This window comes from Occallatibacter riparius, assembly GCF_025264625.1.
GTDB classification, from domain to species: Bacteria; Acidobacteriota; Terriglobia; order Terriglobales; family Acidobacteriaceae; genus Telmatobacter; species Telmatobacter riparius.
Genome location: NZ_CP093313.1, coordinates 3,105,371 through 3,220,713 on the forward strand (window position 1 = coordinate 3,105,371; position 115,343 = coordinate 3,220,713).

Genomic DNA, 115,343 nt, shown 5'->3' on the forward strand with positions numbered 1-115,343 from the left:
GGAAGCGTGGATGTGGCGGGCGCGGATGGCGTGGGTGCGACGGTGCAGGCCGGGCAGTCGTTTGAGATGGCAGGCACGAACCCGGTGTATCCGCAGTGGCTGCAGCCGGCAGGCATGGATGACCTGGACCAGTGGAGCCGATCGCGCGATCAGCAGGTGGCGCGGGCGCAGTCGTATCAGTACATGAGTCCGGGCATGCCGGGCGGATATGAGCTGGATCGGGCGGGTCAGTGGCAGTCGGGGACGGAGTATGGGAATGTTTGGTTCCCGAACGTGGATCAGGACTGGGCGCCTTATCGCAACGGGCACTGGATCAACCGCGAGCCGTGGGGCTGGACGTGGGTGGAAGATGAGCAGTGGGGCTATGCGCCGTTCCACTACGGGCGCTGGGTGAACTACCACAATCGCTGGGGATGGATTCCTGGGCCGCGTGAAGAGCATCCGGTGTGGTCTCCGGCGCTGGTGGTGTTTGCGGGCGGAATGCAGGGCGGAGGCGGCGATCTCGCGGCATGGTTCCCGCTGGGACCGGGCGAGGCGTATCGGCCGTGGTACCGGTGCAGCCCGCGGTATGTGGATCGGGTGAACATCACGAATATTCAGCCTGCGCCGCGGGTAGTGGTGCAGAAGACCTATGTGAATATCACCAACGTGAACGTAACGAATGTGACGTATGTCAACCGCACGATGGGTGCTACGGCAGTTCCGCGCGAAGCGTTTGCCGGGGGGCGGCCGGTGCGGCAGGCGGCGGTTCGCGTGACGCCACAACAGATGCAGCAGGCACGCGTGGAAGCGAAGCCGGTGGTGCAGCCGACGCGGGCAGCCATGATTACGCGCCCGGCGGCGAAGCCGGTTCCAGTGAAGGCGGCTCCAGTGCTGATTAATGCGAAGGGGCAGGCGGTTGCGGCCAAGCCGCATGCGCAACCTCAGGCTCCGCCGGTGCGGCAGGCGGCAGCAGCGCCTCGGCCGATTCCGGGACGGCAGGTGATTGCTCCTCCGCCGAACGCGAAGATGACACCGGCGGCACAGCAGGCGGCGAAGGCTCATCCTCCGGCGCAGGCGGGGCAGGGCCAGCCGCAGAATCCGCAGGGTCGGCCGGAGCCTGGGAATCATCCGCAGCAAGGAAATCAGCCCGTGGCGAGACCGGGGAATCAGCCTGTTCCGCAGCAGGGAGCGAGGCCCGGGAACCAGCCTGTGCCGCAGCAGGGAGCCAGGCCGGGGAATCAGCCTCCGAATCAGCAGCCGCATCCGATGACGCCGCCTCCAGGAGCGCAGCCTGGGCAAAGGCCAGCCATTCCGCCGCAGACGAACCGGCCGGGAACGCAGGAGCCGTCGCGTCCGGATCGGCCGGGAACTGTTCCGCAGCAGCGGCCTGTGCCGGGTGAGCCTCCGGCTGCTCGGCCGGGCGAACCTCCAGCAGCCCGACCTGGACAGCCTCCGGCGCGGCCGGCGACACCGCCGCAGGATCAATCGCGGCCTGAGCGCCCGGACATGACTCCGCAGCGGCCGGGTGAGGCGCGGCCGCAGAATCCGCAGCCGGGACGGCCAATGCCGCCGCCGCAGGCACGGCCGGAGCCGCAGAACCGGGCGCCGGAGCCTCCGGCGCAGCATCCGGTGCCGCCTCCTGCGGAAAGGACGGCGCCTCCGGCTCAGCGGACCTTGCCGCCGACTGAGCATACGACGCCGCCCCCGGCGCAGCGGCCGGGTCCGGAACAGCGGCCGACGCCGCAGCAGCAACGGCCGGCGATGCCAGGGGAGCGGCCCGGTCCGCCTCCGCAGGCGCGGCCGGAAAGCCGACCGCAGACTCCGCCTCCGCAGGCGCGGCCTCAGGGTCCGCCGCCGAGACAGCAGCAGCCGGAGCCCCGGCCGGGTACGCAGCCGGATCGGAACCATCCTGCTCCGCCGGAAAGGGATAAGCCGAAGCCGAAGCCGGACCAGAATCCTCCGCAATAAGGGAGATAGGGTCGCCGCGAAGGATGCGGCGGCCCTTTTTCGTTGACGTCCCCTTTCTGCATCAACTTACATACATGTGCTCAATAAAAGTTGACACTAATACACTCAATGCCGCATCTTATCTTTGTCAGTATTTTTAGGATGCGGGAGCCAAGCTATGGCAAAAATTATCGGAATCGATCTCGGAACCACCAACTCGTGCGTGGCGGTTCTGGAGGGCGGAGAGCCCAAAGTTATCCCCAATGAGGAGGGTTCGCGCACGACGCCCTCGGTGGTCGGTTTCACGAAGTCTGGCGAGCGCCTGGTTGGCCAGGTGGCAAAGCGCCAGGCGATTACCAACCCCGAGAACACAGTTTTCTCGATCAAGCGCTTCATGGGCCGTCGTTTCAACGAAGTGAACGACGAGATGAAGATGGTCCCTTACAAGGTGACGCAGCAGGGCGATCACGTGGCCGTGGTGGCGCAGGGCAAGGAGTACACCCCGCCGGAAGTGTCGGCCATGATTCTGCAGAAGTTGAAGAAGGCGGCGGAAGCCTACCTGGGCGAGAGCGTGAGCGAGGCTGTGATCACGGTTCCGGCCTACTTTAACGACGCGCAGCGCCAGGCTACGAAGGACGCCGGCAAGATCGCCGGACTGGATGTGAAGCGCATTGTGAACGAGCCGACGGCGGCCGCGCTGGCCTACGGGCTCGACAAGAAGAAGGACGAGACGATCGCTGTGTACGACTTCGGCGGCGGCACCTTCGATATTTCCATTCTGGAAGTGGGCGAAGGCGTCATCGAGGTGAAGTCGACGAATGGCGACACGCACCTGGGCGGCGACAACCTGGACCAGCGGATTGTGGACTGGCTTATTGCCGAGTTCAAGCAGGAAGAGGGACTCGACCTGAGCTCGAAGGGCAACGAGATGGCGCTGCAGCGTCTGAAGGACGCCGCGGAAAAGGCCAAGATCGAGCTGTCGACGACCGTCGAGACCGAGATCAATCTGCCGTTTATCACGGCGGACGCGACTGGGCCGAAGCACCTGGTGCGGAAGCTGACGCGCGCGAAGCTGGAGCAGATGGTGCAGGACCTGCTGGAGCGGTCGCTGGAGCCATGCAAGAAGGCGATGGCGGATGCGGGCGTAAAGACGAGCGACATCGACGAGGTTGTGCTCGTCGGCGGTCAGACGCGTATGCCCAAGATCCAGGAGATGGTGAAGACGCTGTTCGGCAAGGAGCCTCATCGTGGCGTGAACCCGGACGAAGTGGTTGCCGTGGGCGCGGCTGTGCAGGCCGGCGTGCTGGCCGGCGAAGTGAAGGATCTGCTTCTGCTGGACGTGACGCCGCTGACGCTGGCGATTGAAACGCTGGGCGGCGTGGCGACTCCGATGATTCCGCGCAACACGACGATTCCGACGAAGAAGACGGAGACGTTCTCGACGGCGGCCGATTCGCAGACCGAGGTTGAGGTTCACGTGCTGCAGGGCGAGCGCCCGATGGCGGGACAGAACCGCACGCTGGGCAAGTTCAAGCTGGCAGGGATTCCTCCGGCGCCGCGCGGCGTGCCGCAGATCGAAGTCACTTTCGACATCGATGCAAACGGCATTCTGAACGTGACGGCGAAGGATAACGCGACGGGCAAGGACACGCGCATCACGATTACTTCCAGCTCGGGTTTGAGCAAGGAAGAGGTGGAGCGCATGGCGAAGGAAGCCGAGTCGCACGCCGCCGAGGACAAGGAGAAGCGCGAAGAGATTGAAGCGCGCAACTCGCTGGACTCGATGGTCTACAACATCGAGAAGATGCTGAAGGAGTCGGGCGACAAGGTGCAGGCTTCCGACAAGGGCGACGTGGAAACGGCGCTCGCTGACGCGAAGAAGGTGCTGGCGGAGAATGCTCCGGCTGCGGAGCTGAAGTCGGCGCTGGAGAAGTTGACGCAGAGCAGCCACAAGCTGGCCGAGGCGATGTACAAGGCTGGTTCTGCACAGGCTGCGGCCGGTGCGGCGCCAGGCGGCGAAGGTCAGAGCGAGCCGCATGCCGAACAGAAGAAGGACGAAGGCATCATCGACGCCGAGTACGTGGACGCGGAAGAGAAGAAGTAGCACCTGCGGTGCGGCCAACCCCGCCCTTGGGGCGGCTGGAGCAGTAAAGGCGGGGTGAGCGGCGTTGGTCGTTCACCCCGTTTTGATTAGATCGGGCGCTCGTCTCATCCGTTTAGCGTTTACCGTGTTACGATAAGCGCTAAACATGATCCAGACGTTCGCGGATACCGAAACCGAGGCCCTCTTCCGAACGGGAAAAAGCCGGCAATGGAAGAACATCGCACGAACGGCGGTGCGTCGGCTGCAAGCGCTTGACTTTGCGAGTGCGATGGAGGACTTGAAGAACCCTCCGGGAAATCGGCTCGAACGGCTGAAAGGCGACCGGAAAGGTCAATGGAGCATTCGAATCAACGAGCAGTTCCGAATTTGCTTCCGGTGGGATGGCAAGGACGCCTGGGATGTTGAGATCGTGGATTATCACTGAGGAGACTGGCAGATGAGTATTCCCCGAAAGCCTGACGAGCGCAGCATCCCGGTTCATCCAGGGGAGTTTCTGCGTGAGGATTTTCTTACGCCGCTGGGTTTGTCGGCCAATGCTTTGGCTCTTGCCTTGCGAGTGCCGGTTACGCGCATCTCTGAGATTGTGAGAGAACGCAGAGGCATTACGGCAGATACGGCGCTACGGCTGGCGCGCTATTTCGGAACGACGCCGGATTTTTGGATGAAGATGCAGATGGCATACGATCTCGCGGTTGCGAGCAGGGAGTCGAAGAAGCGGATCGAGGTCGAGATCTTTCCTGCGCCGCGTACGGAATCCGGTGAATTGAAAGCCAGACAGATCGCCTGAAGAACAGGCTGAAGTAAAGAGTTCAAGAGACAATGGCCACGACCCAGAACAAGGATTACTACGCGACGCTCGGTGTGAAGAAGACGGCCACGCAGGAGGAGATCCGCAAGGCCTTCCGCAAGGCTGCGCGCAAATATCATCCCGACGTGAACCCGGGCGATAAGAAGGCCGAGGAGAAGTTCAAGGAGATCTCCGAGGCCAACGATATTCTCTCGGACGAGAAGAAGCGCAAGGTCTATGACCAGCTCGGGTTCTATTCCGATCAGATCAACCCCGAGCAGGCCGAGGCCTATGCGCGCCAGCAGGGCGGGTTTCACGGCGGCCACGGCGGCGGTGTGCCTGTGGACTTTGGCGGGTTTGATTTTTCGGGCTTCCAGGGGGGCGCGGGCCAGCAACAGCAGGGCGGAGGCTGGTCGAGCTTCAAGGACATCTTCTCCGGCATCTTCAGCGGGCAGCAGCAGCCACAGCGTGCGCGCGGTCCGCAGCAGGGCACCGATCTCGAGTACCAGGCGACGGTCGACTTCTGGACGGCGATTCGCGGGGGGCAGGCGCGGCTGCAGGTGCATCGGCAGGAGACGTGTCCCACGTGCCATGGGCAGTCGACCACCGGCGGGCCGACGACTTGTCCTGAGTGCAACGGGTCGGGCCAGGTGACGCAGATGGGCGGCCGCATGAAGTTCAATATTCAGTGCCCGCGCTGCGGCGGATCGGGGCGCGTGACGAGCGACTGCGCCACTTGCCACGGTGAGGGCGTGATCGATCGCACGGAGAATGTGGACTTCCGCATCAAGGCGGGCACGCGCGATGGGCAGCGCATCCGGCTGCAGGGAAAGGGCAATGCGGGTACGCACGGGGGTGCGCCGGGCGACCTGTTCCTGATTGTGCGGGTGGGGACGCATCCGGTGTTCAGCCGAACGGGCGACGACATCAACATCACGGTGCCGGTGACGGTTCCGGAGGCGAGCCTGGGTGCGAAGGTTGAAGTGCCGACCATTGATGGGCGCGCGCACCTGAAGATTCCGCCGGGAACGCAGAGCGGGCAGAAGCTGCGTATGCGCGAGCGCGGCGTGGAGAACTCGCAGCGTCCGGGCGTACGCGGCGACCAGATTGTGACGGTGCAGGTGGTGGTGCCGCAACTCGGCGACGAGCGTAGCCGCGAGATTATGCGGGAGTTGGCGAAGCTGAATCCGGCGGATCCGCGGGAACAGTTGTTCGAGAAGATGTAGAGGCAGGGATTAGGAGTTACGGAATAAGGGTTAGAAAGCGAAGTCGACTCTGGTGGTGAACTGATGCCTGCGAAACGCAAATCGAAGGGTGCATACATGATCTCGGCGGTGGCCGAGATGTACGAGATTCATCCCCAGACGCTGCGACTGTATGAGCGCGAGGGGCTGCTGAAGCCGTCGCGCACCGAGGGCAACACGCGGCTCTACACCGATGAGGATTTGGAGCGGCTGGAGTTCATCCTCAACCTGGCGCGCGACCTGGGCGTGAATATCGCCGGCATCGCGATCATTTTGCAGATGCGGGAGCGCATGGAGGAGATGAATCGGCAGATGCAGAGCTTCGTGGAATACGTGCGCTCGGAGATGCTGTCGCGCTTCCAGCAGAATGCACCGGGGGCTACGGGTGCGATTGTGCCGCTGCGGAAACCGGTGGGCGTGCCGCGGGGTAACGGCGGCCGGCGGGAGTAGCTTTAGCCACTGCGCCCGCGCTCTGGAGTTGAACCTATTCACACTTCCCTGGTCTTTGTTTTACTCATCGTTTTCATTGCCACTCTGATCCGGTCGGCGTTTGGGTTCGGGGAGGCGCTTGTTGCCGTGCCTCTGCTGTCGTTCTGCATGCCGTTGCGGGTGGCGGCGCCGCTGGCAGTGCTGCTCTCGATTACCATCGCGGGCATCGTGGTTGTGCAGGACTGGCGCCGCATCCATCTGCGCAGCGCGGGCTGGCTGATCGCGTCGAGCGCCGCGGGGATTCCACTTGGTGTGTGGCTGTTGAGCAGCAGTCACCAGCGCATCGTGAAGTGCGGACTGGGCGTGTTGATCCTGTTGTTCTCGCTGTACTCCCTGGTTGGACGCAAGCCGCCGGAGTTGCACAGCGACCGGCGCGTCTGGCTGCTGGGCTGTGGGCTGGTGGCGGGTGTGCTTGGCGGCGCCTACGGCATGAATGGGCCGCCGCTGGTGATCTACGGATCGATGCGGCGCTGGTCTGCGCAGCACTTTCGCGCAACGCTGCAGGCGTACTTTCTTCCGGTCAGCATTCTTGGAATGGCGGGCTACTGGCTGAGTGGCTTGTGGGTTCCGGTGGTGACGCACGACTATCTTCTGTCGCTGCCTGTCGCTCTTCCCGCCGTCTTTCTGGGCAGGGCCATCAATCATCGCCTTTCTGGCGATAAGTTCCTCAAATACATCTACGCGGGACTGGCGGCTACGGGCGCGTTGCTTGTCATCATGGTCATTACCGGCCACGTGTAATGCGCCGAGTTGTATCCCGGCGGGGGCTAAAGCCCGAGATCTTTATTGGGTGCTTTGCGGCACGACTAAAGTCATGCCCTGTTACAAAGCCTCTCGCCCCGGCTAAATCTATCAGACGTAGTCGGCGCTTAGAGACAATTCGCGGCACCATCCATTTATCCTTAGCTCTGCATGCTGTATGCGCTTCTTGCACTCGCGGTATTTGGCCTGATTACTTCGTCTGTCTTCACGGGCATGGTTCTGGCCGCGCTGCCGCGCTTTTTTCGCGAACGCCGCGAGGCATTCATGGCGATGGATCGCGAGCCCAAGTACACGCCTCCGCTGAGCCTGCTGAAGCCATTGCATGGAGCGGAGCCGGGGCTTGAGTCGTACCTGACTACTTTTTTCGAGCAGGTTTATCCAGCGTACGAGATTTTGTTCTGCACCAAGTCGGCGGATGATGCTGGTCTGGCGCTGGCACGCGAAGTTGCTGCGCGTTATCCGGAGATTCCGGTGCAGTTTCTCTCGACCGGCGGACAGCCCGACTACATAAACGCGAAGGTCGCGCAGATGGAGTTGATGGCCCAGCAAGCGACCCATGACATCTTCGTGATCAGCGATAGCGATGTGCGGGTGACGCAGGATTATCTGCAGGCTGTCGCGCTGCCGTTCGAGGATCCGAAGGTGGGCGGCCTCACGTGCCTCTATCGCGGCGTCGCTGCGGAAGGCGGACTCTGGGCGCAGCTTGAGGCTGTCGGCATGAGCGTGGAGATGTCGGCAGGCGTGCTGGTGGCGCGCAGCATGGAGGGGATGCAGTTTACGCTGGGGCCCACGATGGCGTTTCGCCGCCAGGTCATTCGCAAGATGGGCGGGTTCGCGGTCACGGCGGATTATTGCGCGGATGATTTCGTGCTGGGCAACGAGGCGCACAAGCACGGCGACACGATCGTGCTGAGTCATCACTCGATTGACCACATGGTGATCAATGCGAGCTTCTGGCAGTCGATGCTGCACCAGGTGCGGTGGATGAAATCGACGCGTTTCTCGCGGCCGAAGGGGCACTTTGGCACGTCGCTCACGTTCAGCATGCCGTTCGGGCTGCTGGGGCTTGGTGCAGGGCTTGCGTCGCATCACACGGCGATCGGCGTGAGCCTCATGGCCTGGGCGTTGATTTCGCGCTGGCTGCTTTCTCTGGGCGTAGGCAACTGGGTGGTTCGCGATTCGAACTGGTTCGGGCTGCTGGTGCTTTATCCCGTTCGCGATCTGATGGGCTTCTTGTTCTGGGCTGCAAGTTACACATCGAGCAAAATTCACTGGCGCGGGCGCAAGTTCCAACTGCTGCCTGGCGGCAAGATGCGCGCGGCTTAACGGCCAGAGAGGCTGAGGGCGCCGCTGACCGCAGGTCGTCGTCTACCATGAACGCATGAAAATTCTCTCGGCCGCCGAGATGCAGGCCTGCGATCGCGCTACGACGGAGAGCTTCGGGATTCCATCGTTTGACTTGATGCGCCACGCGGCCGCCGCGGTGGCGACTTTCGCGCGCGAACGTTTCGCCAAAGCGCGCCGCATTACGGTGCTGTGCGGGCGCGGCAATAACGGCGGAGACGGCATGATGGCGGCGCGTCTGCTGGGCGGCCATGGGCTGCACGTTACGGTGATGCTGCTGGGCTCGCCGGATGGGCTGGCCGGAGACGCTGCCGAGGCGTGGCGCAGGCTGGGAGACGCAGGGAATTGCAGGCTGGTGGTTGTGGAGACGGAGGAGCAACTGCAAGATCACCAGGCGGCGTTCCGAGCTGACCTGATCATCGATGCGGTTCTCGGCACCGGATTCAAGCCGCCGATGAGGGGTCTGGCACTGGCTGCGCTGCAATGGGTTCGAGACAGCGACGCGCCGGTGCTCGCGGTGGATCTGCCTTCCGGCTGGGCGGCGGACGAGATGAAGGGCGATGGCGACGAGCAAGTGTATCCGGCGGACGGGGTTGTTACGTTCACGGCGCCCAAACCTGCGCATGTATTCGGCGAACTCACGAGGCGGTGGAATCAGCCGGTAGTGGTTGCGCCGATCGGTTCGCCTGACGAGGCGATGGCGTCTTCGCTTGATTTGTACTGGGCGGGAACTGCGCAGGAGATTGTGCAGACGCCGCGGCCGTTCGACTCGAACAAGGGCAAGTATGGGCACGTGCTGGTGATCGGCGGTACCTTTGGCTCGGCGGGGGGCAAGGCGGGAGCGCCTGCGATGACGGCGATGGCGGCCATGCGCGCGGGCGCGGGGCTGGTAACGGCAGCAGTGCCGGAGCCGGCTCTGCCGACCGTGGCGCGGTTTGCGCCTGAGTTGATGACGGTGCCGCTGGAGACGAATGGCCTGGGCGAAGCGCAACTGAGCGCTGATGAGGAGAAGCGTCAGGCGCTGTTGAAGGGGATGACGGTGGCAGCCGTTGGGCCGGGACTTGGGCAGGGTTCGGGAGCCGAGGCGATTCTGGAATGGCTGTTGAATGAGACGATTCCACTGGTGATCGATGCGGACGGGTTGAATGTTCTGGCCAAGTCGATGGAACTGCTCGGAGGGGTGGGGGGCGCGGGGCGCACGATTGTGCTTACGCCGCATCCCGGTGAGATGGCGAGGCTTGCGGGGATATCGACTGCCGAGGTTCAGTCGGATCGGCTCAACGTTGCGCGCGACTTTGCGGCGCGTTACGGCGTGATTCTCGTATTGAAAGGAGCGCACACGCTGATTGCGCATCCAAGCGGGCGAGTGGCGGTGAACACTACGGGCAATCCCGGGATGGCGAAGGGCGGCAGCGGCGACCTGCTAACGGGCGTAATTGCGGGACTTCTCGCGCAATTTCCGAGTGATCCGGAGAGGGCGGTGGAGGCGGCGGTTTATATCCATGGGCTGGCCGCGGACTTCGCGGTGCGCGCAGGGGACGAGCACACGTTACTTGCGACTGACACTTTGTCCTACTTTTCCAACGCGTTTCGCTTTCGCTCGACGCGCAGGAACGGTTATGTTTGGTTGCAGGGGCTGCCGGCTGACCTGACCGCGGCAAAGAGCTCCAGCGAGGCAGCAGAATGAGCAATCACGCCCCGGTGGCCGAAGGCCGCATCCACGAGTTCACCACGCAGAGCGGTGCGGACACCATCGAGGTCGGCCGGAAGCTGGCCGATTTGCTCAAGCCGCCGCAGTTGCTGCTGCTCCGCGGGGAACTGGGGACGGGCAAGACTACGCTGGTGAAGGGCATTGCGCAGGCTCTCGATGCGGCTGATCCCGACGAAGTGACGAGCCCGACGTTCACGCTCATCCATGAGTACGAGGGTACGCAGCACGGGAAGCCTGTGCGGCTGTTCCATCTTGATGTTTATCGGATCGAGGGCGAGCGCCAGTTGGAGACACTGGGGCTGGATGAGCTGCTTACGGACAATTCGCTGGTGCTGGTGGAGTGGGGCGAGAAGTTCAAGAGCCTGGTGAAGCGGGCGACCGGCGAGATTGCGATTACTTCCGCGGGTGGGGATGCGCGGAAGATTCGGGTGACGTCGAAGGATACGCCGTAAGCTGTGATCTGCTAATGGGAAGCGCGGTCGTCGCGCAGAGGTTCGCTTCCGTCTTCGACGCAGAGCTTGCAGTCTTTGTTGGTCTTGCGATAGTAGATGGCGGAACCCGCGAAGATGGCCGCCGATATGAGGGACCAGAGGGCAGCCTCCCGCGCGGCGTCGACTGCGTGACGGCCTCTGAGGATGTAGACGAGCGTCAGAGTGACGAATGCGATGGCAAAGACCTGAACGAATCGCTTGACGAGAAAACCTGGTCTCATGGGGAAGTGCCGTCTCCTGGATGCTCTTCCATCTTAGCGGTACGAGATTCACTGGCTGCAAGTGTTCGGGTGGTTCTGAACCGGGGTGGATCGGGGTACACACCAGCACCCTACAATTTGACTCATGCAGCGGATCCCCTTTGACGAAGTTCATCGGCAGCTTACCGCGGTTCTCATCAAACTCGGCTTCACCGCCGATCGTGCTGCGCTGTCTGCGCGCCTCTTCGCTGAGACTACGCGCGACGGCGTCTACTCGCATGGCGTGAATCGCTTCCTGCGCTTTGTCGCGATGATTCGCAATGGGAGTGTCGATGCTGCTGCGGGGCCGCGTGTGGTTTCGCGGTTTGGCGCGATGGAGCGATGGGATGGACAGCGGGGTCCGGGCAATCTCAACGCGTATGCGGCGATGGAGCGAGCGATTGTGCTTAGCCGCGAGCACGGCATGGGGTGCGTTGCGCTGGGCAATACCAATCACTGGATGCGCGGCGGGACGTATGGCTGGCAGGCCGCGGACGCGGGTGCTATCGGCATCTGCTGGACGAACACCATGCCCAACGTGCCGCCGTGGGGCGCAAGCGAGCCTGCGATCGGCAACAATCCACTGGTGATTGCGGTTCCGCGCGCCGCGGGGCACGTGGTGCTGGACATTGCTATATCGCAGTTCTCCCTGGGCGCCATTGAGGGCTATCGGAAGCGCGGCGAAACGCTCCCGGTCGACGGGGGCTTCGATACTGCGGGGCACCTTACGCGCGATCCTGCGGCGATTGAAGCCACGCAACGGATGTTGCCCATCGGCTACTGGAAGGGCTCAGGACTTGCGATCATGCTCGACATGATGGCCGCGATGCTTACGGCGGGCAGCGCGACGCACCAGATCGACACCGATCCGCTGCGCGAGACCGGGCTGTCGCAGGTGTTTATTGCAATGCAGCCTGCCGCGCTTGGGGACCAGGCCGAACTGGAGCGGATCGCCGACGATGTCGTTGCGTCGCTGCACCGCGCCCGGCCTGTTGAGGGCGGAAGGGGCGTCCGCTTTCCCGGGGAAAACACGCTGCGTCTTCGCGAGGAGAATTTGCGGCTTGGGCTGCCGGTTGATCCTGCACTTTGGCAGGAGATTGTTGCGCTGGGAGCTTGAGGTGTACTGCTCTGGTTTGACCAGCAGACCTAGTCAGATCAGGCGGATGGTCTCGGGCATGTGATTCAGCATCGTGTTGATGCGAGGGTCGCTCTCGGACATGCCATACACCTGCGTGTAGCAGGACGTGAGCCACGCGCGTAGACGCGGCTTCGTAATCGAGCCGGGCAGCTTATCGCCATATACGAACAGATCCATCAGCGGGGGCCGCGCGCTCGACACCGGCGGCATGCGATAGGTCAGTCCTTCGATCTGCCTACATCCAAGCCGACAGTAGAAGGCTTTTCGCCGCGTGAGTAATTCGGGATCGGCACCGTGAGTGACTTCTGCGTCCACCTCGATCAGCAGGGGGCGGCCATGGAGTTGCGGCTGTGAAGCGGTCGCGCGGAAGAGGTCGGCGCCGAGGCCACTGCCGCGCCGAGCTGCATCAATGGCTATGTACTCCAGGAGTGCCGCATCGGAGTCGAGGAGGGTAGTGCAGATGGAAAAGCCGACGACGGTGCTGTCGTCGACCGCTGCCAGAAAGATGTATTCGGGTTGCGCGATCATGCGCCGCAGAGCATCCTCGCTTTTGCATTCACTCGGCGGAAGAGCTTGGCTGTAGATGCGGAGGAGTGCGTTAAACTGCGGATCGTCAGCCGAGCTTATTCGCACGATTTCTATCATCGGTGTGTCGACACAAAGCAAAAACGCCTCAGCGTCGTGGAAGGCGCCGAGGCGATTGAGAGTTCCGTTGCACTGCTAGAAGCCCATTACGTTGTAGCCGCAATCGACGTAGAGGGTTTCGCCGGTGACAGCGCTCGCGAGGTCGCTGGCGAGGAATAGGGCGGCGCCGCCCACTTCAAGCTGATCGACGTTACGCTTCAGCGGTGCGCGATCGGCCGCGGCCTTGAGCATGTCGCCGAGAGCGCCAATGCCGCGGGCTGCGAGGGTCTTGATGGGTCCGGCTGAGATGGCGTTGACGCGGATGTTCTTTGGGCCGAGGTCGTTGGCGAGGTAGCGCACGCAGCACTCGAGCGAAGCCTTGGCCATGGCCATCACGTTGTAGTTGGGCACGACCTTTTCGGCGGCGAAGTAGCTGAGGGTCATGATGCTGCCGCCGTCGGTCATCAGCGGAGCAGCGGCGCGGCTCACGGCAATCAGCGAGTAGACGCTGACGTCGTGCGCGATCTTGAAGCCTTCGCGGCTGGTGTTGATGAAGGCGCCCTTGAGGTCTTCGGCCGGCGCGTACGCCACGGCGTGCACCAGGATGTCGATCTTCGCGTACTTCTCTTTGAGCTGGCCGAAGAGGGTTTCGATCTCCTGGTCGCTGGAGACGTCGCACTGGAACCCGGAAGCGCCGGGCAGGTCGTTGATCAGGTCCTCGGCCTCGGCCTTCATGCGCTCGTTCTGATAGCAGATGGCGAGGCTTGCGCCCGCCGCGTGCAGCTTCTGCGCAATGCCCCAGGCGATGGAGCGCTTGTTGGCCAGTCCGAACACAACGGCAGTTTTGCCTGCCAGATCGATCATTTGTTCTCTTTCCTCCGAGGGCCGGTCGAGCGGGTCGGTCGACGGCCAAGCAATTCTTAGGATATCAAGGCGGGACAGGTGGTCAGGAGATCAGGTGATCAAGTGAGCAGGTGGTCCGGCTATCCGCCGAGGTCTACCAACTCGACCTTGCCCGTAGGGCGGCCGAGGAAGCGGGAGCCGAGGCGCTCGAATTTTTCAACGGAGTCAGTCGCGAAGCAGCGGACCTGCGCTGTGTCGGATTTGTCGGCGTCGCTCTGGCCGAAGAGCTTCATCGCGGCCTCGGCTGTGGCCTCGGCTGAGTCGATCACGCGTACGCCTGGGGTCACCGCTTGCTCGAGCAGCTTGCGAATCAGCGGATAGTGGGTGCATCCCAGCACCAGCGTGTCGTAGTTGAGGCCGGCGGCTTTCGCTTCGGCGCGCAGCTCGGAAAGGTAGACGTCGATGACCTGCCGCGTCACCGGATGATCAGTCCAGCCCTCTTCCACGAGGGGCACCAGCAGCGGGCAGGCTTTTTCGAGGGCGCGCAATCCCTGCGCATGGCAGGCGGAGGCGTAGGCGTGGCTCTGCACCGTGGCGGCCGTGGCGATTACCAGGACGTCGCCGGTCTTCGAGGCTGCATGGGCTGCGATCGCGCCGGGTTCCACTACGCCGAGGACCGGCACGGGCACGGCGTCCTGAATGGCGTCGAGAGCCAAAGCGCTTGCCGTGTTGCAGGCGATCACGAGGTACTCGGCGCCTTGCTTCACGAGATACTGCGCGGCTTCGGACGCATAGTGCGCGATGGTTCTCCGCGACTTCGATCCGTACGGCAGTCGGGCGGTGTCGCCCAGAAACGTGTAGCACGCGTGGGGGATGTGCTTGAGCAGCGCGCTCAGGACAGTCAGCCCGCCGAAGCCGGAGTCGAATACGCCGATGTGGGGAGATTTCATCGTGGACCTGCAACTGCTGGAACCGAATCCGAGGTGGGTGCTGCGTCGGAATCGGATACAAGGTAGGTGCGCGTCAAATCTGCGTGGCCAGCGAGGGAGGGCCGCACCTGCCCGTCGACGAGGAATCGCACCTCTCTCACCTGGGGTAAGTTCGCGTGCAGGGTGCCGCAGATGGAAAGCACTGTGAGGCTCTCGGTTTCCAGACCGGATGGATGGCTGGCCGCGAAGCTACCCTTCAGGTTCACCACCGCCATTTGCGGACCGGAGTCCTTCACCGATGCTGCGCTTCCGGTTTTTGCGGCAGGCAGAAGGAAAACCTGGGCCACGGAGGTTGCGCCGCCCGGGACGGGATGCGTCGAATCGGAGGCGGCATACAGATCGAGCAGTTTGCCCAGCACGGCGCGGGCCTTTGCGCCGGGGTCAGCGGGCAGCGGAAGCGAGTGCACCTGCGAGCGGAGCGAGTTGTCGTCATCGCTGGCGACCATGAGCGTAGCCTGCTCCGGTGCGGCCACCTGGGGCGCCTGGGTGGGAGCGGAGTCCTGCCCGGCCAGCATTTGGTCGTGGGCTTTCTCGCGCATGCGGAACAGCACGCCGCCCATGATCAGCGAGGCCAGCAGAAGGACGATCAGGATGACTGCCTGGTGGCGGGGAATCATGGCTGGCGGCCTCCAGGGTTTCCGGCTTCGGCGCGCCACTCGAGCAGCGCGGTTGCCAGAGTGGCAGCGATGCGCGCCTGGTAATCGGGATTGTCTGGCTCGGCCGTCACCTTTTTGTCGGCGCTGCGCTCGGGGGCCAGCTCGATGGCGACTGCCGGGCAGGTCATGTTGTCGATGCCGGGCAGGGGAACTCTTGCCAAGGTGACGGTTGCGCCGCCGTGCTGCAGCGCGGAGTTAAGCGCGCCGGTGAGCGCAAGGCTACGCGTCACGTAAACGGACTGCGCGGTCTTCCATGGCATGAAGCGGGTCGCTGTCACGGGCGGGAGATTCGAGGCAAACAGGTGCACGCCCGAGCCGGTCTCCGCTACGTGCAGGCTGATGCAGCCTTGTGCATTGGCATGATTGGCGATGGCCGCCCGCTGATCTGTGGTGACGGATTGATCGCCATCGCGGGTCATGATGACCTGAATGCCGCGCGCGCCGAGCAGCGATTTGAGGCGCACGCTGAGGGCGAGGGTGGCGGCCTTCTCATAGGTGCCGTCGGAGAGGTGGCCTCCAAGGTCGTCGCCGCCGTGGGCTGCGTCGATGACTACAACAAAGCGCGGAGGAGGGAGAGGCGCTTGCACCGTTGGCTGGGGTGCTGCGGATTGCGGAGCCGCAGGTTGCGGCGCAGTCACGGGTCCCGTTGCCGGGGCAGCCTGCGCGGCGCCCGCGACAGAGGTAACGGAAACCATGAGCGCGGCGAGGACGCACCTTGCAATCGGGGTCATATCCTCATCCGCCGATCCAGTTCGTCTTCTTTGCGATCCAGAAGGCCTATTTTTACGCGCGAGAGGAGCTTTGGGTCCGCGGGGACATCCAGACCCAGATTCTTCAGCCGCAGCAAGATGCGATACGCCTCGGGTGGTTCGATGCTTCCATGGAAGATCGTTTTCTTCCTGCCGTTCACGTAGAACCGAATCCCGTAAACACTCCTCCCGGTGCTGGATCCGAAATATTTGAGGCGAAACCCCGAGACGTCGATCGCTTCGTAGGTGCGAGTCACCCACCGGCCTGTGAAGGAATACCAGGGAATCCGGGTGGTGGTCACCTGACTGCGAGTGCAGCTCAGGATCGCTCCGGCGGGGCAAAGCAATCGGATCCCAAGCAGCACAAACAGGATGGAAAAGGCCGTCCCGAAGATGGCCTCATCGAAATGGTCTGCGGAGTAGCCGTGAGTCAGATACCACCAACTGCTGTGCCTGTAAGAGCTTGAAGAAAACCACATCCAGTAGTTCAGCCAAGCGGCCCCGCTGACGATTACAGCGCAGAACCAGAGGCAATTCCGTTTTGGGCCGAATGGGAGATTGCACCGTGCTTTGAGAGTGTCGCCGGTCGTCTCTATCTCGAATTTCTGCCGCCCGTAATAGTGTTTCGACATGGTATCGCGCACGTGAACGAGTTCGCGGCTACTCGAGGCCATAGATCGTGAGCCCGCTCAGCAGCTTGGGGTAGAAATCGGTGGACTTCTGCGGCATAACCTCACCGGCGAAGGCCACTTCTTTCATCTGGTCCATGGTGACCGGCTTGGTCAGGAACGCTACGTCGGCATCGCCGCGCCGCACCTGGTCCACTGCTTCGGCGGCGTCACGGAGGTAGCGGAGGTTCGTCTGCTCGCGAACTTTTTCGGCGTCCAGGCCGAGAAGCTTGTCGAGAATGACCGCATGCAATTGCGTCAGGTCGAGTTGCTTTTGCCGCTCGGGGATCCCGTCGAGCGCGGCCTGTACGGCATCTGCCTTCGGGCGCAGCAGCCACGCGCCTGAGCGGGTCACAGCGACGAACGCTGTGCCAGCCTGTTCCTTCAGTGCGCTCAAATATCCGGCCGCATCTCCGGCCGGAAGCGAATCTGCCGTGAAGTATTGGGACGCCGACTTGATAAACGCAGCCGGATCGAAGCTCGCGAGCCCGTGCACCACACGGTGGGTCGGCAGGATCACCAGGCCGTCCGAATCCATGTTGATGAACGTCATCATCACGGCGGCTTCGGGGAATGGCGGTGCCGGCAACTGGTTCACGCTGGTTTCACCTTTGGCCGGATGAGCCGCAGCGTGCTCTTTCGAGTACGCCAGCGCTGTCTCGTAGCGGTGGTGGCCATCGGCGATGATCAGCTTCTTGTCGTTCATCGCGGTGGTGAGCAAGCGGATCGTGGCTGGGTCGCTTATGCGCCACAGGCGGTGCTGCACGCCGTACTCGTCTTTCACGTCGGCGTCAGGGGTTCCGTTGCCGTCGTAAAGGATCTTTTCCACGCTGCCGGCAGGGTCGGAATACAGCATAAAAATCTGTCCGAAGTGGGCGCGGGTAGCTTTCAGCAGGTTGAGTCGATCACTTTTTGGCTTGGACAACGTCTGTTCATGACGGAATACCACCTGATCCGCATAATCGTGGAGTTTCCCCAGAGCGATGAAACCGCGCCGCTCTTTGATTACGTCGGACCCGGGGACCTTGAAGACTTGCGCGTAGGCAAAGACGCAGGGGGCCTTCTCCTGGATCAGCACTCCCTGCTCGCGCCATGCCTTGAAGTCGCGGGCCGCGCGGCTATAGACGCTATCCCCCCTCTCGGCATCGAAGAGTTCAGGCAGGCCGAGGATGATGCGGACCAGGTTGTAAGGGCTGCTTTGGTAGTAGGCCTGCTGCATGGCCGGGGAGATTTTGTCATAGGGCTGCGTAACTACATCGTCCAGTCGGACAGCGGCCGGATTGTATCGCCAGGCACGGAACGGGTAGATATTGGCCATGCGAATTAGACTTGCTCCGTGTTAATGCGGCGGCGTTAAGCTGCCGATAACAAAGAACCTTGAGGGGTTCTGCAGTCGATTGTATCGCGAGCACCGGCGGCGGCCACGGTGATGCGTTGAGAAGTTGATCAAACAGGGACAGGAAGATGACAACAGCGATCTGCCGGCCGTGCTACTATCACGTACTACTCATTGGTGCAGCGGTATGAGGACCTATTCTATTCTGCGTTCACTGCCCATCGGGGGTCTCTCTCTCCATCGGGTTCTGCTGGCCGCCTCTGCGGCCGCGCTGTTCGCTGCATTTCCGATTGCGCGTGCGCAAGACGATCCGCTGAACAAGGTCCACGTTCCGCCGCCTTCGACGACCGGCACGCCCACGGCCGAGCCCAAAGGCGCCGAAGCCCCCGCGGTATCGGGGCCTGACGCCACAAAGCTGCGGCCCGGCGGAGGCGTGATTCGCATGCATGTCGACATGGTGCTGGTTCCGGTTACAGTGACCGACCCCATGAATCGCCTGGTGACGGGCCTTGAGCAGGAAGACTTCAAAGTATTCGAGAACAGCGGCGAGCAGCATATCAAGTCGTTTGCCGCGGAAGACGCGCCGGTCTCGATCGGCATCATCTTCGACCTTTCGGGCTCCATGACGTCGAAGCTCATCCGCGCACGCGAGTCGATCCTCCAGTTCGTGAAGACCGCCAATCCGCAGGATGAATTTTTCGTTATTGGATTCAATGACCGGCCTGAGCTGATTGAGGACTTCACCAGTTCCGTTGAGGACATCGGGGCCCGCCTTGCCACCGTGCGCAGCGGCCACCGCACGGCGCTGCTGGACGCGATTTACTACGGCGTGACCAAGATGAAGGAGGCCCGGCACGAGCGCAAGGCGCTGCTGGTGGTCTCTGACGGCGGCGATAACCGCTCCCGCTATACGGAGGGGGAGGTCAAGTCGCAGGTTCGCGAGTCCGACGTGGAGATTTATTCGATTGGCATCTTCGATCCTTATGCGGCCACTCCCGAAGAGCGCACGGGGCCGCTGCTCCTCAACGAGCTGTGCGAGGAGACCGGCGGGCGCATGTTCCGTGTCGACGACCTCAGCGAAATGAGCGATATCGCGGAGAAGATCTCCACCGAGCTGCGGAACCAGTATGTGATTGGTTACACCCCGCGCGACATCCGCCGTGACGGCAAGTGGCGTAAAGTGAAGGTGAAGCTGAATCCACCGCAGGGGCTGCCTCCGCTTACCGTCCATGCACGCACGGGCTACTATGCGCCAATGCAATAACGCGCTCCTCGCGGGCGCAATCTCTACTGTAGTTTTGTCGTTTTTCGCGGGTCTTCCGCTTTCCGCGCAGATCAAGTCAGGACCGCCGGTGACCCAGGCTCCCGGCCAGGCCCCGCCTCTCACTGTCGACCGCGACCCTATCCGCTCGCCGGAAGGCGAGACGCCTTCGGCAGCGGCGAAGCGTCCCGGCGTGGAGAAGGAAGGCGGGCAATACGTTCTTCACTACGACGTGGAAGAAGTGGTGCTGAACGCCACCGTGCTGGATTCGGGCGGTCGCCTTGTTCAGGACCTTAAGAAGGACAACTTCACTGTTTTTGAAGACGGCGTGAAGCAGAACGTAATCAGCTTCCAGCACACGGATCTGCCGGTCTCGATTGGGCTCGTGGTGGACAATTCCGGTTCGATGGCCAAAAAGCGGCCCTCAGTGAACAAGAGCGCGCTGGACCTGATTGAGGCGTCGAATCCGAACGACGAAGCCTTCGTTGTGAACTTCTCTGACGAAGCTTTCGAAGACCAAACGTTCACCTCGGATATCAATAAGCTCCGCGACGGCCTTTCCCACATTGAGTCTCGCGGCGGGACTGCTCTTTACGACGCGGTGGTGGCCTCGGCCGATAAGCTTGCCGCCGACGCCAAGCGGCCGAAGCAGGTGCTGATCATCATCACCGATGGTGAAGATAACGCCTCCACGCTAAACCTGGAGCAGACAATTCGGCGGGTGCAGCAGCTCTCCGGCCCGGTGATTTACTCGATCGGGCTGCTGTTCGGTGACGAGATGAGCCACAGCGAAGTGCGCGCCGCGCGGCGGGCGCTCACGCTGCTCTCCGGGGAGACGGGGGGCATGGCCTTCTTCCCCAAATCCATTGAGCAGGTGGATGAGATTGCCGCCGAGGTGGCGAGGGACATCCGGAGTCAGTACACGATCGGCTATCACTCTTCGAAGCCGTCGAGCCAGCCTGGGTTCCGCCGGGTGCAGCTTGACGCCGAGGAGCAGGGACATGGGAAGCTGACGGTCCGTACGCGTACGGGCTACTTCCCGACGACGCGGCAACCGAAGAAGTCGCAGAGCAAGCAATAGGCTGACTGAGAACCGGAAAAGCAAGGGGCTGGCCGAGGCCAGCCCCGGTGTTTTGCCTTGAAGATCTAGCTTGCGATGCTGCGGAAGATCCAGAACAGAAGCCCGGAGAGAATTGCGGCGGCCGGCAGGGTGAAGATCCACGCTGCCGCAATGTTGCGGACAGTAGAGAGCTGAAGGCCGCTCTGATTCGCGGCCATGGTGCCGGCTATGCCGGAACTCAGCACGTGCGTCGTGCTTACCGGCAATCCGAAGTTGTCTGCCGCGAAGATGGTGCCCATCGCGACCAACTCGGCCGCCGCTCCCTGACCATAGGTAAGGTGGCTCTTGCCGATCTTCTCGCCTACTGTGACCACGATGCGCTTCCAACCGACCATGGTGCCGAGTCCCAGGGCCAGCGCCACCGCCACCTTGACCCACGACGGGATGAACTTGGTGGCTTTGTCGATTTTGCCTTTATAGTTGTTCAGCGCTGCGGTCTCGTCGGCGTTGAAGCTCCCCTGATGATTCTTCGCCAGCAGGCGTAGCGTCTCGCTGGTTACGTACATGTCGTTGCGCACGTTGCTCTGCTGCGAGGCCGGCACGTTTTTGTAGGAGGAGTACACGCTGACGTCTCCTTCGAGGTCGCGCATCAGTTCGCGCAGCGCGGTCATGGTGGCAGGCTGCACCTTCTTGGTGCGGAGGTAAGTCGTCAGTTCCTCCCGGGCATCGGGTCCCAGGATCGCGTTCCGGTCCACATGGGCATCCACGATTGAAACGGCACGCTGCGAGGCTGCGAGGAAATCCTGCATGTCGTGGGCGGTGACCGCGTGGTTGAGAGCATAGGCGGTGGGCACGGTGCCGATGAGGATGAGCATGATGAGGCCCATGCCCTTCTGGCCATCGTTGGAGCCGTGGAAGTAGCTGACGCCGGTGCAGGTAAGAATGAGCAGGGCGCGAATGGGAAACGGCGGTGGCTGGTCGCCCTTGGGAGCCTCGAACAGCGCCTCAGGGGTGGGGATGGCCATGAAGGCGAGCCACAGCAACACGGCCACGCCGAGGGACCAGCCGATGGTCCACAGCCAGCTGGTCTGAAACAGGAAGATGCAGGCAAGCGCAGTGGCTGGAGCGGAGAGCAGCAGACCCCAGCGCCGTGTACTCGGCTTGAGAATCATGAAGAGCACGGCCGCGTAGCCGAACCCAACCAGCGGCGAGATGAGCAATACGCGAAAGACCTTGAAGGCCTGCTCCCAATCGACGCCAGAGGTGCCGCCTGCACCGCTGCTCATCATCTGGTTTGCCAGTCCGACGCCGATGATGGAGCCGGTCATGGTGTGGGTGCTGGATGCCGGCAGACCTAGCCACCACGTACCGAGGTTCCACAAGATAGCGGCGATCAGAAGGGCGAAGACCATGGCAAAGCCCGCTCCGGAACTGACCTTGAGAATCAGTTCCACGGGAAGCAGGGTAATGATTGTGAAGGCCACGGTGCCCGCTGATGTCAGGACGCCCACAAGGTTGCACAAGCCTGACCAGACAACGGCGATATTGGGTTCCAGCGAGTGCGTGTAGATGACGGTGGCGACGGCATTTGCTGTGTCATGGAATCCATTGACGAACTCGAATCCCAGGGCAATCAGCAGCGCGGTCCCCAGCAACAGGTAGGGCCACGCGCTGCCCAGAGGCTGGCTCCCCAGGTCGTCGGCGATGTGGAATCCGACGTAGCCCAGCCCTCCGAGCAGAGCGATCGCGGCGATTAAACCGCCGATCCATCCGGACGACTTCTTCATTTTGCGGTCTAAAAGCCCTGGGACTTCTGCGGTAGTTGCCAGATCGGCCATGGATCTCTCCTGACGGGATGTGTGGACGGGATCCGGAGTGGCGGGGATTTCACTCTCGGTTCAACAGGGATAGCACCCCGCTGTTAACCGCTCGTGAAGTTCATGTTGCAGGTTGGGGAATGGCCGATTGACGGGTGCCTTATCGCACACTGAGGAAGAAAGAGGCGCAACGGAGCTCTAGCGCCGCAGTTATTTTTTGGAGAGTTGAAGCGCGTACACCTCGTTGGAGCCTTTATCGAGCAGCACAAGCGGAGCTCCTTGCGGATCCACTCCGAACCATCCTCCCAGGCTGCCGGTCGGGGCAGTTTCCTTGAGGGGAGCGATGAGTTGCGGTCTGCCGCCCGCGATAGGTGTGCGCACGATCCCCTGGCTCCAAAGCGGGATGTAAACATACTTGCTGTCCCGCGACCATACCGGAAAATTGGCGAACCCTTCGTAGATCGTCCTCCATCGGTTCGATGTCAGGTCGAACACCTTCAGCTTGTGCTCGCTGACCGTCAAGGCGGCTATGTAGCGCGCGTCAGGCGACCAGCGCGGAGAAAAATCCTCGCCGGAGCCAGGAAGGGCCGTCACCGCATGGGTGCTGAGGTCGTAAATCCGTATCTCCACCGGATGAAGAGTGTTCCATACATTTCCGAGATTGGAATACACCACCTTCTTACCGTCCGGCGACCAGTGCGGATCCACTTCAGGTTCCTTGCCGTCGGGCATCAGCCTTTTCGGCGGGCCGCCCAGGGCGGGGACCAAGTACATTTGGATCGCCCCAGTGCCTTTCTGTGCGCAGATCAAAATCTGGGAACCGTCCGGCGACCATTCGGCACATTTCACTGCCAGCGTCGAATCCGTCATTTGAATCGCGCCGCTTCCGTCGACATTCGCCCGGTATAAGACCTCTTCTGGGAACGACACGTAAGCCACGAATCTTCGATCCGGCGAATAGGAAACAAATTGCGCCGACCTGCCGCCGAGGAAGGGGCTCCATCTCTGCGTTTGCTCGTCAAATCGCAACAGTTCGCCATTGAGAACGATGCCGCGCGCAAATACGCTGTTGCCGTCGCGCGATGGTATCGGGTGGCCCCAGCGCGTCGGACCGAAAGTCAACTGGATGGGCTCTCGATGCCTTTGCCCCCGCCACGAGTGGCGCTCGTCGAGCGCCCACAGCTGGTTCCCGGCCATGAAAGGAGTCATGTTCGGCTCTCCCGAGAGGAAAATGTAGTATTCGCCGTCCGGGGTCCAGCGGCCACTCGATTTCCAGGAAGATGGCTTCCAGCCTGGAAGCACAGCGTGAAGACCAGTGCCATCAGGCGACACCTCCCACAACTCATGCAAACGGGTGAAGCGGATACGCGTCCCATCGGGCGACCAACTCATGCTGCCTTCCACCACCCAGTTCATGTCAGAGTCAGACGCAGCATCCTTGAAGGACTTCGTCGCAGCGATCTGGTGGACCTCCGTCCCATCGCTTCGTACCACGAAGATCTCGCCACGCCATGTGTACACGAGTCTCTTGCCATCCGGCGACCACGCGGCACCCACGGCCTGACCGAGTTGCCGGAGTGGGTTCCCCGTGATTGCTACTGACCACAGTGAATAAGAGGGACCGGCGCACAAGAAGGTGAGGCCATCCCGCGAGAGGTCATAGATCAACGGATGATCTCCGGGTTCCAGTCCGGGAATCGGCCGGTCTTCTCCGGGCAGACGAATCGGGATTCCGGTCAACTCGCCGCCGGTAAGCGGTACCTGGACCACTGAGTCGACGGGGAAGAACAGGTTCACATAAACGCGGCTCCCGTCGGCGGCCGCTACTTCCTTGAACCAGCCATCGTGCGTAAGCTGCACGTATTCCGTGACCCTCATCATGTGCCGCGGCCAGAACCAGAGCCAGAGTGCCGCGACCAAGGCGAGTGTTCCCGCACCGACGGAAACCGCCAGCCAAGGCCGCGGCTTCCCTCGAACGCGCGATGGCTTTGCAGCCGCCGTCCCTTTGTCGATGCCCGGGGAAGGGGCGAGCGGCGCTATAAACCGGTACCCATGTTTCGGGATCGTTTCAATGTAGAGAGGCTTGTCGGCGGTATCGCCCAATGCCTCGCGGAGATGCATCACAGCAGCGTTCAGGCTGTGATCGAAATCCACGAATGTGTCGGCCGGCCAGAGGGCATTGCGGAGTTCCTCGCGCGTTACAAGGTCGCCGGCACGCTCCAGCAGCAGTACGAGAACCTTGAAGGACTGCTCACGCAGCTTCAGGTGTACTCCCGCCCGCCGCAACTCACCCGCATGCGCATCGACCTCAAACACCCCGAAGCGCCAGGTCTGCGTGGTGTGCGCTAACGTCGTCACCAATCCACTTCTTCCTGAATCGGCTACGGCAAAGGAGTGTAGCACAGGCTGGGGACCGTCGGATGCCCAAAATCTTCTGGTAAATAGAGCCTCGTAGACTCCTGATTCGTGGCTACTTACGAGGTAACCAGCGATTTGCCTTCGAAATGATTAGCAAAGCATTGAGGTTTACCGAGTTGGAGCGCAAAGTCACGAGCATCGCAAGCCGAAACGGGAGTCCGGCGAGCGAAATTCAGAATCTGAGGTGCTCAGATGAAACGCTCTCTGACGATCCAGCTTGGCCTCGTGGCCGCACTGCTCGCGCCCCTGCTCTCGGGCCCACCGGCATCGGCCCAGACTTCCGAGCGAGCGAACATCCCGTTCGCCTTCTTCGTCGACAAGCAGGAGTTCCCCGCGGGCTGCTATAAGCTCACGGTCGAGTCTGATACGCAACTCTCCATGGTCAACTGCGAGACCGGCAAGCCGGTCATGTTGATGGCCCGCACCACCAAAGCCTATCAAGTGGTTCAGCACGGGAAACTGGTCTTCTACGTCAGCGGTAAGAAGGCTCGCCTGCACCAGGCACTGTTTGCGGGCAGCAACAAGGACACGGTATTTGCACTGCCGCCTAAACTGCAGCGGGAAATAGCGACCAACATGGGTGTAGCGACCGTTGAGATTGCGATGAAGTAAAGCAGGCGCTAATCAAACTTTGATTGACCGGCTGCCCTCCCCCAGCCGGCTTCTTTTGCCTGCCAATAACTTATCTACGCTTGGAAAATGACAGTATTGTCATCTTTGAGTTGTTCTGCAAGAATTGCCCAATTATGAAAGGCAATCCCAAAGTTATCGAGCAACTGAACGAAGCTCTGCGGGACGAGCTTACCGCCATCAACCAGTACTTCCTGCACGCCGAGATGGCGGAGAACTGGGGCTACAAGAAGTATTCGAAGTACATCAAGCGCCAGTCCATCGATGAGATGAAGCACGCCGAGCTGCTGATGGAGCGCATTCTGTTCCTCGATGGCACGCCCTCCATGCAGCCCATGAGCCTCACCATCGGCCGCAGCGTACGGGAGATGATCGAGTCCGACCTCTCGCTCGAGCACGGCGCCGTTGCCTCCTACAACGAGTCCATCCGCATCTGCGTCGAGAACGGCGACAACGGTTCTCGTGACCTGTTCATGAAGCTGCTCAAGGACGAGGAAGGCCACGTGGACTGGCTCGAAGCCCAGGTACACCAGATCACTGAAATCGGCTACGAGCGGTACCTGATCACGCAGACAGAAGAGGGTTGAGGGAAGCCGGCATCTTGGGGATTGCTCCTCTGAACCCTCTAATGACACCATCGGATCACGTCATTTTTGGGGGGCTGCGTGCGCCGACAACTCCTGTGCTTTCTTGCGGCGGTCACGATGGTCTTGCCCGCCGCCGCGCAGTCCGTTACCGCGGTCCGCTATCAGTACGGCGACAATGCCGCCTGGGCGGATCCCGCCTTTGACGACTCATCGTGGCCCGTAGCCTCCAAGGGCGAATTCCCCGGGCCCCGGTTTGACTCCGACGGTTTCGTATGGGTTCGAGCCAAGCTCCAGGTTCCCGCCGTCGATGGCCAGCCCCTCGCCCTTCAGTGCGCTTCGGCTGAATCTGTCATCGACAGCTACGAGCTTTTCGTGAACGGGACGCGCGTTGGTCAATACGGCGCTTTCCCGCCGCATGCGGCTCCGCTCATCGCGCCGCAGATTCTGGTCTTCGATATCCCAAAGGGCATCGCGACGCCCGGCAGCGTCGCTACGGTTGCGCTCCGCGGCTGGACATTCCCAGCCAATCGCGACCGCGGCCCCATCGGCAGGACGCAGTATCCCATCTCCGCTGGGCTCAAAATTGACAACGCCCTTCTCCTTCACGCGGTCGCCGCTGAAACCCAGGCACGTGCCACCCTTCGCAGCACGCCGCAACTCGCCGTCGGCCTGGTCTTTATCGTGCTCGGGGTGATCGTCCTGGTGCTGGGCTTCTGGTCGCGCAGCAGAGGACTGTTCCTTTGCGCCATCTGGCTGATCGTCGCGCCCATCTTTCTCAGCTTTCTTGCCCTGGTTTCCGTTGCTGCCGGCGCCGACCTGCGCATCCTCGGCGCCCTCTTTCAGGTGGCCAACGGGATCGGCATGGGGGCGGCTCTTGAGCTGCTCTGGACGGTTCAGGGATACCGCAACCGCTTATTCCTCCAATTCGGCCGCGCCTGCTGGATCGCCGTAACCCTCGGTGGCGTCCTTATGTGCAGCCTCTCCAGCGCCGGCCCCCTCGTCCGAACAGCCATCTTCGTCAATGACTGGGGACTGTTTGCCTTTGACGCGCTTCTGGTCGTCGCCAATCTGTGGGCCCTGGCCGGACGCGGCCGCAGCCGTCCCTTTGCCGCGGCCATGTTGATCATCAACATCGGCTACTTTCTCGAGGTCGCCGGCGCCTCCGTCAGGTTCGATTTCTTCCCTCTCGACCTCTTCCAGACCGGCTTCTACCTCAGCATCTTCGCCGTCGCGGCCATTCTCGTCCGCGGTGTATGGAAGGAATGGAAGCAGGCAGATGATCTCCGCATCGAGTTCGCCGCCGGCCGTGAACTGCAGATGAAGCTCGTTCCCCAGAATCTGCCTAATGTCTGCAACCTCCGGCTCAACGCAGCTTATATTCCGGCCAAAGATGTGGGTGGTGATTTCTACCAGGTGATTGAACTGCCGGATTGCTCGACCCTCTTCCTCCTCGGCGATGTCAGCGGCAAGGGCCTCAAAGCTGCGATGACCGGCCTGGTCACGATTGGCGCGGCGAATGCGCTTGCGGCCGAAACTTCCGATCCTGCCGTCCTGTTACAGCGCCTCAACCGCGAAATCTGCCGCCTGCGCAACGAAGGTTTCATCACATGCCTGTGCGCGCGGGTTTCCGTGGATGGTTTCGTCACCTTCTCCAACGCTGGCCACCTCTCCCCGTATGTGAATAGCGAAGAGATTCAGCTCGAATCCGGCCTGCCCCTCGGCCTTGTCCAGGGCGTCGAGTACCCAGCAACGAACATCCAGCTTGCCCCGGGCGATACCCTCACCCTGCTCTCGGATGGGGTCGTCGAAGCACAGTCGTCATCGGGCGAGCTGTTCGGGTTTGACCGCACGCGCGAGCTTATTCACCTGCCCGCCGACGCTATTGCGCAGGCCGCGCTCACCTTCGGCCAGGCAGATGACATCACGGTCCTTACCCTCACCTTCGTTCCAGCGGAAGTCCCGGCCTGACACGCGCCCCGCCGTGTCACGTTAATCTAGAAGTGACACCCTAGGAGCAAAGCCCCAGAACATGTCCCAGTACAAGTACTCGACTCTCGCCGTGCATGCCGGCTCCGAGCCGGATCCCCTTACCGGCGCCGTCAATGTTCCGCTCTACCTTTCCTCGACGTTCGAGCTCACAGGCGTGGGCACTGACCGCGGCTGGGACTACTCCCGTGCCGGCAACCCCACACGCGACCGTCTGGAGACCGCGCTGGCGGCGCTTGAGGGCGGCTTCAGCGGCCACGCCTTCACCTCCGGCATGGCGGCCATTACTGCCCTGGTCGCACATCTTCATGCCGGCGATCACCTTATCTGTTCGAAGGATGTGTACGGCGGCACTGCCCGCCTGTTCAACCAGTTCATCGCGAACTATGGCATCGAGATCGAGTACGTGACCACCGATGTACCGGAAGCGGTCGAGAAGGCTATCAAGCCGAACACGAAGCTGATCCACCTGGAGACGCCCTCGAATCCGCTGATGGTGCTGAGCGATATCCGCACCATTTCGGAGATAGCCCACGCGAAGGGTATCGAAGTTTCGGTTGACAACACGTTCATGTCGCCCTGCCTGCAGAACCCGATTGCTCTGGGGGCCGACATCGTCATGCACTCGACGACCAAGTATTTGAATGGCCACTCCGATGGCATTGGCGGCGCGCTGATCGGCTCCACGCCTGAGCACAAGGAGCGGCTTATCCTGGTGCAGAAGGCGGCCGGCGGCATCATGTCGCCATTTGAGTGCTTCCTGGTGCTGCGGGGCATCAAGACCATGCCTCTGCGGATCAAGCAGCACGAGGAGAACGGCCAGGCGGTAGCGGAATATCTCCAACAGCATCCGAAGGTGACGAAGCTGGCCTATCCCGGCCTGAAGAGCCACCCGCAGTATGACTTGGCGATGAAGCAGCAGAAGGGCTTTGGGTCGATGATGAGCTTCGACATCGGCACGCGCGAGAATGCCGCAAAGTTCCTGGGCGCGCTGAAGATCTTCCTCAACGCCGAATCTCTGGGCGGTGTCGAATCGCTCGCTTCGCACTCGGCAACGACCACGCACGGCTCCGTCTCTGCCGAGGAGCGCGCGGAGATGGGCATCACCGAAGGGCGCATCCGCCTGTCGATCGGTATCGAGGACAAGGAAGACCTCATCGACGACCTCGATCAGGCACTGGCCGCGGTATAGTTCGACAGCGCTGTGTTGAGAATTGGGCCGCTCCGGATCGGAGCGGCCTAACTCGTTTGTGCCCTACTGCTCTCTGCGGTTTTCAGGCTAGATGACCCCCGCCCTAATTCCGGTTGCGCAGCGCCTGCAAATTCGAGATAGACTGCTTGCATTCCTTTCTAGTGCAGGGCGGCACCCGTGTTGTGTCAAAGGCGCGCCGTTTTACGGTGCGTTCTCGGGTACTCACAGGTTGAAGGAGACGGAATTGAGCACGGAGATCAGTTCGCTCAGGCAGGACCTTCGGGACGCAGTCGCGTGGCGGCGGATGGACATTGTGATCGAGGTTGGCCTGGTGCTCGGGGCTGTTCTCGGCATGGTGGGAACTGTCGTGGCTTCGACGAACATGCGCGCGCTGTTATGGACGATCGATGGCACGGGGCTGATCGTGGCCACCTGCCTGCTAGCTATTCGTGCACTTCGCCACGGAGATGACTGCGTCGCAGCCGGCTTTCTGGTCTACGCTCTTGGCGAAGCGGTCATGAGTATCGGGAATACCGCAGGAATGCACGGCAGCATCGCGCCATTCCAGGCGGGCGCCGCATTGTGGGCAACCGGGTTGGTGCTCACTGCTGTGCCCAAGGTGTTCGCCCGCGCGACACGCCTCACCAGTCTGGTCGCAGCGGTTCTGTTCGCGATTGTGTCAGTACGCGGTGCATTGGGTCAGGAGATTCTGCCCACATCAAGGCCTCTGCCGTTCTTCGCGTATCCATTTCTGGTTCTGACGTTCGCGGGCTGGTTCTGGCATGTGGCGAGGCGGCATCGGTAGTTGAGCGGAAGCGGTCTCAGCTCTTCAGGCCGCTTTAGTGGCCCATCGACATGGCGGCGACCTTCTTCGGCCGCGCCATCAGGAATGGGATGGGCACAAGCACCAGCGTCACCAGTACAAAGATCCAGATCACGTCGACATACGCCAACAGCCGCGCCTGGCGCTGCGCCATCATGTAGATCTGCGCGCCAGCGCGCTGCATGGCGTCGACCGCGGAGAGCCCCTGCTGCTGCCACGCGGCCGCGAGCCCTGACCGCATCGCCTCGAAGGGCCCGCTGCCCGGAGTGGTGTGCGCGCCAAGGAATGCCTGATGCTTCTGCGTCAATCGCGCGAGCAGGGTAGTCATCACGCTGATGCCCACACTGCCGCCCAGGTTCCTGGACAGGGCCGACATGCCGCTGATCTCGTTGTTCTTGTGCTGCGGAATTCCCGCGTAGCAGAGCGTGTTGATGGGAATGAACAGGAACGGCAAGCCCAATGCGATGAAAGCACGCCAACTCGCTGCCTGCCAAAAGCTGATCTCTAGTGTGAGGTTCGCCATACGCATCATGCCCAGCGTAGTGATCACAAACCCGATCGCCACCAACTTCCGCGGATCAAACTTCGGCGCCATCTTGCCCGCCACCGGAAACAGGAACATCAGAACAAGCGCGCCCGTCGATACGCACATGCCGGCCTGTCGGGCGCTGTATCCCATCAGTTCCTGTAAGAACTGCGGGATCATGACGGTGGAGGTGTAGAGCGACATTCCCACCATGAACAGAACAAGTTGCGTCATGCCCACGTTTCGTCGCATGTAGAGGCGCAGATCCAGAATCGGGTGCACCACCACCAGCTGCCGCCAGATGAACAGCCCCAAGGTGACTGCAGCCACCACCGCGCAGGCGATGATGAAGTTGGAGCTGAACCAGTCGTCTTCCTGGCCTTTGTCGAGCATCACCTGCAAGGCGCCGATGGCCACGATGAGGAGGCCGAGGCCCCAGCCGTCCACGCCCTCTTTGCGCTTCCGGATATCGGCGAGGTACGGCGGGTCTTCGACCAGCCGGTTGCTCAAATACAGCGAGACGATGCCGACGGGGATGTTCAGGAAGAAGATCCAGCGCCAGGAGTAGTTGTCGATGATCCAGCCACCGATGGTGGGGCCGATGGCGGGCGCCGTCACCACCGCCACGCCGTACATGGCGAAGGCCATGGATCGCTTTTCCGGCCGGAAGGTGTCGGCCAGGATGGCCTGCTCGCTGGGCTGCAGTCCGCCGCCGGCGGCGCCTTGCAGCACGCGGAAGAAGACGAGGATGCCCAGAGTGGGGGCCAGCCCGCACAGCAGCGAGCACAGCGTGAACAGGAACACGCAGCTCATGTAAAAGCGCTTGCGTCCGATGCGATTGGCGATCCAGCCCGAGATGGGCAGCACCATGGCGTTGGCTACCAGGTAGCTGGTGAGCACCCACGTGGCCTCATCCTGGCTGGCCGAGAGCGTTCCGGCAATGTGCTGCATAGCCACGTTGGCGATGGAGCTATCGAGCGCCTCCATGAACGTGGCCAAGGTGACCGTGATGGCAATGGCCCACGGATTGGCGCGCGGACGCCAGATGTCGTGAAAGCTGAGGGTCTCCGGTGCTGTGGCCGTTGCCGCTGCCAAAGAACTGCTCCTGAATGTTGATGTGTCGGGATCGGTCTGGATTTTGCTCTCTCCAGACTACCGGAAACGGAGCTTCCATGGGCAAGAAGGCCCGACCCGATGTGCCATCCTGAAGAGTGGCCATGAGTGAGACACAGAAGCCGATGCTCGTGCTGGGCATCGACACGTGCGGTCCTGCGGGGTCGGTGGCGTTGGCGCGGCTGTCCGGCGGGGGCCTTGAGCTTCTGGGCGAATCTGCGATCGAGGGCCGGACGTACTCGGCGACGCTGATTGCTTCGATCGATCAGTTGCTGAAGGCGAACGGGGTGGCACTGAGCTCAATTGGCTGCATTGTGGTGGTGAGCGGACCTGGGAGTTTTACGGGGGTGCGGATCGGACTGAGCGCAGCCAAGGGGCTTGCTGAAGGCGCTGATCTGAAGGTGGTCGCTGTCTCGCGCCTCGAAGTGCTGGCGCGCAAGGCCGACGTGCCGGATGCGGCACTGGATGCTCATCGGCATGAGGTTTTTCTTCTGGCTAATGGCGGGGAACTGCTGGCCGGAGCAGCCGATTTCGCCGGGGTTGATCCTGCTCCTGTGCGGATCGCCGTCTGTGACGATGCTGCTGCTGCGCTGATTGCGGCCGCTTGGCCGGGCACTGAACTCCTGCGGGTTGGCCCGCCCACGGCGGGCGATGCCATTTCCGTCGCGCTGCCGCGTATTCAGGCCGGAGATTTCGCCGACGTTCTTCTACTCGATGGGCACTACTTGCGGCGTTCCGATGCCGAGATTTTCGGCGATCCGGCCAATGCGGGCGCCCGCAGGTGAGGCGGCTGTGAACCAGGAGATCCGCACACGGCCGATGGTGGAGGCTGACATTGAGGCCGTGCAGTCGCTTGCTGCCGGGCTGCCAGACGCTCCGGACTGGGACCTAAAGGCGTATACGGGCGCCATTGCACGGGCGCGGGTGCAGCAGGGAATCGCGCTTGTGGCAGGAGACTCGGATTCTGACCTATGCGGCTTTGTCGTTGGCGGCCTCGTGATCCCTGAGGCTGAGATCGAGTTGATTGCGGTGCGGGGTGAGAGCCAGCGGCAGGGGATCGCCCGGAGGCTGCTCGACGCATTCGCCGGGGAATCGCGGCGGCTGGGCTGCGATACGATTCTGCTGGAGGTTCGGCCGTCCAATGCGGGAGCCCGGGCTTTCTATTCGGCGTCAGGATTTGCCGAAACCGGCCGCCGGCCCGCCTACTATGCCGATCCGGTCGAAGACGCCATCCTGATGAGCTGGACGATCAAATAAGCGCAAAATGCTCTTTTCCCGAACATCCAGAACGGTTTGCGGGTGACGGCGGTCACGCTTCTTTGTTCTTCCCACGAAAATCCACAGTTCTAGTTACTTTCGCCAGTCGTTCCCGCTTGCGGAGTCTCACTTCGCGGAGCTATATGTAATTGTTCGATGAATTCAAGGAGGGTCTATGGACGAAATTCACGATTCGCTGAGCGAAGAGATTGATCGCCTTCACAACGAACACCGTCGCTACGCTCAGCGGTTGGACGAATTGATCCAGAAGCCGTACCTCTCCGATGACGAACAACTCGAAGAAGTGCGCCTGAAGAAGCTGAAGCTGCATGCGAAAGACCTGATCTACGCTCTCGAGCGGCGACACGCGGTCGTAGCGTAGCAATCCGCCCACTCGGGCGGCACAGGTTGGTCGTGAAGACGGAGCGACGCGCATGAGGACTCCTGCGGGTGGTCTTTGCCCGTCGGGTGTCTGGCAGAACCAGCCAGGGCGCGGTCAGTGTGCTCCCCGGGCAACCCTGCGAGCAAGATCAACCGTATAATCGTTAGGACGCATGGTTCGTGACGGTTACATTTACGGCTTGAGTTTGCTGGCGGTTGCGGTGGTCGTGGGATGGCTCACCGGTGCCTGGGCCTGGGCGATCCTGCCCCTTCTGCTTGCGGCGTTTTTCCTGTGGTTTTTCCGCGACCCCGAGCGGGCGATCCCGAGCACACCGGGCCTGATCGTGTCTCCCGCCGATGGCCTTGTGACCGAAGCGGTTACCATCCAGACTCCCGCCGGGGAGCGGAAGCGCGTGAGCATCTTCCTCAACGTATTTGACGTGCACGTGAACCGCGCGCCCATCGCCGGCACTATCGCCAGCGTGGACTACCAAAAGGGCAAGTACATGAACGCGATGAACCCCACCTGCGCCGAGGTGAATGAGCGTAACATCGTCATTCTGCGGGGTGAGGGTATCGAGATTGTTTTCAAGCAGATCGCCGGTCTTCTGGCGCGCCGTATTGTGTTCCCGTACAAGATAGGCGACCGGGTGGAACGCGGCCAGCGCGTGGGCATGATGAAGTTCGGTTCGCGGACGGATATCGTGATGCCCGGCGACGCCGAACTCCAGGTCAGGGTGGGCCAGCGCGTCAAGGGCGGCTCCAGCGTGATCGCCATCATGGGAGCAAAGCGGTGAACGGCAACGATCCGGCGGTTCAGGCGCAGAGGAAGGCGCGGCGTCGCCGTGGCATGTACCTGCTGCCGTCGCTGTTTACGGTGGGCAATATCGGCGCGGGCTGGATCGCCATCATGAAGACAATCGATGCGATCGGAAACACGGGCAACGCCGGCGCAGATCTCAATTTCGCAGCTCTGGCCATCCTGTTCGCCATTCCGTTCGACGCTCTCGACGGCCGCATCGCGCGTATGACAAACACCACCAGCGAGTTTGGTAAGGAACTGGATTCGCTGGCCGACGCGATCACCTTCGGCCTGGCGCCAAGCCTGCTGGCCTACATCTGGGGTTTTCATTACCTGCCCCCATCGGTCGATCCCGAACTGCGGCAGAACCTGATCTACCTGGGCGGATTTGTCTGTTTCCTCTTTCTTATCGGAGGGGTGTCGCGGCTGGCGCGGTTCAACATCAGCCACAACCCTGTTCCGCGTAATCCCGGCCGGCCTGACCGCAAATACTTCGTCGGCATGCCGATTCCCGCCGCGGCGGGGTTGGTGGCGTCCAGCGTGCATTTCTGCATGGGCTATCCCAACCAGGCGTGGTGGGTGTCGATCATCTGGCTGGTGCTGGTGGGAATCACCGGATTCCTGATGGTGAGCACCTGGCGCTTCTGGTCGGGCAAGGAGATTAACTTCTCCCGCAGACATCCGTTCCAGATCCTGCCCTTCATCGCCATTGCGGCGTTTGTCCTGATTCGCTATTCGCAGTTTGCGCTGTTTGCGGGCGCGCTGATTTATATGTTCTCGGGCATCTGGGCGCGGGCGGCCTATTCCTGGTCGCGGCGTCGCAGGCATCGCTCTCCAGCGGGTCTCGAATCGTCTGATCCGCTCAGTCACTCCTAAACGCTGTTGTGAAGGATTCACGTGTACAAGATTGCGATTGTCGGCGCGTCCAACTTGCTGGGGAAGGAACTGAAGGATGCCATCTCAGAGTCAACCCTTGCAGCGGCCACATTCACCCTGCTCGATGACGAGGCGGGGCAGGGGCAACTCGACCAGGTAGGCGACGAGATCACGTTTGTGCAGGCCATCAGCCTGGACGCGTTTGAGAAGGTCGACTTTACGTTCTTCTGCGGATCGGCTGACCTGACGCGCAGGTACTGGAAGAATGCTTTACAGGCCGGCTCCACGGTTCTGGACCTCTCGGGCGTGCTGGACCAGGAGCCGGGCGTGCTGATTCGCGCGCCGTGGCTGGCCGAGAACGAGGTCGCGGCGGATCTGTTCACGCCCGCGGTGGTTCCCGCGCACCCCGCTGCGCTGGCTCTTGCTCTGTTGCTAGAGCGGCTCAAGACCGCGGTGCCGCGCTTCATCGCCGCCACTCTCATGGCGCCTGCCAGCGAGTTCGGCCGCGAGGCGATGGATGAACTGCATCAGCAGACCGTTAATCTGCTCAGCTTCCAGAGCCTGCCCAAGGCATTCTATGACGCTCAGACCGCGTACAACCTGCTGGCCGGGATGGGGGAGAGCGCGCAAGTCAGCTTGTCGGCGCTGGAGGCACGCATCCGTCAGCACTACCAAGCGCTGGGAGAGGGTAGGTTGCCGTCCCTGGCTCTGCAGGCGATTGCCGCGCCGGTCTTCCACGGGCACACCTTCTCCATTGCGATCGAACTTGAGCGGGAGATGGAGATCGCTGCGCTGGAAGAGGCGCTGAGCGGCGATCACGTGGACCTGGTGCTTGAGGACACGGATTCGCCGTCGAACCTGGCCGCCACCGGCCAGAACGATGTTCTGGTTCGCTTAAGGCCTGTGCTGGAGGGACGCAATCCAACGCGGGTGACGCGGTTCTGGCTCTGGGCTGCATCGGACAACCTGCGGCTCTACGCTCAGAATGCAGTGGAGTGCGCGCTGGAACTGCGGCGGCTACGGCCACAGGGAACGGTGCAGTAGGGGCTACCGCGCGTTCAAATCCGCCCAGGTCTGCTCGATGAAGTTATCCGTCATGCCGGCAATGTAGTCCGTCACGGTGCGTGCAAGGCCCTCCGCTGGGATCAGCGAGCGGTGATCTTCGGGCAGCAGATCCGGATCAGCCATGAAGCGCGCGAACAGCCCCTCCACAACCTGCTCGGCGTGCGCGTGGACTTCTTCCATGCCGGGTGAGTTGTAGAGGCAGTCATACAGAAATCTCTTCGCAGCGGCTCGCTTCTCTTCCATCCCAGGGCTGAACACCGCCAGCCGGCCAGAGGCACGGCGAACGTCTTCGAGCGTCGAAATCCCCGTGTAGTCGATGCGCTTGTGGACCTCGCGCATCAGGTCGGTGACCAGCGCATTCAGCATGCGCCGGATGGCTTCGCTGGATGTGAGCCGCGGCCTGGCCGTGGGATGCTGCGCAACCGACACATCGTGGCAGCTTCGAAAGAGAGGCACGGATTCGCGCACCTGCTCAAGCTGAAGAATTCCCGAGTCGAGCCCATCGTCGAGATCGGCGGTGAGATAAGCGATCTCGTCGGCGAGATCAATGAGCTGCGCTTCAAGGGGAGGGAACTTGTTGAGGAAGTACTCGGCCAATTCCGGATGCGCGGCAGCTGTATAGTCGCGCGAATGCTTGATGATGCCTTCCCTCACACCGAGCGTGAGATTCAGGCCGCGGAATGCAGGGTAGCGCTCTTCAAACCACGTGACGATGCGCAGGGCGTGCAGGTTGTGATCGAAGCCCAGGCCGTGCGCCTTGAGGGAGCGGTCCAATGCCTTCTCACCGGCGTGGCCAAAGGGCGGGTGGCCGATGTCGTGCACGAGCGCGAGCGCCTCGGTGAGCGGCACATTCAGGCCGAGCGCCGTTGCCAGCGTTCGGGCGATCTGAGTGACTTCGAGCGTGTGCGTGAGGCGGCTGCGGAAGTGATCGGTGGCGCGATCGCCGGGCAGGCGGGTGAACACCTGGGTTTTTCCCGCGAGGCGGCGAAAGGCGCGCGCATGCAGCACGCGGGCGCCGTCGCGGGCGAAGGAGGTGCGATAAGGGTGAGGCGGCTCCGCGTGTGTGCGCTCCGTGAGGGGACCGCCGTCCTGGACCGCCACGCCCGGCGGCAGATGGTTCATACGCTTTGAGTCGCCGCTCATGTTCACGTCTGGTTATACCGCAACCGGGAGGGCGATGCAGTCCCGTTGGGCACTCCGACGGGGTTTCGGTGTCAAAAAAACGGCGTGCCGAGGGCCTTTCCACAATGCGAAAGCACGTGCGCGCCATCACCATGTGCTCGCCCGCCGAACTGCTATAAACTGCTCATGCAGTTTGCGATGGACAACGTTTACGGCATGGAGCAATAATCCTGCCGGAAATTTTCGGGGCCGTTTACGTCTCCTGCGTGCGGCCCCGATGCCGTTTTCCCGACTGGACCGGAGGGCAAGAATGAAGACGATGAACAAGGCTGTCGTGGGTTTGTTGACCCTGGGAGTCGCTGTACTGTGCGGTTGCGAACGCCACTCGAATAAAGAGGTGTTCTACCTTGTGACCGCGAACGCCGCACTGCCCTACTGGCAGACGGCAGCTGCAGGATTCAACCACGCCGCGGCGCAATACAAGGTAACCGCGAAGGTGGTTGGGCCCGACGGCTATGATGCACAGGCCGAACTGGACGCGCTGCAGAAGGCCGTGGCCGCAAAGCCGGCGGGCATTCTGATTTCGGTGGCCGATGCGTCGGTGTTGCAGTCGGGCATCAATGCCGCTATCGATGCGGGGATTCCGGTGATTACTGTCGATTCCGATGATCCCGGCAGCCGGAGGCTCTTCTTCATCGGCACCAACAACCTCGAGGCGGGACGTCTCGCGGCTAAGCCGATCAAGGAGAAGTTCAACAACGCAAACCTGATCGTTTTCACGATCAAGGGCCAGCCCAACACGGACGACCGGCTCACCGGTCTCAAGGACGGACTGGCTGATAAGCCCGGCATTAAGATCGCCGACGTGATCGACGTGAAGGGCGATCCGCGCGTCGCCTTCGACAAGGCGCAGGAGTTGCTCACCGAGACCGGCCCCAAGAAGATTGACGGCTTCGTTTGTCTCGAATCGGCATCGGGCAAGATGGTCTCGGACGCGCTCAAGCGCGCCAACGCATCCGACCGCATGCTGGTGGCCTGGGACGTGAATCAGGACACCCTCGACGCGATCAAGGGCGGTACCATCACCGCGAGCATTGCGCAGAAGCCGTACACCATGGGCTACACGGGACTGAAGTCTCTAGATGAGATCTTCCACGCTCCGCCGAAGCAGTTGAGCAAGGATTACTCGGTGGATTCCTTCTCGCCGTATCCGGTGTTCGTCGATACGGGTACGTCGCTGGTAAACAAGGAGAACGTTGACTTGTATATCTCCTCGGCGGCTGAAGGCAGCAAGTAAAGCGAGGATTCCCGCAATCACAATAAAGGCCCCGGCGGCGTTGCTCCGCTGGGGTCTTTTGTCCTGCGCGAGATGTGGGCGATCACAGGTGAATGTAGCCTGCGCGAATCAAGGCAAGCGATCCGGCTGCCACCACGATCCATAGCAGAATTCCCTGCAGCAGCGGCCGCGGGCCCACCTGGCGGATGGTCTTCATTGAAAGTCCCGAGCCGATCAGGTAGAGGGTGATGGTGAGTCCGATGATGCCGAACTGCTTGAGTACCGGGTACGCCGGTTCCAGCGCGGGCACATAGGTATTGGCTACGGCAGCGAGACAGAAGAACAGGATGAACCAAGGCCAATGGATGCGGGCGTTGCTCTTCTTCACGGCGGCGGTCGCGAGGGAGACAGGCACGATCCAGAGTGCGCGCGCCAGCTTCACGGTGGTTCCCACTGCCAGGGCGATGGTTCCGAACTTTGCCGCTGCTCCCACAACGGAGCTGGTGTCGTGAATGGCCAATGCCGACCATAGCCCGAACTGCGTCTGCGACAGGTGAAGTTTCCATCCGATGAAGGGGAACGCGACCAACGCGACTGAGTTGAGAATGAACACAGTGCCCAGTGATACGGCAATCTCCTCTTCGCTGGCTTCCGCAACAGGGGAGATGGCCGCGATCGCGCTGCCCCCACAGATCGCAGTGCCTGCGGAGATGAGGTAGGACGTTGTCTGTTTGACGCGCAGGACTTTTCCCAGAGCCCAGCCTAGAGCGAGCGCGACGGCGATGCTGCACGCGGTGTAGAGGAAGCCGGAGCGGCCAGCCTCGAGCACCTGGTGCAGATTCATCCCGAAACCGAGGCCGACGACCGACAGTTGCAGCAGCAGCTTGGAGCCGCGGTGGGCGTGGGTATGAAAAGCATGATCGAAGCTGAATCCGTAGGCAATTCCGACGGCGAGGGCAACGGGCGGCGAGATTTTTCCGCTTGCTGCAAGCACCAGTCCGGCGATGAACACGATCTTGGACACACATTCAGTGTTGGCTGCGGCGTATGGCTGCGTCCAAGCAGAAAGACTGATGCCGCATTAGCCCGGCTTATGCCTGCTTCGTTGTCTTGGATCGATCTCGGTTTTTGCCGCTGCCCGTAGCCGTGGTGGTCGCGAGCACGAAGTTCCGGAACTCGGCTGCTGGGCCTGAGAGCTCTGACGCTTTGCGCGAGACCAGTACGAAGTGACGGCGAAAGCGCAAGCCCTTGATCTCGACAATGCAGAACGCGGAGCCGAAGCGGGCATCCTTGGCAATGGCCCAGCGGGAGACGAAGCCAACTCCGAGGCCTGCCTCGACCGCGGACTTGATGGCTTCGGTTGAATCGAGTTCCATCACGACGTTCAGTGCGCTGCGGCGGATGTGCTGTTTTTCGAGAGCTAACTCGACGATGTGCCGTGTGCCCGATCCTCGTTCTCGCATCAGGAGAGGCGCGCGTGCCAGCTCTTCAGGCGCGATTTCGTTGCGTTCGGCCCATGCATGCGCAGCGGGGACGAGAAGAACAAGCTCGTCTTCGAGAAACGGCGTTAAGGTCAGATCGCGGCTGCGCGGCGGGCCTTCGATGAATCCGAGAGCGATCTTTTCTCTTTCTACAGCCTTAACGATCTCTTCGGTGTTGCCGCTGGTGAGCGTGGGGCTGACACGCGGGTGCGCAGCGCAGAACTGGCTGAGAAGACGGGGCAGGACGTATTGAGCGATGGTGGTTGACGCTCCCAGGGTGAGGGCGCCACTCTGCGTTCCGCTGAAGGCTGCGACGGCGTGGGTTGCTTCATTAAGCAATCGGCACGACTGCTCCGCGTATTCGAGCAGCGCATCGCCGGCGGGTGTGAGACTTACTTGCGATCCGCCGCGATCGAAGAGCGCCACGGCCAGGTCCTCCTCAAGCGCCTTGATTTGCAGGCTGACCGCAGGCTGGGTGAGATAGAGCTCTTCGGCAGCTTTGCGGAAGCTGAGATGTTCGGCCACCTTGCGGAAAACGGTGAGCCGGAAGTTCTCGAGCGAGGGCATGGAAGTGATTAGAGCACGGCTCTGCTGTAAGATCACGGCTATGCCGCTGAGTGGATCAATGATTTATGTGAAGGATTTGGAACGCATGAAGAGCTTCTATGCGGACCTGCTTGGTATCCAGCCCACGGATTCAACGGAGGGTTGGGTCAGCTTTGATGCGGATGGCATGCTGCTCGCACTTCATGCGATCCCGGCAGAGATTGCGGCGGGTATCGAGATTGCGTACCCTGCGGTGCTGCGCGAGGATGCGGCGGTGAAGTTGCTCTTCGAGATGCCGGATGTGGAAGCCGCGCGCGAACGGCTCGAGTCGCTTGGAACGCAGACATTGCGGCGTCCCTGGCAGCGCGCCGGGGAGGCGTGCGACGTGGTCGACCCCGAGGGAAATATTGTCCAATTGCGCTCTGCCCGGGTGAAATCTACCTGACGGGCGGCTGAGGGGCGCGTCGCAGACGCATCTTCGGGGGCTGGACTACAATCGAATCGCTATGGCAACTGTAACGCTTCCTACCGCAATTCAGCCGCGTTCGCCTCAGGGCGAGTTTCGCAACGAGCCGTTCACCAATTTCAAGTCGCATGAGAACCACCGCGCCATGCAGGCCGCGCTCGACCTGGTGGCCGGGCAGCTTGGCCACGAGTACGACCTGGTGATTGGCGGGGAACACTCGAAGACCGCGGAGAAGATCAGGTCCATCAATCCCGCTCGGCCGTCGCAGGTGGTGGGCATCCACCAGAAGGCGGGCGCGGAGCACGCTGAGAAGGCGATGCAGGCGGCACTGGCCGCTTTCGAAACGTGGTCGCGGACCACGGTGGAGGAGCGCACGTCGCTGCTGCTGAATGCGGCGGACATTATTCGCAAGCGGAAGTTCGAGTTCTGCGCGTGGCTGACTTACGAGGTGGGCAAGAACTGGGCCGAGGCCGATGCGGATGTCGGCGAGACCATCGACTTTCTGGAGTTTTATTCACGCGAGGCGCTGCGGCTGGCTGCGGCGACCACGCCGATTCAGTATCCGGGCGAGAAGAATCAGCTGCTGTATATTCCGCTGGGTGTGGGCGCTGTGATTCCGCCGTGGAATTTTCCGTTCGCCATCATGGCCGGCATGACTGCGGCGTCGATCGTCACGGGCAATACGGTGGTGCTGAAGCCATCTTCGGACTCGCCGACCATTGCGGCGAAGTTCGTTGAGGTTCTGGAAGAAGCAGGCATGCCGGGCGGTGTGGTGAACTTCTGCCCCGGGTCGGGCGCGACGTTCGGCAATGCCATCGTCGAGCATCCGAAGACGCGCTTCATCGCGTTCACGGGATCGAAGGCTGTGGGACTCGACATTCACGAGCGCGCGGCGAAGAATCAGCCGGGTCAGATCTGGATCAAGCGGACAATTCTGGAGATGGGCGGCAAGGACTCTATCATTGTGAGCGCTGACGCTGATCTCGACGCGGCGGTTGATGGCGTGGTCGCTGCCGCGTTTGGTTTCAGCGGGCAGAAGTGCTCGGCCTGCTCGCGCGCCATTGTGGACGCTTCGGTCTACGAGATCTTTGTTGAGCGGGTGCGGGAGAAGGTTGCGCAGTTGACCGTAGGCGATGCCGCGCAGAATCCGTCGATGGGGCCGGTGGTGAACAAGGGCTCCTACGAGTCGATTCTCAACTACATCGAAACGGGCAAGAAGGAAGGGCGCCTGGTCGCCGGCGGGAAGGCGGTCGAGAATCCCGATGGCGGATACCTGATCGAGCCGACCGTGTTTGCGGACATCGCGCCGGATGCAGTGTTGGCGCAGGAAGAGATCTTCGGGCCAGTGCTGGCCATCATCAAGGTTGAGAACTTCGACGAGGCGCTTGCCGTTGCCAACAACACCGAATACGGGCTCACCGGGGCGATCTACTCCGATGACCGTGCCAAGCTGGACATCGCTCGGCGCGAGTTCCATGTCGGCAACCTCTACCTGAACCGCAAGTGCACGGGGGCGATGGTGGGCGCGCATCCCTTCGGTGGGTTCAACATGAGCGGGACGGACTCGAAGGCCGGCGGCCCGGACTATCTCTTGCTGTTTACGCAGGCGAAGAGCGTGGCGGAGAAGGTGATCGCCAAGCCGTCGCCGACGGGCATCTGAAGAACCCGCATTGCGGGCACCTGCGGCTTCGCTGCCGGGCATGTACGGCATAATGGGCGCCTCGGACGTCGGATCGCTCCGGGGCGAACCTATCGGGATCATTACTCCATAGTTAACAAAGCGCGCAAACGCAGAGTCGCGTCTTTCGCTTTAGATTCGCCGTTTATTCGCGATAGGGGCGAAAACCGGTAGTCCGCTGTTATGGATTTAACTTATTGTAGGTAAAATGTTTATTCGCAAGTCATTTTATGCATGAATATACATTTTTCGAATTTAGCTGTTATTTTTCTGGTTACTATGGCTGAAAGTGGATTCGGGAGCAATGTCTATCGACACTACTCCCGACTTGCTCGATGGTAGGAGATCTGGCTTAGGCCGTAAGTGATGGCGGTCACCATCGTCGAGCGCACGCTTGGCAAAAGGCTGCGGTTTCGGTTCTCTATCTGGGCACCAGTTGGAACTCGCGGATTGCTACGCGTGGACCGACTCGCTGATCCCAGGCTTCGGTCAACATCATCAGCGTGATCTCGTCGAAGCTGCGCAGCTTTGCTGATGCGGGCACGGCGAACGTCAGCGTCTGCGAAGCCGGAGCGCCGTTTGCTGTTGCTACGGCAGTGATGGGCTGTTCACCCAGAGAGACCGCGGAATTGCCGGCGGCCGAGGAGTTCTTCAGCGACAACCCGAGCACGATGGCCTTCGGATCGGTCTCGCGCGTTTCGACTTCGACGCGAATCTGACGGCAGCGGGCGATGCGCAGCGGAGAGCGCAGATACTGGTGGGCCTGCATCATCAGCGGAAACGAGTTGCTCGAGGCGATGTGCACGTCGAGCGGGCTGCCGCTGGCGCGATGCGCATGGGGGCCAGGGCTCAGGTCAGGCGGCTGCAGATACCAGTACTCGCCTGTGAAGCGGATGACCAGTGGCTGGGTGGTTCCAGGGGCGAGCAGCTCGTGCGGCTCTACGGGAGCCACGATCTCCTTTTTCGGAGGATAGGGCCAGAGGATTACGCTCTCGTATCCGCTGCCGACGTGGGTCGAGCTTTTCGCTTGATTCTTAGGCTGAGTTCCGGCGCCGGAGGATTTTCCGCTCACCAGGCCAACCCCGGTTGCGGCGAGCATGTGGTTCCGATGTGCGACTCCACTAAGAAGCGCCCAGAAGGTGATGAGGATGGCGGGAATGGCCAGGCATGCCAGGCGCACGGCCGCGCGTTGGTACTCGTGGTTCAGCCGGAACCTGCGTTCCGGCAGCACGGTCGTTCTTAGCTTGAAGACGCAAGCGACCACGGTGAGGAGAGTCGTCGCCGTGAGGTTGGCGCGGCCGGCGATCGCCCAACCCGCGACGTAGAGGCACAGCGCCAGCAAGTAGCCATACGGCTCGGCCGGAGGGCGATACAGTGTCTCGGCAAAGAGCGCGCGTTCGGTCGCCGGGAACCCAAAGTCTGGGGTTGGCGGAAGGACCATTAGGGCGATGCGTCGAATTTCTCCCGCCACAAGGAAGGCGGCCAGCATGGCTACTACGGCGCTCAAAGCCGAAACCTGCTGGTAGAAGAGAAGGATTGCGGGAATCCAGATCCAGCCGGCGGCGCATACCAGCGCAAATAGTGGAAACGGCAAAGGCGGATGAGCGCGAAACGAGCTGGCGGGATTGTGCCAGTACAGGTACGCCCCCATGATGCCCGCCAACGCGCCTATGGCGGCGTAGAGGATGGCGCGCACCAGCACGGACTGGATGCTGGGAGAGTGCGCGTCGGGTAGGCGGCACAACAGAACGCCGGCAATCATGGCGTTGACCAGTCCGGTTCCGACCATGAACAGAAACATGCGCGTCACTGAGCGCGAATCGTAGGTGGCTTCCTCGGCAGGAAATTCATCGGTAGCGGCGGAGCGACCTGAGCCCCACTCGACGATGGCCACGGGAGCGGCGTCCATGATGGGCGCGACAGACCACATGGACCACAGAAGGGTGACGAAATAGGGGAGCCGCAAAATGTCAGCCCAAACGCGGAAATCGCCGAGTTCGGCAAGCGGCGATGAGCGGAGGTGCGCAGCGAGCCCGGGCCAGGCAAGCAGGTTCGAGAGTACGAAGGTCGCAACGTAGGTGGGCAGAAATATACCCGCTGCCAGCGCAAACGCCGTTTTTAGCTTCTTTGCTGCGAACGGGTGCGAGAACTGCCGGTGCAGGGCGGCGAACAGCAGCATCCCCGTCCACACAAATATCAGGTTGAGGGCTAGCCATCCGGCGACGGAAGCCGGCCATGGCAGATTGGGATCCAGTACGCGATTGACGAGGACGGCCCAGGCAGGGGCAAGCATCGACCAAAGCACCGCAAATACGATGAGAGAGCTTCGGCTGCCGAGGTACCTGACCCAGCCAACAAGAAGGGCTGCCAGTGCCTGACGCCAGTACCAGCCATTCGAGCGGCCATACCGAAATTCTTCGAGCAGATCACCGGCAAGCGCCCCATCCCGTTGGCCGGGGATGCAGTGCTCCAGGATCCATGTGGCAAGCGGCGGCGGCTCGATCCGGGTCATAGGCGTTCCAGTTTGGGTTCGGGGAGGGTTTGCCAGAGGCGCGTGAGCACCCGGCGGGTTTCGTGCACCTGGGTGAGGCCTTCCTTGGTGATGCGGAAGAAGCGCTTGGCCTTTCCGCCGCGCTCGGGCGTGGGATCGCCGAGGGTTGAGGTGACCAGCCCCTTGGCTTCGAGGCGCTCGAGGGAAGCATAAACGCTTCCGACGGAGACTTCTGTGCCGCGCTGGGCTTCAATGGCGCGGGCAATGGGGACTCCGTATGCGTCATCCCCCAACTGGATCACGGTGAGGAGGAGCATGAGTTCGAGCTCTCCGAGATAGGAGCGGCCGCCCATTTTTTCAACAATAGCGAAGAAATGCATGGGTGGCAACAAAAAGTCAAAAGAGAGGAAGAAAAAGGGCGGGCTTTTGTTTGATGACGAAGACTTGAGAATGAAAAAGCCCATCCCTCGGGGGCTAAAGCCCCAGGTCAACCAGAGAAGCGGCATGCGGGCTGCCTGAAGGCGGCCCCTGATACAAGACCCGTTCCGAAGGGCATTTTTTAGCGAGCTTTAAAGTCGTGCCGTTTCGGATGGTCGTGGGGTTTCATCGCAGCGCAGCGATTGAAACGCATCCCTCGGGGGCTAAAGCCCCAGGTCAACCAGGGAAGCGGCATGCGGGCTGCCTGAAGGCAGCCCCTGATACAAGACACGTTCTGAATGGCATTTTTCAGCGGGCTGTAAAAGTCGTGACCTTTCGCGAGTCGTTTTCATGGAAAAGCCGTGCCCCCTCTAAAGCAGCTTTGTGGGCAGTTAAAAGCCCGCCTGATTGGCGGGCTTTTTTGATGCACTTGGGTTGCGGTTATTCGGGCTTGACTACGCCGCTGGTGCTTTCCTGCTTGGCGAGGCGGACGTGCGCGCCTTCGAGCTTGTGCTGCACCTTGGCCATGTCGCCGGGCTCCTGGTCGGTCTGCGGAGTCTTCTGATACTGCGTGACGGAGAGCTCCCACTGCGCGGCGGCGAGGCGGATCCGGCCCGTCTTCTCGTAGAGATCGCCGAGATGATCGTGCACGGTGGGGTCGGTCTGGTCGCGTTCGACGGCCTGGCGAAGGTTCTCCTCTGCCATTTCGTACTCACCCAGCTTGAAGTACGCCCAGCCCAGGGAGTCGAGGTACGCGCCGTTCATGGGCTCCTGGTCTACGGCCTTGCGGATCAGCTTGAGAGCTTCCTGAAGCTTCACACCCTTGTCCGCGAACATGTAGCCCATGTAGTTGAGGGTCATGGCATTGTTGGGGTCGATCTCGAGCGCCTTGCGGAAGTAGCTCTCGGCCTCTTCCAGGTGCTTCTGGCGATCGGCGAGCGCGCCCTTGAGGAAAAGAAGATAAAGCTTGTCTTCCTTGCGGGTGGCCATGGGCGTGGCCTTCGCGAGCACTTCCTCGGCTTCTTTGAAGCGGCGCAGGCGGGTGTACATGTTGCCGAGGCCGAAGTAGATGGAGCGATCGTCGCTGTCGTTGCCGGTGAGCAGGCTCTTGGCCATGTTGAGGCCGTCGTCGCTCTTGCCCAAGTCAACCAGCTCGCCGGCGAGCATGAGCTTCAGATCGCGGTCCTTTGGATTGGCGGCGACTGCCTGCTTTGAAACTTCGACGGCCTTCTCGAACATCTTGGCGTCGTTGTAGGTGTCGACCTGGAGCTGATAGCCGCGGCTGACCGAGTCGCCGCCCATGTCGATCATCTTCTGGTAGGCCGCGATGGCCTGGTCCACCTTATTCTGCTCGTGGTTAACCGAGCCGAGGCGCTCGAGGAAGATGCTGCGGTTGTTCTTCTCTTCAGCCGTGTAAGCGCCGTTGGCGTGCGAGGTTTGATCGACCATCTGCTGATAGGTGGTGGCGGCCTCGTCGTAGCGGCCGAGCACGTCAAGCAGCAGTCCTTCGTTGTAGCCGGCTTCGAGGCTCTCGGGATCCTTCTTGCGCGCCTTGCGAATGGTGGCGAGGGCGTCTTCGTACTTGCCTTCGCGGCGCTGGATTTCAGAGATCTTGACCAGGGGGCCGGCGTCTTCGGAGTCGGCCTGGGCGAGGTCTTTGTAGGTCTTGAGGGCTTCGTCGAACTGGTTGTCAGTGAACTGCGCCTGGGCCAGGGCGTTGAGGGTGGGAACATCGCCGGGCTGCATATCGGCAGCGCGCTTGTAGGCGGCGATGGCGTCCTTGGTGCGCTTGAGCTGGTCGTAGGTGGCGCCGAGGGTGAACTCCATGCGCGCGGTGCGGTCGTTTTCAGGAACAGCCTCAAGGACTTTGGCGGCCTGATCGAAGTTGTTGTTCTCCTGGTAGACGCGGGCCAGGTTGAGGACCACCTCTTCAGATTCGGGCTCGATGTCCTGCGCGATCTTGAACTGCTCTTCCGCCTTGGCCGACTGGTGCTTGACGGTGTAGAGCTGGCCAAGAATCATGCGGTCTTCGACGCTACGGGGCTGAATGGCAACGATCTTCTCGAATTCGGCGATGGCCTGGTCGAGCGTGTTGCCGGAAGGCGAAGACGAGGAGACGGAGTTCTGCTGCTCGCCGAGCTGGCGCAGGTAAATGCGGCCGAGGAGCTTGTGAGCGTCAATATCGTTGGGGTGGTTCTTGATGACCTCGCGCGCGGTGGATTCAGCGTCGCGGGTCTTGCCGGTGCGGAAGTAGAGGTCGGCCAGGCCATCATAGAGCGCGGCAGCGCCGGGATCGGCGTTGATGGCGGCCTTGTATTCCTCGATCGCCGGCTGGACGTACTCGGCGCGGCCGGAACTGACTGCCTGCTCCTCGTACATGCCGGCAAGGGCCGCATGGTAGTAAGCCGAGGCGCGATTGGGCTGAGCAGAGTCGGAGGGCTTTGCGGCGGCGCTGGGCGCAGGGGTGGTCGCGGGAGTCGGGGATTGGGCGTGCGCGGCGCAAACAGCGAGGGAAAGGCAAATTAACGGCAAAAAGTCTTCGCGTCTCATGATCACGTATGGGGATCCTTGCCTGTGGTGGAGGCCGACAGGGCTGCCGGGGCAGCCGGTGTGTTAGGGCACCCTGTATTAGAGACGATTTTACGCGCCAATTGGTTCGTTCGTCGCCAGAAACAGCAGGAATTTCGCCACTTTGGTGTTAGTGGCAAGTGAAACTAGTAAAAGGGACAGGCACTGAAAAACGACCTAGCGAAACAGTAAACCAGAACCAGCGACCGCGCGCCTGGCGCATTGGGCCGCTGGTTTTGGGGTAGCGATCAGTGGCGGAAGTGGCGGATGCCGGTGAAGACCATGGCCATGCCCAGGCGGTCGGCCGCGGCGATCACGTCCTGATCCTTCACGGAGCCTCCGGGTTGGATGACGGCAGTTGCGCCGGCTGCGGCGACGGCTTCGAGTCCGTCAGGGAACGGGAAAAAGGCGTCGGAGGCGGCGACGGTGCCGGCGAGCGGAAGAACTGCCTTCTGGGCACCGAATTTGGCAGCGTCGACCCGGCTCATCTGGCCGGCTCCGATGCCGATGGTCTGGCCGTCGCGGGCGTAGACGATGGCGTTTGATTTCACGTGCTTGCAGACGCGCCAGGCGAAGATGAGGCTGCGCAGTTCTTCGGCTGTAGGGGGACGCCAGGTGACAACGTCGAGCTCGTTTTCCTCGATGCGGCCGGTGTCGGCGTCCTGGAGCAGAAGGCCGCCAGATACCTGCTTGACGACGGGCTTTGCGGGGGCGGCGTGAATCTCGACGAGGCGGAGGTTCTTCTTGCGGGAGAAGGCCTCAAGGGCTTCCGGCGTAAAGGACGGAGCTGCAATGGCTTCGACGAAGAGCTTGGCGATCTCCTCGGCGGCGGCGCCGTCGACGGGCTGGTTGATGCCGATGACGCCGCCGAAGGCCGAGACGGGGTCGGCGGCGAGGGCCTTCTGGTAGGCCTCGAGGACGGTTGCGCCGGTGGCGGCGCCGCAGGGGTTTGTGTGCTTGATGATGGCGACGGCGGGCAGGTCAGCGTCGGTGGGCTTGAGCTCCTGGGCCAGCTCCCAGCAGGCGTCGAGATCGACCAGGTTGTTGAAGCTCAACTCTTTGCCCTGAAGCTGCCTGGCGTTGGCAACACCGAGGCCGGAACCGTCGGAATAGAGGGCGGCACGCTGGTGGGGGTTTTCGCCGTAGCGGAGCGACTGGGCGAGGTTGAGATTGATCCGGAGGCTAGAGGGGAACTCGATCGATTTCTTCTCGACCGGCTGGGCGGGTAGGGGAGCTTCGCCCATCTGTTCGAGGGTGTTGGCGATGGCGGTGTCGTAAGCAGCGGTGGTGGCGAAGGCCTGTTTGGCGAGACGCCAGCGGGTCTCGCGACCCAGGGAGCCACCGGTGGCCGTGAGCTCTTCGGTCAGTGTGGGGTAGTCGGAGACGCGGGTGACGATGGCGACGTCTTCGAAATTTTTGGCGGCGGAGCGGACCATGGAGGGGCCGCCGATGTCGATGTTCTCGATGAGGTGGCCGAACGCGACGCCGGGCTGGGCGGCGGTCTTCTCGAAGGCGTAGAGGTTCACTACAACCATGTCGATGGGCTGGATCTGGTGCTCGGCGACCGCAGCCTCATGCTCGGCATTGCCGCGGATGTAGAGCAGACCACCGTGGACCTTGGGATGGAGCGTTTTTACGCGGCCGTCGAGCATCTCCGGGAAGCCGGTGAGGTCGCTGATGTCCTTCACGGTGAGGCCGGCATCGCGGAGGGCGCGGGCGGTGCCGCCGGTGGAGACCAGCTCGACGCCGAAGCCGGCAAGGGTTTGGGCGAACTCGACCAGGCCGGTCTTGTCGGTGACGCTCAGCAGGGCACGCCGGATCTTCTTCTCCGCGCTCACGTTTTGCTCCTTCTTTCTCGCCCACTATTCGCATCGGTTCAGACGCATGCGGGGCCAACAGAATAGGGTACTAGAGGCAGGCACCAGGGATCGGGGAACAGGGAACAGAAACGCGGGGAATAGGGAGTAGGGAATAGAAAGGCAGGGACAAAGGGACAAGGGACCAAAAGGCAGGGACCAGGCACCAGGGACCAGTAAGCAGGGTCCAGAGGGACACGGGACCGACGTTCGTCTTCGTACGCGGGCTTCGGTTGCGAAGTGGCTACTGGTGATTGTGCGGGGAGAGGGTGAAACGTAAATCGGTTAGAGTGAAGGAATGGGAAGCAATCCCCCACCGCCGTTTCATGGGCGGGACTATCGCGGATGGGAGCCGGGTCCCGGACCTACGCCGGAGATCCTGCCGCCTGAGGCGTACGCGCCTCGTCCGCAGAACGATTATGTGGAGTATGCTCCGCCACAGCCGCCGCCCACGCGCAGGCGGCCGACGTGGTCGTCGGCTCGCGCAACCTATACGCTGCTGGGCATCAATATTGCGGTTTACGTCTTTATGGTGCTGGGGGGCGTGAGCCCCATTACGCCCAACTCTCCCAGCCTGATGCTGTGGGGGGCGAACAATGCCGGGGCTGTTCTGGTGGACGGCCAGTGGTGGCGCATTGTGACGGCGATGTTTGTGCACGGCGGGATTTTGCATTTGGGCCTGAACATGTGGTGCCTGTGGAACCTGGCTATGCTGGCCGAGCCGCTCATGGGTACCTTCGGCGTTTTTGCGGTGTATATCCTGACCGGCGCTGCGGGGAATCTGCTGTCGACGTTCTTCAATTGGATTGGCAACGCGCCGTCCTCGCCTTTCCCGCCGGGCGTGCCGGCGTGGATGGCGTTTCCGGCTGGTGTAGGCGCGTCAGGCGCGATCTTTGGGATTGCCGGAGCGCTGATTGTGCTGCTGAAGTCCACGCGGCTCCCTGTGCCTCCGGAAGAGCTGAAGAAGATCCGCAAATCGGTGATCTACTTCGCCGCGATCAACCTAGTAATCGGGTTTTCGATCAACTTCGGGTCGAGCCGGACGGGTGTGGCGATTGATAACTGGGCCCACTTGGGTGGATGCGCCTCAGGCTTGCTGTTTGCGGTGCCGATGGTGCCGCGGATCGGATCGCCGCGGGATACGTTCGATATGAAGCTACGAGTGGCTGTGGGGATGATGGTGGGTGTCCTGGTGCTGTTCGGGTTCTTCCTCGCACAACTGGGAAGGTAGTGGGACATTCCTGATCTGGCCAGGCGGTTCGGTTTACGATAAGCGCTAGGATCTGCTTCCTGTTTACTATTAACTAACTTTCTGGGAAGCTTCGTCTTTTGATCGCCTAAGAAATCTACTATTTTAGATACCCCTATGTAAGTCGTTATTTATGTTTGTTTTATCGAATTAATACCCGACCAAAGGCGAAGGAATGGAGAAGTAAAAACAGGGGGAGGGGTAGCTAATTTTCTAGTAAACTCCCCCTGAAAACCCACAGGGCCGTGCTTCACCTGAGGAAACACAGCCCTTGATGAAGAGTAGCGTTTTGTGGGGTCAGCATCCGTGATGGCTATCACCGGTGCAATGAACCAAGGTGATCTCATCTGCTCCATTTGCTGGAGCCACTGGCGTGTTTCAAGCCTTGATGAACGTGAGGAGATCGGAAAGGAATCGCTCCTGATGCGTCAGGATGATTCCGTGCGGTGCGTCGGGGTAGACGATCAGCTTCGCATTTCGAATGAGGCGGGCAGTCCGGGCGCCAGTCACGGCAATAGGAGCACTGACATCTTTGTCTCCATGGACAATCAGCGTGGGGCAGGAGATCTTCGCCAGATCCGGGCGAACGTCCACAGCCAGCGTCGCGGATCGAGTCGCCAACGCGACCGGCAAGGAAAGGCTGGTCATCATGTTCTTGATCCAGGTGCGGGTTCCCTGAGACGTATCGGGTGTGAAGAAGGGGCCTTCATTCTGTTCAATCCATCGTGGAAAGTCTCTGGCAATGAGTTGTGTTTGCGCTTCGATCGCTTCTGCCGGCCATCCTTCTGGATTGTCTGCGGTCCTGGTTGAAAACGGAGTTGAAGGGGCGGCCATCACAAGTCGCGCGACGCGGCTTGATCCGTGACTCGCCAGGTAGCGAACGGCTTCGAATGATCCCATGGAGTGGGCGACGAGCACGGCGTCTCGCAGGTCGAGCTGATCCATGATCCGCGACACGTCGTCGACCAATGTATCGAGATCGTACCCAGTGGCGGATGCGTCGGAGCGGCCATGCCCGCGGCGATCAGGAGCCACGCAGCGGAATCCGTGCGCGGTAAGAGCGGCCATGTGGTGTCCCCAAACATTCGATTGAAAAGTCCAGGCGCTGAGGAAGATGATCGGGCGGCCCGACCCCCAATCCTGCACGAAGAGCCTCGTTCCATCCCGCGCGGTTATGAACGGCTGGCTACGGGCGGCCCGCTGTGTTTCATTGGATTCGGATTGGGGGAGAATGGAAGTTGCTTGCGTGAGTGCTGCAGCGCCCCAGGCAGCGCTTCGAATGACCTGGCGTCGATCGAGTTTCATGAGCAGTTCCTCCATCGTGAAATCGCTTCGTCCCCAATCGTGTGGTAAAAGAGGGAGCCGGGCAATTACGTGGGAGGTAATTGAATCTGGGCAGACGAACCGATAACGTGCAACCCATGCTTGATGGAGTCCACACTGTAGGCAAGATGGTTCGCTCATGGCGTGAACTCAGGCGGTTCAGCCAGCTCGATCTAGCGCTCGAAGCTGAGGTGTCGCAGCGACATCTCAGCTTTATCGAAAGCGGGCGAGCGACCCCCTCCAGAGAAATGGTGCTGCATCTGGCAGAGCGTCTGGAGGTTCCCTTCAGGGAGCGCAACGTGATGCTTCTGGCGGCAGGTTACTCGCCGGTTTATGGTGATCGCAGGCTGGAAGATCCGACGCTGGCTCATGCGAGGACGGCTCTTGAACTGCTTTTGAAAGCGCATGAGCCTTATCCTGCGCTGACTGTTGACCGGCATTGGAACATTGTTGGGGCAAACGCGGCCCTTGGCGCATTGCTGGAAGGAGTGGCTGCGGAGCTGCTCAAGCCTCCAGCGAACGCGCTGCGCATCAGCCTTCATCCACGAGGACTGGCTCCGAAGATTGTGAATCTGGTGGAGTGGCGCCATCACCTGCTCGAACGCTTGCGGCGTCAATTTCGAATTTCGCGCGATCCCGCATTGAATGATCTCCTGAACGAGCTGAGTAGTTATCCTGCCGGTTCGAGCGAACATGCGAGCAGCGTAAGCGATTCTGTGGCCAATGACGTTGCGCTGCCGCTTCGGCTCAGGACCTCGAGGGGCGTGCTCTCGTTTCTCAGCACTGTGACGGTGTTCGGTACGCCGGTGGAGATCACGCTTTCGGAGTTGTCGCTGGAGGCCTTCTACCCGGCAGATCAGGAAACCGCGCGAGTTCTGGGGATCGCGAGATAAAGACACCCCGCTGATGAGGGCGGGCTCTTCACAATTCTTAAAGATCCGGCGCGACGGGTCGGAATTGTCTGTGCAAGAATGAGGTCAAATGCAGGATTCGGTCCTGCGTTCGTTCCAACTCCGACGCAGATGGAGGGCGATATGGAACGGCGACTGTTCATCAAGCAGGCGGCTATGACTGCGGCCGCGGCTTCAGCGGCATCTTCGATGCACGCATCGAACAAAACTCCCTCACAACCAATTGCGAAACGGGCCCTGGGCAAAACCGGCGAGAAGCTGTCGATGATTGGATTCGGCGGCATTGTGGTGATGAACGAGACCGAGGGCGCGAGCTCGAATATCGTGGCTGAGGCCGTGGATCGCGGGATCAACTACTTCGACGTTGCGCCTAGCTATGGAAATGCGCAGGAGCGGCTGGGGCCGGCGCTGGCGCCGTATCGGAAGAATGTGTTTCTGGCGTGCAAGACAGAGGGCCGCACGAAAGACGAGTCGCGGAAGCAGTTGGAGGAGTCGCTGCGGCTGCTGAAGACCGATCACGTAGACCTGTATCAGTTCCACGCGTTAACGAAGATGAAGGAACTGGACCAGGTGCTGGGGCCGGGCGGCGCGATGGAGACGATGGAGGCGGCGAAGAGAGAAGGGAAGATTCGCTTCATCGGATTCAGCGTGCACTCGGCGGAGACAGCCGTAGCAGCGCTGGAGCGGTATCCGTTCGACACGATTCTCTTTCCGGTGAATTGGGTGCTGTTTTCGCAGGCGAGCTTCGGGCCGCAGATTTTGAAAAAGGCGCAAGAGAAGGGCGTGGGGATTCTGGCCCTGAAAGCGATGGCGAAGACGATGTGGCCTGAAGGGCAGAAGAAGGATCATCCCGAGCCGAAGTGCTGGTATCAGCCGGCGGCATTTCCTGATGAGGCGTCGCTGGGACTGCGGTGGACGCTGGGACATCCGATCACTGCGGCGATTCCGCCGGGGGATGAGAAGTACTTCCGGCTGGCGATGGATGTGGCGCAGCACTACAAGCCGCTCGAAGCGCACGAGGAGCAGGCGCTGCTGAGCGGAGGCAAGGGGCTGGAGCCGATCTTCAAGCTTGGGAACGATGTCTAGCGCACGGAACCGGCTTTGAACAGGTAAGGCCTGGATTCAGTGTCCGATAGGAGCGTCTCCTTGCGGCTTGAACTTGCGGATCGCAAACACCAGCGGAAGCGCCAGGAGATTAAGCCAGCCGAGCACGCGGAAGCAATCCATGAATGCCAAGAAGAGGCTTTCGTGAAGGAGGCGCTCGTAGACGAGGCCAAGCGCTGCCGGGCCTGCGTCTGCACTCGTGAATCCATGCTGCGCGAGTTGCGATGCGAGCGCATGCGCTCCCTGCTGGATGGACTGTGATGCGGCGCTGAGGTTTGAGCCGAGGGTGGATTGATGCAGATTCTGGCGGCGGTCGCTGGCGGTGGTGATGAAAGCGATACCGAAGCTGCCTCCCCAATTGCGGAAGAGATTGGTCAGGCTCGACGCTTTGTTGTTTTCGTCGGGGCGAAGCTGCGAGTAGGCGATGACATTGACGGGCACGAGGAAGAGTCCGTAACCGAGTCCCTGGAGCGCGCGGATCCACGCATAGTGGCTGCTGTCGACGTCGAGTGTCATGTCGCTGTATACAAACATGGCGATGGCGACGATGACGAAGCTCGCGACAACCAGAGCTTTCGGTGTGACCATGCGGCGCTGCAGCAACTGGGCCGAGATGGGTGCGAGTACGGTGATGACCAGGGCGCCAGGACCTAGCACGAGGCCGGCATCGATGGCGCGGTATCCATAGAGGGATTGCAGCATCTGCGGAATGAGCGTGGTGGTTCCGAAGAGGCCGACGCCGAAGATGAAGAAGAGAATGCTCGCAATGGCGAAGTTGCGGTTGGTGAGCAGCTGAAAATCGATGATGGGATTCGGATTTCGGCCCTCCCAAACGACGGTGGCGATCCAGCCGAAGACGGCGACGAAGATCGCTGTGGTGATGAAGGTGCTGCCGAACCAGTCGTCGATCTGACCGCGGTCGAGAGCGATTTCAAGAGCGGCGGAGGCCAGCGTGATGAGTGCGATGCCGGTGCCGTCGATTGTCATCTTCCCTTCAGCTTTAGCCTGTTTGCGTTCGCGCGTAAAATCCTCGGGATCATGAATGAGGCGGTTGGAGAGCCACATGGCCACGATGCCGATGGGCACGTTGATGAAGAAGATCCAGCGCCAGTCGTAGTTGTCAGTGATCCAACCGCCGAGGACGGGACCCACTGCCGGGGCGGTGACGATGACGATGGTGTAGAGCGCAAATGCCGCGGCGCGCTTGGCTGGCGGGAAGGTGTCGACGAGAATGGCCTGCGCCACGGGAGCGAGACCGCCTCCACCGATGCCCTGCAGAATGCGGAAGAGCAGCATGAAGCCGAGCGACGGAGCGAGGCCGCAGAACAGAGAGGATACGGAGAAGAGCAGCACGCAGAGCAGGTAGTAGTTCTTGCGACCCATGAGCCGGCTGAGCCATGCCGTCATGGGCAGCACGATGGCGTTCGCCACGAGATATGTGGTCAGGATCCAGGTCACTTCGTCGTAGCTGCGTCCCAGGCCGCCGCCGATGTAAGGAAGAGCTACGTTGGCGATGGATGTGTCGAGCAGTTCCATGAATGCCGCGATGGTGACGGTGGCGGCGATGAACCACGGATTCACTGACCTGGTCATGGTGCGAACGCCCGAATCGTGGATCAGGATTTCCTGCGTAGTACTCATTGAGATTCCCCTGTTCAGTCGTTGTTTAGCGAACGCGTACCTTGGCTTCAACGGACATGCCCGGACGAAGCTGATGCTCGGGGTCCTGGCCGGCGTCGATGTGTATGCGAACAGGGAATCGCTGGACGATCTTGACGTAGTTGCCGCTAGCGTTCTCAGGAGGGAAGAGGCTGAAGAGCGGACCGGATGCGCCGGCGAGATCTTCGACGGTGCCGCGATAGTCGCGGCCGAAGCTGTCAACGTGGACCGTGACTTGTTCACCGGCGTGCATGCGGCGAAGCTGCGTCTCCTTGAAGTTAGCGGTGACCCATATGTCATCGATGGGAACGATGGTGAGCAGTGTCTGGCCGGGTTGAATGCGATTGCCGACTTCCACCGTTTTGTGGCCGATGACGCCGCTGACAGGTGCGTAGACGGTTGTATAGCTGAGGTTCAACTCGGCTGTGCGCACATCGGCGCGAGCCTGTTCGAGAGCGCCGTTCGCCGATGCGGACTGGGCACGAGCGTCGGAAATTTGCTGCGGAGCGGTTTCGGCGGCATCGATCTCGGCGCGGCGCTGCGCGACCGTGCGCTCGGCTTCAGCGACTTTGCGTGCCGCCGCGGCTTCGGCTGCCTGATCTGCGGCAAGCGCATCGGCGGAGGTCTTCGACTCGGTCTCACGCGCGTCGTAATAGGACCGCGAGATTTCGCGCTTCTCGACAAGGGCCGCATAGCGAACGCGATCGCGTTCGGCGTGAGCGGCTACAGCGGCATCCTGCCGCACACGGGTGTGCGCTGCATCGAGCGCGGCTTCTGCTTCAGCGACGCTTTCCATCGCGACCTTCTCTTCCGCCTGGGCGACGTGGAGCCGGCTGAGGGCGGTGGCGTGGGTGATAGATACTTGCAGACCAGCCGAATTGGCTTCGGCTTGCTTCGTTATGAAAATGGCGCGCGCATGGTCGAGGTCGGCCTGATAATCACGGGGGTCGAGCCGCATGATGATGGTTCCGGCGGTGACGTAATGATCGTTCTCAACCTGCGGGTTTACCTCAACGACGGTTCCGCTGACGCGCGTGCTGAGCTGCGCGAAATGGCCGTCGACCTGCGCGTCGTCTGTAGTCTCGAACTGGCGCGCATAGAGCCACCACGCGGTTCCGGCAGCGGCGGCGATGAGGAGAGCCGCAGCGAGAGCTATTCGTTTGGGGCTCCAGAAGGATTTGGAGGCGAGGTGTGTTTCCGAGATAAGCTCGGGGCCCGCTGCGGGGGCCGGATTTACTGCTGTAGCCATAGAGATGCTCCTGTTCTGACGAAGTTCAACGCGTGGGCTCGGGTGTGCCAAAGAATTCGGGGATGCGCGACTCAGCGGATCCGAGGGCGCGGGCGAGCGAAACCTTGGCGACATTGAAAGAGAAGAGGCTCGCGATGTAGTTTTCGTCGGCGGCCACCACGGCCTCTTGTGCCTGGAGGACCTCGAGGTAGTTGGTCACACCGTTCGTGTAACGGTCCTGCGACTGAGCGAGAGCGCGTTCAGCTAGAGTGCGGTTTTCGGCCGCAACCTTGACGCCGGACTCCGACGCCCTGGCATCAAGCTCTGCGGTGCGCACGTCGTATGCGGCGCGGCCTTCCAGGTCGGACAGTTCCGCGCGGCGCTGCGCAAGATCGCTCTGCGCTGCATGGACGTCAGAGCGAATGCGGCCGCTGGTGAAAAGAGGAACGGAGACGTTGCCGGTAATTTCGTCGACGCGATTGTAGTTTGCAGGATTGACGCCGCCACCGCCGTAGCTTGCGTGAAACGAGACCTCCGGCAGGCGTTCTGCCTGAGCTGCGCGCAAACGCAGTTGCGAGGCGGCTACGGTAGCTTTCGCGCTTGCCACGTCAAAGCGAATGGGCTTGCTTTTCGCAGGCGCCGACGCTTCGGGAAGCAGAGGCGAGTAGCCGTAATCGCCTGCGGGAGCCCACGCTTGATCAAGCGGAATGCCAATGATGCGGTCGAGTGTGAGCTTATCTTTTTCGAGATCGTTCTGCGCGTCCGTCAGGCGCTGCTCCGCTGTGTGCATTTCCACGTTGGCGCGGAGGGTGTCTATTTCAGGGGAGATCTCTGATTTGAACTGGTCGGTGACCTGCCGGTTGAGTTCGACCGCGGATGCGAGAGCGGCCTGCGCGGTTTGAACGCGGGCCTGGCTCGCGATCACCTGGAAGTAGGCTGCTCCCACTGCGAATACAACGACGTCGCGAGCATCCTTTGTCGCCAGCACGGATGCGGATTCAAGAGCCTTCTGCTGGCGATAACGATCAAGCAGAGAGATGTTCAGCAGCGGCGACTCGGCGGCGATGCGGGCTTCGGAGTATCCGAACTGGCCGGTGGTGGGCGGCAGATGAAAGCCTGCCTGCGGGGGCAATCTCAAGCCGATGGCTTTAAGTGACAGCTGCTGGTAGGTTTGCTCGGCGCGGGCGGAAATCTGCGGCAACAGCGCCGACAAAGCGCGTTCGCGCTGCGCGCGTGCATCGGCGCCGGCCTGTTGGCTGTCGATGAGGCCGAGGTTGTATTGCAGCCCGCGGGCGATGGCGTCTTCAAGGCTAATGTGCAAGGTGTCATTGGTCGCCACGCCGTGAGGGGTGCTGCCGAGATACGGATTCAGGTTCTGCGTGGCGCGCGCGCTTGGGCTCGTGGTGCCTGCAGCGGGATTGATGGGGCGCGGGGTGTTGATGGAGCCGTAACCAGCAGGCGCACCGCCATCGGGGAAAGCCTGGGCGCCGGCGGCGATTGAAAGGGCCAGAACGGAAGCCAGGAAGATCGGGGCTGTCATCGGAAACCGTGCGCGCTGGCTTTCGGCGAATTTCATTGGTGTTGCTCCTCAACGGAAATCGGGTGTAAACTAAATGCGACCGATCGGTCTCATTTGCATATAGAGATTCGAGAGGGTTCTTCGCGGATTCAAGATTCGTTTTTGCCGTGATGAGAGGTGAGGATGACGAAGGGCGAGGAGACGCGGCAGAAGATCATCGAGCTGGCTGCGCCGCTGTTCAACCAGCTTGGTTATGCGGGTTGCTCGATGCAGGACATCATGGCAGCGACGGGGCTTGAGAAGGGCGGCCTTTATCGGCACTTCAGCAGCAAGGAGGAACTGGCCGAGGAGGCATTCCGATATTCGGTCTCACGGGTGATGAATCTGCGCTGGGACGGAGTGGATGAGGTCGAAGGAGCCGTCGAGCAGGTTCAGTTCATGGTGCGCCGATTCGTAGAGGTTCGCTCCACCATTCCCGGCGGCTGCCCGGTGATGAACACTGCTATCGAAGCAGATGATGGGAACCCGGTGCTTCGAAAGCTGGCTCGCGAAGCTCTGCAGCAGTGGAAGCAGAAGATCGCAACAATTGTTGAAGCGGGCATTGAGCGCAAGGAAATCAAGGCGGATGTCGAGCCGCGCCGCATCGCGAACAGCGTGATCGCGGCGCTGGAAGGTGCGCAGATGATCAGTCGCCTTGAGGGCAGCAGCGAGGCCATGCACGACGCGAAGGCGATGCTGGACACGTTCCTGACTGGTCTACGGCCTGCGACTAAGCGCAGGTGATTGCGCTTTTCGCCACGCAGTAACGGTTCCGACTTGGTGGTCCAGGCCAGCGTGGAAGAGTAGAGCTGCCCATTCAGGGAAACCTGTGAGTGGAGAGGTCTTATCTTTTAGTCTGTTTGAACAATTCAACAAGGAAGAGTCCGTGCAGTTACTAAAGTTGCTGCCGAGCTATATACATTCTGTAACTCTCTTTCTCAGCTTCCAAGAAAGATGTTAGACTCGCCTCACTCAAACAAACGAACAGTGGATTGAGATGCTTGCCAGACTGCCGCAGCTATAGCTGGCTAGCAACTGACCTGTATTCGTCTGTTCGAGGACAAAGTTTGTTCTTCGGGGCCGCGGGCCAGGGGTGAAGCTTATGGGGTTCTCTGTTCGTTTGATGTCTGCTACGTTCACTACATCCATGACGCGCTGTCTTGGGAGAGACTTCAGGCGCACTGTCAGGCGAGTCACTGCGGTGTTCATGCTCTTGGGTGTTGGTTTTTGGGCAGCAGCGCAGACTGCACACTTTGACGGGGCACAGACTGCCTCCATCTTCGGCACATCGTCTCTCGCTTCGAGCGGGAACATCTTCATCGGGCATGCAAGAAATCTGGATGGAACTGTGGCCGAATTGGCGCCCTCTGGGACGAACTTCGGTCAGGTCAACATTGGCGAGGGCGCTCCGCCGATTCCGATGATGTTCACGTTCGACGATGCTGGAACCCTGGGTGGCGTTTCGGTTCTGACGCAGGGAGCCTCAGGGCTGGATTACACCGATGCTCGCTCAGGAACGTGCACTGCAAACACGAGTTATGCGGCGGGCCAGACCTGCACCGTCAACGTGAGCTTCACGCCGCGGTATCCGGGTTCCCGCAATGGGGCAGTGGTGCTGACGGCGCCTGATGGCAGTGTCATTGCCACCGGTTACGTTCAAGGAACAGGAGTGGGGCCGCAGGTGAACTTCAACCCCGGAACGGAGATTAGCATTCCGGTCGCGGCTGGCTCGGGGCCTCTCGACGTTGCAATCGATGGCGCCGGAAACCTCTTCGTTCTAGAAAACGGTGCTCAGACTCTGGTGGAGGAAACCGCGTCTGACGGCGGCTACACGGAGACCACCATTGCCACCGGATTGAGCGACCCATACCAGGTTGTTGTCGATGGAGCCGGCAATCTCTACATCGCGGACATGGGAAACATGCGCGTGCTGAAGGAAACTCTCACGGCGAGCGGCTATGTTCAGAGTACGGTCGACAGCGGATTTGGCTATCCCTATGGGGTAGCCGTGGACGCTAGTGGAAATGTCTACATCGCAGACAACGTTGCGGACGGCGCCTCGAACAGTCTCGTCCTGAAGGAGACGCCCTCAACCACGGGCTATACACGAAGCACGGTCGTCAGCGGATTGAATAACCCGTCAAGCGTTGCTGTAGACGCGAGCGGTAATCTCTACATCGCTGATCTGAACGACGGCTCGGGAACTCTGTTCAAGGAGACGCTTTCAAACGGCGCTTACACTCAAACAACGATACCTGTGGCCGAATGGACGGAGGTGGAATCAATTGCTGTCGATGGACTCGGCAATGTGTTTTTTGTGGATCAATCGACAGGTACCATCATCAAGGAGACGCAGACTTCGGACGGATATGTCCAGCGCACAGCTGTCAGCGATCTAGCGCGTCCCTGGGGTCCATGGGGTGTTGCGGTTGATCAAAACGGGAACGTCTATACCGGGTATCCGCCTTTGGACGAAGTTGTGAAAGTGGACTTTGCTGATGCACCCACATTGCGTTTCACCAGCACACGGGTGGGTACAACCAGCGCGGACAGTCCGCAGATTGTGACCGTGGAGAACAACGGCAACGCTGCGCTCTCCTTTCCCGTTCCTGCGGCCGGTAGCAATCCCAGCATCGGAACTGATTTCACGCTGGGCAGTACGGGGCAGTCTGATTGCCCGCTGCTGGACAGCCAATCAGCAAGTGCGGCGACACTGGCGGCCGCGGCTAGCTGCGAGTTATCAGTGAGCTTTGCGCCGACCAGTTCCGGTTCTCTGGCGGAGACGTTGACTCTGACAGATAACAATCTGAATACGGCTGCGACGCAGACCATCGCTCTTACTGGCACGGGTGCGATTCAGACAACTCCATCAATCACCTGGAATGCGCCCACTGCCATCACCTACGGCACATCTCTTACCTCAGCGCAGCTCAATGCGAGTTCCACGGTAGCCGGGACTTTCAGTTACTCGCCAGCAGCAGGAACAGTCTTGGCGGCGGGGAGCCAAACGCTGACGGTGATATTTACGCCAACCGATACGACCGACTACACGACGGCTACCGCAACTGTGACGTTCACAGTAAACAGGGCAACTCCGTCGATCACCTGGAATGCGCCCGCAGCGATCAGCTACGGAACAGTTCTTAGTTCAGTGCAGTTGGATGCCACTGGTAGTGTCCCCGGAACCGTGAGCTATTCGCCGGGCGCTGGGACGGTGCTCTCAGCCGGGACGCAAACGCTCACTGCTGTATTAACGCCCACTGATTCGGCCGACTACCAGACGGCGCAAGCAAGTGTTTCTCTCACCGTCAACAAGGCGGCGCCATCGATCACGTGGCCTGCTCCTGCTGCAATCGTGTACGGCAATGCGTTGACTGCAACGCAACTGGATGCCTCGGCGAGCGTTGCAGGAACATTCACTTATTCGCCCGCGGCCGGGGCAGTTTTGGGTGCCGGCAATCAGACACTCACAGCTACCTTCAATCCGACCGATTCCGCAAATTACAGCCCGGTGACCAGCACGGTAGCACTGACAGTGAACAAGGCGGCGGCGCCGATCACCTGGAATTCGCCCGCAGCCATCACCTACGGAACAGCTCTTGGGTCCGCGCAACTCAATGCGAGTTCCACGATTGCAGGAACCTTCGTTTACTCGCCGGCGGCGGGAGTTATTCCGGCAGCGGGCACGCAGACGCTCACAGTGACGTTTACGCCAACCGATACTACTGACTATACGGCCACGACATCAACAGTGATGCTGGCGGTTAATAAGGCGACGCCCACGATCACGTGGCCCACCCCCGCGCCGATCACCGCGGGCACACCGCTCACGTCTACTCAACTGGACGCGACAGCTTCGGTTCCGGGGGCGTTTGCCTACTCGCCCGCCGCGGGCACGGCGCTCTCTGTCGGAGCGCAGACACTCAATGCGGTGTTCACTCCAACCGACTCCGTGGACTATAACTCCACGACAGCCTCGGTTGTCATTCAGGTAACAGCGGTGCCCACTTTTACCCTCAGCGTCTCTTCGGGCTCGCTGGCTCTGAGTGCGGGCAGCAACGCTACCGATACTGTCAGCGTGATCGGGCAGAACGGCTTTAACTCCGCGGTCACCCTTTCGGCTAACGGCATGCCAAGCGGCGTAACTGCCAGTTTTGGCACAAACCCCACATCAGGCAGCAGCGTATTGATGTTTACCGCGAGCACCTCCGCGATGCCCGGCACCTATGCGATCACGGTGACTGGTCTTTCAGGAGGGCTGTCTGCGAGCACGATCGTTTCTTTGACCATCCAGTCAGGATTTGCGTGCCACGTTGGTTACTCGATCATCAATTCATGGCCAGGTGGATTTCAGACCGCATTGACCATCGGCAATACAGGAACAGTGGCAATCTCTCACTGGATACTCACGTGGACATATGCCAACGGGCAGACGGTTACGCAACTGTGGAATGGGAACGTATCGCAGAGCGGAGCGAACGTGACCGTAACGAACCTGAGCTATAACGGCTCGATAGCGCCCGGCGCAACTTACACAGGCGCAGGGTTTAATGGGAGCTGGAACAACAAGACAAACGCAGTTCCAACTTCATTTGCCATCAACGGAACGGTTTGCCATTAGAGCGGTGGTGGAAGTGAGCAGCCTCGAGGCCAGACAAAACGCCGGCCCTTTCAGACGGATCTGGCCTCATCGCACCTCTCGATGGCAATCAAGATGCAGTGCGGACGTACACGGGCTCGGCGGCTTCACCTGACACAGGAAGATGATCCTCAGGCAGAAAGACCTCAAACGTGGTGCCATGAGCGGCAGCACGTTCCGAAGAGCGGAAGCGGATGGTGCCATTGTGGCGAGAGACAAGTCCTTGGGAGACCCAGAGACCGAGGCCGGATCCCTTGAGTTCCTTGGTGGTGAAGAACGGATCGAACAGGCGTTTGCGAATGTCGTGGGGAATGCCGGGTCCGCGATCGTGCACGGTAACGCGGACCCCACGAATCCCGTGGCGTTCTACAGTTCGCACGCGAACGATGACGTTTGAGTTGCGCGGAGCAGCCTCGGCGGCATTGCGCAGCAAGTTGCTGAAAACCTGCCTGAGTTGGCCGGGATATCCGCGAACCTGGGGTCCGGTCCGCGCATCGAGGACAAGATTCACCTGCTTCGCCAGCGATACGCTGTGATACATGGCGACGACTTCAGAAAGAAGGGCTGCGACATCAAGCGATACCGGCAACTGCGTGTCGCGATGGAAGGCGAGAGTCTGTTTTGTGATGCGGCCAACCCGCTCCACCTCCGCGTTGGCCTTGGTGAGGAGCTCTTGCACGAACTCGATGTCATCTGAAGTGCGTGCCAGAAAAATGAGGTTCGTAAGCGCCTCGAGAGGATTGTTGATCTCGTGGGCAATAGAGTGAGCGAGTTTGCCGGTGGCAGCGAGCTTTTCGGCCGTACGGAGTGCGTACTCTGCGAGCTTCCGATCGGTTACGTCAGATAGGATCAGGATCTTGTCGCTGTGCTGGGATTCTGGATTGATGAGCCCGAGCGAGAGCAGGATACTTCGACCGCCGATGGAGAACTCGGTCACAAATCGCTCTGTTCCTGCGAGAGACGGAACTTCGTCCTGACCCATAAGGGGCGCCAAGAAAGGCCAGGGCGCCCCGCGTTTCGATGGCACAAAAGCCGAGCTGCAGATGCTTTCGAAGGGACGGTTCCAGCGGACCAGCCGGTTATCGCTGTCGAGAATGGCCAGGCCCTCGGCGAGGGCATCGAACGCCGCTTGCCACTGGGTGGCGGACTTGCGCGCATTTGCTTCGGCGATGCGCATGCGAAGCAACGAGCGGACGGTAGCCACCAGCACGGTGCGGTCGATGGGGTGTGTCAGATAACCGTCTGCGCCGCCCTCCAGCGCGCGAACGCGATCTTCAGGGGAGACGAAGGAAGCGGAGATTTGCAGGACAGGGATGGACGCTGTGCGGGGGTTGGCTTTAAGACGCTGACAAACCTCGTAGCCTGACATATCAGGCAAGCGGACGTCCAGAATGATCAGGTCGGGCTGGGTTTCTGCGACAGCCAAGGCCTGGGCTCCAGTCATTCCCTCGAGGCACTGAAATCCGGTGGCGGAGAGCGCGCGCGCGAGAACGTAGCGGTTCTCCTCGCGGTCGTCGGCAATCAGCACGCGGGGGCGCTCCTGGTTAGCCATCAGTGTTCTCCGGACGGCTGCGGGTTGATACCCGAAGTCCTGATCCAATCGAGGAATGGCAGTGCGGACAGTCGAGAGGAGACGTCTTCCTTGCGCACGATAGCGGCTCCCCAATTCTCGAGCTGCGTGCGCTCCTGATCGCTCAGGGGCTTAGAGGTATAGATCAGAACCGGGAGGTTTTCTGTTTCAGGCCTGGAGCGGAGAGTGCGCAAGATATCGAAGCCGCTCATGTCGGGCATCAGCAGATCGAGGATGATCGCATCAGGAAGACCCTCGCGCAGAGCGTCAAGCGCCTCTGTGCCGTTGCCGACCTCGCTGATCTGGAGCCACGGCTGGGATAGCAGCTGGCGAAGGACGTAGCGGGATACTTCGTTGTCGTCGACGATCAGAAGGCGTCGTGTTCCACGTGCGGGAGTAAGTTGGCGCAACTCGGAGAGCAGCCTCTCGCGATCGATGGGTTTGGACAGGAAGGAGCTGGCGCCGTGGTCATAGGCTGTTCGTGCGTGATTGTGGGCGCTGGTGACGATCACAGGGACCCCCGGATTACGATCCCGAATTCGGTCGATGAAGCTCCAGGCCTGCTCCTCGCCGACGTAGACGTCGGCGAGGACCGCCGCCGGGGTGTGCCGCTCGGTCCACAACTCGGCTTGCGCGACAGTGGATGCGAGGATCGGCTGGAATTCGGTCTCGCGCAACGATGCTTCGACGTAATGCGCCTCACTCGGGTTGTCTTCGAGATAGAGGACAGGCATGCGATGGAATTCGGGTGCGGGCAGAGACTCGCCTTCTTCGGTGGAGACAGCCTCTCCGACATACACGGATGGGATGGTGAGGTAAAAGGTCGATCCGCGTCCCAGTTCACTTTGGAGGGCAATCTCTCCGCCGAGCAGCATGGCGAGATTTCGGCAAAGCGGAAGGCCCAGGCCTGTTCCGCGGTAGCGATCCTGGAGGGGATTCTCGACCTGGCTAAATTCCTTGAAGATCGTTTCGTAATGCTCGGGTGCGATGCCGATGCCGGTATCTGCGACAGCAAACTCGACGCGTCTGTTCTCGATGCTGCGGGCGCGCACTGAAACGGTACCGGAGGGGGTGAACTTGAGGGCATTGGAAATGAGGTTGCGCAGGATTTGCGAGACCTTGCCTTCATCGGTATGCAGGGGGGCCAGCGCGGATGCGTCCTCAAACAATAGATCGACGGAGGTATTGTCAGCCAGCAGCGGCTTGAGCATGCCCTTGAGGGCGCTGAAGAGTTCGTGGACGTCGAAGCGCTTGGGGCGCATGCGAATCTTGCCGGCCTCAACCTTGGCAAGATCGAGCAGGTCGTTGACCATTTCCTGCAGGTCGCGGGCGGATGACTCCATATAGCGGACCTGCCTCATCTGTTCGGGAGTCAGTTCACCATCGATGCGATCGAGGAGTAAGCGGGCGAGCGAAACGATGGAATTGAGCGGTGTCCGGAACTCGTGGGAGACGTTGGAAAGGAACTTGGTTTTCAGTTCAGAGGCGCGACGGAGGTAGTCTGCGCGCTCGTCCAGTTCCGCATACAAGGCGACGACACCGCGATTGGTGTCCTCAAGCTCGCGGTTCAACAGCTCCAGTTCTTCCTGGCGAGAGCGCAATTCCTGAAGGGTTTTGAGCAGCTCGCGATTCTGCCGCTCAATTTCAGTGAAAGGGTCGTCAGGGGCGCGACGCTGAATGGTGCGAACTGCTTCCTGGATGCTATTTGGATTCCAGCTCAGGCCCTGGTTTGGGGCGAACTTGGACATTCGCACCGAGGTGCCTTCAGCACTGCTGACGATTTCAAACTCGTCCATCAGGCGCCGGGTACCGATGATCCCCAGGCCCATACCCGTCTCCGACCGGTAGCGGCCGGCCAGAACCTCATCAAGGTTGCGAATACCCGGGCCTGAATCGGAGACCACGACTTCTATACGCTTGGGCGGTTCCAGCGACACCAGGAAGTTCACCTTGGCGTTGTGGGCATACCGAAAGCCATTGCGCGCCATCTCTGAGGTGGCGGTCGCGAGCCGGATCTGATCCTGGTTGTCCAAGCCCAGCGAGGCGGCGATTTCCCGCGCCTTCTGGCGAGCCTGGACGACGTCGCGATCATTGCGCAAGGCAATCTGGAAAAGCTGGGTAAGCATGGTCCCTACAAACCTTTGATGACGATTACACTCGCATCATCGCGGCTCCGGCGAAAATCTCTCAGCAGAGCGCCCGCAATGACGGCCGGATGCCGGGATGCGAGACCAGCATAAGAGGCCAGATCCCACCGGGTCTGGACGCCATCGGAGTGCAGAATCAGGATTCCGCCCTGCGGCCAGGGAAACTGGAGTTCCTGGATGCGGGGAACGACCATTCCCAGAGTGCCGTTATGCGACATAAGGCTGCGCGAAACGCCATTCTGCAGCAACACTGCTGAGATATTCCCCACGCCCGCATAAAGCAGCTTGCCGTCGGATCGAATCTCGGCAACGGCTGCTACGGCGCCGCGGGTCTTCCGCAGGGCGTCATGCAGATACCCCAGGATGGCCCCCGGGCTCTTGTCGGTATGACGGCGAAAGGTTGTGATCGCTTCCTGGGCGGCTTCCGAAGCACCCCATCCATGGCCAAGGCCGTCGGCAAGCAGCACCAGGGTCCGATCAGCGAAGCACTCGCACGCCCATCCATCTCCGCAGAACCGTTCCCCCGGATAGGGAACTGCCATTCCAGCAATCGAGAGAGGGCAGGCCGGCCCGGAACCGATTTCCAGGAAGACGATTGTCCCGGAAGAGCTGGTGAAGATCTCGAAATTTGTGGCAATCCGTTTGATGGCCCCAAGGCCGCCACCCATGGTGCCGCCGGTCGAGTACCCATCTCTCATGGCACGGGTCAGATCGCCTATGCCGGGCCCGCTGTCCATGGCCAGCACGCGGGCCAGGGATCGATCTCCATTTCGCGCGCCAGCCAAGATGATCTGGCCACCGCCGCCATGAACGAGCACGTTACGGGAGACCTCAGTGACTAGCAGAGCCAGTTCGCCGCCCCTGGTTTCATCGAATCCAAGGCGTTGGCCCATGGTCATGGCGGCGCGGCGCGCCTCGCCGACTGAACTCTGGTCGGTAACAGAAACGAATTCCGTCAGGATTACTTCCATCGGATAACAGTCACTTTGGTTCCTTTGCCTACTTCCGATTGGATGTCGAATTCGTTCACCAGGCGCTTGCTGCCTCCAAGCCCGAGTCCCATTCCCGACGCTGAGGTATACCCATCCTTCAGTGCCAGATCGATATTCGGGATACCCGGCCCCTGATCTTCAAAGACCAGGCGCAGTCCGCTCTTCGCTCCGGAGGTGATCACCTCGGCGGTCATGCTTCCACCTTTCCCGTGATCCAGAGCGTTACGTGCCAGTTCGCTGGCGGCGGTAACGAGTTTTGTCTGATCCACCAGGCTGAAGCGGAGCTCAATGGCCCACTGCCTTACTTTCTGGCGGGCCAGCACTACGTCGTTCGAGTTCTTTAGCGGCTGGGTCTCACGCTTGACGATGTTCATGGTCAGTTCCATTGGCATCTTCTGCGACAGCCCCCAGCAGGAGTTCCATGCCCGCCTCGACGGTCAAAGCCGTACGCACTCCAGGCAAGGACATCCCGAGTTCGACGAGCGTGATGGCCACGGCCGGCTGCATTCCGACGACCACAGTGTCGGCGCCCAACACGCGGGACATAGCCGCAATGTTGGCCAGCATGCGGCCGATGAACGAGTCGACAATCTCGAGCGATGAGATATCGATGAGTACGCCCGTCGATCCGTATTCGGAGATGCGGTGGGTTACGTCGTCCTGGAGTTGGAGTGCGAGCTTGTCGTGCATATCGATCTGGATGGTGATCAACAGCAGCGGTCCCATGCGAAGTACGGGAATTTTCTCCATCTACTCCTCCCGCTTCGCGATCAGATGAGCCAATGGACTTAGGGGTGCGGCGGTCTGGCGCACCACAGCTCTTCCGCTGCGCTGCAGAGCCAAGGCGAACGCGTCAGACAGCTTAGCCTTGGTAATGACATCTTCAAGGTTGATGCCCAGGTGAACGATGGTCTGCGCAATCTGCGGACGCACGCCGCTGATAATGCACTCGGCCCCCATCAAGCGGGCGGCCGTGATGGTCTTGAGCAGATGCTGCGCCACGAGGGTATCCACCGTGGGTACGCCGGTGATGTCGATAATGGCGTACTTGGAGTTGGTAGCAACCACCGTTTGCAGGAGGTTCTCCATCACCACCTGAGTGCGCGAGCTATCCAGCGTGCCGATGATGGGAAGGGCCAGGATGCCGTCCCAGAGTTTGACCACCGGGGTCGACAGCTCCAGAAGTTCCTGTTGCTGCCGGGAGATCAGTTCCTCCCTTGTGTCCATGAACGCTTCGGTAGTGATCAGGGCCAAGCGGTCGAGCAGTTCGGTCGCGGTCCAAAGGGCGGCGAACATGCGGTCCTGGTCGCCCTTGAACTTCTTACGGATTTCAGCAAAGAGCGGCTGTTTGAGGGAGAGGACGAAGGTGGTAACTTCGACCGGAGAAAAGCCCTGCCGCGCGCGGGAGGCGGAAATTTCCTTGAGAAGCGCCCGGGCGGTATCCCATCCGCCTGCGCTGATGTCGGTGGGCCCGCTTGTCCTGACCCCTTCCACGATGGCATTGAGAATATCGCGGGTCTGCTCTTCAAGCTCTGCCTTGCTGATTACGCCAGCGCGTTCAATGACCTTGGCCAACTCGGAAAGCCATTGCTTCCGAATGGGCTCCGCACTCTCAGAAATGATCTCCGCGAGATCGTTCATTGCCTGCTCCTTGGGATGAATATGCGGGTGGGGAATTGAACCTGGAGAACTAGCAGATGGCGAGCGGAAGGGTCCTCAACCAGATCCCTCTCCAGGGATTGGATTGCAATTAGCGTATCAGTTGTTGCAGCTTTTCGCGGAACACTTCCATGCCCTCCCACTTGGACACATAGGAGGATATGTTGAAGAGCTCGCAGAGCTCACGATGTTCGTCAAGGACTGACCAAATCAGGATGGGAATCGCGGACAGGCGAGGCGTACTGTGCCACTTGCGGAGCAACTCGAATCCGCTGTCTACGCCTAGATCCAGGTCAAGAACGATGGTGTCCGGAAGGGTGGTCTTGCCGGCAAGCCCCTCTTCAAGCAGCGCAGAGGCCGCGGGCACGGAATTGCGCGTGTGGATCTTGTCAAAGCCCAACGACTCCGCAACTGCCGCGGCTTTCTTCAAGTCTCCCGACGCATCGTCGATGAGAAGCAATTCCCGCATACTAGAACACCCTTGATGGCCCATTGTGCCGGAGTAGTGTAATTGCCGAGCCTGGAAAGCGCAAAACCGATGCTGCTCGGTCGATTCCACCGCGCCACTCGCCCGCCTATGTGGTCAAAGAGCCAAACGATGCCATCAAATTTCTCTCCGGTTCTGCGGATGTCAAGGCTTGGTGGAAGTGTAGCCGATCCGGGCCAGGTCAGCCTTCGAATTCGTGCAGGCTTTGCGGGGTTAGCGGACCATACCACTACTGCGCGAAGGTGCTGAGAAAGCTGGGTTCCGAGAATACGTGTAGCTGTTGCAGGCCTCAAGCAAATGCTCAGGTCGACGGGCGTCAAGGCAAACCGATGGATCGCAATCCAGTTCCAGTCTGGTCGGATATGCCAAATGCGCATGAGGCATACGGAGTAATCTTTCTCGTACCGGAGACTTATCGAATGTTCTTCGCCTTGCTGAAGGATTCTACGGGGCTGGCCAGAAGCGTGCGCGGGCGGCGCGTGGCGGCCCTCGCTGTCCCTTTCATTTTTCTGTCTGGGTTTCGGATTACGACGTCTGCGGCGCAGGTGCTTACCGCCATCCGCATCGATGCCAGTCAGCCGTATAGCGAACCCGGAGCGGCGCGTTATGAGGGCGGCACGTCGAAATCGGTCTCCGGCAGCACCCTGGCTGTGAATAGCCGCTACTTTGTGCGCGACGGCAAGCCCTGGCTGCCGGTGGTGGGGGAATTCCACTATGCGCGCTACCCGGAATCGCGCTGGGAAGAGGAGATCCTGAAGATGAAGGCGGGCGGCATTGATGTGGTTGCCAGCTACGTCTTCTGGATCCACCACGAAGAGATCGAGGGCCAGTTTGACTGGCAGGGGCAGCGCGACCTGCGCCGCTTCGTGCAGCTCTGCGCTAAGCACGGAATGTATGTCGAGCTGCGCATCGGGCCATGGGATCACGGCGAAGTGCGCAACGGGGGCTTTCCCGATTGGCTACTCAAGAAGCAGCTTAAGACGCGCGTCAACGACCCGGTGTATCTCTCGTACGTTCGCAGGTGGTATGGGCAGATCGCCCAGCAGGTGCGAGGGCTTATGTGGAAGGACGGCGGCCCGATCATCGGGATTCAACTGGAGAATGAATATAGTCAGCGCGGACCCGGGGCCGGCGAAGCGCACATTCTCGAACTCAAGAAACTCGCCGTTGCTGCTGGCTTTGATGTTCCTTACTATTTCGTGACCGGGTGGGATCAGGCCGTTGTGCCGCATGACGCGGTTATCCCGGTTTATGGGGGCTATCCTGATGCGCCGTGGGATGCCTCAACCGCGAAGCTTCCACCCTCTGAAGTTTATGCATTCCGATTTCATAGCCGTGTCGCCTCCAACATGGGCGTGATCGGCGGGGCGTCAGCGGCAGTTGAGGACACTTCAGCACAGGCTCCGCTGCCTTATCTCACGGCGGAGATTGGGGGTGGCTTGCAGAATACATATCACCGCCGTCTCGTGGTGCATCCGGACGACATTGCAGCCATGTTTCCGGTGATGCTGGGTTCCGGTGTGAATCTGTACGGCACGTATATGTTTCAGGGCGGCGAGAATCCAGAAGGCAAGCTCTCGACCCTGCAGGAGTCGCAGGCCACCGGTTATCCGAACGATGTGCCCATCAAGTCCTACGACTTTCAGGCGCCGCTGGGCGAGTTCGGGCGGGAGCGTGAGTCGTTCCGCAAGATGAAAGTGTTCCAGTACTTCCTCAACGACTTCGGCGACTACCTCGCACCGATGATGGTTCACGCGCCCGACCAGCAACCGGCGAATCCGTCTGACCTCTCAGTGCCGCGCGCTTCCTTGCGATCGCGGGGAGACTCGGGATTCATCTTCTTCAACAACTACGTGCGCAATTACGAGACCCCGGCGCGGTCCGCAGCGCAATTTGAAGTTCGTCTTCCCCATGGAACAGTGCGCGTGCCGAGCCGTCCAGTCGACATTCCTGCGGGCGCTTACTTCATCTGGCCCTTCAACCTGCATGCAGGCGGAGTCAACATCCGGTACAGCACCGCGCAGCTGTTCACGCGCATCGCGGGCGATGGAGGCGACACTCTCTACTTTGCAGCGATTCCTGGCATTCCCGTGGAGTTCGCGTTTGATTCGGATACGGTTGGATCTCTGCAGTCCTCCAGCGGCAAAACCAGCCACGATGCGGGTCTGGTAACGGTGAGCGAATTGCGGCCAGGGGTCGATTCGTTCGTCGACGTGACGGGCTCGAAGGGCGGCAAAGTCCACCTTGTGGTTCTAACAGGACGCGAAGCGGAAGATGCGTGGAAGGTTCAGTTCGCGTCCAAGTCTGGCGGCGGTCGCGTAAGCGATCACTTGCTCATCACGGCAGATGACTTTTTCGTCGACCAGGACGGCGGGAAGCAGCGTGTTGTTCTCCGTTCTCGCGGAGAGTCGAATTTCGCATTCACCATCACGCCGCCTCTGACCCTGGCTCCGCATGGCAACGTGCCATTGGTTCAGGCGGACGCTACGGCGCGGATGGTTCGCTTTACGGCCGATGCAGGGGAGCGGGACCTGGAGCTAAAGTACCGGTTGGTTAAGCCCGCTGGCGACGCGCCACCGGTGAAGCTAGGCCCTGCGCCTGCCTGGCGGCCGCAGGGCGTGGCCATGGCACCCGGGATCGCCGAACCGCCGTACGCTGCGCGCTGGTCCATCGAGCTTCCGCCGAATGTCTTCAACGGCCCGAGCGACGTTTTCTTGCAGGTAGAGTATCAGGGAGATTTAGCTCGTTTTACCGCGGGCGACAGGCTACTTACAGATAACTTTTACGATGGCCAGACGTGGTCCATAGGCCTGCGTAGATTCCTGGAATTGAAAGACGGTTCATTCGGACTGACAATTGTGCCGTTGCGGCGCGATGCTCCCGTCTACTTCGAGTTCCAGGAGGCTCCCGCTTTCGGAGCAAACGGCCAGGCGGCCGTGTTGCAGAGCTTGCGCCTTGTGCCTGAGTACGAGCTTGTGCTCACCGGCGGCGATAATCAATCGGCAGGCCGTAGTCGTCGCGCTGCGCCGAGTCCTTGAGTGCGCGGCTTGCGCGTACGGCGCTTTGTTCAGCTTCTGCTCGCCTCATCCAGGTACTCAACTGTGATAGCAGAGAAGCCGTTGGGCCGCACCAGGTCCACGACGACTTTCCTGATGGACTTCACGGACGAGCTGAATTCAAGTGTGTGCGATGAGCCGGGATGCAGGTCGGGCAATTGCGTTCTGCCGCCATCCATGGGCAGGTCGTCGTATCCGTAAGCCAGCCATCGCAGCCAGTAGCCGCGCAGAGTGTAGCCGGGAAGTTGCTCCCGTGTACGCATGTCGAACTCGTATTTGCCTTCACCGGAATTGCGCAGGCCGGCACTCTCGACGGGACTGGCCTGCAGCCGCAGCGCGTCAAATGAGGGCTTTCGTTTCCCATACAGATCGACAACTCCATGTACTCTCTGCCGCATGGCGCCCACTCCCTTGTCGCCAACGAGCGTGCGGTAATCGTTGTAGTCGAAGTAAATGGCGCCGGCGATCTCGGGGAATTTCCGAAACACCTCAGTATGTGAGTTGACGATGAAAACCCTGTTCTCATCGCCAGGCGCCATCTTCGGCTGGCACTCGCACCAGCCGTATTCGGACACCACAATGGGTTTATCCGGGAACGCCTTGCGAATGCGGTCGAGATGCGTTTCCACGTCGGCGGGGCCTCCTGGCGCCCAGCTTCCGTAGTACTCGTTGGTCGAAATGAAGTCGAGCTCTCCTGCCATGTCGGAACCTGGATCAACGTGTAGCGTGTTGGATGCGTAGGTTTGGAGACGTGATGGGTCGAGGCGACGTGCCTCAGCGCCGATCGCGCGGGCAAATTGGCGGGTGCGCGGGTTCTTGCCGTCCACCTCGTTGCACAGGCCCCACGCCACAATGCACGGATGATTCCGATCGCGATGAATCATTTCGCGCAGTTGCTCGAGCCCGTTCTGCTCCAGCGCATGCTGTACGTCATCGGATGTTTTCGAGAACGTCTCCGGGCCCCACGCAGGTACCTCTTCTTGCATCAGGATGCCGTGGCGGTCGCAAAAGTCCAGAACGCGCTTGTCCTGCGCCCAGTGCACGCGGGTGAAGACGCAATTCAGATCCTTCATATCGCGGTGATTGCTGTCGATCCACTCGGTCGTTTCTGCGAGTCCCAGTTCAGGGTGGCTGCCGGCCATGCGCTCCACCCCCATGAGCGAGACCTTCTCTCCATTCAGATAGAATGACGAACCACGTGCTTCGAATTTGCGAATGCCGAATTGATCGAGGAACTTGTGGCTGCCGGAAGAGCTTTTGAGTTCGACGACAGCTTCGTAGAGGCGCGGAGCATCGAAATGCCACAGCGCAGCGTTCGTTAGCGTCGTTGGACCTATCTCGACAACCTGAGTGCCGTTGGGCGCAAACGATGTGCTCACGGGCCCGATTTTCAACTGCTCCTCCGCAGTGCCTTCTTGGCGGATTGCTGCTTGAATGGTCGCCTTCTGAACTTGTGCAGTTGCATTCCGAATGATTGCCCGGATGCGGATGGCGGCTGAACCGTTTGTCAGGTCGGGGATTGCATCGATTTCCACGCGTTCGATGAAGGTCCGCGGCGTGATGAGCAAGTTCACTGGGCGAATGATGCCGCCGTCGTCGGTCCAGTCGTAGCTCTTGTTGCGCGGCAGCATACGATCGTTGGGCCGATTGTCGACGCGTACCAGCAGTGTGCTTTCCTGCCCGAAGGTCAAGCCATTTGAGAGATCGAGTGCGAATGCGGTGTAGCCCTTGCCGACGTGCTCGCCGATTGGCTTTCCGTTGAGGAATACGTGCGCCGTGTGATTTACCGCTTCGAACTCTACACGCACATGCTGCGAGGTCCAACTTGCCAGGGCCTCAAAGCGGAGCCGATACCAGGCGACGCCGACAAACTCTGGCGAACCGCCGAGTGCTTGCCACGTATGAGGCGCCTGTACCGCTTTCCATCCGGCCTGGCCCGGCGCCTCGATTATCTCGTCGGCTCCCGTGGGGTCGAGACGAAATTCCCAGCCATCCCGGAGTGGGATGCTGCCTGCCACTGGATATTCGCCGGGTGAGGGAAGCGGCGGCTTTGCCGCAAGTTGATCTGCGGCGGCCAGCAACAGTCCGCTAGTCGAGATGCCCTGAAGAAACTTGCGCCGAGATTGCACATTTACCTCGGATGTAGATATATTTGCGGGTACGTACACGGAAACACACTTACAGTACGTAATGCACTCCCAAACTGTCAACGTTATCTGCGGCACAACTCCAGAACCAGGATTAGCCCGTTATGAGGAAGCAGAAGGAAAGCGGCCCCGCAGGCATTCGGCAGATTGCCGAGGCGCTTGGTGTTTCCATTGGCACGGTCGATCGGGCATTGCATGGGCGCGAGGGGGTAAGCGCCAAAACGCGCGAGCGCGTGCTCAGGCAGGCGAAGAAGCTCAATTACACGCCAAACCTGGTAGCGCGAAATCTGAAGCTGAATCGCCATTTCCGCATTGGTGTTTTCCTGCCGGAGCAGATCGCATCGTTTTTCGACCCGCTGAGGGCCGGCATCCGTGCGGGGGCGTTGGCCGCTGCCGGTGCGAACGTGGAAGTGGTTTTCCATTCGTACCCGCAGCTTGGACAGGGCGACGTCGAATCTATGGAGACGCACAGATGGCGTCAGTTTGACGGCATCATTCTTGCGCCAGGACAGCCTGCCAAGGTGACCTTTATCTGCCAGGAAGCAGAGGAGGAGAACAAGCCAATCGTGTTCGTGGCGACTGATGCAGCGAGGGAGAATAGGCTAGCGTCGATTGCGGTTGAGTCGGTCCTCAGCGGTGGGATCGCGGCGGAATTGCTGGGCCGTCTGGTTCCAGATCGACGGCAGGTTGTGGTGATCACCGGGGATTTGAAGATTCAGGATCACGCCGACAAACTGCGCGGTTTTGCCGCGTCGCTGGCGACTCTGGCACCGCACCTCACCATGTTGCCTGCTATTCAGTCGCATGAATCCGCACGGGACGCGCACAAGGCAACATCGCGCCTGTTGAAGGAGCATCCGGATTTGGGTGCAATCTACATCAGCACAGCTAATAGCGCTCCTGTGATTGCTGCAGTTGCCGAATCGCAAAGGGCCGGAAAAGTTCAGATCATCGCAACTGATTTCTTTCCGGAGATGGCGCAGTGGATCGAATCAGGGCAGGTATTTGCGGCGTTGCATCAGCGCCCTTTCACACAGGGCAGGATGGCGTTTGAAGCGCTCAGCCGTTTTCTTGTCCAGGGTTGCGCGCCAGAGCGCTCCGTACGGCTCGCTCCTCACCTCGTGCTGAGAAGCAATATGTCACTCTTCGTAGACGCCTACAGCGCGGGCCGACCGGAGCCGGAATTCTGAGCCCCTGAGCCGGAGATCCTTGACAGAAGACCAAGCCACGGGTAGCGTGATCTTCACGTTAACGTACACGGTTACGGAGTTTGAATGTTCTCCCATGAAGCAGCGCAAGGCGACTCCACCCCTCATTTACTGGTTTTACCCCATGCTCCCGCTGATCAAAGCGGGCCGGTGAAGGCATGGCAGCAGGATGTGGAGATCCTGACGTATCTCCCGGACGCGCCGGATCGCAATCCGATGTTCCTGGAGAACCGCGTATATCAGGGCAGCAGCGGAAGGGTGTACCCGCTCCCCTTCATCGATCGCATCGCAACTGAGCCCCAGACGAAACGGTGGAAGGCGATCCACATCGAAAACGAGTTTCTTCGGCTGATGATCCTGCCAGAGATTGGCGGGCGCATTCACGTTGGTTACGACAAGACCACGGGCTACGACTTTTTTTACCGCCAGAACGTCATCAAGCCTGCCCTGGTTGGGCTCGCAGGACCGTGGATCTCAGGCGGCGTCGAATTCAACTGGCCACAGCATCACCGGCCTGCAACCTTCATGCCGGTGTCAACTGAAGTTGAAACGGATCAGGATGGGTCCGTCACCATATGGTGCAGCGACCACGATCCCATGCTGCGCATGAAAGGCATGCACGGCATCTGTCTGCGGCCTGGGCGCGCCGTGGTTGAACTGAAGGCTCGCCTTTACAACCGTACGCCATTCACGCAGACCTTCCTGTGGTGGGCCAACGTGGCCACGCGCGTACATGAGGAGTATCAGTCGTTCTTTCCAGGCGATGTCCGCTTTGTGGCGGACCATGCCAAGCGGGCAGTCACCTCGTTCCCGCTGAGCGACGGCCGGTATTACGGCGTGAATTACGGCGAACGTGCGCGCAACGGAGTGCCTGCAGACGAGATGCCGCGTCAGTTCGTGCCCGGGGAGAGCTATGCCCCGAACGACCTGAGCTGGTACGCCAACATTCCGGTTCCTACCAGTTACATGATCACCGGAACCGGACAGAACTTCTTTGGGGGCTACGATCACAAGGCCGGAGCCGGCGTGGTGCACGTGGCAAATCATCACATCGCCCCCGGCAAGAAGCAGTGGACGTGGGGCAATCACGAATTCGGTTACGCGTGGGACCGCAATCTGACGGACAACGACGGTCCTTACATTGAGTTGATGGCCGGAGTGTATACGGATAATCAGCCAGACTTTTCGTGGCTCGCTCCCTGGGAAACCAAGACGTTCACGCAGAACTGGTATCCGATTCACAAGATCGGCACTCCCGTCGCGGCCAATGCCGAAGCGGCGCTGAGCCTGACGGTCGAGCAGCATCAGGCGCGGATTGGGCTTTATGTAACCAGTGCTGTTGACTCCGCAACTATTGTGTTGAAGAGCAGTGGCGCGGAACTTGCGCGATGGGACACGACGATCGACGCGGCGCGTTCTGTGGTGGTCGAATCGCCCGTGCCTTCGGGAAGCGACTTGGCGGAAATGGCGGTCGAAGTCTATGCCGGACAGCGGGTTCTGATTTCATACGATCCGGCGCGCATAGAGCCCGCTGCAGCCCCTATGGTTGCTCAGGAGCCGAAGCTGCCCGAACAAGTTGAGACGATCGAGGAACTTTATCTCATCGGTATGCATCTCGAGCAGTATCGTCACGCCACACGCATGCCGGAGCCGTATTGGGCCGAAGGCCTGCGTCGGGATCCAAACGACTCTCGCATCTGCAACGCCATGGGTCTGTCGCACCTTCGCCGCGGTGAATTCGAAAAGGCCGCAGTGCATTTCGAGGCCGCCATCGCGCGGCTCACCGCGCTCAACCCAAATCCCCGCGACGGGGAGCCCTATTACAACCTGGGGCTTGCTCGGCGATATCAGGGGCGCCAGAAAGAAGCTTACGGTGCCTTCCACAAGGCGACGTGGAATGCCGCGTGGCGCGCGGCGGCGTACTTCGCGCTGGCTGAATGCGATGCGGCAAGGCAGGAGTGGCGCACGGCTCTCGATCACGTGCAGCGCAGCTTGAGAGCGGATGGGGACAATCTCAACGCTCGCAATCTGCTGGCGATCGTCCTGCGCAGGCTGGGAGATGTTTCTGCCGCGGATCGAATGCTTGACGAAACTCTTGCCCTCGATCCACTCGACATTGGAGCGCGATGGCAGAAGGGAATCGCTCCCGCCCATGGACAGGAGAGTCTGGACCTGGCTTTCGACCTCATGCGCGCTGGTTTTCACGAGGAAGCGCGCGCTGTACTGCGCCTGGCGGACCTCGATGCGCACGACGGCTCCACGCCGATGGTTCTTTTCACGCTCGCCTACACCGAAGAAAAACTCGGCGCGAAAACCGTTGCGCAAACACTCCATCGGGCGACGCAATCGTGCCTTGATTACTGCTTCCCGAGCAGGCTGGAGGAAATGCTTGTGCTCGAGTGGGCTCTGATGAGAGCCAATTTGCGATGGGTTCCGGCGTACCTGCTCGGCAACTTGCTGTATGACCGGAAGCGTTACGAGGAAGCGATTGAGCACTGGGACAAAGCCGCCGAGGCAAACCCATCGTTCGCAACCGTTCACCGTAATCTGGGAATCGCGCATTTCAACGTCCGTCATGACCCCGAACAAGCATTGAGCAGTTTTGAATCTGCATTTGCTGCAAATCCGCGCGATGCACGTGTACTCTACGAGCGCGATCAGCTATGGAAGCGGACTGGGCGTTTTCCTCATCTGCGCCTGAGTGAGTTGCAGCAGTATCCAGAACTCGTGGAGGCGCGAGACGATCTGTCTGTGGAACTCGCTGCGCTGCTCAACCAGGTGGACAAGCCTGACGAGGCTCTCCGTCTCTTGCTCGGCCGAAAGTTCCAGCCATGGGAAGGCGGCGAAGGGCTCGTCCTTCGGCAGTATGAGCGCGCTCGTATGCTGCTTGGCCGACGCGCGCTGGATGGCGGCGATTTCACTCATGCCTGCAGAGAATTCTTTGCGGCGCTCGAGCCCCCAGATAATCTCAGCGAGGCGAAGCATCTGCTGGCGAACCAGAGCGACGTTCACTATTGGCTCGGCGAATCTTTCAACTGCGGCGGGCAAACGGATGAAGCCCGGACATGGTGGTTGCGCGCAGCCCACCAGAAAGGCGACTTCCAGCAAATGTCCGTGCGAGAGGTCTCCGACATGACCTTCTGGAGCGGCCTTGCTTTCACCCGGATCGGCATGCGGGGAGAGGCCGAAGCTCTGTTCAACCGCATTTTCGAGTACTCTGTCGAACTTGAGAGGGCCGAACCAAAGGTCGACTACTTCGCAACGTCTCTTCCTGCCATGCTCCTGTTCAATGAGGACCCTGCCCGCCGCAACCGTGTCGATGCCATGTTTCTTCGTGCCCAGGCTTGCGCCGGGGTCGGGCGTTCGAACGACGCGCTCGCTCTGCTCAACAATTTGCTTGAGCTCGATGCAAGCCATGCTGGAGCGCGCGATTTGAGACAGCTGTTGAGCCGGTTCCAAGATCGGAGGGCGGCGCGCTGACATGCATACTCCGTTCTCCGGACCGACGCCACAGTCATCTGTTCACGCCGAGATTCGCATCGGCTATCTCTGGACCATCGCCTTTGTCGCTGCCTTGGGCGGATTGCTCTTCGGCTACGACTGGGTCGTCATCGGCGGCGCCAAGCCCTTCTACGAGGTCTACTTCCACCTCACCTCCGAAGCTTCAATCGGCTGGGCCAACAGCTGCGCTCTTCTTGGTTGCTTTGTGGGATCGCTCATAGCTGGCCCCGCGGCCGACCAGTTGGGACGCAAGAAACTCCTCATTGTCTCTGCGCTGTTGTTTGCTGCCTCTTCCGTCCTCACTGGCTGGGCCCATGCGTTCTCCGCATTCATCCTCTGGCGCGTTGTGGGCGGTGTCGCCATCGGACTGGCTTCCAATGTTTCGCCGATGTACATAGCCGAGATCAGCCCGGCCGAGTGGCGCGGTCGCCTCGTGAGTCTGAACCAGCTGGCGATTGTTATCGGCATCCTCGCGGCTCAACTGGCTAACTGGCGTATTGCTGAAACCATTCCCGCCGATCTGCATGGAATCGTTCTTTGGTCATCCTGGAACGCGCAATATGGCTGGCGCTGGATGTTCACCGCCGTGGCCGTGCCCGCGATGCTGTTCCTTTGCTCGGCTCCGTTCATTCCGGAAAGCCCGCGCTGGCTCGCCGCACAGGAGGAGTTTGGCTCCGCGCTCGAGGTGCTTCGCAAGATCGGTGGCGAACACTATGCACACTCTGAGGCGGCTTCGATTCAGAAGTCGCTTAGCTCTCCGCATGAGCGTGCAGGATGGCGAGAACTGCTTGCATCGCCCGGGCGCAAGCTGCTTGCTATCGGCGCTGCCCTAGCCGTCTTGCAGCAGTGGAGCGGGATTAATGTTCTCTTCAACTACGCCCAGGAGGTCTATCGCAATGCCGGCTATGGGTTGAGCGAAATTCTCTTCAACATCGTTATCACCGGCGCCATCAACCTGGTTTTTACCGTTGTTGCCATGTTGCTGGTTGACCGCTTCGGCCGCCGGAGGCTCATGATCTTTGGCTGCGTTGCCATTGGTGTCTCGCATTTTGCCGCCGGCTTAGCCTATCACGCTCACTTACATGGCATCTGGGTGCTAGTGCTAACACTCTGCGCGATTGCCAGCTATGCCATGTCACTAGCGCCTGTCACCTGGGTTCTGATCACCGAGATTTTCCCCAACCGCATGCGGGCGTCAGCAGTGTCAATCACTGTAGCTTGCTTGTGGATTGCGTCGTTCGTTCTCACGTACACGTTTCCTGCGCTGAACCACTCCCTGGGAACCTCTGGCGCGTTCTTCATTTATGCGGCGATTTGTTTTGCCGGCGCAGCGTTTGTCTGGCTCGCCGTGGGCGAAACCCGAGGACGCTCGCTGGAAATGTTAGAAGGTGCGGCGGGATGAGCTTAGCCGTTATCGAGACTTGCAGTCGGCTGAGTCGCTTGAATCGCCACTGTGTGAATCTTTGGAGCCTCAAAGAGGATTAGGCAAGAAATAGGCAGGATCAGAAAAGCGCTTCCGAGCGAGTTCCTTCATCCTTAGGAGTGTGCAGAATTTCAGACGTTCAACATCGGATTTACGAAGTTCGTTGGCCCCGAACTTTCGCGGAACTTGCACTGCGACTAGGGCGTTGTTTCGCGCGCTTCGGTTTCCCCACCGAAGTCGATGGAATTTTCGGGCCCACACTCGCGAGGTATTGAAGATAAGCGGCAAACCTTTCAGGGATGGCACGGTAGTACATATTCAGTCCCTCTTTGCGGTAAGCGATCAAGCCCAAGTCTGCCAAAACCTTGAGGTGGTGCGATAATGTCGCCGCCGATATGGGGTGCTTGCAATGCATCTCACCGCAAAACAACTCCTCGTGCTTTGCAAGATCGGTGTAGATTGCGAGGCGATTCGGATCTCCTAGTGCCTTGCCGATCTGTGCGGCTTCCGCGTCGTTCATCTGTTCCATAACCGCCCGTTTCCCTGTATTCACACAAATAAGAGGATGCAAGGAGGGCCCTTGAGGACGCAAGGAGAGATTTCTGAATCCAACTAGTTCGATGGATATCTAAGTAGTCGTCGGGCCCGCCGACTTCCCCGGAGCGTCACAATGTGGATTGTCAGACTCGCCCTGAATAAGCCCTATACCTTCATCGTTGCGGCCATTTTGATTGTTGTCCTCGGCGTCGCGTCGATTGTGTCTACGCCCACCGACATCTTTCCGAATATAGATATTCCGGTTGTCACCGTGATCTGGTCCTACTCCGGGCTCTCTGCGAAGGAGATGGAGCAGCGGGTCACGACGTTCAGTGAATTCGTGATGGCGGTTGTGAATGACGTGAAGGCGATCGACTCGCAGACGGTGAACGGTGCGAGCGTGATTAAGATCTCATTCCAGCCGCAGGTTCGCATCGATGCGGCGATGTCGCAGATCGGAGCTGCCGTGAATTCGATTCGGTTCCGAATGCCGCCGGGCGTGAACCCCCCATGGATTCTGCGCTTCAGCGCATCGACGGTGCCGATTATTCAGCTCTCGCTTTCAAGTGACACTCTCTCTGAATCGCAACTTTACGATTACGGGCTTTTTCGGGTGCGCCAACAGTTGTCCACCGTGCCGGGAACGCTGCTGCCCGCTCCCTACGGCGGCAAGGCTCGACAAATCATGGTCGACATGGACCAGAATGCGCTTCAGGCAAAGGGTATCGCGCCGACGGACGTAGTTGCGGCCATCAATGCACAGAATCTAACGCTTCCATCAGGCACGGCAAAGATCGGAACGCATGAGTACACCGTCAGCACAAATTCGAGTCCGGTCGATGCGCTCTCCCTCAACGACGTTCCGGTCAAGACGGTAAACGGATCGCTGATCTACATGAGAGACATTGCCCATGTGCGCGATGGATGGGCTGTGCAGCAGAACATTTCTCGCGCGGACGGGAAGCCGAATGTGTTGCTTTCGGTGATGAAGACCGGCTCGGTTTCGACATTGGACATCATCAAGCAGATCAAGAACGATGTGTTGCCCACCTCGCGCGCGGCAGCGCCAAAAGGAATGAAGATTACGGAACTGTTCGATCAATCGCTTTTTGTGCGGGCGTCGATCGAAGGCGTTCTGAGAGAGGGCATCATTGCCGCCTGCCTCACAGCATTGATGATTCTGCTCTTCCTGGGCAGTTGGCGAAGCACGCTGATCATTGCGATTTCGATTCCACTCTCGATCCTCAGTTCCATCATCGTCCTGAGCGCGATGGGAGAGACGATGAATACGATGACCCTTGGCGGGCTCGCGCTTGCGATCGGCATTCTTGTAGACGATGCAACCGTCACTATCGAGAACATTCATCGACACATGGGCTCGAATTCGCTGAAGGATGCCGTTCTGGTTGGCGCTTCAGAGATCGCGACACCTACTTTCGTATCGACGTTGACCATCTGCATTGTCTTTGTATCGGTGGTATTTCTCACAGGCCCGGCGAAATATCTGTTCACGCCGATGGCGCTGGCTGTGGTGTTCGCCATGCTCGCGTCCTATGTGCTGTCGAGGACGCTTGTTCCGGTGATGGTGAATTTCCTGCTCGGCGCCGAGCATTCGCTTGAGCGACACGAGGCGCCGGAGGACCGCACTCCAGCCCGGCGTTCCATCCTCGCCCGCATCAATGGCCACTTCAACCGGGGCTACTTCTGGGTTCAGGAGCGTTACACGCAGGCTTTGCGGACGGTGCTGCATCACCGGAGGCCGGCTCTGTTTACCTCGCTCGCCATCATGGCATCGGCATTCCTGTTGTTGCCGTTCGTTGGCCGGGACTTTTTTCCGTCTGTTGATTCCGGGCAGATCCGCCTGCACGTCAGGGCCTTGCCGGGAACCCGCATTGAGACGACGAAGGCGCTGGTCAGCGAGGTTGAGGAACAGATTCGGAAGACGATCCCTGCGGATCAACTCGACCTCATCATCGACAATATCGGGCTAAGTCCCGAGACCTTCAACTACGCCTTCGGAGACGGGGCCACGATCGGAAGTTCGGATGGCGAGATTCTCATCTCGCTCAACGCGAAGCATCATGACTCCGCTTCTCGTTATGTGAAGCAATTGCGGCCTCAGCTCAACAGGGAGTTCCCTGAGATGACGTTCTTCTTTCAGCCGGCCGACATTGTCACCCAGATTCTGAACTTCGGTTTGCCTTCTCCCATTGACGTACAGGTGCAGGGATACGATCCAGCGAATTACGAAATTGCGCGGGAGCTGCGGGCACAAGTAGCAACGGTGCCGGGCACCGTGGATGTTCGCCTGCACCAGGTGGTCAATGCACCTGATCTTCACCTGGACATCGATCGAGTACGCGCGGCCGAATTTGGTCTCACGCAACAGGACGTAGCCAACAGCATCTACATTTCTCTCAGTTCCAGTGCGGCCGTGCAGCCAAACTTCTGGCTCGATCCCAAGATGGGGATCACCTATGCCGTGGCCGCGCAGACACCGCAGTATCAAATTGACTCAATCAATGCGCTTCAGAACACGCCGATTCCGCTGCACGCCGCGAGCAATCGCAGCGAACTGCTGGGGAATATGGCGACGCTAACGCCAGCCGTTTTGCCCCAGGTCATTAACCACCATAACGGCGCGCCGGTGTTCGACATTTTTGCAAACACGCAGGACAGCGATTTGGGTTCCGTCGCCGGCAGAATCAACAAAATTGTTGAGAGCGAACGAAAGCATCTGCCGGCGGGCACGAAGATTGTGATGCGCGGACAGGTTGAGAGCATGAACGAGGCATTCAACCGGCTTGGCCTCGGGCTGGGATTCGCGGCGCTGCTCGTTTATCTGCTCATGGTGGTGAACTACCAGAGCTGGCTCGATCCCTTCATCATCATTTGCGCGCTGCCGGGCGCTTTCTGCGGAATCGTCTGGGCTCTGTTCCTGACGCAGACAACATTCAACGTGCCTAGCCTGATGGGAGCAATCATGTCCATCGGCGTGGCTACAGCCAACTCAATTCTGCTGGTGACTTTTGCCAATGAACTGCGCAACAAGGGAACCGCTCCGCTTGAGTCGGCTGTTGTGGCTGGATCTACGCGGCTCAGGCCGATCATCATGACGGCCTTCGCCATGATCGTCGGCATGTTGCCCATGGCTCTTGGCCTTGGTGAAGGCGGCGAACAAAACGCGCCGCTCGCGCGCGCCGTGATTGGCGGCCTCAGTGTTGCCACCTTCGCCACCCTGTTCTTTGTTCCTCTGATGTTCACGCTCATTCACTCGAAAAACTCGAGCCACTCCCAGGAGGTCGCATAATGCCGCAGGTTGAAAAAGCATTGGACACCACGAGCAGCAAGTCCGCCTTCATTTCGAAGAAACGTTTGTCCGGATTGACCATTTTTGCGATCGCTCTCGTGGCCATCGGAATCGTTCCCCGGCTGGTTCGCCAGCGCGAGGCTCTTGCTGCAGTCAGCGAGTCCCCTGTCGTCCATCCGGTGGTGAGCCTTGTTCATCCGGAGCTGGGTGCGCCGACATCGACGCTTGTTCTGCCCGGAAATGTCGAGCCTCTGTACAGCTCGGCGGTCTATGCGCGGACGGAAGGGTACGTGGATCGGAGGTCCGTCGATATTGGATCCAAGGTGAAAGCGGGGCAGGTTCTTGCCGTCATCTCTTCGCCGGAGGTCGATCAGCAACTGCTGCAGGCTCGCGCAACCCTGGCCCAATCAGAAGCGGCTCTGCAGCAAGCCAACGCGACCCTCGAGCAAGCCAAGGCGAATGCCGAATTGGCGCGTCTGACTAGGGATCGCGATCTCCCGCTGGGAGGCGAACACGCCATTTCGCAACAGGTTGTTGATGAGGCGGTGCAGGCATACAACGCGCGCGTCGCGGATGTGGCTGCAGCTGCCGCCAACATTACGGCGGCACAAGCGAACGTGGCTGCCAATCGTGCCAATGTATCGCGGTTGGAGCAACTGAAGGGATTCGAGCAGCTGGTTGCGCCCTTTGATGGAGTGATCACGGAGCGCAACGTGGAACGCGGTGACCTGGTCACTCCGGGCAGCGCGACCGGAGGCAAACCGCTCTTCAGTATTGCCCAAAGCGGGACCTTGCGCATCCAGGTAGACGTGCCGCAGTCAGAAGCGGTGAATATTCACGATGGTCAAAAGGCCTCCATCACCGTGAAGGAGCGCCTTGGCCGAGAGTACACGGGCACGGTTGTGCGCAGCGCCAATTCGCTCGACAGCGCCGCGCGTACCATGTTGACCGAAGTTCAGGTGAATAACCAGGATGGCTCTCTACTGCCAGGCATGTACGCGCAGATTAGTTTCACCGTCACTGAGCCGCGGAGGTCCGTCATCATCCCCACCAGCTCGCTGATTGTGGACAACAGCGGCATGCGTGTGGCGACTGTCCAGGGCGACCACAAGCTCCACTTCGTTCCGGTGGTGATCGGCAAAGACCTCGGGACGCAGGTTGAGGTGCTGAGCGGGATTCGTGCTTCCGACGCGCTCGTGTCGAGCCCCAGCGATCTGCTGCGCGAGGGACAGGACGTTGAGGTTCGCTGAGTTGCTGAGTTTATCAGGCGCAGAAGGAAGAAGCTGATATGTTTCCGGAACTGACATCGAAGACCACACGAAGAGTATCGGGCGTCGTCATTGTGACGATTGCTGCATCGGTTCTGAGCGGCTGCAGGGTGGGCCCAAATTACAAGCGTCCCGACCTCGCGACACCGCAGCAGTTTCGGGGCGCAATGGCTCCCGATGTTCGGATGAACACCGGGCCGCAGTCGATTGGCGATGACCAGTGGCCGGCGGTATTTCAGGATCCAGCTCTCGTGCGGCTGATCCATGAAGCGCTGACGAGTAATCTCGATCTCCACATCGCCGCTCAGCGCGTGCTCGAAGCCAGAGCACAAGTGGGCATCACTCACTCTGAGCAATTTCCGTCTGTAAATGCCGGCGGAAGCTACAGCGCACTTCAGGTGCCCTCTGGCTTTGCAGGCACGAGTAACAACGGTAAGCAGAACGCTTCGTTCTTCAATGGCGGTGGCCCCAGCGCCTCCGCTGCGTGGAACCTGGATTTCTGGGGGCTCTATCGAAGGCAGACTGAAGCCGCACGGGCTGAACTTCTGGCGAGTGAATGGGGCCAACGGGCGGTGCAGACGAACTTGATTCAGGATGTAGCCCTCGCCTACTTCAATCTACGAGCCCTCGATGCGCAGTTAGAAATCACGAAAAGTACGATTGAGGCACGAAAAGAATCGCTGCGTTTGACCCAAACCCTTGAGCAGCACGGCGCAGGCTCGCTCGCGGATGTAAGACAGGCAGAAGAGCTGCTTCACACCGCGCAGGCAAACCTGCCTGAATTGCGCCGCCAGATCGCCGTAGAAGAAAACGCGATCAGTATCCTTTTGGGACGTGATCCAGGCACCATCGACCGCGGACTCCCCATTGACCAGCAGGCCCATCCGCTGGAGGTGCCGGTTGGCGTGCCTTCGCAGTTGCTCCAGCGGCGACCAGACATCCAGCAGGCCGAGGCGAAGCTTATAGCCGCCAACGCGCGAATTGGCGCGGCCCGGGCGCAATACTTCCCGCAGATCTCCCTTACCAGCTTGGGCGGTTCTGCAAGCAATCAACTGAGCACGGTGCTTTCAGGCGCCAATGCATACTGGTATGCGGCCGGATCTCTTTCGCAACCTATCTTCGACGGCGGACGCATTCGTAGCAACTATCACCTGACTCAAGCGCAGGAACAGGAAACGCTGATTACATACCGCAAGACCATACTGGGCGCACTCAAGGATGTGTCCGACTCTCTGGTTGCGTACAACGAAACCAGGGAGCGTCGCGAAGAAGAGGCGGAGCACGTCAAGTCCGCAACGGATGCGGTTCGACTCGCTCGGCTGCGCTATTCAGGGGGCAATGCCAGCTACCTCGAGGTGCTAACCACCGACACCGACCTCTATTCGGCGCAACTGCTTTTGGCCCAGGCACAACAGCAGGAAGCGTCCTCGCTGGTGCAGCTATACGCTGCGTTAGGTGGCGGGTGGCAGCAAACCCAATGACACAGCGTAGCAGGCGGCATAGGTAGAGTTATCAAGAGAGAGCTGCTACAGGGCATTAAGAAATGCAACGAGCTGCTGCTTCTCTTTGTGCGTGAGATTCATCTGGAACCGCTCGTTATAGAAGTTCACCAGTTCATCGAGATTTGCGGCTGCACCGTTGTGAAAATATGGGGCGCGGGCTGCGAGGCCGCGCAGAATGGGCCCCTTACCGCGATTGACGTCAGCGCATTGTCCAGTCACGAGCCCCTTGCCGGGATCTGATGTGTAATAGGTGATTGTCTTTCCGGGGTTGGCAGGATCCGGACAACCGGTGATTTCGAAGACGGGCAGATCAGGGGCACTCAACTGACGCAGAGACGCGACGATCGCCGTGTCGGACTCGTACCCCGCCAGTCGGCTTGTGGCGATGTCCAAAGGAAGAGCTGTAGAGTGGTTGCCGACATTGGGCGAATCGTGACAAGTAGTGCACGTGCCGGAAAAAGACGCTGGACTGCCAAGTGAGACGTTGTCGTTTAATCCGCGCACATTTGTAATCGTAAGAGGGTGAGTATTGAAGAGCACCTCGCCTGCGGCGATATCCTCCCGCGCCGAATTCCTTTCTCTATCTTCCCAATCGTCTCGCCCGTCGTATCGCCGCCCGTTGACGCCGGGCTTTTTCCATTTGGCGTAGAGCGAGAACACGTTGGGAGAGAACTTTGCGCCCGTTGGATCCCCTCCGAGAACATCGTTGGCGCCAGGGTAGTACTGCTGCCCTGCGAGATCGAGCGGGCCACCCGTAGCCCCATGCTTCTGCAGCGAACCCGCCTGATTGTCGCGCGCCTGGGCCGTTGTAAGGGCCATCTCAAACTCGACGATCTCAGCGAGCTGCTGCTCGGTGGGTGGTTGTCCTTGCGCGTGACCAGTCACTGCGGAACTCGCCTGGTCCATTAGGTCGTATTTGAGGTTGGCATCAAACGTAGCGGCATTGTTGAGCGGTTTCAAGGTCTCGCGTCCGTCGAACATGACTGCACTCAGGTAGCGTAGATTCGTGCTCGGAACAGGTCGACGATATACGGAAATGAGCGGACGACCAGTTTCTAAATCAGTGCTGACGGCACAGCCATATGGATCGTGCACCACGGCGATATGGAATTGCAGTGCGGCCGGCAAAGTGATACCGATGCGGATCAGACCACGGTCGAGCAGCAAACTATGCGCGGCGCGATTCGTGATGTCGCCGGTGGGGCAGTTTGCTCCATCGAATGCTGCGAACAGGGGATCTTTGCCGCGAGTTCGCTCATAAACGTGCCGTGCGCCGACGGCGCTGATGCTGAAAGCCTGGTCGGGCTGATGACACGTGGCACAGCTTCGGCCATTGGTCCCGAGGCTCTGGAAAAACGCGCCGTCTTCGTGAATATCGCCTGCACTATTGGAGGTAGCAACGGAGCCGGTTGGGTCTTCGAACGGCTTGAGGTTCGGGATCGCTAAACCGATCGCAGCTGCGCTGCAAATCGATAGGAAAGACAAGAGAACCAAGACAATTGGACTAGCCCAGATCCTTTTCATGACAACCTCGCGGGAAGAGAAATGCCGGGTGCTCGTGAGGGACTCAGAAGCGCTTGAGTCATCCAGTAGAACGTGTCCTTACATTCCAAGTGGGCTTCTAGTCTGACTCGCTATCTAACACGGCGCAAATCCCGGCAGAAAGCTATCATCGAAATTCAACCTTTTTTTGGGTGACTTGGATTACTACGAACTCAGCTGTAAAGATCGGTTTCTGTCGCGTTAAAGCCGGCAGCTCCCGTATCCACACTAACGGTGATTCGCAGCTGTGAGTGAAAGACTCGTCAGTGCTTCTCTGGCCTGGCGTCGAATGCCCGGAGCAGTATCGAGCTTCGCGATCCTCTCCAGGGTTTCAGGGATCCTTGCTGAGGCGGTCGGGTTCAAGCGAAGCACTGCCAGAGCATCACTGCGCACATACTCCACCTTGTCTGTGCTTGCCGCTTGCAGGAGCGCATCCGCAAGCTGCTCCGTCAATGGATGGCGGAAGCGGACGGCGAAAATGGCGTCGGCGCGAACGGCTGCATCCTGATCGGAAGTGATGGCGGCTGCGAGCAGTCGATCGGTCTTTATGCCGGGTGCCAGCCGGAGTGCGCGAGCCGCGGCACCGCGAATCGAAACGCGTTCATCGCTCAAGGCTTCCTCGATAACTGGAATCACCGCAGGGCCAACGCTGTTGCCCAGTGCGCCCAGCAACTCAGACTTCTCACCCGTGTCACGAGCGCCGCTGTAAAGGGCGATCAGTAAAACGTCAATGGCATCGGCTTCCGCTTCATGCTCCGGCCGGCCGGCGCGGGCGAGGGCGCCGCTCATCATCCGCGCCGCGGATCGGACGGCCGGGTTGGGGTCCTGCATCAGGTCTTGAAGAACGCTCATCGCTTTGAGCGGCGGGTGCTGCATCTGCACGAACGCAACGACTGCGTCGACGCGCAGGTCCTGTGGCAGAGACGTATCGTGTGCGAGAGCTGAGAGGACCTCTACGGCTGAAGATGAGCCTGAGGCGCCAAGCGCGTTGGTAATGACGCGATTCCGGCCCTTGCTTTGAAGGAGGGAAGCCGCTGCTCGGGCTGCTTCAGGGCGACGGCGGAAGAGTGCGGTGAGGCGATCAGGGGAGGCCGCCGTGCCGCCGTCTTTGGTAAATGCGGCCGCGAGCAGTGCGTCGGTGGCGTAACCATCGAGGAGCCGGTCGTCGGCCTCCGCACGCACCCGAGCGGCATCGGGGCGCTGCGTGACGATTGCGGAACTCGAAAGCTGAGGGCGGGCGCGTTCGAGGCTGCCGATCAGTTCCGGGACGTGCGTGGTACGAAGATTGCCAAGATGAAATTCGGTAACGGCGGCCAACTGTTGCGCTTGATTGGTCGAGAGATCGAAGCGAATACGGTCGGTGCCGTCGATTCCTGCCACATTTCGATCCGGATTCAACGAGAAGCTGATATCCGACTGATCAACAGCTACGTGGACTGCATCTGTGGGAGCCCCCGCGACCCCGTCGGTATGGGTGTACTTCAGCTTGCGCTTGAGGATGCGGTCCGGCTGCGGCACCAGGTAAAGCGCCGAGTATTCACCCGCGCCATCGCGTTCCTCAGAAGTCCAGGAACTTCGTGAGTCGGGAGGTCGGACGAGTTGCAACTCGCTCGCCATCATCAGCAGCAGGTTGCGGTCAGACGGAGTGCTATCGCGATAGAAATGTATCTCGATCAGCCCTCCGTCGCTGCGATAGGTTGCCCAGAAGGGACGCGAAAGGCGTGCCTCGAGTTCGGCCACCGCGGCCGCGGGCGCCTTCTGCACTGCATCTCCGATGCAATGGACGTTATCCAGTCTTAGCTGCGCTTCATATCGACCAGGGTATACAGCGGAGATAGTTGAAATCCATTCGCCTGCGATGTGGACATCGATCGGCGGCGTGGAGCTTTGTTCCATGCGGACGCGGAATTCCAGCGACCAGCGGGACTGGTCGCCGGGCCCGGCCTGCGGGGCTGCCGCCGCCACCATGATGGTGGTGGCGGCGGCGATCGCAATCGATCTAAGAATGGTACTGATCATATGCGGCTCCTTGAATTGCCTGGCCTATTCGATTGCCGTTCCGAAGACGATCACAGAATCGGAAGCGAACGGAGAGGCGCCCTGGGTTGTGGTCATTGTCACTTTCTGATATCCGGGCAGTACCCAGGTCGACCAGAGTGCGGAGGGAGTAGAGGTGGCAGCTCCGGTTACGGGAAGCGCCACGGCGGCGCCGGGATTTGTGCAGGCCGGGCTTTGATCGTTGCAGTACGCCACGGTAAAGGTGGTGTTCAGAGCACCTGTGGCACCAGAAACCAGCCCCGTAATGGTTTCCGGCAAAGGATTGTTGCCAATGTCTAAAGCGCCGCTGTCGTCGAAAACCCCCAGGAATCCATCTTTATTGATCATCTGCGTAATGTAGACGCCGTTCTGCAGATTGCTCACGGTGACCGTCACCGGTGTAGCCGATGCGGCCTTCGTGATGGGGTGGTTTGAGGAATCGGTCACAGTGGTGGTGGCCGTCAGGCCGATAGTCCATGTGGAGGAAGTGCCGGACGTCGGCGCGCCGAAAACGACTACGGGGTTTGCGGTGTTGGCTCCGGACTGAATCGTTGCCGTGCTCGCATTCGCGCCCTTGGTGAACGTCCACTGGTAAGTGGCAGTGGAAGACAACGAAGTATCATTCGGTGCCGCCGACCCATGGAGTGTGATCGGCAAGCCGGAAGACAAAGTCGCGCCCTGGGCCGGTGAAACGATATTGACTGTGATCGGGTAAGTGCACAACGAAGTGGGCAGCTCGAAAAGCTGGGTGTCAATCGTGTCGTTGAACAGGTTCCACGATGCCGTGGCCAGCGGTTTCCATTTGAACAGCGTGTAGGAATCCGTGTAGCAGAACGGGCAATCTCCGAACGTGGCCTGAAGGTTCACTTCGCCTCCGCCCGAGCTGAGATTGAGATCTCCCTTCAGCGAGCCGTTCATCGTGGTCGCGCAGATGTTGGGTTCCGTATGGATGACCCACTTGACCTGCGCGCTCACGGGTGTCGACACCGTAAGCAGGTTGACCTTGGCATCCACTGTGCCGGAAGCGATGCCGAGGTCGATGCCGCCGCTGATGTGTCCCCCGACGGAAGCTGTGGGGATGACACTTAGGTCGGCGCCAGAGAGCGCCGCTGAGCCTTGCGCATTCAGGTCGGCGTCAACCGTCGCGCCGAGCGTAATGCTGAAGATCCAGATGTGGACAGAGGGAAGGTTGTACTCCTGGTTCCAGCTTGGATCAACGCTGAACCCGGTGCTGGGGTTAAACGGGAGTCCGCCGGAGGGGATCTCTTCGCCCAGGACGTAGAAATTGAGCGTCCCAGAGGAAGTGGCTGGTTTATACGCGGGGGTAGTTGCGCCGCTGTCCGTGTCTGCTGTCAGCTTGGCGTCAACCACATCCACGTCATCGCCGAAGAGTACGCCGTGAGCGGTGAAGGTGGAATCGAAGTGCGTCAGGTTTTCATCTGTGCCGGAGACAGCGGTGGGGGTCAGATTGCCCGAGAGCCGCCAGTAGGCGTCGAAGCTGCCGCCGGGATTCAGGTCGCCACCGGTGTCGAACGGGGGATCGCTGTTTGGCGCCGATCCATCGAGAGGCGCGGCCTCATTGGAGGTCGATTTGCCCGTGAGATTGTCGGTGGGCGTGCCGTCGCCGTGGCGGGTGGCCGACTCAGGCACCGGGGTGACGATCCAGTCACGTGCCGGGTTGGAGTTGCGCACCTGGTTGAAGTAGTCATTGATGATCTTGTTGGCCTGCGCCGTCTGGTTCGAGCAACTCGTAGACGTTGTCACTACGGTGCCGGGAATCGGAGCTGGTGTGCAGGCATCTGCATCGCCCCAGAAGGTAGGCATGGCTGGAATAAGGCCTGAGCCTGTCCGGTCACCGAGAGGATTCAGCGCTATCTGAGCGCGGATCTGCTGCGAAGAATCACCGCCCTGGATAGTTAGGCTTATCCAGTTTGAGCTGACCAGGTCTCCGGCGACATTCGTGCCGGTGCAGGACTGCAGGATATAGGACTCATTGGATGTGTCGGTCTTGTCAGGATTGTAAGTGCAGGTGAGCGACGGCTTGGAGTCCAAACCAAGCGCAAGCTGTACCGTTGTTGAGCCCGCCGTTCCTTTCTTGAGGTGGAAACCAGCCGGAATTTGCGTTGGGCCGAGGTCGAAGGACTTGCTCACGGGCGCGTCACCGGAAACAACCAAGTCAAGCGAACCGCCATATCCCGCCGGGGGAGGATTGCCCGTCGGAGATTGAACTAGGTCCACTGAGTGGACGCGCAGGTTATCGAACACGAGAGTGCCGCGCACTTTTTCTGGCGAACCCACGACGAACTGGAAGACGAGATCGTTGAAATCCTTGCCGTCGAGCGCGGAGCTGACTCGCTCGGGAATGGGGAAGGCAACGGTGTTGTACGTTCCGGCGCGGAGATTCTCCAGCTTCACTTTCCCCAGCGAATCTAGGAACAATCCACGGGACCTGGAACTGACCAAAGCCATGATCCAGCCGTCGTTGTCAGAATCGGAGCGTTCCCTCCAGGGCTTGTGCGTTGCATCCTTGTCCGGCGGAAGCAGGATATCGAGCTGCAGGATAGCTCCATCCTTTCCGATTCCAGTGAGAGCGGCTGCGGTGGACGCGACGGGTCTGCTGGTGAGCGTCAACAGATGGGGTGGATTGTTGACAGCGAGTGCGGCGCTGCCCTGGGTTCGGTTCGTCGTGGATGCGACAGCGAAATCCGGGAACAGGCCGTCGATCCTGGCGCTCCACGCCGTCGGAACCTCGAAGCCCATGATCGCATCCGAACCGAGAGGGGAAGGGGATGCACCCTGCTGGGCCACTGAGAGGTTGGCAAGGCAGAATGCGATCCCGATGACTGCCAAGCTGGACCGACGGAAGGACGGCGTGAGTAGAACGCGCCCCTCCCTCCACCCCGCGCGAGCAGGAGCTAGCTGTCGGGTTATGGGAAACGTCAGCGCGGCGATGCAGGCCGACATGAACTGAGCGAGATTCATAGGACCCCCTACATTTCTAAATTTTGTTTGTGTGGGCGAGCTTCCGTTAAAGAGAGAAATCTGAACGCGAAGGCCCCGTTTTTTGCCTGTAACTCAGCGATCTGGCCGTGCTGAACGAGGCGGGTATTCAGACCCTCTACTGAATTAGGCGCAAGCGGATCCCGGCAGCTATCGTCCGGGCATGCGAAAATTCCATGGCGCCGGTTTTTTCCATTCATGCCGACACGAATTCGCCCCGCTAACCACACTGAAGATATGGAGTGCGTTTTGCATACGCATAAGGAGGAACAGATCAGCGCGCTGCTCCAGGCATGGAGCAGCGGCGATCAGGACGCGTTGGAGCAACTGACTCCGATCGTTTATGACGAGCTGCGCCGTCTGGCCCGGCACTTCCTTAGGAATGAGCGCGCCCACATCACCCTTCAGACAACGGCCCTGGTGAACGAAGCGTATCTGAAAATGGTCGACTTCAAGCGCATGCGCTTCAAGGACCGCGCGCACTTCTTTGCCGTGTCGGCGCAACTGATGCGACGCATCCTGGTGGATCATTCCCGCCGCCGCAATTTAAAACGCGGGGGCAATGTGCCCCACGTTTCCATCGAAGACACGAATGCGCTCGCGCCCGAACATCCGATTGACTTGATTCTGCTCGATAATGCGCTGCACGCGCTGGCCCAATTCGACTCCCGAAAGGCGAGGGTGGTCGAGCTGCGCTTTTTCGGAGGTTTGAGCGTGGAGGAGACGGCCGAAATCCTGAGTGTCTCCTCCATTACTGTTATGCGCGACTGGAATACCGCGCGAGCCTGGCTATATCGCGAAATGAGCGGCGCGTGCTCTGAATCAGCGGGTCCGTGAGGGTGCCCTCGGATCAGGATCAACCCCATGGAGGTCACTTCCCCGCATATGAAAATCGAGCGCTGGAAAGTTATCGACAGTCTGCTGCAGTCGGCGCTGGAACTTGCGCCCGGCGACCGCGAACAGTTTCTCTCCCAGGCCTGCATTGAGGATGCGTCGCTGAAGGACGAGATCATTTCGCTGCTGACTTCATATAGAAAAGCCGGGGAGTTCCTGGAAACTCCGGCCTTAGAGGTCGCCGCACGCGAGCTTTCGTTGGAGGCGGACGCGCTTCCCACCGCTCCTCTCGCGGGGCAGATCATTTCGCACTATCGCATCTTGAAGATGATCGGCAGTGGCGGCATGGGAACCGTCTGGCTCGCCGAACGCTGCGATGGCCGGTTTGAGCGGAAGGTCGCCATCAAGTTTATTCACCTGGCGTTGCTCGACGGGTCCGCAGCTGCACGATTCAAGCGGGAAGGAGCGATTCTCGGCCGGCTGGCGCACCCCTCTATCGCCGAGCTTATCGACGCGGGTCTCACCTCGATCGGAGAGCCGTTTCTGGTCCTGGAACTCGTTGAAGGGCGGGCGATCGACGACTACTGCGACAGGAACAGGCTTGGCGTGGAACCGCGCATCCTGCTCTTCCTTGATGTGCTCGCCGCGGTCTCGCACGCGCACAGCAACCTCATTGTTCACCGCGATATCAAGCCCTCGAATGTGCTGGTGAGAAATGATGGCCAGGTCAAACTACTCGACTTCGGCATCGCCAAGGCGATTGAGGATGGCACTGAAGCCGGTGCCGCGACCCCACTCAACACGCAAACCGGAGCGGCGCTTACGCCTTTATTCGCAGCGCCCGAGCAGGTCACGGAAGGCCCCATCACCACGGCCACCGATATTTACACGCTGGGTGTACTGCTTTATCTGCTGCTGACAGGCCAGCATCCCGCCGGTCCAGGACCGCATTCTCCGGCACACCTGATCAAGACAATCGTTGACCAGGAACCGCCACGCCCCTCCGATGCCGTCTTCTTGATCTCACCGGAAGGAGCTGCAAATCGTTCCGCAACTCCGCAAAAGTTGCGCCGCCAATTGCGTGGGGATCTGGACACAATTGTCAGCAAGGCCATGAAGAAGATCCCGTCCGAGCGCTACACCTCCGTGCTCGCGTTTGCCGACGACCTGCGGCGCCACTTGGAACACAAACCGGTGGCGGCACGACCGGATTCGCTCGGATACCGGACATCCAGGTTCGTGCGCCGCAACTTTGCCATGGTGGCCGTGGGTGCGGTCGCACTCTTAGCCATCGTGGCGGGCGTCTCCGCCATCGTGATTCAGGGGCGTATGGCGCAAAAGGAGCGCGATTTCGCCTTCCGCCAGCTCGCGCGTGTTCACCAGCACGACGATTTCCTGGAGTTCCTGCTGTCCGATGCCGCGCCCATGGGAAAACCATTCACGGTTAACACCCTGCTCGAGCGGGCGGAACACATTGTCGAAAAGCAAAAGGACTCAACCGGGAAGCTCGATCTGATGGAGTGGATTGGGTCTGACTACGGGGTACAAGACTTGCACGGAATGGCCAAACCTATTCTCGAACGCGCCTACGCTATCTCGCGACAGTCGAGTGATCCAAGTGTTCGCGCCGCGGGTTCGTGCTCTCTGGCAGCCGAACTGGCGCGCGACGAGGATCTCGATCGGGCCGAAGCGCTGATCGAGGAAGGACTAACAGCCTTGCCCAATGACCAGCAGTACGTGCTCGACAGGGTCGTATGCCTGCGCGATGGAAGCGAAGTTGCAAGGCAAAGGGGAGCAGTCACGGTTGCCGTAAACCGCATGGAGACCGCAAAGAGGACAATGAGCGGCTCGCCTTTCGATTCCGATGATCTGGAATCGACTATCTCGCTTGATCTTGCCTCCATGTACAGCGAAGCGGGGCGCGATCAGGATGCCCTCGACGAGTTTCAACGTGCCGCCGCGCTCATGACGAAGACCGGTCGCGATGAGACCCAGACGGCCATGGTTCTATACAGCGGACTGGCCCTGGAACTCGATCAGGTGGGGCGTCCTCTGGAAGCAGAGAAATGGGACCGGAAGGCCATCGACATAAGCCGCGACGGCGCTAACGAGGATGCAGTCCCGGCCATGGTGCTCAACAATTACGGGCGTGTACTGCGGCAACTGAACCGCCTGCCGGAAGCGGCAGATCATGTGGAGCGCGCACATAAGAAGGCCGTGCAGACGCAGGACGAACTCGTCGTGAATCAGTCGCTGCTGGAACTGGCACGCATCTATCGCCTGCAACACAACCTTCGCCGCGCTGAGACCGTTCTGAACGAAGTCGAACCTCGGTTGGCCAAAATGCTCCCGCCCGGCCACTACGCCTTTTCGGCGGTTCCCACTGAGCGAGGGCTGATTGCGCTGGAGAAGAAGGATTCGGCCGCCGCGCTTCAATTCATGAACCAGGCCATCGCAACGCTCGAAGCTACCGTCAACCATGGTGGAAACGGGAGTTTCGCGTTACCCGGTGTTTACCTGAATCGATCCATGATCTACCTTGCGATGCAGCGTCCCGACCTGGCTGAAGCTGACGCATCCCACGCGCGCGCGTTGCTGGAGTCGAAAGAGCATGTTCACGGGAACACGAGCAAACTAGGCTCCGCAAATCTGGCCGAGGCCCGTGCGTTGGCCGCCGAAGGCCGGATGACGGAAGCGCGAACTGCGGCATCGCAGGCACTGGTGCAGTTCGAAGGTTCGATAGGCGCCGATCATCCCGATGCATTGGCGGCACGCCGCCTGACTCAGTAAGAAGCCATCCGCCGCACCCTGACCGGCAGACTCATCGCCCAAATCGGGAATATGATTTACGCCAACGAGCCTTCCCTAAATTCATATCAGAGGGGAAGGAGATGTATCGTGCATCGAATCCCGAGATCACGCTCAAATTCATGGTTGGCTTCTAAGGATGCCGAGACCCCGCAAACGCCGCAAATTCGTGCGTGGCGCAACTCGTCAATGGCTTCCGGTCCGCGCTGATCGAGACGGAGTGTGGCAGGGTCTGTGCGCGATTCACTGGAAGCTGGGCTTCGATTGGGTAGCCGGTCAGGTTTGACGCTCTGCGCCCCGCAGCGTCATGCCGCGAGGCGCAGAGAGCCTACACGGTCAGAGATGGCGGCATGGCAGCCTCGTCCGCGCCTAACAACTTGTTGGGCGTGGATCCAAGCGTAAATACCAGATGCGCGCCATTCGCGAGATCATCGTGGCGAACCCAGAGACGGTCGTGCGCTTTGCCGTTCAAGGCGACGGACTGGATATATTTGTCCTGCTCTCGGTTCCCGCCGGACGATTTGGCTTCAATCACGAGTTCGCGTCCGTCGCCGAGAGCAAGGGTGACGCGCTGGAATAGCGGCGCTGAAAGCACATAGGTCGCACTGACCGGATCGACTGCGTACAGGCCCATGGCGCTCATGACAAACCACGCGGACATCTGGCCACAGTCTTCGTTTCCGTCGAGACCGTCGTAGTCGTTGCGGTAATGCGTGAGCAGAATTTCGCGTACCCGTTCCTGCGTCTTCCAGGGCTGGCCGGCCCAGGCGTACAGATATGTAATGTGGTGGCTCGGCTCGTTGCCGTGGACGTATTGGCCGATATTCCCAGTCATGTCGGCAACCACTTCGTTGGTGACGCCGGGCTGTTCCGTGAAGAGCCGGTCAAGCTTTGCCGCAAACGGCTCGCGTCCGCCGAACAGATGCATGTAACCCTTCACATCGTGCTGGATAAAGAAGGTGCTCTGCCAGGCATTGGCCTCGGTGTAGTCGCGATGGTGCGGAATGTGACCGGTGGCCTTGGGATCAAAATTCGGAATCCATTCCCCGCTCGCAAGTTTCGGCCGGATGAACTGCGTTTGCTTGTCAAACACGTTTTTGTAGTTCTGCGACCGCCGGCGCTGGATCTCCCCGTCCTGAGGGTGGCCGGTAGCGTCAGCAACGTGGGAGCATGCCCAGTCGCAATAGACATACTCCACCAGTTTGCCGATCGATTCTCCTCCGCTATCTGCGGGGATGTAACCCATGCGCCGATAATCAGGAAGGCCCATGTAGTCGTCGTCCATATTGCGCTTGCGCATTGTGGCATAGGCGCGCTTCCAGTCAATGCCGGGGATCTTTTTAACGCACGCTTCCGCCATGACGCTGGCCGCGTGGTACCCGGGCATGCAGTATGTTTCGCCATCCTGGAGGGGCCAGATGGGAAATCCGTAGATGCTTTCCTCGCCCATGCGGATGAGGCAGTTCACCAGGCGAGGCACGCGATCGCGCTGCCACAGAGTGAATGAGGGATGAAGGGCGCGATAGGTATCCCAAAGGGAGTAAGTGCTGTAGTTGTGCTCGCCGGCGGCGAGCTGGTGAATCTGCTTATCGAGCCCGCGGTACTGGCCATTGCAGTCATCTGCCAGGGTTGGCGCGCACATCATGTGATAGAGGCTGGAGTAGAAGATGGTCTTGCGCTCTTCACTCGGGTCCTCCACACGGATGCGCGACAACTCATGCTGCCACATTCGCCGCGCCGCAGCACGGATAGCTTCGAAATCGAACCCCGGCTGCTCTTTACGCAGATTGCCGAGAGCGTTCGAGGCGCTGACCATGGAGATGCCCGATTTCACCAGCACAGTTGAGCCCGGCTCGAAGTGGAACGCGACCTTGAGATTTCGCCCGTCAACGCTGCGGTCGTCGGAAGGCTTGTCATCGACGAACACTTCTACCTTGGAGGGCTTCGAGGAAAATTCCGTGGCGAAGTAGATCTCTCGGTCCGGAGCCCATTTGTTGACCCGGCGGCCTCCCATCACAAGGGTATCGCTGACAACGGAGAGCTCTGCGGATTTGACTTCGCTCTCTGTTCCGTAGACGTGATGCCAATCGAGGAGAATGTGTGCAGGTTCGCCAGTGGGAAACGTGAAGCGGGCCAAGCCAGTGCGTTCCGTGGCGGTGAGCTCAGTCTTGATTTTGTTGCCGCCCGAACTTCGGGTGAGCACCGAGTAGTAGCCCGCCTCACCGTGTTCGTCGTCATGCGAAAAGTGCGACCGGTAAGTGCCTTCCGGATTCTTGCGGGCTTCAGGATCGGTGCCAGGCTCAAGGACGACATTGCCGGTGCGCGGCACAAGCAGCAAATCGAGCATGTCGCCCACGCCGGTTCCACTGAGGTGTGTGTGACTGAAGCCCATGAGCGTGGTGTCGTCGTGGTGATATCCAGACGACCAGTCCCAATCGCGAATACCGGTATCGGGACTGAACTGCACAGCGCCGAAGGGCACAGTGGCTCCGGGAAAGCAGTGGCCGTGTCCCCCCGTGCCGATAAACACGTTCACGTAGCGGACGAGGTCCTCAGATGAGGACGCGGCGGAGACCGGGCTCTGCGCCGCAGCGGGAACGCTCTTGTTGACGATGGCTGCGCCAGCGGCGGCAGAAGCAACGGCGAGAAACCTACGACGATTGAGCATGACTACCCCATTTGGATTCAGGACTGACGTTTGATTGCGATAGACAATACAGTTTGCTGCAAAACCCGTTGCAGGTGCGCGGTTGCCCTCCAGCGCTAGGTCTTGGTCATCTGTTTCACGTTTACGACACGATAACCGTGCGGCTTTGTCCCCAGGCCTCGATCGGCGACTCTGCCGGGGCCTGTGGAGCGAACCTCGAAGCCGGAAGGACCGTCGAGTTTCCAGGGCAGCGAGCCGTCTCCGAATACGGCCACAGTCAGGTCGCGTGTTGCCGGGTCATCTGTTGTTAGAGCGGTCCCGCCCAACGGGACAACGGAGCCGGCCTTCACGTAAACCGGAATGTTCTCATAGGAAGCCGGCACGGTGAAGGAGCGGCCGCCCTCGACGGACTCTCCGGTCCAGAAGTCGTGCCAATTGCCTCGGGGAAGCACAACCTTGCGCGACTCCTCTCCGGCAAAGAGAGGCGCCACAAGCATTCTGTCCCCCACCATGTACTGATCATCGACCGCGTGCAGGCTCTCGTCATCGGGGAAGTCGAGCGTGAGCGCGCGGAAAGGAGGAGTGCCGTCAAGGGCGTAACGCGCGAAGACGCCGCGCAGGTAAGGGAGCAAGCGCATGCGCCACTCGATGATGCTGCGGCAGCGGGCCTCCAGTTGCTGCCATCCTTCGGCGAGATCCCCGGCATTGTTCTTCTTCTGATCGATCTGCTTCCACGGCGGATTTTTGATATACCACGCGTTGACCATCGCAAGCGGCGAAAAAACCACGGTCTGCAGACGGCGAATCAGGTCCTGCTCACTGACGGCATCGCGCACCTCTGGGCACCACAGCAGGCCGCTGAATCCGGAATTGACAAGTGCGCGCACGAAGTCGCGGTGATCGTACAAGTCGCTGTAGAGCACGAACGGGTAGGGCGCGGCGAGAGCGCCACTGGATCGTACGAGGCTGTAGGTGGGCTTGTTCCTTTGCCGGAATTGCTGGAGAATCGCGTCCTGGTAACGGAGGCCAAAGACCTGGTGCATCTGCTCGCCGTCCACGCCGGATGGGAATCGCGAGAACTCAGGGAATGACCAGCCGCGCGTGAAGTCGGAGTTGTCGCACTCGTCGAGTTTGAAGCCGTCGATCCCGATATCGATGAGCGTCTTGCCGTGGTAATCGCCGAAGATGTCGCGGGCGGGCGGAGCCGCGAAATCAGGTACGAGGCCGCCCCACACTCCATAATCGCCCGAGTGCGGCTGAAGTTGTTCGAAGATGGGCGAAGACGGGTGGGTAAACGCGTGCTCCCATAAGTTCATGCGGTACTTGAGACGCGCTACATCGGCAACGAATGCGGGTGGATCAGGGAAGCGCCCCTTGTCCCATGCGAAGGAGCAGGAATAGGCATGGCTTTGCCATCCCGGTTCGAGTCCGAGCACATCGCAGGGAATCTTGCTGTCGCGCAGATCGCTGGCAATGGCGAGAACCTGCTTCGCATCGGCCGACCCCACCGCACGATACCAGAACCCAAGTCCCCACTCTGGCGGTTCTACGCCGTTTCCGGAGAAGAGATTGTAGCGGCGGACAGCGTCGAGCATCGTCGGACCGCCGAAAACGTACACATCCACGCCTGCAGCGCGGGGAATTTCGACTGTGATCTCCCCGGGCTCTTCCGACGGCAGATTGCGCAGCGAGTCAGGCGTGGGAACCCCCAACTGCGCTGCAGACGAGGGCTTTCCCGGCTTCCGCCTGGCGTCGCCGCAATAAAAGCTGGCATAGCGACAGGTGTCCACAAATACTGCGTAACCGCGCGTACTGATGTAGAGCGGTACCGGCGCGTGCGAGTCGCCGGTATCGAGCCGCGGATCGGCGTTGACGCGAATGGTTTTCTTTTTCCCGCGCTGTGCGAACGAAAGGAGTTGCAGGCCGAAGCCGAAGATGTTTTCGTGGGCTGCCAGCGGCAGGGTGATGCGGCATCCGCGCGGTTCAATCACCGCGCTGCTTAGCGCAATCGGCGGCTCTGGGGGAGCGCTCATCCGCTGGAGTGCGGCAACATCGGGCGGGATCGTGCGACTGGAGACATGCGTGAAAGCCTCCGGCGCGCCGATCGTAGCCTTCCAGATGCCGGGCAGGGCAGGAACGAACGCAGGCAATGGGAGGGCCCCGCCCTGCGCTGGTTGGCCGCTGATTTTGGAAGCGGCGCAGGTGGCGAGTGCGACAGCCGAGCCTTTCAAGAGATTTCTGCGATTCACGACGGCTCCTAAAAAATGGGTGAAGGAATCAGCCGAAGCTATTGAGACGATGCTGCAAACTGTCGACTCATCCAGTCGCGTACCAGCGGCGCAGGAAGAACACCTGCCACAAATCAAACGCCTGCACCCATGGTGTCGGCAGCCTCCACAGCATAGGCGGGACACAGAATCTCATCAAAGCCATCGTAAATCGCGCGACTGAAGTCTCTGCTGCTTTGTAAGCTGGCTGCTGCTCATGAATGATCCCGTAAGTTGGAACGTGGCACGGCGGTTACACGCGCAGGGTGGGTGCGGAACGCGAGAGGCCCTGGGCGACGCAGAGAGCTGAAACGTCCCCGATGCGCTCGCCAAGTCGGGCCGGTACAACCTGGCACACCCGCGCGCTCTGCTCCAGAGCCTCGTTCTTCATCGCTGCCAGCGCGGGTTCGAAAAGCATGTCTCCAAGGCGCAATGCCAGGCCGCCAATCACGATGCGCTCAGGGTTGAGGACGTCGACAAGTATTGCGAGAGCGTGGCCGAGCTTCACGCCTGTGCGCTCAACGATGCGGCGCGCCATTCCGTCACCCTGGGCTGCCGCCATGCCGATGTCCCGGGCCGTGAGCTGTCCGCTGGCAGCAATGTTCGCCAGTGAAGTGGATTCTCCGTTCGCGGTGGCCGTGCTGACCATCTCGGTGCCAAACTGCGCCATGCCCCAACCGCTCGCCCAACCTTCAACGGATCCGCTCTTCCCGTAACCGACGGGACCATCCTCGGTAAGACGAACATGTCCGATCTCGCCGGCCATCTCGCTGGAACCCCGGTATAGTTCGCCGTCGAGGATGAGACCCGCGCCGAAGCCCGTCCCCATCGTGAGGAAGATCAGATTCTGGCAGTCGCTGCCGGCGCCGTAGCGGTGTTCAGCAATCGCTCCGGCGTTGGCATCGTTTTCCACCAGGCACGGTGCTCCGAACCGGGCTTCGAGAATCTGCTTGATAGGCACATCCACCCAGCGTCTCAAATTGGGCGGGGACTGGATGATACCCCGGTGACGATCAAGGGGGCCACCGCAACTCACACCCAGGCGCAATTCGCCAAGGCCGGGATGTAGCGCGAGCGCAGAAGCGATCAGGCTCTCAATCTTCTCGATGGCCTGCTCGGGCCCAAGGTCGGGACGGGTGGGAAACTCTTCCCGGAAAAGAATGCGGGTGGGGTCTTCAGCCAGGATCACCGCTGTCTTCGTCCCGCCGATGTCGATACCTGCCAGCATCAATATTCCTCGTCGCCTGCTGCTCGGTTTGCGTGTATGCAGCTACTCTTCAAGTGCGTTTACCTCGGTGACCTTGCCGGTCTTTTCGTTCACGCGCAGCGTCTTGATCTCAAACGGCCTGAAGTCACCCGTCCAGGACGTGTGTGCGAATCGCAGGTCGATATGCGCGTGGGCTGCCCGACCCTGTGTCTCGTAAGCGCGGAGAATGGTATCAGCGCCAACTTCCGCCTGCTTCACAGCGGAGATGACGATATCGTCTGCATCGACATTCATGAAGCCGTCAGACTCCGGACGGGTGCCCGGATGGATGCCCTGATAGATAATGGGAATCTCCGTAACCAGCTTCTCTGCCGTGCGCGTCAGATCGGCGTCTTGCCAGGTGCCGGCGTGGGGCACCAGCAGCATGCGGAAGTTCTGCACTCCCTGATCCATCCACTGATAATCAACGCCGGCCTGAAGGGTGCGCGGCTCATGGTGCGCGAACACCGCGGACCGCGCGATCGATACGCGCAACTCGCTGCCGTCCACGCTATAGCCGTACTTTGCATCGTTCACAACGCCCAGGCCGCAGGCCTGACCGCCGGCCGCACCGCTCACGTCCACCCAGCGCTGACCAGGATTCTCGTCACCCTTCGTGTCGCGCTGCATGGCTCCGTAGGCGATCTCGTAGGTGGCTTTCGGTTCATCCACGTTCACCGGGAACGCGAACTTGAGCATCTTCTGGTGCTCATGCCAATCGAGTGAGACACGTGCCTCCAGCTCACGGCTGTCAGCATAGAGGATGTAGTCGATCGTGAGGCGCGAGGCGCCGTAGGTATACCGGGCCCGCACGCGTCCGCGAAGTGGCCCATCTTCGAGGACCTTCGTTTCCTGCAGAGCGAAAGTGCCGACCTCGCGGTCGTAGGAGCGAACGTGGTGACTCCAGGTGTCGCTCGGATCATCCAGCACGATGGCGCGCATCCCTCCGCCATTGCGGGTGTCAGCTCCGCGAAGCACCTCGCGATTGTTCTTCTTGTCGAAGATAGAAATCGTTCCGTCGGCAAACATGCGAACCTTGAGATGCGCGTTTTCAAGTTCGCTATCGCTCACGTGGAGCGCGGAAGGCGTTGGCGAAGCCGAAGCCACCTTGTGAAGGCGAATCTGCCGGTAGCCCATTGCGGGAACCTGTACGTCGGCAGCCAGGCCCACGCGGTCGCTCACTGTGGTCGTCGCCGGGATCCACTGGAACGGTATCGGGCTGCCATGTTCATCTTCGAGCGCTGACGGGTTTTTGGTGTTCCAGCCGAGGTCGTACTCGATATGCAAGTTGGTGTTCCAGGCGTGTGGGTTGAATACAACCAGGTACTTCGAGTCAGGATCGCTTGTGGGTATCTGCCAGGCAAGCTTCTGGGCAGCCAGATACATGGCATCATGAGCAATGTCCTGCGCTCGGCCGAAACCATCGCGGGCGGCTTCAAAGTAAGAGGGCAGTGTGGTGGCGGCCATGCTGTCATGGAACTGTAGAAGCAGGACCTTCTTCCAGGCCTTCGTGAAATCTTCTTTGGGGTAAGTCGCCCCCCATGCAATGTTGCCGATGGCAGAAATCTTTTCGGCAGTGGCGAGCACAGACTCGGTGGAGCGGTTCAGCTTCTTGAGCTCCGAACCTGCGGTATACGTCCCCACCGAGTGATGCTGCAGGTCATCGGCAATCGTGTGAATCTGGCCCAGAGAGGAAGACTTGCTCATCTCCGAGAAGTACTGGTCCGGCGTGCTGAAGACAAGTTCGGGCGCGCCAGTCTCGTGCTGGATGCGATGGATGGAACTGATATTGATCTTCGTGGGACCGCCGCCGTGATCACCGATGCCGTAGAACTCCATGTCGTCGCGCACCGTCTGCCCATGCAGAAGGTCAATCTCCTTGAGCATGTGGCTGCGCACGTCGCCCGGATCGTCATAGGCGAGTGGGATGCGGAACGTGAGAGCCTTCGTGCCATCGATTCCTTGCCACCAGAAGAGGTTCGATGGAAGCTGCTTTTCGGTGGCATTCGGGCGCATAAAGACGTAATACGGCATGCCCTGCAGCTTCAGGATCTGCGGCAGGCTGCCGGTGTGGCCGAACGAGTCAGGATTGTAGCCGACGCTGGCACGAAGGCCGAAAAGCCGCCTCAATGTTTGTTGTCCGTAAAGGCCTTGGCGGATCAGCGATTCTCCGTTGGGGATGTTGACGTCAGGCTCCACCCACCAGCCACCCACCAGGTCCCAGCGCCCTTCCTCAACACGTTTGCGGATTTCGGCAAGCATCGCCGGATCGCTGTCGGCAATCCACTCATAAAACTGCGATGAGCTCGTCGTCATCTTGACTTCGGGATCTTCCTTCAAGCGCTCAAGGGCGGAGCGGAAGGTACTGTGAACGACCGCGTTAGTCTCCGAGAGGGGCCAGAGCCAGGGAGCATCGATATGTGCGTTGCCGATCATGTGCAGCCGCAGGCCGCGCGCTTCGGCAGGCCACTGTCCGTCGGGGAGAGCGCTGGCAGCCGGTGCATTGACGGATCCATTCGGCTGCTGGGCAACGAGCGAATGAGCTGTAAAAACCAGACCTGCCACTAAAACCGAGGCCACATGCCTGCGAAAGAATGGAACTTCACTACGAACGCCCATACCACCCCTCGAAGAGATCCCACGGTGCAACCGAAAAGGATTGCAGGCGCGAGGCGATTCCGTATTGGAATCGATTCCATAATGCGGGTACTTCGGACTATACGGAATCGCTAGGACCGTGTCAAGGAAGCAACTATAATCCTTTCCACCCCCTATCTGTAGAGTTTCGGGCCGGTTGCCCGGAAGGCTTGCAAGGGACTTTGGAGCACTCGCTCGATGATTCGCGCTCGCAAGAAAGTCAAAGTTTCAGCGCCTGCACTCGCCGACGTGGCGCGCATTGCCGGCGTCGGGTCCGGCACCGTTTCCCGCGTTATTAACGGTGGGAAGAACGTTAGTCCCAAGACCCTGGCCAAGGTGCGCGCCGTCATGCAGGAGCTCGGCTACGAGCCCAGTTTCGCGGCGCGCGCGTTGAAGGGGGCGCCTTCCAACACCATCGGCCTGATCGTTCCGACAGTAGCCGATCCCTTCTTTTCGTCCTCGGCGGCCGCCATTCAAGAGGTCGCCGGCCTGCACGGGACACTGGTGCTGTTGGCCGCATCGGAGAACGATCCGCGCAAAGAGGAGCAAGAGGTCAGCGCGCTCATTCGCCGCCGGGTAGACGGCATGATCTTGGCACCCTCCCCGGGCTCCAGCCGCACTCTGCTCCAGCACGCTGCATTTCCGGTGGTCTGCTTTGACCGGCCCATGGCGGATGCTTCGCTCACCACTGTTTTGGCAGACAACTACGGCGGAGCGCGGGTAGCAGTTGAACACCTGGTGGATCGGGGTTACAAACGTATCCTCTGCGTGGGTGGATACGGTGGGCTGCTCACGAGCCAGAAGCGCTTCCAAGCGCATAAGGATGTGGTGCGGGAAGCCGGCCTGCCCTACCTCGCTGAACTGGGGGCCGAGGACTTTGTCTCTACCCAGTCAGCTCTTCTGCGGCACATCCGCGGTGCTGACCGGGTAGATGCAATCTTCTCGACTAAGAACACCACAACCGTTTGCATTTACAAAGTCCTGAAGGAACTCGGCGTTCGCATTCCAGGACAGATCGGACTGATCGGCTTCGACGATTTCGATCTGGCCGACGTTCTCGATCCGCCCATTAGCGTGGTACGCCAGCCTATTACCCGCATCGCCACGAGGGCGGCGGAGTTGCTGTTTGACGAAATGGACCACCGCAAGCCCGCATCCGCCATCACTACGCTGGATGTGGAGTTGGTTCTGCGGGGCTCTTGCTGAGCACTGGCCGATGCGACGGCGATTATCCAGCTTGACATCTGTGGATACGCGGCCCACCATGAAAGTGGTATCGATTCCAAACGTGCCAGACTGTGGGCCGCCCGAGCTTCGAGGCAGTCTGGACGCTTCGGTCTCTCGTGTAGCGCCCTATGAGCGAAAAACCACCGTTTCCGGTCACACGCCGCGGATTCCTGCAGGTAGCCGCGGGTGCGCTCGTGGTTCCGCAGACTGCTGGAGATGCATGGGCCGCGGCGCCGCCCGGCAGGTCCTTTGCCACCAGCAATCGCCCTGCACAGTTGTCGGAGAATCTCTTTGTGCTCCAGGACACCTGCAACGTGTACCTGGTGCGCAACGGTGAACGCGGGCTGCTGGTCGACTTCGGTTCGGGAAGAATTCTGGACTTTCTGCCGGAACTCGGTGTCACTCAAATCGAGCTCATTCTGCACACGCACTATCACCGGGATCAGGCCCAGGGTGATCTGCTGGCGAATGCGCGAGGCATTCCCATCGCTGTCCCGGCGCACGAGAGACACCTGTTCGAAGACGTGGAGCGGCTTTGGGCCAATCGCCGGGTCTTCGATCTCTACCAGGTGCGAAACGAGTTCTTCTCCCTCACACAGAATGTGCCTGTTTCCAAGCTGCTCCACGACTACGAAACTTTCGATTGGCGGAGCTACTCGTTCTTTGTGCAGCCAACACCCGGGCACACCATCGGTTCGATCACTCTGGTTGCGCAAATCGATGGCAAGCGGACCGCGTTCTGCGGAGACCTCCTCTTTGCGAGCGGGAAAGTCCAAAACCTCTACGACCTGCAGTACTTCTACGGCGAGCACGAGGGCGTCGATTTTTCCCTCTACTCCGTCAACGAACTGATCGACACAAAGCCGGACCTCTTGTGCCCTTCCCACGGAGAGCCAATACGCGATCCTGGTCCCGCGATGCAGCAGGTGCAGGCTCATCTGCTGGAGTGGTATCACTACTGGAAGCCAACCGGCACGCCGACGTATCAATTCAAGTCCACACAGGTAAGCCCTCACCTCATAGCGCACCCGCTTCCCACCTCCACGTTCTACGCCATTCTGAGCAAGAGCGGAAAGGCCATGCTGGTCGATTACGGATCGGCAAGCTGGAACTTTTTCCAATGCTTCCGCGATGCCACTGACACCTACGGTCGCATGCGCTTCGTGGAGCACAGCCTCAGAGCGCTGCAGTCGGAACATGGCGTGAGCAGCTTCGACGTGGCGGTAGCCTCGCATATCCACGACGATCACGTGAACGGATTTGCACATCTCGCGCGGCGCTATGGAACACGAATCTGGTGCTACGAGAATAATCGGGAGATCTTCCGCAACCCGCGCGGGCGTAACCTGGGCTGCATCCTGGCGGAACCCATTGAGGTGGATCGCACATTCCAGCACGGCGAGCGTTTCCAGTGGGAGGAGTACGAGTTCACCGTAATGCACTCGCCCGGCCACACCGAATACCAGATGGCGCTATTCACCACCATCGACGAAACTCCGGTGGCGTTTACTGGTGATGCCTTTTTCAGCTACGACAAAATAAAGCTGACGCACAACCTGATCTACCGCAACGATGTGCGGGTGGGTGATTATCTCCGCTCCATCCAGAACGTTCAGGAGATGAAGCCGCAGCTCATCGCCCCAGGCCACGGTGAGCCGTTCAAGCTGAACGACGGAATGATTCAGGAGTTCGTGGCGCGCGCCCAGCGGCAGGATGCAATCTTCGCCAGTCTCATTGCCAATCCGGTAACGAACTTCGGACTCGATCCCGCATGGGTGCAGATCTATCCATACCAGGCGGTCGCAGTCGCGGGACAACCGTGCGCGTTGGAGATCCGCGTGCGCAATCACAGCCCGGAGCCCCTGCAGGTCGAAGCGGCACTGGTACTTCCGGCGGAATGGCTGAGCTCCCAGGGCCGGCTGAGATTCATGGTAGCGGCGCACTCAGTGGCGAGCCATCCGGTCACCATCACAATTCCGCGCTCGGCGTACAAGCGCGGACGCCGCCGGGCCATCGCAGTGGATGTCATGGTGAACGGCGCACACCTTGGGCAGCTTGCCGAAGCCGTGGTCGACATGAGCGAGCCGGACAGCTTGCGAATCAGTTTGTAAAGGAGAGTCAGGTTGAGCGTGAGTCAGGGAACACTCCCGGCGGAGCAGTTGACCGCCATCGTGAAGAGGCAACTGAAGCAGTCAATCGCAGTGATGCAGAGCGTGCTCGAGGATCCGCAGATCGCCGAGACCGTTGCCGCGGCGGCGGAACGTACGGCGCAGGCCATGAAGCAAGGGCGCAAGCTGATGGTGGCCGGCAACGGCGGGTCGGCTGCCGATTCGCAGCATCTGGTGGCGGAGTTCGTATCACGCCTGACGGTGGACCGTCCGGCGCTTCCCGCCATCGCCCTGACCGTGGACACGTCGATTCTGACGGCCATCGGCAACGACTACGACTACCAGAATGTATTTGAACGTCAGATTGAGGCTCTCGGACAGAGAGGCGACGTCTTCTTCGCCCTCTCCACGTCGGGGAACTCGAAGAATGTCATCAAGGGCCTGCATCGCGCGCGGCAGATGGGGATTGCCACCATCGGATACTCCGGCAACGGCGGCGGCCGCATGACAGAGCTGTGCGACTACTCCATCGTCGTGCCCTCCAGCGTCACCATGAATATCCAGGAGGCGCACATCGCACTGGAGCACATCTTCTGCATGCTCGTGGAGAAGTGCTACTTCGGACCAGATTTCGGGGAGACCAGGCCGGCCGTTCCCGCCGAGTGATCTAAACGCGCGCAAATGGGGTATGCATGGAGGTCGCTCGCCGCGCATACCCCATTCGAGTCTCCGCCCTAGTCGGCCCCTTGCAGTTCAGCCTGGAGTTCCTCCAGAGTGCGTCCTTTGGTCTCAGGATAGACGCGCCATACGACAATGAGTTGCAGCACCATCATGCTCGCGAAGAACAGGAACGGAGCTCCGCTGGAGCGTTGCGCAACCACCGGAAAGGCAAAGGCAATGATGGCATTCATGATCCAGTGGGAGCCGCTTCCGAGACTCTGCCCCTTCGACCGCACCTGGGTGGGAAACACCTCTGCGATGTATACCCAGATGACCGCACCCTGTGAGGCGGCGAAAAAGCAGATGAACGCCATCAACAGCCAAACCAGCATTTCAGGGTGCGAATGCGAGAAGAACACCGCCGCCACACCAGCCAGGCAGAACCCCGTGCCGATCGACCCGAAGATGAGCAGCGTTTTCCGACCGGCGCGATCGATCAGCGACATTCCGATAAACGTGCCCACCAGGTTCATCAGGCCAATCAGGACGGATTGCAGATTACCGGAAAGGCGGCTGAAACCGGCGGCGCGGAAGATGTCGGTAGCGTAATAGAGGATGGCATTGACGCCGGCAAGCTGATTGAACAGGCCAATCGATGCCGCGAGGAAGATCGGCAGCGCGTACCGGCGCTGGAAGAGAGGCACGTCTTCGTGGTTCCCGGTGGAAACCAGAGACGCCTCAATCGCGGCGATCTCGGCCTGCGGGTTCTCTGAGCCCAATTCGCGCAACACAGCCAGCGCTTCAGCGGACCGCCCGCGTGCCGCCATCCACCGAGGGCTCTGCGGGATTGTGTAGAGCATCACCAGGAAGAGCACGGCGGGCAAGGTGGCGATCCCAAGTTCCCAGCGCCACTCCGCCGCTCCCAGGTTCATGGTCGAGATGATGTAATTCGAAAGGTAAGCGGCCAGAATTCCCAGAACGATGTTGATTTGGAAGATGCCGACCAGGCGTCCCCGCCAGCGAGCAGGCGCTACCTCGGCGATGTAGACCGGGCCGAGGACCGAGGAGCCGCCGATGCCTAGGCCCCCGATGAAGCGAAAGACCAGCAGCGCGGGCCAGCTCCATGCCGCGGCGCAACCGATGGCAGAGATGATGTAAAGCATGGCCATGACCCGTAGGGCGGAACGCCCGCCCAGCTTCTGGCCGAGAACCCCTGAACCCGCGCAACCCGCCACCGTACCCCAAAGCGCGATGGAGACGGTGATGCCGAGCGCAACCGCGGAGAGGCGAAACACCTCGCTTAGCTGCTGGGTGGTACCGGAGATGACGGCGGTGTCAAAGCCAAACAACAGGCCGCCGAGGGCCCCGACAGTGCTGCACCTGAGAAGCTGTGCTGTAATCTTCATTGTTCCTCGTGAGGGGGATGCTTGAACGGGCGATGGTGCCCAGACGCTATATCATGGGATCGATTCCAAATTCAGGTGCGAGGAAAGAATGCACTGATCGTTACTGCACTGTCAACAGCCTGCCTGCGGACTCGTTCAAACGGTCAAAACAGAATTGAGCACTGGCTTACACCAAATGCACAATACTCTCGTTGCACGAACATTGTTGCTCCACGATCGCGCGGTGGATTTCCCCGTCCTCGATATGGACGAGGAGGGCCGTCTGACTGCCATCGGAACAGATCCCAAAGCGCTGGCACACGAAAGCACGGTGCTCGGCAGCGGGCTCTTTGACGTGCACATGCACGGCGCAACTGGCATTGACGTGATGACAGCGGACGATGGTCAGATGCGCGCGATGCGCAGGTTCCTGGCCCGGCATGGGGTTGCGTACTTCCTTCCCACTACGGTGACAGCCCCGGTGGACTTCACCCTCCAGGCGCTGGAGCGCATGGCCCGGTCCATCGCCGAAGCACGTGACCGCGATCGACCGGCCGGCGAAGCCGCTCCTCTCGGGATTCACATCGAGGGCCCCTTCCTCTCGCATTCCAAGCGCGGCATGCACCCGTCCCAGGATCTGCAGCCGCCAAGCCTCGAGCTGTTCGACAGGTTGCAAGCGGCAGCCGGCGGCATGATCCGCATGATGACGATCGCCCCCGAAGCGGATGCCGGTCCATATGCGGCTTCGGAGTATGAGCGAGTTTCCGCGGTCGAACTGATCCGCCATGCAACAGCCCAGGGGGTTGCATGTTCCGTCGGCCATAGCAATGCCTCGTCTCAAGAGACGCTGACTGCCATCGAAGCTGGGGCGGTGTCGGCAACCCACACCTTCAACGCCATGCGGCCGCTCAACCACCGTGACCCCGGCATCCTCGGAGTGGTGCTCGACGACGATCGATTGTTCGCGGACCTGATCTGCGATGGAGTTCACGTCGCAGCTGAAGCGGTACGACTCTGGTGGAAATGTAAGGGCCCCAATCGCGCGATCCTGATCACCGACGCGCTGCCCGGCGCGGGCATGGGTGACGGCAAGTTCATGGTCGGCGACGAGTGGGTCACGGCTGACCACGGCCGTGCGCTCGTAACGCGGGATCTGGAGCAGGGAATAGAGACCCTCGCCGGCTCGGTGCTGATGCTGAATCAGGCGGTGCGTAAATTCATGGAGTGTACGTCTGCATGCGTCGAGCAAGGCGTACGGCTGGCGTCGCATAATCCTGCGGCCATGCTGCGCGGCAACGCAACGCACCTTGCGCCAGGGGACTTCGTCAATCTCACCCGGTGGGATCAATCCGGACGCCTCCTGGCCACCTACCTGCGAGGCCGAGAGATCCCTGCCGCGTCATAACGGCGTTCCGGTTCTTTGCGCAGGCATATGTTAGGGCCCGCCAGTCTTCCGAGCTGACCTGTCGTGCCTGGGCACGCTCGCGCTTCGCTGGCTGGATAGTGGCGCACACAGCGCCAATCCGGCAAACATCGCAGACTTTGCCTGAGCCAGGGAAAAAGAAAAGGGCCGGACTGCGATTCAGTCCGGCCTTTTTCTTGCGCTTCAAGGATGGTTAGAAATTGAACTTGAATCCCAGCTGCACTTGGCGGCTGATGTTCGATTGCGAGTTGGAAATGGTGCCGAACGTAGAGCCCGTCACGTTCATGTTCGGGCCGTTTGGAATCCAGGTGTTCGTCACGTTGAACGCTTCAAGCCGGATCTGCGCGTTGTAACGATCGGTGAAGTTGAGGGACTTGATGAGCGAGAGATCGGCAATCGGCGCGCCCGGATTGCGAATCGCGGAAGTATAGAAACCCGTTCCGCGATAGTCCAGGTTCGAGCTGTTGATCACCTGCCACACCGGTGCGCAAGAGCTGGGTTGCCCCTGCACTGTCGTGGCGCCCGGCGTATAGGTCCCCGTCTTGCTGTCGAACGAAGGAGCCAGTTGCACGCAAGGGTTAAACCATGTCTGGCGACTCTTGCTTGCAGCCGTCGGGTTTGCGATCAGGTTCGCGTTAGAAGGAAGTCCAACCGGCGTGCCCGACTGGATCGTCTCGATCAGGTTGAGCTGCCATCCACCCACCGCCAGCTCGACAGGGCGGCTCGCATTACCTAATAGGCGATGACCGTGACCAAAAGGCAGTTCGTACAGAGCCGAGATCACCAGGCGCTGGGGACGATCGTTCGCGCCCACGTTCTTGTGCGGAGCCCGATCCTGCGGATTCAGGAAGGCCAGGGCTTCCTCAGTCCTCGACCACGTGTACGAGCCCATGATGGAGAAGCCGTTGCTGTAACGCTTCTCAACCAGGACCTGAGCAGCGTTGTACCAGAGTTGACCCACAGACTCCTGTCCGTACGCAATCCCCAGAAACTGCGGGTAGGGCAGAAGCAGTTGCTGACGAGAGAGAGTTGCGCCATTCAGATTCGTGTTCGGAACCTGGCCGACAAACGGGTTTGCCACAGCCGTGCCCACGTACTGCGAGGCCGTCTGGTAGGTCCCGCCGTTGCCCGTCGGGGTCGTGCCGACGGTCTGGCGGATCGACTTGATCTGTGCGTCGCTCAGTACGTTGATGTTGCGCGCGCCGCCTGCTTGGTTGTCGTTAGTGTTGATGTTCTGTGTGTGCAT

Annotated in this window: 86 protein-coding genes (2 of these 86 running past the window's edge); 46 read left to right on the forward strand and 40 right to left on the reverse strand. The window is 60.4% G+C overall.

Annotation, left to right across the window (positions count from 1 at the left end; genetic code table 11):
• The 10 genes from MOP44_RS12540 to tsaE form a co-directional block, all read left to right on the forward strand.
• Positions 1-1,950 carry the 3' portion of a DUF6600 domain-containing protein gene (locus MOP44_RS12540; RefSeq protein WP_260796377.1) on the forward strand. 540 nt of this gene lie to the left of the window's left edge, so the window shows 1,950 of its 2,490 coding nt (coding positions 541-2,490); its start codon lies beyond the left edge, outside the window; its stop codon occupies positions 1,948-1,950.
• 157 nt (positions 1,951-2,107) lie between these two features.
• Complete coding sequence (gene dnaK / locus MOP44_RS12545) at positions 2,108-4,033, forward strand: molecular chaperone DnaK (RefSeq protein ID WP_260796378.1); 1,926 nt, start codon at positions 2,108-2,110, stop codon at positions 4,031-4,033.
• Positions 4,034-4,178: 145 nt separating this feature from the next.
• Positions 4,179-4,457: a type II toxin-antitoxin system RelE/ParE family toxin gene (locus MOP44_RS12550; protein ID WP_260796379.1), complete on the forward strand. Its 279-nt coding sequence runs from the start codon at positions 4,179-4,181 to the stop codon at positions 4,455-4,457.
• Between the two features lie 12 nt (positions 4,458-4,469).
• Positions 4,470-4,820 (forward strand): HigA family addiction module antitoxin, encoded by a 351-nt coding sequence (locus MOP44_RS12555; RefSeq protein WP_260796380.1) that lies wholly within the window; start codon positions 4,470-4,472, stop codon positions 4,818-4,820.
• A gap of 32 nt (positions 4,821-4,852) precedes the next feature.
• A complete protein-coding gene (locus MOP44_RS12560; RefSeq protein ID WP_260796381.1) occupies positions 4,853-6,046 on the forward strand; it encodes a DnaJ C-terminal domain-containing protein in 1,194 nt (397 codons plus the stop codon).
• Positions 6,047-6,109: 63 nt separating this feature from the next.
• Positions 6,110-6,514 (forward strand): MerR family transcriptional regulator, encoded by a 405-nt coding sequence (locus MOP44_RS12565; RefSeq protein ID WP_260796382.1) that lies wholly within the window; start codon positions 6,110-6,112, stop codon positions 6,512-6,514.
• Between the two features lie 66 nt (positions 6,515-6,580).
• A complete protein-coding gene (locus MOP44_RS12570; RefSeq protein WP_260796643.1) occupies positions 6,581-7,294 on the forward strand; it encodes a sulfite exporter TauE/SafE family protein in 714 nt (237 codons plus the stop codon).
• Between the two features lie 171 nt (positions 7,295-7,465).
• Positions 7,466-8,641, forward strand: a complete 1,176-nt coding sequence (locus tag MOP44_RS12575) for a glycosyltransferase (protein WP_260796383.1) — start codon at positions 7,466-7,468, stop codon at positions 8,639-8,641.
• A 55-nt stretch (positions 8,642-8,696) separates the two neighbouring features.
• The gene (locus MOP44_RS12580; RefSeq protein ID WP_260796384.1) at positions 8,697-10,346 is read left to right on the forward strand and encodes an NAD(P)H-hydrate dehydratase; all 1,650 of its coding nucleotides are present in this window, start codon (positions 8,697-8,699) and stop codon (positions 10,344-10,346) included.
• Positions 10,343-10,822, forward strand: coding sequence for a tRNA (adenosine(37)-N6)-threonylcarbamoyltransferase complex ATPase subunit type 1 TsaE (tsaE, locus tag MOP44_RS12585; RefSeq protein ID WP_260796385.1), 480 nt, complete (start codon positions 10,343-10,345; stop codon positions 10,820-10,822). The genes MOP44_RS12580 and tsaE overlap by 4 nt, the downstream gene beginning before the upstream one ends.
• 11 nt (positions 10,823-10,833) lie before the next feature.
• Here tsaE and MOP44_RS12590 read toward each other — a convergent pair whose 3' ends face one another.
• A complete protein-coding gene (locus tag MOP44_RS12590; RefSeq protein ID WP_260796386.1) occupies positions 10,834-11,082 on the reverse strand; it encodes a hypothetical protein in 249 nt (82 codons plus the stop codon).
• 124 nt (positions 11,083-11,206) lie between these two features.
• Here MOP44_RS12590 and yiaK point away from each other — a divergent pair, with 124 nt between their 5' ends.
• On the forward strand, positions 11,207-12,217 hold the full coding sequence (gene yiaK, locus MOP44_RS12595; protein ID WP_260796387.1) for a 3-dehydro-L-gulonate 2-dehydrogenase: 1,011 nt from the start codon (positions 11,207-11,209) through the stop codon (positions 12,215-12,217).
• Positions 12,218-12,250: 33 nt separating this feature from the next.
• Here yiaK and MOP44_RS12600 read toward each other — a convergent pair whose 3' ends face one another.
• The 7 genes from MOP44_RS12600 to MOP44_RS12630 form a co-directional block, all read right to left on the reverse strand.
• Positions 12,251-12,871 (reverse strand): GNAT family N-acetyltransferase, encoded by a 621-nt coding sequence (locus MOP44_RS12600; protein WP_260796388.1) that lies wholly within the window; start codon positions 12,869-12,871, stop codon positions 12,251-12,253.
• An 87-nt stretch (positions 12,872-12,958) separates the two neighbouring features.
• Complete coding sequence (locus MOP44_RS12605) at positions 12,959-13,726, reverse strand: enoyl-ACP reductase FabI (RefSeq protein WP_260796389.1); 768 nt, start codon at positions 13,724-13,726, stop codon at positions 12,959-12,961.
• Between the two features lie 119 nt (positions 13,727-13,845).
• Entirely contained in the window at positions 13,846-14,655 is an 810-nt protein-coding gene (gene murI, locus MOP44_RS12610; protein ID WP_260796390.1) for a glutamate racemase, read from the reverse strand.
• Positions 14,652-15,311 (reverse strand): GerMN domain-containing protein, encoded by a 660-nt coding sequence (locus MOP44_RS12615; protein WP_260796391.1) that lies wholly within the window; start codon positions 15,309-15,311, stop codon positions 14,652-14,654. The genes murI and MOP44_RS12615 overlap by 4 nt, the downstream gene beginning before the upstream one ends.
• Positions 15,308-16,081 carry an N-acetylmuramoyl-L-alanine amidase family protein gene (locus tag MOP44_RS12620; protein WP_260796392.1) on the reverse strand — a complete coding sequence of 258 codons (774 nt, stop codon included), beginning with the start codon at positions 16,079-16,081 and terminating at the stop codon, positions 15,308-15,310. The genes MOP44_RS12615 and MOP44_RS12620 overlap by 4 nt, the downstream gene beginning before the upstream one ends.
• Positions 16,078-16,773, reverse strand: a complete 696-nt coding sequence (locus MOP44_RS12625; protein WP_260796393.1) for a hypothetical protein — start codon at positions 16,771-16,773, stop codon at positions 16,078-16,080. The genes MOP44_RS12620 and MOP44_RS12625 overlap by 4 nt, the downstream gene beginning before the upstream one ends.
• On the reverse strand, positions 16,760-18,085 hold the full coding sequence (locus MOP44_RS12630) for a DUF1015 domain-containing protein (RefSeq protein WP_260796394.1): 1,326 nt from the start codon (positions 18,083-18,085) through the stop codon (positions 16,760-16,762). Before MOP44_RS12630 ends, MOP44_RS12625 begins: the two co-directional genes overlap by 14 nt.
• 205 nt (positions 18,086-18,290) lie before the next feature.
• Between MOP44_RS12630 and MOP44_RS12635 the strand changes: the two genes are divergently transcribed.
• Complete coding sequence (locus MOP44_RS12635) at positions 18,291-19,367, forward strand: VWA domain-containing protein (RefSeq protein ID WP_260796395.1); 1,077 nt, start codon at positions 18,291-18,293, stop codon at positions 19,365-19,367.
• 34 nt (positions 19,368-19,401) lie between these two features.
• Positions 19,402-20,445, forward strand: coding sequence for a VWA domain-containing protein (locus MOP44_RS12640; RefSeq protein WP_260796396.1), 1,044 nt, complete (start codon positions 19,402-19,404; stop codon positions 20,443-20,445).
• 65 nt (positions 20,446-20,510) lie between these two features.
• Here the strand turns inward: MOP44_RS12640 and MOP44_RS12645 are convergent, their stop codons facing one another.
• Together MOP44_RS12645 and MOP44_RS12650 are read right to left on the reverse strand one after the other, a co-directional pair.
• Positions 20,511-22,262 carry an inorganic phosphate transporter gene (locus tag MOP44_RS12645; protein WP_260796397.1) on the reverse strand — a complete coding sequence of 584 codons (1,752 nt, stop codon included), beginning with the start codon at positions 22,260-22,262 and terminating at the stop codon, positions 20,511-20,513.
• 189 nt (positions 22,263-22,451) lie between these two features.
• Positions 22,452-24,599, reverse strand: a complete 2,148-nt coding sequence (locus tag MOP44_RS12650; RefSeq protein ID WP_260796644.1) for a winged helix-turn-helix domain-containing protein — start codon at positions 24,597-24,599, stop codon at positions 22,452-22,454.
• A 252-nt stretch (positions 24,600-24,851) separates the two neighbouring features.
• Between MOP44_RS12650 and MOP44_RS12655 the strand changes: the two genes are divergently transcribed.
• From MOP44_RS12655 to MOP44_RS12675, 5 genes are all read left to right on the forward strand, one after another.
• Positions 24,852-25,271: a hypothetical protein gene (locus tag MOP44_RS12655; RefSeq protein WP_260796398.1), complete on the forward strand. Its 420-nt coding sequence runs from the start codon at positions 24,852-24,854 to the stop codon at positions 25,269-25,271.
• Positions 25,272-25,405: 134 nt separating this feature from the next.
• Entirely contained in the window at positions 25,406-25,876 is a 471-nt protein-coding gene (gene bfr, locus MOP44_RS12660; protein ID WP_260796399.1) for a bacterioferritin, read from the forward strand.
• A 78-nt stretch (positions 25,877-25,954) separates the two neighbouring features.
• Positions 25,955-27,844, forward strand: coding sequence for a PP2C family protein-serine/threonine phosphatase (locus MOP44_RS12665; protein WP_260796400.1), 1,890 nt, complete (start codon positions 25,955-25,957; stop codon positions 27,842-27,844).
• 61 nt (positions 27,845-27,905) lie between these two features.
• On the forward strand, positions 27,906-29,054 hold the full coding sequence (locus tag MOP44_RS12670) for a trans-sulfuration enzyme family protein (protein ID WP_260796401.1): 1,149 nt from the start codon (positions 27,906-27,908) through the stop codon (positions 29,052-29,054).
• Between the two features lie 244 nt (positions 29,055-29,298).
• Positions 29,299-29,859: a hypothetical protein gene (locus MOP44_RS12675; protein WP_260796402.1), complete on the forward strand. Its 561-nt coding sequence runs from the start codon at positions 29,299-29,301 to the stop codon at positions 29,857-29,859.
• 34 nt (positions 29,860-29,893) lie between these two features.
• Here the strand turns inward: MOP44_RS12675 and MOP44_RS12680 are convergent, their stop codons facing one another.
• Positions 29,894-31,498, reverse strand: coding sequence for a DHA2 family efflux MFS transporter permease subunit (locus tag MOP44_RS12680; RefSeq protein ID WP_260796403.1), 1,605 nt, complete (start codon positions 31,496-31,498; stop codon positions 29,894-29,896).
• A 122-nt stretch (positions 31,499-31,620) separates the two neighbouring features.
• On the opposite strand from MOP44_RS12680, the gene tsaB reads away from it, so the two are divergent.
• The 6 genes from tsaB (at position 31,621) to MOP44_RS12710 (ending at position 35,876) form a co-directional block, all read left to right on the forward strand.
• On the forward strand, positions 31,621-32,301 hold the full coding sequence (gene tsaB / locus MOP44_RS12685; RefSeq protein WP_260796404.1) for a tRNA (adenosine(37)-N6)-threonylcarbamoyltransferase complex dimerization subunit type 1 TsaB: 681 nt from the start codon (positions 31,621-31,623) through the stop codon (positions 32,299-32,301).
• A 7-nt stretch (positions 32,302-32,308) separates the two neighbouring features.
• Positions 32,309-32,773, forward strand: a complete 465-nt coding sequence (gene rimI / locus MOP44_RS12690; RefSeq protein WP_260796405.1) for a ribosomal protein S18-alanine N-acetyltransferase — start codon at positions 32,309-32,311, stop codon at positions 32,771-32,773.
• Between the two features lie 175 nt (positions 32,774-32,948).
• Positions 32,949-33,155, forward strand: coding sequence for a YdcH family protein (locus MOP44_RS12695; protein ID WP_260796406.1), 207 nt, complete (start codon positions 32,949-32,951; stop codon positions 33,153-33,155).
• A gap of 172 nt (positions 33,156-33,327) precedes the next feature.
• Positions 33,328-33,951 (forward strand): phosphatidylserine decarboxylase, encoded by a 624-nt coding sequence (locus tag MOP44_RS12700; RefSeq protein ID WP_260796407.1) that lies wholly within the window; start codon positions 33,328-33,330, stop codon positions 33,949-33,951.
• Positions 33,948-34,832 (forward strand): CDP-alcohol phosphatidyltransferase family protein, encoded by an 885-nt coding sequence (locus MOP44_RS12705; protein WP_260796408.1) that lies wholly within the window; start codon positions 33,948-33,950, stop codon positions 34,830-34,832. Before MOP44_RS12700 ends, MOP44_RS12705 begins: the two co-directional genes overlap by 4 nt.
• 21 nt (positions 34,833-34,853) lie before the next feature.
• Positions 34,854-35,876 (forward strand): Asd/ArgC dimerization domain-containing protein, encoded by a 1,023-nt coding sequence (locus MOP44_RS12710; RefSeq protein WP_260796409.1) that lies wholly within the window; start codon positions 34,854-34,856, stop codon positions 35,874-35,876.
• Between the two features lie 3 nt (positions 35,877-35,879).
• On the opposite strand, the gene dgt is transcribed toward MOP44_RS12710, so the two are convergent.
• Positions 35,880-37,040 carry a dGTP triphosphohydrolase gene (gene dgt, locus MOP44_RS12715; RefSeq protein WP_260796410.1) on the reverse strand — a complete coding sequence of 387 codons (1,161 nt, stop codon included), beginning with the start codon at positions 37,038-37,040 and terminating at the stop codon, positions 35,880-35,882.
• A gap of 289 nt (positions 37,041-37,329) precedes the next feature.
• Between dgt and MOP44_RS12720 the strand changes: the two genes are divergently transcribed.
• Positions 37,330-38,316, forward strand: a complete 987-nt coding sequence (locus MOP44_RS12720) for a substrate-binding domain-containing protein (protein ID WP_260796411.1) — start codon at positions 37,330-37,332, stop codon at positions 38,314-38,316.
• A gap of 82 nt (positions 38,317-38,398) precedes the next feature.
• On the opposite strand, the gene MOP44_RS12725 is transcribed toward MOP44_RS12720, so the two are convergent.
• Positions 38,399-39,319: a YeiH family protein gene (locus MOP44_RS12725; protein WP_260796412.1), complete on the reverse strand. Its 921-nt coding sequence runs from the start codon at positions 39,317-39,319 to the stop codon at positions 38,399-38,401.
• 67 nt (positions 39,320-39,386) lie between these two features.
• Positions 39,387-40,343, reverse strand: coding sequence for a selenium metabolism-associated LysR family transcriptional regulator (locus MOP44_RS12730; protein ID WP_260796413.1), 957 nt, complete (start codon positions 40,341-40,343; stop codon positions 39,387-39,389).
• Positions 40,344-40,383: 40 nt separating this feature from the next.
• Between MOP44_RS12730 and MOP44_RS12735 the strand changes: the two genes are divergently transcribed.
• Positions 40,384-40,767 (forward strand): VOC family protein, encoded by a 384-nt coding sequence (locus MOP44_RS12735; protein WP_260796414.1) that lies wholly within the window; start codon positions 40,384-40,386, stop codon positions 40,765-40,767.
• Positions 40,768-40,828: 61 nt separating this feature from the next.
• Positions 40,829-42,448: an L-glutamate gamma-semialdehyde dehydrogenase gene (pruA, locus tag MOP44_RS12740; RefSeq protein WP_260796415.1), complete on the forward strand. Its 1,620-nt coding sequence runs from the start codon at positions 40,829-40,831 to the stop codon at positions 42,446-42,448.
• Between the two features lie 439 nt (positions 42,449-42,887).
• Here the strand turns inward: pruA and MOP44_RS12745 are convergent, their stop codons facing one another.
• The 4 genes from MOP44_RS12745 to purH form a co-directional block, all read right to left on the reverse strand.
• On the reverse strand, positions 42,888-44,978 hold the full coding sequence (locus tag MOP44_RS12745) for a hypothetical protein (RefSeq protein WP_260796416.1): 2,091 nt from the start codon (positions 44,976-44,978) through the stop codon (positions 42,888-42,890).
• Entirely contained in the window at positions 44,975-45,463 is a 489-nt protein-coding gene (locus MOP44_RS12750) for a PadR family transcriptional regulator (RefSeq protein WP_260796417.1), read from the reverse strand. The genes MOP44_RS12745 and MOP44_RS12750 overlap by 4 nt, the downstream gene beginning before the upstream one ends.
• Before the next feature lie 352 nt (positions 45,464-45,815).
• Positions 45,816-47,924, reverse strand: coding sequence for a tetratricopeptide repeat protein (locus MOP44_RS12755; protein ID WP_260796418.1), 2,109 nt, complete (start codon positions 47,922-47,924; stop codon positions 45,816-45,818).
• Between the two features lie 266 nt (positions 47,925-48,190).
• Positions 48,191-49,780 (reverse strand): bifunctional phosphoribosylaminoimidazolecarboxamide formyltransferase/IMP cyclohydrolase, encoded by a 1,590-nt coding sequence (purH, locus tag MOP44_RS12760; RefSeq protein WP_260796419.1) that lies wholly within the window; start codon positions 49,778-49,780, stop codon positions 48,191-48,193.
• A 316-nt stretch (positions 49,781-50,096) separates the two neighbouring features.
• Here purH and MOP44_RS12765 point away from each other — a divergent pair, with 316 nt between their 5' ends.
• On the forward strand, positions 50,097-51,029 hold the full coding sequence (locus MOP44_RS12765) for a rhomboid family intramembrane serine protease (RefSeq protein ID WP_260796420.1): 933 nt from the start codon (positions 50,097-50,099) through the stop codon (positions 51,027-51,029).
• 396 nt (positions 51,030-51,425) lie between these two features.
• Here the strand turns inward: MOP44_RS12765 and MOP44_RS12770 are convergent, their stop codons facing one another.
• Positions 51,426-52,352 (reverse strand): alpha/beta fold hydrolase, encoded by a 927-nt coding sequence (locus tag MOP44_RS12770; RefSeq protein ID WP_260796421.1) that lies wholly within the window; start codon positions 52,350-52,352, stop codon positions 51,426-51,428.
• Between the two features lie 80 nt (positions 52,353-52,432).
• Here MOP44_RS12770 and MOP44_RS12775 point away from each other — a divergent pair, with 80 nt between their 5' ends.
• Positions 52,433-53,263, forward strand: coding sequence for a helix-turn-helix domain-containing protein (locus tag MOP44_RS12775; protein WP_260796422.1), 831 nt, complete (start codon positions 52,433-52,435; stop codon positions 53,261-53,263).
• A 141-nt stretch (positions 53,264-53,404) separates the two neighbouring features.
• Positions 53,405-54,367, forward strand: a complete 963-nt coding sequence (locus MOP44_RS12780) for an aldo/keto reductase (RefSeq protein ID WP_260796423.1) — start codon at positions 53,405-53,407, stop codon at positions 54,365-54,367.
• A 36-nt stretch (positions 54,368-54,403) separates the two neighbouring features.
• Here the strand turns inward: MOP44_RS12780 and MOP44_RS12785 are convergent, their stop codons facing one another.
• Genes MOP44_RS12785 through MOP44_RS12795 form a run of 3 tightly spaced genes read right to left on the reverse strand, consistent with a single transcriptional unit; the run spans position 54,404 to position 58,848 of the window.
• A complete protein-coding gene (locus tag MOP44_RS12785) occupies positions 54,404-56,026 on the reverse strand; it encodes a DHA2 family efflux MFS transporter permease subunit (protein ID WP_260796424.1) in 1,623 nt (540 codons plus the stop codon).
• Positions 56,027-56,051: 25 nt separating this feature from the next.
• A complete protein-coding gene (locus tag MOP44_RS12790) occupies positions 56,052-57,293 on the reverse strand; it encodes an HlyD family secretion protein (protein WP_260796425.1) in 1,242 nt (413 codons plus the stop codon).
• A gap of 25 nt (positions 57,294-57,318) precedes the next feature.
• Positions 57,319-58,848 carry a TolC family protein gene (locus MOP44_RS12795; RefSeq protein ID WP_260796426.1) on the reverse strand — a complete coding sequence of 510 codons (1,530 nt, stop codon included), beginning with the start codon at positions 58,846-58,848 and terminating at the stop codon, positions 57,319-57,321.
• A 126-nt stretch (positions 58,849-58,974) separates the two neighbouring features.
• On the opposite strand from MOP44_RS12795, the gene MOP44_RS12800 reads away from it, so the two are divergent.
• Together MOP44_RS12800 and MOP44_RS12805 are read left to right on the forward strand one after the other, a co-directional pair.
• Complete coding sequence (locus MOP44_RS12800; protein ID WP_260796427.1) at positions 58,975-59,574, forward strand: TetR/AcrR family transcriptional regulator; 600 nt, start codon at positions 58,975-58,977, stop codon at positions 59,572-59,574.
• A 463-nt stretch (positions 59,575-60,037) separates the two neighbouring features.
• Positions 60,038-63,451 carry a cellulose binding domain-containing protein gene (locus MOP44_RS12805; protein ID WP_260796645.1) on the forward strand — a complete coding sequence of 1,138 codons (3,414 nt, stop codon included), beginning with the start codon at positions 60,038-60,040 and terminating at the stop codon, positions 63,449-63,451.
• Between the two features lie 88 nt (positions 63,452-63,539).
• Here MOP44_RS12805 and MOP44_RS12810 read toward each other — a convergent pair whose 3' ends face one another.
• The 7 genes from MOP44_RS12810 to MOP44_RS12840 form a co-directional block, all read right to left on the reverse strand.
• Positions 63,540-65,021, reverse strand: a complete 1,482-nt coding sequence (locus MOP44_RS12810; protein ID WP_260796428.1) for an ATP-binding response regulator — start codon at positions 65,019-65,021, stop codon at positions 63,540-63,542.
• Positions 65,021-67,165, reverse strand: a complete 2,145-nt coding sequence (locus MOP44_RS12815) for an ATP-binding protein (RefSeq protein WP_260796429.1) — start codon at positions 67,163-67,165, stop codon at positions 65,021-65,023. Before MOP44_RS12815 ends, MOP44_RS12810 begins: the two co-directional genes overlap by 1 nt.
• 5 nt (positions 67,166-67,170) lie before the next feature.
• Positions 67,171-68,157 (reverse strand): SpoIIE family protein phosphatase, encoded by a 987-nt coding sequence (locus MOP44_RS12820; protein ID WP_260796430.1) that lies wholly within the window; start codon positions 68,155-68,157, stop codon positions 67,171-67,173.
• Positions 68,148-68,564: an anti-sigma regulatory factor gene (locus MOP44_RS12825; protein WP_260796431.1), complete on the reverse strand. Its 417-nt coding sequence runs from the start codon at positions 68,562-68,564 to the stop codon at positions 68,148-68,150. Before MOP44_RS12825 ends, MOP44_RS12820 begins: the two co-directional genes overlap by 10 nt.
• Positions 68,533-68,928 carry an STAS domain-containing protein gene (locus tag MOP44_RS12830; RefSeq protein ID WP_260796432.1) on the reverse strand — a complete coding sequence of 132 codons (396 nt, stop codon included), beginning with the start codon at positions 68,926-68,928 and terminating at the stop codon, positions 68,533-68,535. The genes MOP44_RS12825 and MOP44_RS12830 overlap by 32 nt, the downstream gene beginning before the upstream one ends.
• The gene (locus MOP44_RS12835) at positions 68,929-69,819 is read right to left on the reverse strand and encodes an STAS domain-containing protein (protein ID WP_260796433.1); all 891 of its coding nucleotides are present in this window, start codon (positions 69,817-69,819) and stop codon (positions 68,929-68,931) included.
• Between the two features lie 109 nt (positions 69,820-69,928).
• Entirely contained in the window at positions 69,929-70,306 is a 378-nt protein-coding gene (locus tag MOP44_RS12840; RefSeq protein WP_260796434.1) for a response regulator, read from the reverse strand.
• A gap of 437 nt (positions 70,307-70,743) precedes the next feature.
• Between MOP44_RS12840 and MOP44_RS12845 the strand changes: the two genes are divergently transcribed.
• The gene (locus tag MOP44_RS12845) at positions 70,744-73,362 is read left to right on the forward strand and encodes a beta-galactosidase (RefSeq protein WP_260796435.1); all 2,619 of its coding nucleotides are present in this window, start codon (positions 70,744-70,746) and stop codon (positions 73,360-73,362) included.
• 29 nt (positions 73,363-73,391) lie between these two features.
• Here the strand turns inward: MOP44_RS12845 and MOP44_RS12850 are convergent, their stop codons facing one another.
• Complete coding sequence (locus tag MOP44_RS12850) at positions 73,392-75,509, reverse strand: glycoside hydrolase family 2 protein (RefSeq protein WP_260796436.1); 2,118 nt, start codon at positions 75,507-75,509, stop codon at positions 73,392-73,394.
• Between the two features lie 122 nt (positions 75,510-75,631).
• Between MOP44_RS12850 and MOP44_RS12855 the strand changes: the two genes are divergently transcribed.
• The 3 genes from MOP44_RS12855 to MOP44_RS12865 all read left to right on the forward strand — a co-directional run bounded on the left by MOP44_RS12855 (position 75,632) and on the right by MOP44_RS12865 (position 81,638).
• Positions 75,632-76,717, forward strand: a complete 1,086-nt coding sequence (locus tag MOP44_RS12855; protein ID WP_260796437.1) for a LacI family DNA-binding transcriptional regulator — start codon at positions 75,632-75,634, stop codon at positions 76,715-76,717.
• Positions 76,718-76,801: 84 nt separating this feature from the next.
• Positions 76,802-80,215: a DUF5107 domain-containing protein gene (locus MOP44_RS12860; protein ID WP_260796438.1), complete on the forward strand. Its 3,414-nt coding sequence runs from the start codon at positions 76,802-76,804 to the stop codon at positions 80,213-80,215.
• A 1-nt stretch (position 80,216) separates the two neighbouring features.
• Complete coding sequence (locus MOP44_RS12865; protein ID WP_260796439.1) at positions 80,217-81,638, forward strand: sugar porter family MFS transporter; 1,422 nt, start codon at positions 80,217-80,219, stop codon at positions 81,636-81,638.
• A gap of 172 nt (positions 81,639-81,810) precedes the next feature.
• On the opposite strand, the gene MOP44_RS12870 is transcribed toward MOP44_RS12865, so the two are convergent.
• Positions 81,811-82,188 (reverse strand): ArsR/SmtB family transcription factor, encoded by a 378-nt coding sequence (locus MOP44_RS12870; protein WP_260796440.1) that lies wholly within the window; start codon positions 82,186-82,188, stop codon positions 81,811-81,813.
• Between the two features lie 141 nt (positions 82,189-82,329).
• On the opposite strand from MOP44_RS12870, the gene MOP44_RS12875 reads away from it, so the two are divergent.
• The 3 genes from MOP44_RS12875 to MOP44_RS12885 are packed head-to-tail and all read left to right on the forward strand — an operon-like array spanning position 82,330 to position 88,255.
• A complete protein-coding gene (locus MOP44_RS12875) occupies positions 82,330-85,506 on the forward strand; it encodes an efflux RND transporter permease subunit (protein WP_260796441.1) in 3,177 nt (1,058 codons plus the stop codon).
• Positions 85,506-86,756 (forward strand): efflux RND transporter periplasmic adaptor subunit, encoded by a 1,251-nt coding sequence (locus tag MOP44_RS12880; RefSeq protein WP_260796442.1) that lies wholly within the window; start codon positions 85,506-85,508, stop codon positions 86,754-86,756. The genes MOP44_RS12875 and MOP44_RS12880 overlap by 1 nt, the downstream gene beginning before the upstream one ends.
• Before the next feature lie 38 nt (positions 86,757-86,794).
• Complete coding sequence (locus tag MOP44_RS12885; protein ID WP_260796443.1) at positions 86,795-88,255, forward strand: efflux transporter outer membrane subunit; 1,461 nt, start codon at positions 86,795-86,797, stop codon at positions 88,253-88,255.
• Between the two features lie 45 nt (positions 88,256-88,300).
• Here MOP44_RS12885 and MOP44_RS12890 read toward each other — a convergent pair whose 3' ends face one another.
• Complete coding sequence (locus MOP44_RS12890) at positions 88,301-89,257, reverse strand: hypothetical protein (RefSeq protein WP_260796444.1); 957 nt, start codon at positions 89,255-89,257, stop codon at positions 88,301-88,303.
• A 123-nt stretch (positions 89,258-89,380) separates the two neighbouring features.
• Here MOP44_RS12890 and MOP44_RS12895 point away from each other — a divergent pair, with 123 nt between their 5' ends.
• The gene (locus tag MOP44_RS12895) at positions 89,381-89,722 is read left to right on the forward strand and encodes a hypothetical protein (protein ID WP_260796445.1); all 342 of its coding nucleotides are present in this window, start codon (positions 89,381-89,383) and stop codon (positions 89,720-89,722) included.
• A 324-nt stretch (positions 89,723-90,046) separates the two neighbouring features.
• Here the strand turns inward: MOP44_RS12895 and MOP44_RS12900 are convergent, their stop codons facing one another.
• Complete coding sequence (locus MOP44_RS12900; protein ID WP_260796446.1) at positions 90,047-91,837, reverse strand: HEAT repeat domain-containing protein; 1,791 nt, start codon at positions 91,835-91,837, stop codon at positions 90,047-90,049.
• Positions 91,838-91,861: 24 nt separating this feature from the next.
• Entirely contained in the window at positions 91,862-94,837 is a 2,976-nt protein-coding gene (locus tag MOP44_RS12905; protein WP_260796447.1) for a hypothetical protein, read from the reverse strand.
• A gap of 267 nt (positions 94,838-95,104) precedes the next feature.
• Between MOP44_RS12905 and MOP44_RS12910 the strand changes: the two genes are divergently transcribed.
• Positions 95,105-95,692: a sigma-70 family RNA polymerase sigma factor gene (locus MOP44_RS12910; protein ID WP_260796448.1), complete on the forward strand. Its 588-nt coding sequence runs from the start codon at positions 95,105-95,107 to the stop codon at positions 95,690-95,692.
• A gap of 48 nt (positions 95,693-95,740) precedes the next feature.
• The gene (locus MOP44_RS12915) at positions 95,741-98,479 is read left to right on the forward strand and encodes a serine/threonine-protein kinase (RefSeq protein WP_260796449.1); all 2,739 of its coding nucleotides are present in this window, start codon (positions 95,741-95,743) and stop codon (positions 98,477-98,479) included.
• 346 nt (positions 98,480-98,825) lie between these two features.
• Here the strand turns inward: MOP44_RS12915 and MOP44_RS12920 are convergent, their stop codons facing one another.
• From MOP44_RS12920 to MOP44_RS12935, 4 genes are all read right to left on the reverse strand, one after another.
• Complete coding sequence (locus MOP44_RS12920; protein ID WP_260796450.1) at positions 98,826-101,165, reverse strand: GH92 family glycosyl hydrolase; 2,340 nt, start codon at positions 101,163-101,165, stop codon at positions 98,826-98,828.
• A 95-nt stretch (positions 101,166-101,260) separates the two neighbouring features.
• On the reverse strand, positions 101,261-103,393 hold the full coding sequence (locus tag MOP44_RS12925) for a TIM-barrel domain-containing protein (RefSeq protein WP_260796451.1): 2,133 nt from the start codon (positions 103,391-103,393) through the stop codon (positions 101,261-101,263).
• A 271-nt stretch (positions 103,394-103,664) separates the two neighbouring features.
• Positions 103,665-104,639: an ROK family protein gene (locus MOP44_RS12930; RefSeq protein ID WP_260796452.1), complete on the reverse strand. Its 975-nt coding sequence runs from the start codon at positions 104,637-104,639 to the stop codon at positions 103,665-103,667.
• A gap of 42 nt (positions 104,640-104,681) precedes the next feature.
• Positions 104,682-107,276 (reverse strand): alpha-mannosidase, encoded by a 2,595-nt coding sequence (locus MOP44_RS12935; protein ID WP_260796453.1) that lies wholly within the window; start codon positions 107,274-107,276, stop codon positions 104,682-104,684.
• A gap of 216 nt (positions 107,277-107,492) precedes the next feature.
• Here MOP44_RS12935 and MOP44_RS12940 point away from each other — a divergent pair, with 216 nt between their 5' ends.
• The 3 genes from MOP44_RS12940 to MOP44_RS12950 all read left to right on the forward strand — a co-directional run bounded on the left by MOP44_RS12940 (position 107,493) and on the right by MOP44_RS12950 (position 111,295).
• Positions 107,493-108,500 carry a LacI family DNA-binding transcriptional regulator gene (locus MOP44_RS12940; RefSeq protein WP_260796454.1) on the forward strand — a complete coding sequence of 336 codons (1,008 nt, stop codon included), beginning with the start codon at positions 107,493-107,495 and terminating at the stop codon, positions 108,498-108,500.
• A 149-nt stretch (positions 108,501-108,649) separates the two neighbouring features.
• Positions 108,650-110,632 carry an MBL fold metallo-hydrolase gene (locus MOP44_RS12945; protein ID WP_260796455.1) on the forward strand — a complete coding sequence of 661 codons (1,983 nt, stop codon included), beginning with the start codon at positions 108,650-108,652 and terminating at the stop codon, positions 110,630-110,632.
• A gap of 18 nt (positions 110,633-110,650) precedes the next feature.
• Positions 110,651-111,295, forward strand: a complete 645-nt coding sequence (locus MOP44_RS12950) for a D-sedoheptulose 7-phosphate isomerase (protein ID WP_260796646.1) — start codon at positions 110,651-110,653, stop codon at positions 111,293-111,295.
• A 68-nt stretch (positions 111,296-111,363) separates the two neighbouring features.
• Here MOP44_RS12950 and MOP44_RS12955 read toward each other — a convergent pair whose 3' ends face one another.
• Positions 111,364-112,695, reverse strand: a complete 1,332-nt coding sequence (locus MOP44_RS12955; RefSeq protein ID WP_260796456.1) for a sugar porter family MFS transporter — start codon at positions 112,693-112,695, stop codon at positions 111,364-111,366.
• A 175-nt stretch (positions 112,696-112,870) separates the two neighbouring features.
• Here MOP44_RS12955 and nagA point away from each other — a divergent pair, with 175 nt between their 5' ends.
• Complete coding sequence (gene nagA, locus MOP44_RS12960; protein ID WP_260796457.1) at positions 112,871-114,079, forward strand: N-acetylglucosamine-6-phosphate deacetylase; 1,209 nt, start codon at positions 112,871-112,873, stop codon at positions 114,077-114,079.
• A 211-nt stretch (positions 114,080-114,290) separates the two neighbouring features.
• Here nagA and MOP44_RS12965 read toward each other — a convergent pair whose 3' ends face one another.
• On the reverse strand, positions 114,291-115,343 hold the final stretch of the coding sequence (locus MOP44_RS12965; RefSeq protein ID WP_260796458.1) for a carboxypeptidase regulatory-like domain-containing protein. It continues 2,637 nt past the right edge of the window; 1,053 of the gene's 3,690 nt are visible here — the last part of the coding sequence; its start codon lies beyond the right edge, outside the window — the gene reads right to left on this strand; it ends in the stop codon at positions 114,291-114,293.

Coding starts and splice junctions, on each gene's coding strand:
- MOP44_RS12670 (WP_260796401.1), top strand. CDS start 27,906: ATGTCCCAGTACAAGTACTCGACTCTCGCCGTGCATGCCGGCTCCGAG.
- MOP44_RS12805 (WP_260796645.1), top strand. CDS start 60,038: ATGCTCTTGGGTGTTGGTTTTTGGGCAGCAGCGCAGACTGCACACTTT.
- MOP44_RS12800 (WP_260796427.1), top strand. CDS start 58,975: ATGACGAAGGGCGAGGAGACGCGGCAGAAGATCATCGAGCTGGCTGCG.
- MOP44_RS12790 (WP_260796425.1), bottom strand. CDS start 57,293: ATGGCTACAGCAGTAAATCCGGCCCCCGCAGCGGGCCCCGAGCTTATC.
- MOP44_RS12840 (WP_260796434.1), bottom strand. CDS start 70,306: ATGCGGGAATTGCTTCTCATCGACGATGCGTCGGGAGACTTGAAGAAA.
- MOP44_RS12655 (WP_260796398.1), top strand. CDS start 24,852: ATGAAACGCTCTCTGACGATCCAGCTTGGCCTCGTGGCCGCACTGCTC.
- MOP44_RS12700 (WP_260796407.1), top strand. CDS start 33,328: ATGGTTCGTGACGGTTACATTTACGGCTTGAGTTTGCTGGCGGTTGCG.
- MOP44_RS12550 (WP_260796379.1), top strand. CDS start 4,179: ATGATCCAGACGTTCGCGGATACCGAAACCGAGGCCCTCTTCCGAACG.
- MOP44_RS12565 (WP_260796382.1), top strand. CDS start 6,110: ATGCCTGCGAAACGCAAATCGAAGGGTGCATACATGATCTCGGCGGTG.
- MOP44_RS12920 (WP_260796450.1), bottom strand. CDS start 101,165: ATGCTCAATCGTCGTAGGTTTCTCGCCGTTGCTTCTGCCGCCGCTGGC.
- MOP44_RS12770 (WP_260796421.1), bottom strand. CDS start 52,352: ATGAAACTCGATCGACGCCAGGTCATTCGAAGCGCTGCCTGGGGCGCT.
- MOP44_RS12860 (WP_260796438.1), top strand. CDS start 76,802: ATGTTCTCCCATGAAGCAGCGCAAGGCGACTCCACCCCTCATTTACTG.
- MOP44_RS12880 (WP_260796442.1), top strand. CDS start 85,506: ATGCCGCAGGTTGAAAAAGCATTGGACACCACGAGCAGCAAGTCCGCC.
- MOP44_RS12620 (WP_260796392.1), bottom strand. CDS start 16,081: ATGACCCCGATTGCAAGGTGCGTCCTCGCCGCGCTCATGGTTTCCGTT.
- MOP44_RS12635 (WP_260796395.1), top strand. CDS start 18,291: ATGAGGACCTATTCTATTCTGCGTTCACTGCCCATCGGGGGTCTCTCT.
- MOP44_RS12560 (WP_260796381.1), top strand. CDS start 4,853: ATGGCCACGACCCAGAACAAGGATTACTACGCGACGCTCGGTGTGAAG.
- MOP44_RS12735 (WP_260796414.1), top strand. CDS start 40,384: ATGCCGCTGAGTGGATCAATGATTTATGTGAAGGATTTGGAACGCATG.
- MOP44_RS12905 (WP_260796447.1), bottom strand. CDS start 94,837: ATGAATCTCGCTCAGTTCATGTCGGCCTGCATCGCCGCGCTGACGTTT.
- MOP44_RS12835 (WP_260796433.1), bottom strand. CDS start 69,819: ATGAACGATCTCGCGGAGATCATTTCTGAGAGTGCGGAGCCCATTCGG.
- MOP44_RS12625 (WP_260796393.1), bottom strand. CDS start 16,773: ATGGCCTCGAGTAGCCGCGAACTCGTTCACGTGCGCGATACCATGTCG.
- dnaK (WP_260796378.1), top strand. CDS start 2,108: ATGGCAAAAATTATCGGAATCGATCTCGGAACCACCAACTCGTGCGTG.
- MOP44_RS12555 (WP_260796380.1), top strand. CDS start 4,470: ATGAGTATTCCCCGAAAGCCTGACGAGCGCAGCATCCCGGTTCATCCA.
- nagA (WP_260796457.1), top strand. CDS start 112,871: ATGCACAATACTCTCGTTGCACGAACATTGTTGCTCCACGATCGCGCG.
- MOP44_RS12630 (WP_260796394.1), bottom strand. CDS start 18,085: ATGGCCAATATCTACCCGTTCCGTGCCTGGCGATACAATCCGGCCGCT.
- MOP44_RS12820 (WP_260796430.1), bottom strand. CDS start 68,157: ATGGAAGTAATCCTGACGGAATTCGTTTCTGTTACCGACCAGAGTTCA.
- MOP44_RS12955 (WP_260796456.1), bottom strand. CDS start 112,695: ATGAAGATTACAGCACAGCTTCTCAGGTGCAGCACTGTCGGGGCCCTC.
- tsaE (WP_260796385.1), top strand. CDS start 10,343: ATGAGCAATCACGCCCCGGTGGCCGAAGGCCGCATCCACGAGTTCACC.
- MOP44_RS12935 (WP_260796453.1), bottom strand. CDS start 107,276: ATGGGCGTTCGTAGTGAAGTTCCATTCTTTCGCAGGCATGTGGCCTCG.
- murI (WP_260796390.1), bottom strand. CDS start 14,655: ATGAAATCTCCCCACATCGGCGTATTCGACTCCGGCTTCGGCGGGCTG.
- MOP44_RS12940 (WP_260796454.1), top strand. CDS start 107,493: ATGATTCGCGCTCGCAAGAAAGTCAAAGTTTCAGCGCCTGCACTCGCC.
- MOP44_RS12915 (WP_260796449.1), top strand. CDS start 95,741: ATGAAAATCGAGCGCTGGAAAGTTATCGACAGTCTGCTGCAGTCGGCG.
- MOP44_RS12855 (WP_260796437.1), top strand. CDS start 75,632: ATGAGGAAGCAGAAGGAAAGCGGCCCCGCAGGCATTCGGCAGATTGCC.
- MOP44_RS12645 (WP_260796397.1), bottom strand. CDS start 22,262: ATGGCCGATCTGGCAACTACCGCAGAAGTCCCAGGGCTTTTAGACCGC.
- pruA (WP_260796415.1), top strand. CDS start 40,829: ATGGCAACTGTAACGCTTCCTACCGCAATTCAGCCGCGTTCGCCTCAG.
- MOP44_RS12785 (WP_260796424.1), bottom strand. CDS start 56,026: ATGAGTACTACGCAGGAAATCCTGATCCACGATTCGGGCGTTCGCACC.
- MOP44_RS12780 (WP_260796423.1), top strand. CDS start 53,405: ATGGAACGGCGACTGTTCATCAAGCAGGCGGCTATGACTGCGGCCGCG.
- MOP44_RS12890 (WP_260796444.1), bottom strand. CDS start 89,257: ATGTTCGACGGACGCGAGACCTTGAAACCGCTCAACAATGCCGCTACG.
- MOP44_RS12815 (WP_260796429.1), bottom strand. CDS start 67,165: ATGCTTACCCAGCTTTTCCAGATTGCCTTGCGCAATGATCGCGACGTC.
- MOP44_RS12875 (WP_260796441.1), top strand. CDS start 82,330: ATGTGGATTGTCAGACTCGCCCTGAATAAGCCCTATACCTTCATCGTT.
- MOP44_RS12755 (WP_260796418.1), bottom strand. CDS start 47,924: ATGAGACGCGAAGACTTTTTGCCGTTAATTTGCCTTTCCCTCGCTGTT.
- MOP44_RS12750 (WP_260796417.1), bottom strand. CDS start 45,463: ATGCCGCTTCTCTGGTTGACCTGGGGCTTTAGCCCCCGAGGGATGGGC.
- MOP44_RS12830 (WP_260796432.1), bottom strand. CDS start 68,928: ATGGAGAAAATTCCCGTACTTCGCATGGGACCGCTGCTGTTGATCACC.
- MOP44_RS12575 (WP_260796383.1), top strand. CDS start 7,466: ATGCTGTATGCGCTTCTTGCACTCGCGGTATTTGGCCTGATTACTTCG.
- MOP44_RS12590 (WP_260796386.1), bottom strand. CDS start 11,082: ATGAGACCAGGTTTTCTCGTCAAGCGATTCGTTCAGGTCTTTGCCATC.
- MOP44_RS12605 (WP_260796389.1), bottom strand. CDS start 13,726: ATGATCGATCTGGCAGGCAAAACTGCCGTTGTGTTCGGACTGGCCAAC.
- tsaB (WP_260796404.1), top strand. CDS start 31,621: ATGAGTGAGACACAGAAGCCGATGCTCGTGCTGGGCATCGACACGTGC.
- bfr (WP_260796399.1), top strand. CDS start 25,406: ATGAAAGGCAATCCCAAAGTTATCGAGCAACTGAACGAAGCTCTGCGG.
- MOP44_RS12795 (WP_260796426.1), bottom strand. CDS start 58,848: ATGAAATTCGCCGAAAGCCAGCGCGCACGGTTTCCGATGACAGCCCCG.
- MOP44_RS12865 (WP_260796439.1), top strand. CDS start 80,217: ATGCATACTCCGTTCTCCGGACCGACGCCACAGTCATCTGTTCACGCC.
- MOP44_RS12900 (WP_260796446.1), bottom strand. CDS start 91,837: ATGATCAGTACCATTCTTAGATCGATTGCGATCGCCGCCGCCACCACC.
- MOP44_RS12720 (WP_260796411.1), top strand. CDS start 37,330: ATGAAGACGATGAACAAGGCTGTCGTGGGTTTGTTGACCCTGGGAGTC.
- MOP44_RS12945 (WP_260796455.1), top strand. CDS start 108,650: ATGAGCGAAAAACCACCGTTTCCGGTCACACGCCGCGGATTCCTGCAG.
- MOP44_RS12695 (WP_260796406.1), top strand. CDS start 32,949: ATGGACGAAATTCACGATTCGCTGAGCGAAGAGATTGATCGCCTTCAC.
- MOP44_RS12845 (WP_260796435.1), top strand. CDS start 70,744: ATGTTCTTCGCCTTGCTGAAGGATTCTACGGGGCTGGCCAGAAGCGTG.
- dgt (WP_260796410.1), bottom strand. CDS start 37,040: ATGAGCGGCGACTCAAAGCGTATGAACCATCTGCCGCCGGGCGTGGCG.
- MOP44_RS12825 (WP_260796431.1), bottom strand. CDS start 68,564: ATGGAACTGACCATGAACATCGTCAAGCGTGAGACCCAGCCGCTAAAG.
- yiaK (WP_260796387.1), top strand. CDS start 11,207: ATGCAGCGGATCCCCTTTGACGAAGTTCATCGGCAGCTTACCGCGGTT.
- MOP44_RS12730 (WP_260796413.1), bottom strand. CDS start 40,343: ATGCCCTCGCTCGAGAACTTCCGGCTCACCGTTTTCCGCAAGGTGGCC.
- MOP44_RS12870 (WP_260796440.1), bottom strand. CDS start 82,188: ATGGAACAGATGAACGACGCGGAAGCCGCACAGATCGGCAAGGCACTA.
- MOP44_RS12615 (WP_260796391.1), bottom strand. CDS start 15,311: ATGATTCCCCGCCACCAGGCAGTCATCCTGATCGTCCTTCTGCTGGCC.
- MOP44_RS12765 (WP_260796420.1), top strand. CDS start 50,097: ATGGGAAGCAATCCCCCACCGCCGTTTCATGGGCGGGACTATCGCGGA.
- MOP44_RS12895 (WP_260796445.1), top strand. CDS start 89,381: ATGGAATTGCAGTGCGGCCGGCAAAGTGATACCGATGCGGATCAGACC.
- MOP44_RS12930 (WP_260796452.1), bottom strand. CDS start 104,639: ATGCTGGCAGGTATCGACATCGGCGGGACGAAGACAGCGGTGATCCTG.
- MOP44_RS12745 (WP_260796416.1), bottom strand. CDS start 44,978: ATGACCCGGATCGAGCCGCCGCCGCTTGCCACATGGATCCTGGAGCAC.
- MOP44_RS12580 (WP_260796384.1), top strand. CDS start 8,697: ATGAAAATTCTCTCGGCCGCCGAGATGCAGGCCTGCGATCGCGCTACG.
- MOP44_RS12810 (WP_260796428.1), bottom strand. CDS start 65,021: ATGGCTAACCAGGAGCGCCCCCGCGTGCTGATTGCCGACGACCGCGAG.
- MOP44_RS12885 (WP_260796443.1), top strand. CDS start 86,795: ATGTTTCCGGAACTGACATCGAAGACCACACGAAGAGTATCGGGCGTC.